Below are 111,421 nucleotides of genomic sequence, written 5' to 3'. Positions count from 1 at the left end.
ACGCCGGCAAACGTCCGGCGGTGGTCAGCTCATGGGTGGAACGTTGACTACTCGGCCGGGACCTCGGGTCGGAGGCTGCTAGTACTGCTCGCAAGAGCGTGGAACGCATGATCTCCGGACGGGACCTGGCCGGGCACGCTGTTGGGTGTCTGAGGGTACGGCCGTGAGGCTGCCTTCAGGTGCCGGCCCCGGTAAAAATCCGCGTGAGTGGGTTGTGACGGGTGGTTGGTCGTTGTTTGAGAACTGCACAGTGGACGCGAGCATCTGTGGCCAAGTTTTTAAGGGCGCACGGTGGATGCCTTGGCACCAGGAACCGATGAAGGACGTGGGAGGCCGCGATAGGCCCCGGGGAGTCGTCAACCAGGCTTTGATCCGGGGGTGTCCGAATGGGGAAACCCGGCAGTCGTCATGGGCTGTCACCCGCTGCTGAACACATAGGCAGTGTGGAGGGAACGCGGGGAAGTGAAACATCTCAGTACCCGCAGGAAGAGAAAACAACCGTGATTCCGGGAGTAGTGGCGAGCGAAACCGGATGAGGCCAAACCGTATACGTGTGAGACCCGGCAGGGGTTGCGTGTGCGGGGTTGTGGGATCTCTCTTCTGTTGTCTGCCGGCGACAGGACGAGTCAGAAACCGTTGATGTAGGCGAAGGACATGCGAAAGGTCCGGCGTAGAGGGTAAGACCCCCGTAGTCGAAACGTCAGCGGCTCGTTTGAGAGACACCCAAGTAGCACGGGGCCCGAGAAATCCCGTGTGAATCTGGCGGGACCACCCGCTAAGCCTAAATATTCCCTGGTGACCGATAGCGGATAGTACCGTGAGGGAATGGTGAAAAGTACCCCGGGAGGGGAGTGAAATAGTACCTGAAACCGTGTGCCTACAAGCCGTGGGAGCGTCGGATGGGAGCTTGCTTCCATCTCGTGACTGCGTGCCTTTTGAAGAATGAGCCTGCGAGTTTGCGGTGTGTTGCGAGGTTAACCCGGGTGGGGTAGCCGTAGCGAAAGCGAGTCCGAAGAGGGCGTTTTAGTAGCATGCTCAAGACCCGAAGCGGAGTGATCTAGCCATGGGCAGGTTGAAGCGGCTGTAAGAGGTCGTGGAGGACCGAACCCACCAGGGTTGAAAACCTGGGGGATGACCTGTGGTTAGGGGTGAAAGGCCAATCAAACTCCGTGATAGCTGGTTCTCCCCGAAATGCATTTAGGTGCAGCGTCGTGTGTTTCTTGCCGGAGGTAGAGCACTGGATAGGCGATGGGCCCTACCGGGTTACTGACCTTAGCCAAACTCCGAATGCCGGTAAGTGAGAGCGCGGCAGTGAGACTGTGGGGGATAAGCTCCATGGTCGAGAGGGAAACAGCCCAGAGCATCGACTAAGGCCCCTAAGCGTACGCTAAGTGGGAAAGGATGTGGAGTCGCAGAGACAACCAGGAGGTTGGCTTAGAAGCAGCCACCCTTGAAAGAGTGCGTAATAGCTCACTGGTCTAGTGATTCCGCGCCGACAATGTAGCGGGGCTCAAGCGTACCGCCGAAGTCGTGTCATTGCAGCATGAGGGTCAACGCCCGCTGTGATGGGTAGGGGAGCGTCGTGTGCCGGGTGAAGCAGCACCGGAAGGTAGTTGTGGACGGTTCACGAGTGAGAATGCAGGCATGAGTAGCGATTCACACGTGAGAAACGTGTGCGCCGATTGACTAAGGGTTCCTGGGTCAAGCTGATCTGCCCAGGGTAAGTCGGGACCTAAGGCGAGGCCGACAGGCGTAGTCGATGGATAACCGGTTGATATTCCGGTACCCGCTGTGAAGCGTCAAACATCGAGCATCGTGATGCTAAGGCCGTGAAGCCGCCCCGGAGCCTTCGGGCGAAGGGGAGTGGTGGAGCCGCCGGACCAAGCGGTTAGTAGGTGAGTGATGGGGTGACGCAGGAAGGTAGTCCAGCCCGGGCGGTGGTTGTCCCGGGGTAAGGGTGTAGGCCGCAAGGTAGGTAAATCCGCCTTGCATACGGCTGAGACCTGATGCCGAGCCGATTGTGGTGAAGTGGATGATCCTATGCTGTCGAGAAAAGCCTCTAGCGAGTTTCATGGCGGCCCGTACCCTAAACCGACTCAGGTGGTCTGGTAGAGAATACCGAGGCGTTCGGGTGAACTATGGTTAAGGAACTCGGCAAAATGCCCCCGTAACTTCGGGAGAAGGGGGGCCACACCTGGTGACGAGTCTTGCACTCCGAGCTGGGGGTGGCCGCAGAGACCAGCGAGAAGCGACTGTTTACTAAAAACACAGGTCCGTGCGAAGCCGTAAGGCGATGTATACGGACTGACGCCTGCCCGGTGCTGGAACGTTAAGGGGACCGGTTAGTCCGATTTCGGTCGGGCGAAGCTGAGAACTTAAGCGCCAGTAAACGGCGGTGGTAACTATAACCATCCTAAGGTAGCGAAATTCCTTGTCGGGTAAGTTCCGACCTGCACGAATGGCGTAACGACTTCTCGACTGTCTCAACCATAGGCCCGGTGAAATTGCACTACGAGTAAAGATGCTCGTTTCGCGCAGCAGGACGGAAAGACCCCGGGACCTTTACTACAGTTTGATATTGGTGTTCGGTTCGGCTTGTGTAGGATAGCTGGGAGACTTTGAGACGCGGACGCCAGTTCGTGTGGAGTCGTCGTTGAAATACCAGTCTGGTCGTGCTGGATGTCTAACCTGGGTCCGTGATCCGGATCAGGGACAGTGTCTGATGGGTAGTTTAACTGGGGCGGTTGCCTCCTAAAGGGTAACGGAGGCGCCCAAAGGTTCCCTCAGCCTGGTTGGCAATCAGGTGTTGAGTGTAAGTGCACAAGGGAGCTTGACTGTGAGACCGACGGGTCGAGCAGGGACGAAAGTCGGGACTAGTGATCCGGCGGTGGCTTGTGGAAGCGCCGTCGCTCAACGGATAAAAGGTACCCCGGGGATAACAGGCTGATCTTCCCCAAGAGTCCATATCGACGGGATGGTTTGGCACCTCGATGTCGGCTCGTCGCATCCTGGGGCTGGAGTCGGTCCCAAGGGTTGGGCTGTTCGCCCATTAAAGCGGTACGCGAGCTGGGTTTAGAACGTCGTGAGACAGTTCGGTCCCTATCCGCTGTGCGCGTAGGAGTCTTGAGAAGGGCTGTCCCTAGTACGAGAGGACCGGGACGGACGAACCTCTGGTGTGCCAGTTGTTCTGCCAAGGGCATGGCTGGTTGGCTACGTTCGGGAGGGATAACCGCTGAAAGCATCTAAGCGGGAAGCCTGCTTCGAGATGAGGACTCCCACCTCTATAAGAGGGTAAGGCTCCCAGTAGACGACTGGGTTGATAGGCCGGATCTGGAAGCCAGGTGACTGGTGGAGGTGACCGGTACTAATAGGCCGAGGGCTTGTCCTCAGTTGCTCGCGTCCACTGTGTTTGTTCTGAGGCAACGACCGTGTGGTGTCCGGTTGTAACTTCATAGTGTTTCGGTGGTTATAGCGTGAGGGAAACGCCCGGTTACATTCCGAACCCGGAAGCTAAGCCTTACAGCGCCGATGGTACTGCAGGGGGGACCCTGTGGGAGAGTAGGACGCCGCCGAACTACCTTTAGAGCTCTGGCTCTTGGGCACACAGCCCGAGAGCCAGAGCTTTTTTGCGTTGAGGTAGGGTCAGGGGGCATCGTTGGCACGTTTCCCACAGGAGGCCCCCGGGTGGAGGTCCAGGAGACCCGCGTCCAGACGGACCGGGTGCTCACCATCCCCAATGTCCTCAGCATGGCGCGCCTCGTCGGCGTGCCGGTCTTCCTGTGGCTGATCCTGAGGCCTGAGTTCGGAGGGCCCAAGAGTGACGGGTGGGCGCTGCTGGTGCTCGCTCTCAGCGGAGTCAGTGACTATCTGGACGGCAAGCTCGCGCGGCGCTGGAATCAGATCAGCAGCCTCGGCCGGCTTCTCGACCCCGCCGCCGACCGGCTTTACATTCTCTCGACACTGGTGGGCCTCACCTGGCGCGAGATTCTGCCCCTCTGGTTGACGGCTGTACTTCTCGCGCGCGAGCTGGTCCTGCTGGTGATGGTCGGCATCCTCAGACGTCATGGCTATCCGCCACCGCAGGTGAACTTCCTGGGGAAGGCGGCTACCTTCAACCTGATGTATGCCTTCCCGTTGCTCCTGCTCAGTGACGGAACTGGATGGATCTCGTCACTCGCTGCTATTTTCGGATGGGCGTTCGCAGGGTGGGGTACAACCCTCTACTGGTGGGCAGGAGTCCTCTACGTGATACAAGTCCGCCGCCTGGTCCGTGCGGACGCTGTGGCCGATTGAACTCGCCCATTGCCCCGGCCGTAGTGGCTCGATGGCCCTTGGCTCAAAAGTGCGGGACAATCAGGGCGGGTGAAGTCGGCCAGACCGTCGTCTCTTTGAGGAGGACGTTTCCGACATGAAGGCCGTCGTGATGGCCGGAGGCGAAGGCACGCGCCTTCGCCCCATGACCTCAAGCATGCCCAAGCCGCTCCTGCCCGTGGCCAACCGCCCGATCATGGAGCACGTGCTGCGGCTGCTGAAAAGGCATGGGCTGACCGAGACCGTTGTCACCGTCCAGTTCCTGGCCTCATTGGTCAAGAACTACTTCGGTGACGGCGAAGAGCTCGGAATGGAGCTCTCCTATGCCAACGAGGAGAAGCCACTCGGTACTGCCGGAAGCGTCAAGAACGCCGAGGAGGCGTTGAAGGATGATGCTTTCCTGGTCATCTCCGGTGATGCCCTGACCGACTTCGACCTCACCGACCTGATCAATTTCCACAAGGAAAAGGGCGCGCTCGTCACCGTATGCCTGACGCGCGTGCCCAATCCGCTGGAATTCGGCATCACGATCGTCGACGAAGAGGGCAAGGTCGAGCGCTTCCTGGAGAAGCCGACCTGGGGCCAGGTCTTCTCCGACACCGTGAACACCGGCATTTACGTCATGGAACCCGAGGTCTTCGACTACGTCGAGGCCGATGTGTCCGTCGACTGGTCCGGCGATGTCTTCCCGCAGTTGATGAAGGAGGGCAAGCCGGTATACGGCTATGTCGCGGAGGGATACTGGGAGGACGTCGGTACCCACGAGAGCTATGTGAAGGCACAGGCCGACGTTCTCGAGGGCAAGGTCGACGTGGAGCTCGACGGCTTCGAGATCTCCCCGGGGGTGTGGGTGGCCGAGGGCGCCGAGGTGCATCCCGAAGCCGTGCTCCGCGGTCCGCTCTACATCGGGGACTACGCCAAGGTGGAATCCGGTGCCGAGATTCGCGAGCACACGGTCGTGGGCTCGAACGTGGTCGTCAAGAGCGGGGCCTTTCTGCACAAGGCCGTTGTCCACGACAACGTGTACGTCGGGCAGCACAGCAATCTGCGCGGCTGCGTGGTCGGCAAGAACACCGACATCATGCGGGCCGCCCGGATCGAGGACGGCGCGGTCATCGGCGACGAGTGCCTGATCGGTGAAGAATCGATCGTTCAGGGCAATGTGCGGGTGTACCCGTTCAAGACCATCGAGGCCGGTGCCTTCGTCAACACCTCGGTGATCTGGGAGTCCAGGGGCCAGGCGCACCTCTTCGGCGCCCGTGGTGTCTCCGGGATCCTGAACGTGGAGATCACCCCGGAACTGGCGGTGCGGCTGGCCGGTGCCTACGCGACGACCCTGAAGAAGGGCTCCACCGTCACCACCGCCCGCGACCACTCCCGTGGTGCCCGAGCGCTCAAGCGGGCGGTCATCTCCGCCCTGCAGGCCAGCGCCATCGACGTACGCGACCTGGAGAACGTACCGCTGCCGGTCGCCCGGCAGCAGACCGCGCGGGGCAGTGCCGGCGGGATCATGATCCGCACCACACCCGGGGTGCCGGACTCCGTGGACATCATGTTCTTCGACGGCAACGGCGCCGACCTGTCGCAGGGCAGCCAGCGGAAGCTGGACCGGGTGTTCGCACGGCAGGAGTACCGCCGTGCCTTCCCCGGCGAGATCGGGGACCTGCACTTCCCGTCGAGCGTCTTCGACTCGTACACCGGGTCGCTGCTGCGCAACGTCGACACGACCGGCATCAGCGAGTCCGGCCTGAAGGTCGTCGTCGACGCGACGAACGGAAGCGCCGGCCTGGTGCTGCCCAGCCTGCTCGGCAAGCTCGGCGTGGACTCGCTGACCATCAACCCCGGGCTCGACGAGTCGCGGCCCACCGAGACCGCCGATGTGCGGCGGTCGGGGCTGGTACGGCTCGGTGAGATCGTGGCCTCGTCGCGGGCCGCCTTCGGCGTGCGGTTCGACCCCGTCGGGGAGCGCCTGTCGCTGGTCGACGAGAAGGGGCGGATCGTCGAGGACGACCGGGCACTGCTCGTCATGCTCGACCTGGTGGCCGCGGAGCGGCGCAGCGGGCGGGTGGCGCTGCCGGTGACCACGACCAGGATCGCCGAACAGGTGGCGGCGTACCACGGCACGCAGGTGGACTGGACGACGACGTCGCCCGACGACCTGACGCGGGTCGGCGGCGACGACTCGACCATCTTCGGCGGGGACGGCAAGGGCGGCTTCATCGTCCCGGAGTTCAGCAGCGTCTTCGACGGTACGGCCGCCTTCGTGCGGCTCATCGGACTGGTGGCTCGGACGCAGCTCACGCTCAGCCAGATCGACGCCCGGATTCCGCGGGCGCACGTCCTCAAGCGGGATCTCGCGACTCCGTGGGCCGTCAAGGGACTGGTGATGCGGCGCGTGGTCGAGGCGGCCGGAGACCGCTTCGTGGACACCACCGACGGCGTGCGGGTGGTGGAGACCGACGGTCGCTGGGTGATGGTGCTGCCCGACCCGGCCGAGGCGGTCACCCACCTGTGGGCGGAAGGCCCGGACGACTCCTCCGCGCAGGCCCTGCTGGACGAGTGGGCGGCGGTCGTGGACAGCGCCGGCCGCTGAGAAGCGCAGTACGCGTACGTGCCGGACAGGTGCCTCCAACGGGGCCTGTCCGGCACGCCGGTGGGGCCATTCGGAGGTATCGCCGGCGACATGCGACGATGTGCGGCATGCCGCAGCAGCCCCCCGTTCGGAGCACACCCACGCGACCCCCGCGCCCGGACGCCTCCATGTCGCTGCTCACCAACGTCATGGACCACAGCCTCGACGAAGGCTACGCGGAGGCGGCCGCCCGGAAGAAGGCCGCGGGCGCGGCTGGCCTGCCGAAGACCCTGCGGGCCAAGATCGGTCTCGCGGCCGGGCTGGTGCTCGCGGCTCTCGTCGTCACCATGGGAGCGGCGCAGGCGCGCGTGGCGGCTCCCACCGTCGCCAAGGAGCGCCAGGAGCTGGTCGACCGCATCGACCGGGAGACCGCGGCGGCGGACAAGCTGGAGGCGTCCGTCGACACACTGCGCGATGACGTGAGCGCGCGGCAGCGGGCGGCGCTGAAGAAGAGCGGCGGCGGGGACAAGAGCGAGCTGGTCGGCATCCTGTCGGGGGCGGTCGAGGTGCACGGCCCCGGCGTGAAGCTGGTCGTGAACGACGCCAAGGAAGCCACCAGCGGCGGCAACGGGAACCCGCGCGAGACCTCGGACTTCTCCGACACCGGGCGGGTGCGCGACCGCGACATGCAGCGCGTGGTCAACGGCCTGTGGGAGTCGGGCGCCGAGGCCATCTCGATCAACGGCCGGCGGCTGACGGCGCTGTCGGCGATCAGGGCCGCGGGCGACGCCATACTGGTCGACAACAAGCCGCTGGTCCCGCCCTACACGGTGCTGGCCGTCGGCAACGGCAAGCAGCTGAGCGCCAGGTTCCAGGACAGCGCCGACGGGCTGTATCTGCATGCCCTGCAAGACAACTACGGCATCCGGAACAGCATCTCCGTGGAGAGCGACCTCCGGCTGCCGGCCGCACCGAGTGTGATCGTACGTACCGCACAGCCGAACACCGAGAAATCTGGGAAGGGCACATCGTGATCGCCGTACTGGGCCTCGTCGTGGGAGTCGTGGCAGGACTGTTGGTCCGGCCTGAGGTTCCGGCGGTCGTCGAGCCTTACCTGCCGATCGCCGTCGTCGCGGCGCTCGACGCCGTCTTCGGTGGTCTGCGGGCCATGCTCGACGGGATCTTCGACGACAAGGTCTTCGTGGTGTCGTTCCTGTCCAACGTGGTCGTGGCCGCGCTGATCGTTTTCCTGGGCGACAAGTTGGGCGTGGGCGCTCAGCTGTCCACGGGTGTCGTCGTCGTGCTCGGCATCCGCATCTTCTCGAACGCCGCGGCGATCCGCCGCCACGTGTTCCGGGCGTGAGGCCGATGAGCGACAAGGGCGAGACGCCGGAGAACAGGCTGCGCAGGGAACTCCCGGAAGAGGTGCCGACGGCGGCCGGTGACGCCGCGCAGGTGCCGGGCAGGGCCCCGGGCACGGCGGAGAAACCCGAGGCCTCCGGGACTCCTGATGCCTCCGGGCCTGTTGAGACTTCCGGTTCTTCCGGGACTCGCGGTCCTTCCGGGGCCGGCGCCCTTTCCGAGACTTCCGGCTCCTCGGGGACTCCGGGAGCCCCCGGGGCCCCCGGCCACGAGCAGGGCGGACTCACCGGCCGTCAGCGCCTGGTGAAGGGGCTCTGGCCGCCGCGGATCACCCGCGCGCAACTCATCGTCGCCGTCCTGCTGTTCGGACTCGGCTTCGGCCTCGCGATCCAGGTGGCCTCGAACAGCGACAGTGACAGCGCCCTGCGCGGCGCACGCCAGGAGGATCTCGTTCGCATCCTGGATGAACTCGACAACCGTACGCAGCGTCTTGAGGACGAGAAGCAGGGGCTGGTGAAGCAGCGCGACGAGCTGGAGAACAGCTCCGACCAGGCCGAGGAGGCCCGCAAGCAGACCGTCGAGAAGCAGAAGCAACTCGGCATCCTGGCGGGCACGGTGGCCGCCCAGGGGCCCGGCATCACGATGACCATCGAGGACACGAAGGGGACGGTCCAGGCGGACATGCTGCTCGACGCGATCCAGGAACTCCGTGCGGCGGGGGCGGAGGCGATCCAGGTGGACGACGTGCGGATCGTCGCCGGCAGCTATCTCACCGACTCGGGCAAGAGCGTGAGCATCGACGGGAACAAGATCAACGCCCCCTATCGTTTCAAGGTCATCGGCAAGCCGGAGGACCTGGAACCGGCGCTCAACATCCCGGGAGGTGTGGTGCAGACCCTCGAGAAGGAGCAGGCCACCGTCACTGTCGAGCGGTCGGACAAGATCGTCGTGGACGCCTTGCGAGCGGCGAAGCGGCCTGACTACGCTCGGTCGTCCTCCTAGTGAACCGCCGGTGCATGGGGGACGTCCGGCGAGGGCATGAGGTTGCGGGGGGTCGGCGCACCGAATGGGTGGTGCGTGGTGGAAACTGTCTGGTGGATACGGACGTTGTGAAGATGTCCGGGTCGGCCGGTGTATGCAATCAGGGTTCGTCCTGCCCCACGGGCGGGTCTGTTTCGGTCAAGGGGAATCGCCCGTGAAGTTGTTTGCGAAGTTGTTCGGCAAGAGCGCGCGAGAGGACAGCGCCAACGCGACCGCTCGTCATCGCGCACAGCCTGACGCGGAAGGCCGGCGACCGCTCTTCCGGGACCAGGTTCCCGGCCCGGGCGGCGACATTTCCGGAGGTCAGGGCGCGCCGTCTGTTGACCCTGCGCAGTCCGGCGGCATAGGTTTCGGGCAACCGTCAACCTCAAGTACGGGTGGAGGGTTTTCCCCTATGTCGGCCCTGGTGTGCACGAGGTGCGGTAACCGCAACGCGGAGAACAGCCGCTTCTGTTCCAACTGCGGCGCGCCGCTGCGGGCGGGAGGCGCCGCCGAGCGGCCTTCGGAGACGACGTCCACGATCTCCATCTCCGGAATCGAGGCCTACGACGCGGAGACCACGGGCCAGACGCAGATGCCGGCGCTCTCTCCCGAGGCTCAGGCGGCCGTGGACGCGCTGCCGATGGGCTCCGCGCTCCTGGTCGTGCGGCGTGGACCGAACTCGGGCAGCCGCTTCCTGCTGGACGGCGATCTGACGACGGCCGGACGCCATCCGCAGAGCGACATCTTCCTGGACGATGTGACGGTCTCCCGACGCCACGTGGAGTTCCGCCGCGGCGCGGACGGCTCGTTCACGGTGGCCGACGTGGGCAGTCTGAACGGCACGTACGTCAACCGCGAGCGGATCGACCAGGTCGGTCTGAACAACGGCGACGAGGTGCAGATCGGCAAGTACCGGCTGGTTTTCTACGCGAGCCAGCAGGGCTACTGACCAGGCCCCCGGAGACGTTCCTGGGGCCCCACAGGGAATGGCCATGCTGCGAACACCGAGCGGCGGTGCCGGTCACGGTACCGCCGCCACGGACAGTCTGATGAGCATCGGCACGGTGCTGAACGTGCTGCGCGACGAGTTCCCCGAAGTCACGATCTCCAAGATCAGGTTCCTGGAGTCCGAGGGGCTCATCGAGCCCCGGCGCACCCCGTCGGGGTACCGCAAGTTCAGCCCGGACGACGTCGAGCGCCTCGCCTACGTGCTGAGGATGCAGCGGGACCACTACCTGCCCCTCAAGGTGATCCGCGAGCACCTGGACGCCATGGAGCGCGGTGAGGCGGTACGCCTGCCCGCCGTGGGGCGGCAGCGGGACGGCGAGCCCCTGGTGGAGGCGCCCGTGGGCCCCACGGCGGCCCGGATCGGGCGGGGTGAGCTGATCGCGGCCGCCGGGATCGGTGAGCGGCAGCTCGAGGAGTGGGAGTCGTACGGGCTCCTCGCCCCGCAGCCGGACGGGACGTACGACGCGGAGGCGGTGACCGTGGCGTCGCTCGTCGTGGAGCTCGGACGCTTCGGGATCGAGCCGCGGCACCTGAGAGCCATGAAGGGCGCCGCCGAGCGTGAGGCGGGCCTCGTGGACCAGGTGGTGGCCCCGCTGAAGCGCCACCGCAACCCGCAGACCAGGGCACACGCCGAAGCCCGCACGAAGGAGCTGGCGGCGCTCACGGTGAAGCTGCACGCCGCGCTCGTGCAGACCGCGCTCGGTGTGCGACTGCCCTGATCCGCTGTGCGACTGCCTTGATCCGGTGCGTGACGGCCCTGATACCGCCCGCGAGCGCAGGCCGGATCGTCCCCCCGTTGTCTGCCCGACTACCCAAACGTCCCGGGCACGTCCTAGGGTTACTGTGTGAACGAGCTCGATGTCGTAGGTGTCCGGGTCGAAATGCCCTCCAACCAGCCGATCGTGCTCCTGCGTGAAGTGGGAGGCGACCGCTACCTCCCCATCTGGATCGGGCCGGGCGAGGCGACGGCGATCGCCTTCGCCCAGCAGGGCATGGCCCCCGCGCGACCGCTGACCCACGATCTCTTCAAGGACGTGCTGGAGGCCGTCGGTCAGGAGCTCACCGAGGTGCGCATCACCGACCTGCGCGAAGGCGTCTTCTACGCGGAGCTGGTCTTCGCCAGCGGAGTCGAGGTCAGCGCCCGTCCGTCCGACGCCATAGCGCTGGCCCTGCGCACCGGCACGCCGATCTACGGCAGTGACGGCGTGCTCGACGACGCGGGCATCGCCATCCCGGACGAGCAGGAGGACGAGGTGGAGAAGTTCCGCGAGTTCCTCGACCAGATCTCGCCGGAGGACTTCGGGACGAGCAATCAGTGATCGGGACGGGCGGTCGAAGATCGGGACGAGTGGGTCGGTGAGACGTGCGCGGCCCGGCGGCGGGGCCAGGGCCGGTGACGGGGCCGGACGGCGGCCGGGGCGGTACAGCTGCTGTCCTGTGCCGGACCCACGCCGGCGGCCGGTGAGAGCGTCCCACGGCTCCTCGAGAAGCCATTCGGCCAGTCTTTCCCCGTGATCCGGAGCGGGAAACCACTCGTAGGGTGATTATCACTCGGCGTGCCGAGTGTGGCGGTCGTTGACGCACCCCTGGCGGCTGCCTACCGTCGAGGAGGCAGGTCAAGGACGGAGGTCGGCGTGAGAAGTAGCGGCGACGGTACGGCTGGGGGAGCCTCTGGACGCGGTCCGGGGGAGAGCGGTCCGTACCCTCCCCCTGGCTCTCGGCTCCGCTCGGGCGGGGGGTATCCCCAGCAGGGAGGCGCGGCCGAGCACGCTCCGCAGCGACCGGCGGCCGTGCCGAGCGGCGGAGGGGTGGCCCCCATGGCGTCCGAGGAGATCGGCTACCGCGGGCCGACCGCCTGCGCGGCGGCCGGCATCACCTACCGGCAACTGGACTACTGGGCCCGTACCGGGCTCGTCGAGCCGAGCGTGCGGCCCGCCTACGGGTCGGGGACGCAGCGCCTCTACAGCTTCCGCGACGTCGTCGTCCTGAAGATCGTCAAGCGGTTCCTGGACACGGGTGTGTCCCTGCAGAACATCCGCACCGCGGTGCGGCACCTGCGTGAGCGGGGCTTCAGGGACCTCGAGCGCATGACGCTGATGAGCGACGGTGCCACGGTCTACGAGTGCACCTCTCCCGACGAGGTGCACGCACTGCTCCAGGGCGGCCAGGGGATCTTCGGGATCGCCGTCGGCGTGGTCTGGCGGGACGTCGAGAACGCGCTGTCGCAGTTGCACGGTGAGCGGATCGACACCGGCGAGACCCTGATCGGGCACAACCCGGCGGACGAACTGGCGCGGCGGCGCAACCGGGCCGTCTGACGACCCGCCCGGCCGCCTCGCGGCGCGACCGGGCGGCCGTAGGAGGCCATTGTCAGTGGCATGGGGCAGCATCGGACCTGTGAGGAACGCGGCCACGATCCTGCATCTCGACATGGATGCCTTCTACGCCTCGGTGGAGCAGGCATCCAAGCCGAGTCTGCGCGGGAAGGCCGTGATCGTGGGCGGGCTGGGGCCGCGCGGGGTGGTCGCGACCGCCTCGTACGAGGCACGGGTGTTCGGGGTGCGGTCGGCGATGCCCATGGCGCAGGCACGGCGGCTCGCGCCGAACGCCGCCTGTCTGGTGCCACGCTTCGGCTTCTACAAGGCGATCAGCGAGCAGGTCATGGCGTTGCTGCACGCGCTGTCGCCGCTGGTGGAGCCGCTGAGCCTGGACGAGGCCTTCGTGGATCTGGAGGCCGGGGAGGTGGCCTGGGACGACGCGTCGGCCCGCCTGGTGGGGGAGAAGCTGCGGGCGGACATACGCGCCGGGACCGGGCTCACCGGCTCGGTGGGGCTCGCCGCCTCCAAGATGCTCGCGAAGATCGCCTCCGAGGAGGCCAAACCGGACGGTCTGGTGCTGATCGAGCCGGGGACCGAGCGGGCGCTGCTCGGGCCGATGCCGGTACGGACGCTGCCGGGGGTGGGGCCGGCGACGGGGGACCACCTCAGACGGGCCGGGATCAGCACCGTCGACGAGATCGCCGAGGCGGGCGAGGACGAGCTCGTGCGGCTGCTGGGCAGGGCTCATGGGCAGGCGCTGTACGCCATGGCGCTGGCGCACGACGACCGGCCCGTGGTCGCCGAGCGGGAGACCAAGTCGGTGTCGGTCGAGGACACCTACGACGTGGACATCCACGACCGGCTGCGGGTCGGCCTCGAGGTGCAGCGGCTGGCCGACCGGTGTGTGCGGCGGCTGCGCGGCGCCGGACTGTCGGGGAGGACGATCGTGCTGAAGGTGCGGCGCTACGACTTCTCGACGCTGACGCGTTCCGAGACGCTGCGCGGGCCCACGGACGATCCGGCGGTGGTGCGGGAGGCGGCGGCCCGGCTGCTGGACACGGTGGACACCACGGGCGGGGTGCGGCTGCTCGGGGTCGGGGTCAGCGGGCTCGCGGACTTCACGCAGGAGGACCTGTTCGCGCAGGCAGCGGGGGAGCGGGCGGAGCGGGCGGCGGCGGAGGGGACGGCGCAGCCGGTGGAGGCGGAGCCGGCGGACGAACCCGCGGAGGCGGAGCCGGTGCCGGCCGAGCGGCGCTGGCCTTCGGGGCACGACGTGCGGCACGGCGAGTTCGGGCACGGATGGGTGCAGGGCAGTGGCCTGGGACGGGTCACGGTGCGGTTCGAGACGCCCGGTTCACCACCCGGGCGGGTGCGGACGTTCAGGACCGACGACCCCGGTCTCGAGCCGGCGGATCCGCTGCCTCTGGTGGCGCGGGGGCCCGGCACCACCTTCGCCGAGGTGTCCTAGCTAGGCGTCGGCGTCCCCGGTGCCCGCGAGCTTGCCGAAGGAGCGGTCCGGGGCGGAGGGAGGCGTGGTGGTGTCGAGGCCGTAGTGGTGGTAGAGCTGCAGCTCCTGCTCCGGGGAGAGGTGACGGCCGACGCCGAAGTCCGGGGCGTCCTTGATCAGGGTGCGGTCGAAGGGGACCTGCAGGGTTCCCTCGACCAGTTCGCTGGGTGCCAGGGGGACGAAGGCGTCCCGGGAGAACAGGCCGGTGCGTATGGCCGCCCACTCCGGCACCCCGGTCGCGTCGTCGAGGTAGACCTCGTCGACGGTGCCGAGCTTGACGCCGTTGCGGTCGAACGCCTTGCGGCCGATCAGGTTGCGCGGATCGATCTCGGTCTGCACGGTCCCTCCACTTGGTCGCAACTCATCCGTAAGCACTACAAAAGAGCACAACGGCCGAGGTGGCCACTCGAAGGACCGGCCTTTGTGCGCGCTGGTAGGCTGACAACGGCTGCTGACCCCGTGCGGGAGAGTCCTCCAGGCGACATCGGAGGCGCCGAAGGAGCAAATCCTCCCCGGAATCTCTCAGGCACACGTACCGCGCGGACGAGGTCACTCTGGAAAGCAGGGCGGGTGTCGACGGCTTCCGCTCTCACCGACGGTGAAAGCCGGGAGCTCTCGGGCGACCCGGTGAAGCTCTCAGGTTGAGATGACAGAGGGGGAGGCCGTCCGGGTACCCGCGCCGTGGTGCCCCTCGAAGGTCGTGTCGACCAGGAGGCCTCCGCAATGACCCCGCATCGCATTCCGCTCACCGAGCTGGAGAAGGGGATTCCCTTCGAACAGCGTCACATCGGCCCCGACCACGAGGCCCGGGCCAAGATGCTCGCGCAGGTCGGCTACGGCTCGCTGGACGAGCTCACGGCCGCCGCGGTCCCGGACGTGATCAAGAACGCCGACGCCCTGGACCTGCCGGGCGCCCGTACCGAGGCCGAGGTGCTCGCCGAGCTGCGCTCGCTCGCGGACCGCAACCAGGTGCTCGACTCCATGATCGGGCTCGGGTACTACGGCACCTTCACGCCGCCGGTCATCCTGCGCAACGTGATGGAGAACCCGGCCTGGTACACCGCCTACACGCCGTACCAGCCGGAGATCTCGCAGGGCCGGCTCGAGGCGCTGCTGAACTTCCAGACCATGGTCGCCGATCTCACCGGACTGCCCACCTCCGGTGCCTCGCTGCTCGACGAGGGCACGGCCGCCGCCGAGGCCGTGGCGCTGTCCCGGCGCATGGGCAGGAACAAGAAGGGTCTGTTCCTGGTCGACGCGGACGTGCTGCCGCAGACCATCGCCGTGATCGAGACCCGAGCCGAGCCGGCCGGCGTGGAGGTCGTGGTCGCCGACCTCACCGACGGCATCCCGGCCGACGTCGCCGGGCGGGAGATCAACGGCGTGCTGCTGCAGTACCCCGGCGCCTCCGGTGCCGTACGCGACATCAAGCCGCTGATCGACCGGGCGCACGAGCTGGGCGCGCTCGTCACCGTCGCCGCCGACCTGCTCGCGCTGACGCTGCTGAAGTCGCCCGGTGAGCTCGGCGCGGACATCGCCGTCGGCACCACGCAGCGCTTCGGCGTGCCGATGGGCTTCGGCGGGCCGCACGCCGGCTACATGGCGGTGCGCGAGAAGTTCGCGCGCAGCCTCCCCGGGCGGCTCGTGGGCGTCTCCGTGGACGCCGACGGGCACAAGGCCTACCGGCTCGCGCTGCAGACCCGCGAACAGCACATCCGGCGCGAGAAGGCCACCAGCAACATCTGCACCGCGCAGGTGCTGCTCGCCGTCATGGCCGGAATGTACGCCGTCTACCACGGGCCCGACGGTCTGCGGACCATCGCGCGGCGCACCCACCGCTACGCCGTGATCCTCACCGAGGGCCTGCGGGCCGGCGGCGTGGAGACCGTGCACGGCTCCTACTTCGACACGATCACCGCGCGCGTGCCCGGACGCGCCGCCGAGGTCGTGGCCGCCGCGCGGGAGAACGGCGTGAACCTCCGTCTCGTCGACGCCGACCACGTGTCGGTCGCCTGCGACGAGACCACCGGGCGCGCCCAGCTGGCCGCCGTCTGGAGCGCCTTCGGGGCCGAGGGCGACATCGAGGCGCTGGACGCGGCTGCCGGGGACGCGGTCCCGGAGGGCCTGCTGCGCGCCGACGCCGTCCTCACCCACCCCGTCTTCCACCAGCACCGCTCCGAGACCGCGATGCTGCGCTACCTGCGCAGGCTGGCCGACCGGGACTACGCGCTCGACCGCGGCATGATCCCGCTGGGCTCCTGCACCATGAAGCTCAACGCGACCACGGAGATGGAGCCGGTCACCTGGCCCGAGTTCGGGCAGCTGCACCCCTTCGCGCCCGCCGAGCAGGCCGGCGGGTACCTCACGCTCATCCACGAGCTGGAGGAACGGCTCGCCGAGGTCACCGGCTACGACCAGGTGTCGCTGCAGCCCAACGCCGGGTCGCAGGGTGAGCTGGCGGGCCTGCTCGCGGTGCGCGGCTACCACCGGGCCCGGGGCGACGAGCAGCGGACCGTGTGCCTGATCCCCTCGTCGGCGCACGGCACCAACGCCGCCAGCGCCGTCATGGCCGGCATGAGGGTCGTCGTCGTGAAGACCGCCGAGGACGGCGAGATCGACGTCGAGGACCTGCGGGCGAAGATCGAGCAGCACCGTGACGAGCTGGCGGTGCTGATGATCACGTACCCGTCGACGCACGGCGTGTTCGAGGAGCACGTCGCCGACATCTGCGCGCGGGTGCACGAGGCCGGCGGTCAGGTCTACGTCGACGGCGCCAACCTCAACGCCCTGGTGGGGCTCGCCAAGCCGGGCCACTTCGGCGGCGACGTCTCCCACCTCAACCTGCACAAGACGTTCTGCATCCCGCACGGCGGCGGCGGTCCCGGCGTCGGCCCGGTCGGCGTACGGGCACACCTGGCGCCGTACCTGCCCAACCATCCGATGCAGCCGGCCGCGGGTCCGCAGACGGGGGTCGGGCCGGTCTCGGCCGCGCCGTGGGGCAGCGCGGGCATCCTGCCGATCTCGTGGGCGTACGTCCGGCTCATGGGCGGCGAGGGGCTGAAGCGGGCCACGCAGGTGGCCGTGCTGTCGGCCAACTACATCGCCAAGCGGCTCGAGCCGCACTACCCCGTGCTCTACACCGGCCCCGCCGGGCTGGTCGCGCACGAGTGCATCGTCGACCTGCGGCCGTTGACCAAGGCGACCGGTGTGAGCGTCGATGACATCGCCAAGCGGCTGATCGACTACGGCTTCCACGCGCCGACGATGTCGTTCCCGGTGGCCGGCACGCTGATGATCGAGCCGACCGAGTCCGAGGACCTGACCGAGCTGGACCGGTTCTGCGAGGCGATGATCGCCATTCGCGCGGAGATCGAGAAGGTCGGGGCGGGCGAGTGGCCGGCCGAGGACAACCCGCTGCGGAACGCCCCGCACACCGCCGCCGTGCTCGGTGGCGCATGGGAGCACGCGTACCCGCGCGAGGAGGCCGTCTTCCCGGCCGGGGTGTCCGCCGCCGACAAGTACTGGCCGCCGGTGCGCCGGATCGACCAGGCCTTCGGTGACCGCAACCTGGTCTGCTCCTGCCCGCCGCTGGACGCCTACGAGGACTGAGACCGGGCGCCGGCGCGAGGGCCCCGTTTCGGCGGGGCCCTCGCGCGTCCCGCTGCCGGCCCCCGGTCAGGCGGTCGCGAGCGAGACCTCGGTGGACTTGATCAGGGCGACGACCGCGGAGCCGGTCCCGAGGCCCAGCTCGGTGGCGGCGTCCGTGGTGATCGCGGCGGTCAGCTCGCCTCCGTCGACGGAGACCTTCACGGAGGTCATGGCCGGTCCCGAGGCGACGGCGGTGACCGTGCCCGGCAGCCGATTGCGGATGGAGAGACCCTCGACGGGGGAGGCGGAGAGGGCGATCTCGGTGGACTTCACCAGGGCGCGCACGGCGGAGTCCCGGGTGAGGCCCAGGTCGTTCACGGCTTCCAGCGTGATCGCCGCCGTGATCTCCTGGCCACCGTCGAGGCGGACCTTCACGGTGGCCATGGCCTCGCCCCGGGTGATGGCGGTGACCGTGCCGGGGAGCTGGTTGCGGATGCTCAGGGTCATGGCTCCTCACCGTAGTGCGGGAGGCGCCTCAGGCCGGGTAGGCGTGCGTCTGCGTCGCCTTGACCGTCGCCCAGACCGGTGCGCCCGGGTGCAGGTCGAGTTCGGCCGCGGCGACCGTGGTGAGGTCGGCGGCGAGGGGGAGCTCACCGGTGAGGCCGGCGCGGATCTGGTCGCCGTGGGTCTCCAGGCCGGCCACCTCGCAGCGCCAGTGGTTGCGGGCGCTGGAGCCGGTGGGCGGGTCCCGGAAGAGGGTGACCGCGCCCGGCGGGAACGCGACGAAGACCTCACCGCGGAGGTCCTCGGTGGTGGTGATGGACGGGCCGGCGTCGAGGCGGACGGTGTGGCCGTCAGCCCGCCCCTTGTAGAGGTTGAGGCCGACCAGCTGGGCGATGTAGTCGGTACGGGGACGGCGGGCGATGCCGGACGGGGAGCCCTCCTGGACGACGCGGCCGTGTTCGACGACCACCAGGCGGTCGGCCAGCACCATCGCGTCCAGCGGGTCGTGCGTGACCAGGACCGCGACCGCCTCGAACTCGGCCAGGTGGCGGCGCAGCTGCGCCCGTACCTCGAGCCGGGTGCGGGCGTCCAGGGCGGCGAGCGGCTCGTCCAGGAGCAGCAGCCGGGGCCGGGTGGCGAGGGCCCGGGCCAGGGCGACGCGTTGCGCCTGCCCGCCGGAGAGGCGGCGGGGCCTGGCGGTGGCGTGATCCCTCAGTCCCATGCGGTCCAGCCACTCGGCCGCCTGCGCGCGGGACTCCGCCTTCGTCGCGCCCCGGCAGCGCGGGCCGAAGGCCACGTTGTCGAGGGCGGTGAGGTGGGGGAAGAGGAGGTAGTCCTGGAAGACGACGCCCACGGGGCGGTGCTCGGGGGGTGTGCCGTTCAGCTCCGCGCCGTCCAGGCGGAGGTGGCCGCGGGTGAGGGGGACCAGGCCCGCGAGGGCGCGCAGGGCGGTGGTCTTGCCCGCGCCGTTGGGGCCGAGCAGGGCCACCACGTCTCCGGGGGCGGCGGTGAGGGAGATGTCCAGGCGGAAGGCGTGGCGGTCGACGACCAGGTGGGCGTCGAGGCCGTCCGTGGGGTGCGGGCGCGGCGCGGGCGCGGCGCCTCCGGCCGGTTCCGCGGCACCGCCCGCGCCTGGCGCGTCGGATGCGGGTGGCCGCCGCGGGGGGCGAGCGCCGTCGGCCGCCGCGCGGCGGGAATCCGGCATCAGGCGGTCCGTGGGCTGGTGTCCGGCATCGGGCGGTCCTCCGGGCGTGTGCGTCATGACGCCGTCATCCAACGGTCCCGCAGGCCCGCCAGGACCGCGATCGACACCGCCAGCAGGACCAGGCTCAGGGCGACGGCGGCCTCCGGATCGTTCTGCAGGGCCAGGTAGACGGCGAGGGGCATGGTCTGGGTGCGGCCGGGGAAGTTGCCCGCGAAGGTGATCGTCGCGCCGAACTCGCCCAGGGCCCGCGCCCAGGCGAGGACCGCGCCCGCCGCGACGCCCGGGGCGATCAGCGGCAGGGTGACCCGGCGGAACGCGGTGAAGCGTGAGGCGCCCAGGGTGGTGGCTGCCTCCTCGTAGCGCTGGTCGGCGGCGCGCAGCGTGCCCTCGACGCTGATCACGAGGAACGGCATCGCGACGAAGCTCTCCGCCACGACGACCCCCGTGGTGGTGAACGGGAGCGTGACGCCGAACCAGGAGTCCAGCCACTGGCCGATCACGCCGTTGCGGCCCAGGGCGAACAGCAGGGCCACGCCGCCGACCACGGGAGGCAGCACGAGGGGCAGGGTCACCAGGGCGCGGACGAAGCCGCGTCCGGGGAAGTCGGTGCGAGCCAGCAGCCAGGCCAGCGGGACGCCGAGGACCAGGCTCACCGCGGTCGCCGCGGTGGCGCACAGCAGCGACAGCTTGAGCGCCTGCCACACCTCGGTGCTGGTCAGCTGCTCCGGCAGGGTGCTCCACGGGGCCCGCAGGAGCAGCGAGAGCAGGGGCAGCAGCAGGAAGGCCAGGCCGATCAGGGCGGGCAGCAGCAGGGGCAGCGGGACCCCGCCGCGGCCCGCGCGCACGCGCCCGCGCCGCGGACCGCCCTCGAGGGTGTCGGCCGCGACGTCGGACTTGCCGGTCACGGTCACGGCCTGCGGAACCCGGCCTCGGACAGCACCTTCTGCCCCTCGTCCGACCGGACGAAGGCGATGAACGCCTTGGCTGCCCCGGGGTTATTCGAGTTCTTCAGCAGGGTGATCGGATAGTCGTTGACGGCCTCGGCCGACTCGGGGAAGTCCACGCCCTGCACCTTGCCGCCCGCCGCCTTGACGTCGGTCCTGTAGACGACGGCGGCATCGGCCTCCTTGAGCACCACCTTGTTCAGGGCCGCCTTGACGTCCTGCTCGTAGGAGACCGGGGTGAGCTTCAGGCCGCCGGCCGCCAGCGCCTTCTGGGCGGCGGCGCCGCACGGCACGGTCCTGTCGCAGAGCACGACCTTGAGGCCGGACCTGGTGAGGTCCTTCAGGGAGGCGACGTGGTCGGGGTTGCCCGGCAGGGTGGCGATCTCCAGCTGGTTGCGGACGAAGGTGACCGGCGCGGTGGCGTTGTCCCCGCCGTCCGTCACGATCTTCATCGTCTTCGGGCTCGCGGAGGCGAAGACGTCGGCCGGGGCGCCGCCGGTGATGCCCGCCGCGAGGCTGTCGCTCCCGCCGAAGCTGAGGGTCACCTTGGCGCCGGGGTGCTGCTTCTCGAACTCCTTGCCCAGCGTCGTGAAGCTCTCCTTGAGGGAGGCCGCGGCGAAGACGGTCACGTCACCGGACGGCTTCGACGACGAGGAGCCGGACCCGGCCGAGCCGGAGTGCGAGCCCGAGCCGGAGGAGGAGCAGGCGGTGAGGGCGAGCAGCGCCGCGGCTCCCGCGCCGGCCACCCGCAGGGTCCGGTGTGTCCGGCGCGTCCGGCGCATGGAAGGGGTCATCACGGGTCCACTCCTCCGACGTCTACGGGGGAGAGGCCGACGGTCGCCGCCGGACTCTCCCGATGCGCCGATCATACTGGCGCACATGCGAGGTGTAAGTCCCCTGTCGCATCGCATGAGCGGGGCTCAAGGGAGAGATGGGTACGCATGTGCGTTCGTACGACAAGTGGTCACGTCCTGTCGATGTGTACGTTTGTCGACTTCACTCGGGCCGTGGCCTCCATGCCCACCTCCAGGCCCAGCTCCTCCACGGCCTCCCGGGTCAGCAGGGAGACCAGGCGGTGCGGACCGGCCTGGATCTCGACCTGCGCCGCGACGTCGCCGAGTTTGATCGCGGTGACGATGCCGGGGAAGGCGTTGCGGACGGACGTGTAGGGGGTCTCCTCCTCGGCGCCGCCGGCCTTGGCGAGCTCGACGGAGAACGCCGCGAGGTCCCGGCCCTCGATGAGCCGCCGCCCGCCCTCGTCGCGGTGGGTCGCCACCCGGCCGGCGTCCGCCCAGCGGCGCGCGGTGTCCGGACTCACGCCGAGCAGCCGTGCCGCCTGGCCGATCGTGTAGCTCTGCATGCCGTCACGATAGGTCCGGCGAGGGCGCCGGTGGACGGGGGGCCGAGTCGCGGCGCCGCCGGGGACGGCCCGCCGGCGGCCGAAGAGCTCGACGAGCGCGTTTCCGTATGACGATTCGAAACATTCGGATTTTGCGGCGAACTTTACGGAAGGCTGTCAGGGGGGATCGCCGCCGGAGATGTCCCGGCCGAGTCGGCTCCTGGCGGGTCGAGGTGGCCTGCTTTCCGGGCTGGTCGAGATTCACCGTGCACAAGGGGTTGCCACCGTTTGGGAGCTGTCTCTAGGGTGCGGCAACAACGCATCTTTCTGGATCTTCTTCGAAACTTTCGGTCCGATCGGGGCGGTCGTGGACGCGCCGTCCCTACCCCTAGGAGCGCATGATGGGCGACCGGGCACTCTCCCGCCGCGGCTTTCTGGCGGCATCCGCCGCGGCCGGCCTGGGCATGACGGCACTGAGCGGCTGTGGCGGCGACTCGGGTGGCGGGTCGTCGGACGGGACGACCACCCTCGAGTGGTGGAACATCTCCACGACCGAGCCCACGAAGACCGTCTGGGCCGGCCTCGCCAAGAAGTTCGAGGCGCAGAACCCCAAGGTGAAGCTGAAGATCACCCAGCTGGAGAACGACGCCTACAAGTCGAAGATGACGGCGCTGACCGCATCCGGGAAGCTGCCGGACATCTTCCACACCTGGGGCGGCGGTGTGCTCAAGCAGCAGGTCGAGGCCGGTCTCGTCGAAGACCTCACCGACAGGACCAAGCCGTGGGTCGACGGCATGCTGCCGGTCGCGAAGCAGCCGTACCTCATCGACGACAAGACGTACGGCATCCCGTTCGACATCGGCATGATCGGGTTCTGGTACAACAAGGCGCTCTTCAAGCAGGCCGGCGTCACGGCACCGCCGACCACCTGGAGCGGCTTCCTCGACGCGGTGCGGAAGCTGAAGGCGAGGAACATCACGCCCATCGCCCTGGCCGGCAAGGAGAAGTGGCCCGGCATGTACTACTGGGCCTACCTCGCGATGCGCACCGCCGGCATCCAGGCCCTGCAGAAGGCCAACGACGACAAGGACTTCACCGCGCCCGGCCTGGTCCAGGCCGGGCGGCACCTCCAGGACCTGGTCAGACTCCAGCCGTTCCAGAAGGGGTTCCTGGGCGCCGCCTACTCCACGCCCAACGGACAGGCCGCCACCATGGGCAACGGCAAGGCGGCCATGGAACTCATGGGCCAGTGGGCGCCGGTCGTGGAGGCCGACTCCGGCAAGGGCCTCGGCTCGAACCTCGGCTTCTTCCCGTTCCCGGCCGTCGAGGGCGGAAAGGGCGCGATCACCGAGGTGTTCGGCGGCGGCGGCGGGCACGCGCTGCGCAAGGGCGCCCCCCAGGCGGCCGTCGACTTCCTGAAGTTCTTCGCCTCCGAGACCACCGACCTCGAACTCGTGAAGAAGACCAACACCCTGCCGGTGGTCCCCGGCGCCGAGAAGGCGCTCTCCGACCCCAACACCAAGGCCGTACAGGCTCAGTTGAAGGGTGCCACCGGCTTCCAGCTCTACCTGGACCAGGCCTACGACCCCGCGGTCGGCCAGGAGGTCAACGACAGCGTCGCCGCACTCATCGCCGGCTCCAAGTCCCCGGAGCAGGTCACGCAGTCGATCACCAAGACCGCGAAGGAAGCGTAGCCACCGGCGATGACCTCGACCTTCCTTCCGGACAAGCGGACGGGCCCCGAGCCCGCCGTCCCGTCCCCGGCCGCCGGGCCGGCCCGGGGACGGGCGCGCCGGCGCCTGATGAACTGGTCCACCGCGGTCGGCTTCCAGGTGCCCGCGCTGGTGCTGTTCATCGGCCTGGTGCTGCTGCCGATGCTGTTCGCGCTGTACGCCGCCTTCTTCCGCTGGGGCGGCTTCGGCATGCCCTCCGACTACGTCGGCGGCGAGAACTTCACCCGCCTCTTCCAGGACCCCGTCTTCCTCGGCGACCTGTGGCGCTGCCTGCTCCTCGTGCTGCTCTCGCTCGTCCTGCAGCTGCCGTTCGCGCTCGCCATGGCCGTCGCCCTCAACCAGCGGCTGCGCGGCCGGGCCGTGTACCGGATGCTGTTCTTCGCACCGTACGTCCTGTCCGAGGCCATCACCGGCGTGCTGTTCAGCATGGTCTTCGCCCCCGGCGACGGACTCGCCGACCACGTCCTCGGCGCCGTCGGCCTTGGCGGCCTGGGCGGTGAGTGGTTCGCCGACCCCTCCTACGTCATGGCGACCCTCTTCCTCGTCATGACCTGGAAGTACTTCGGCTTCCACATGATGCTCTACCTGGCCGGACTCCAGTCCATCCCGGCCGAGTTGACGGAGGCGGCGCTGATCGACGGCGCGGGACCCTGGCAGCGCTTCCGCAACGTCACGCTGCCGCTGCTCGCGCCCACCCTGCGCATCAGCATCTTCCTCTCCGTCATCGGGGCGATCCAGCTCTTCGACCTGGTCTGGGTGATCACCCAGGGCGGACCCGACCACCACTCCGAGACGATGGCCGTGACCATGTTCCAGTACGGCTTCAAGCGCTACCAGGTCGGCTACGCCAGCGCGATCAGCGTGGTCATGTTCGGCATCTGCCTCGTCTTCGCCCTCGCCTACCAGCGGTTCGTGCTCCGCCGCGACCTCGAAGGGGCCACCACGACGATGAGGGGGAACGGCAAGTGACCAGGCGACCCAGGGCCGTAGGGACCCTGCCGCTGCACGTGGTCCTCGTGGCGGTCGGCGCGGTGATGCTCGTGCCCCTGCTGTACGCGGCCCTGTCCGGCTTCAAGTCCACCGACGAACTCTCCCGCAACCCGTTCGGGCTGCCCGAGCACTGGCTGACCGGCAACTACACCGACATCCTCGGCTCGGGCGACTTCTGGCGGCTGCTCGGCAACAGCACGCTGGTCGCGGGGGCGACGACCGTGCTCGTGGTCGCCGTGTCCGCGCTCGCGGCGTTCTCCTTCGCACGCTTCGCCTTCCGCGGGCGGGAGGCGCTGTTCACCCTCTTCACGATGGGCCTGATGTTCCCCTTCGCGGTGGCCGCCCTGCCGCTGTTCCTGCTGCTGCGCTCCCTGGGGCTGCTGGACAACCCGCTGGGCGTGATCCTCCCGCAGGCCGCCTTCGGGCTGCCGATGACCATCATCATCCTGCGCGCCTTCTTCCGGCAGATCCCCGGCGAGCTGGAGGAGGCGGCCACGCTCGACGGCTGCAGCGCCTTCGGGTTCTTCTGGCGGGTGCTGCTTCCCATGGCACGGCCCGCGCTCGGCACGGTCTCCGTGCTGGCCGTGGTCACCAGCTGGAACAACTTCTTCCTGCCGCTGCTGGTGTTCACCGACGCCAAGTGGTGGACGCTGCCCATCGGGGTGCAGCAGTTCCAGGGGCAGTACTCGGCGGAGTACGCCCGGGTCTTCGCCTACCTCGTGCTGGCGATGGTCCCCGCCCTCGCCTTCTACTCGGTCGCCGAGCGCCAGCTCGTCGGCGGCCTCACCGCCGGCGCCACCAAGGGATGACGCCCGCCGGCGGACGTACGGCCCCACACCACACACCGTGAGGAGTCGCCCCATGCGCAAGACAGCCCGACTCAGACTCGCCGGCGCGCTCGCCGCCGCCCTGGTGGCGGCCGGTGTCGCCACCGGTCCCACGGCACAGGCGAGCCCGCGGCAGCCGACGCTCGCGGAGCTGGCCCAGCGCCACGGCCGCTACTTCGGCAGCGCCACCGACAACCCCGAACTCACCGACACCGCCTACACCGCGCTGCTCGGCCGCGAGTTCGACATGATCACACCCGGCAACGGCATGAAGTGGTACGCCACCGAGCCCCAGCAGGGCGTGTTCGACTGGACCAACGGCGACGAGATCGTGAACCTCGCGCGCGAGAACCACCAGCGCGTGCGCGCCCACACCCTGGTCTGGCACAGCCAACTGCCCGACTGGCTCACCTCCCGTGAGTGGACGGCCGGCGAACTGCGGGCCGTGCTGAAGAAGCACATCCAGACGGAGGTACGGCACTACCGCGGCAAGGTCTACTCCTGGGACGTCGTCAACGAGGCGTTCAACGAGGACGGCACCTACCGCGAGACCCTCTGGTACAAGACGCTCGGCCCCGGCTACATCGCCGACGCCCTGCGCTGGGCCCACCAGGCCGACCCGCACGCCAAGCTGTACCTCAACGACTACAACATCGAGGCCCTCGGCCCGAAGTCCGACGCCTACTACCAGCTGGCCAGGGACCTCAAGGCGCGGCACGTCCCGCTGGACGGCATCGGCCTGCAGGCCCATCTCGCCCTCCAGTACGGCTATCCGGCCACACTGGAGGACAACCTCCGCCGCTTCTCCGCGCTCGGCCTGGACACCGCGCTCACCGAGGTCGACGTACGCATGCTGCTGCCCGCGGACGAGGAGAAGCTGGCCACGCAGGCGCAGTGGTACGGGGACCTGACCAGGGCGTGCCTCGAGGTACGGCGCTGCGTCGGGATCACGGTGTGGGACTACACCGACAAGTACTCGTGGATCCCGGGGTTCTTCCCCGGCGAGGGCGCGGCCCTGCCGTGGGACGAGCAGCTCCGTCCGAAGCCCGCGTACTTCGCGATCAGGCGGGCGCTCGGCGGCAGGTAAGGGCCGCACAGGGGGATTCCGGAACGCCCCGGTGGTGCAGTGGGGAGCACCGCCGGGGTCCGGTACCCCCGGTCAGGGCGCCGGGGGTGCTGTGCTCGCCCGCACCACCAGCTCCGTGCCCAGCTCCACGCGCGGGGAGTCCGGCTGTTCGCCGCGCGCCAGCCGGAGCACCGTACGGACGGCCAACTTGCCCATGTCGGCCAGGGGCTGGCGCACCGTGGTGAGCGGCGGCGCCGACCAGCGGACCTCCGGCAGGTCGTCGAAGCCGACCACGCTCATGTCCTCCGGCACCCTGAGGCCCCGCCTGCGCAGGGCCTCGATCGCGCCGAGGGCCATCTGGTCGCTCGCCGCGAAGAGCGCGGTCGGCGGATCGGGCAGCTCCAGCAGGGCGTTGCAGCCGGCGAAACCGGTCTCGGGGCGGAAGTCGCCGGGGACGACGAGGGTTTCGTCGGGCGCCGTGCCGGCGCCCTCCAGGGCCGCGCGGTAGCCGTCGAGCCGGGCGCGGGAGCACAGCAGCCGGGGCGGGCCCGCGATCAGGCCGATCCTGCGGTGCCCCAGCGACAGCAGGTGCTCGGTGGCCACCATGCCGCCCGACCAGTTGGCGGCGCCGATCGCCGGGATGCCGAGGGCGGGGGAGCCCGCCGGGTCGACCACCACCAGCGGGACGCCGAGAACCCGCAACTCCTCGTGCAGGAGGGGCTCCAGCGCCGAGGTCACCAGCACCACGCCGTCCGAGGCACGTGCCCTGAGGTTGCGCAGCCATGCGCGGGCGTCGCCGGAGCGGCCGTGGATCGCCGACACCACGGTGCCGATCCCGGCCGCGTGCGCGACCTCCTCCACCCCCCGGACGATCTCCACCGCCCAGGGGCTGTCGAGGTCGTCGAAGACCAGGTCGAGCAGGGCGGCGCGGGTGCCCGGGGCCGCGGCCCGCTTGCGGTGGCCGTGCCGCAGCAGCAGGTCCTCGACCCGGGCGCGGGTGCTCGGCGAGACGTCCGACCGGCCGTTGACGACCCGGGACACCGTCGGCACCGACACCCCCGCCTGTCGGGCGATCTCCGTGATCGTGACCTTGCCGCGGGCCGCCGGCGCGCTCGCGGCGCCGGCCTCGTCTGCTGCCACTGCCCCCACCTCCGTCGACGCGGCTGCGGAACGTCCAGGAGTCTTCCGGAAGGCGGCCGTTCATGGGAAGTCCGGAAGGCGGCCGTTCATGGGAAGGGAGATCACGCGCGCGGGACGGCCGATCACCGCCGTACACACGGGGAACTACGCGGAGTGAACGCCTCCGGACACGCGTCGGGGCCGGCTCGCGGCGTGTCTCCGCGACCGGCCCCTCAGGTCACCGGGCGGCGAGGCGCGCCGCCCGTCCGCACTCAGGCGGCCGTCATCACCTGGCTGGCGCCCGGCGGGCGGTGCGGGGCGATGATCTGGCCGTCGGGCAGGAGCTCACCGGTGTCCTCGAAGAGCAGAACGCCGTTGCACAGCAGGCTCCAGCCCTGCTCGGGGTGGTGCGCAACGAGCCGGGCGGATTCCCGGTCGGCTGAGTCGGCTGTCGGACACGGTGGCTGGTGCTGGCACATTGATGGGATCTTTCGCTCTGTCGTGACGTGTGAGATGGCTGTCGTGTCTGTTGCGCGGTTCGAAGCTCCGTTCATGACCGCCCCCCGTGGTGATGACTCGGTCCGGTCCCAGTGTTGCCCCACGGGCGTCGTTCCGCAGGGATTTGGCCGCAGCACTTCTCACAGGTTCAGGACGCGTCACCCGCGCGGACGGTTCAGTCCAACCGCACTGTCACTTCGGGTGGTTCTCGCTGGTCGGATGGGGCTAGTTGTATTGACCCGTGAGGTTGGGAACGCGGCTGGCGGGTGGCTGACCCTTGAGCGCGGTGTGTCCGCGGTGGTGATTGTAGGTGTGCAGCCAGTCGGGGAAGGCGTCGCGTCGTTCCTGCTCTGAGCGGTAGGGGCGGGCGTAGGCCCACTCGTCGAGCAGGGTGCGGTTGAACCGCTCGACCTTGCCGTTGGTCTGCGGCCGGTAGGCGCGGGTGCGCTTGTGCGTGATGCCGGCCGTGGCCAGGGCATCGCGCCACAGACGGGCCTTGTAGCAGGAGCCGTTGTCGGTCAGCACGCGCTCGACGCTGATCCCACAGGAGGCGAAGAACGCCTGCGCCCGCCGCCAGAAGGCGACGGCGGTCTCCTGCTTCTCGTCGGTGAGGATTTCGCTGTAGGCCAGGCGGGAGTGGTCGTCGACGGCGGTATGGATGTAGCTGTAGCCGGCGCCGGAACGCTTCTTGCGGCCCGCCTGGCGGCCCAGGACCTTGTGGCCACCGCCGTCGGGGATGTTGCCGAGCTTCTTGATGTCCACATGCACCAGCTCGCCGGGCCTGGCGCGTTCGTAGCGGCGTATGACGCGGCCGGTGGCCCGGTCCAGGTGGGTCAGGCGGGCCAGGCCGTAGCGGGTCAGCACCCGGTGCACGGTGGAAGGCACCAGCCGCAGCAGGCCCGCGATGCGGGCGGGTCCCCAGCGGCGCAGCACGCGGACCTTGATGATCCGCCGCTCGGTACGTGTCGGGGTCCGCCGTGGGCTGGCGTGCGGGCGGCTGGAACGGTCGGCCATGCCCGCCTCGCCGTGCTGGCGGTAGCGGTCGGCCCACCGCTTGGCGGTGTTCACGGAGACCTGGAAGCGTTCCGCGGCCCGCCGCAGGGGCCAGTCGTCGTCCACGACACAGCGGGCCAGACGCAGGCGTCCGGTCTCGGTCAGCGGTGCGTTACGGTGCGGCATGAGGGCCTTTCTGGTCGCCGGTGCAGATGTCGCAATCCACACCGAGCCAGAAGGCCCTCACCCATTTCAAGATCACACGTCAGTGATCGCTGTCACCAACCTCCGTGGACAGAACAGCTAGTCCGTACCGGCCAGAGGGCCCTTTCGGCTCGTACGAGCGCCGGCGGGCTCGGAGGAGCACACCCCTCGACGGACGCCGAAGGGGGATCGAGGGGAAGCCCAGGGGGAGCCGAGGGGGAGTCGAGGGGGAGAACGACGTACCCCGCCGTCCGGTTGTTCCGGGGCGGGGTACGAGGAGTGTCCGGGCGAACGCGGTCAGGCGGGCGAGCCCAGCAGCGGGGAGGGAGTCACCCGATGGGTCAGCACCGGGAGCAGTTCGGCGACGCGGTGCGGACGATGGGCCGCGATACCGGGCGGAGCCGGCGCCAGCGGGACGAGCAGGTCCGTGGCGGCGGGATGGCCGGTGGCGCCGTCCGCGGTGGGGTCCCCGTGCAGCCACAGCGTGAGCATGTAGAGGCCGGGTACCGAGAGCAGGCGGGGCTGGTACGGCTGCTGCATCGACTCGGCCTGCCGCAGGGCGCGTTCGGTGGAGGCGATGTAGGGGCCCTCGAAGAAGCGCTGGAAGGCCCAGCCGTCGGGGGTCAGCACGGTGTCGGCCGCGGCCACCGCGCGTTCGCCGCAGCGGATCAGGAAGCGCCACCCGGCCAGCCGGGTGGCGGACGCGCCCGCGGGGGTCAGCCGGTCCAGCACGTGCACGGGCAGCGGGACTTCGGCGGTGGCCGGGCCCTGGGCGTGGAGCAGGGAGGGGGTCCGGGCCTCGCGTACCGCGGTGGGTGAACCGAGCGCGGTGACAACGGTGCGTAGGGCAGGCGCGGGAGCCGGGGGGACATGCAGCGGCATGGTGGGTCGCCTCTCATTCGACAGGCACGGTGGCGCGAGGGCGGGGGCGGACGGCGCTGTCTGCTCACGGGTTCAGAGGGCCGGGTGGCCGGGCGTGGGACCGGAGAACGTGGATGAGACCTGCCGCACCTCACTCGGCGGCAGGTTCCATGACCGTCGGCGCCCGACACTCTGTGTCTTGTTCGCGGAGTTTATACGACCTGTGTTCACACAATGTTTCGGCTAGTCGATTCCGGTGCACTCGGCAAGGCTGTATGCGGTCGGCGATTCGCGGGGATCCTCCCGATTCTGATCCGACCGTGCGGCGGTGACCTCGGAAAACTGCCTGGAAGGGGTCGGCCAATTCTTGTCGGCGTTTTTCACGAGTTCGTGGTGGGCCGGAAACCGCGCCATGTCCATGCCGGATGAATGTGCCCCCGGTCACGTGCACCAGAGTAGCGCTCGCCGGGCCCGCGTGGGGACGTTATCGATCGCCGAGGCGGGGCATCATTGCACGTGACCCCGACACCGGCGGCCGGGATCACGGGCCGCGCATCCGAGGAGGGACCCTTCGATGGGCGAGAAGGTCGTGGCAGGCCGGTTCGACCTGTCCGATCGGCAGCTCTACCGCGACAAGCTGCGCAGGTGCCTGACGGGACTGGAGCGGCTCCTGGCCCAGAAGCGGTTCGACCGTCCGCAGAACCTCATGGGGTTGGAGATCGAGCTGAATCTGACCGGCGGCGACGGCATGCCGAAAATGCTCAATGCTCAGGTCCTCGAGCGGATCGCGAGCCGTGATTTCCAAACAGAACTCGCCATGTTCAATCTGGAAGTCAACATAGCCCCCCATCGATTGGGCGGGAGGGTATTCGACCGGCTCGCGGAGGAACTGAGGACGTCTCTGGCATATGCCGACCGGAAAGCGGGCGAGCTCGACGCGGGAATCGTGATGATCGGCATTCTGCCGACCCTCGACCGGGACGATCTGATCTCGTCCAATCTCTCCGACGCCGATCGCTACGCCCTCCTCAACGAGCAGATCGTGGCGGCCCGCGGCGAGGACTTCGTCCTGGACATCGACGGGGTGGAACGCCTCAGCTGCACCTCGAAGTCCATCGCGCCGGAGGCCGCGTGCACCTCCGTGCAACTGCATCTCCAGGTCACCCCGGGCCGTTTCGCCGACGTGTGGAACGCCGCGCAGGCCGTGGCCGCCGCCCAGATCGCCGTCGGCGCCAACTCGCCGTTCCTGTTCGGGCGCGAGCTGTGGCGCGAGTCCAGGCCGCCGCTGTTCCAGCAGTCCACCGACACCCGCCCACCGGAGCTCCAGGCCCAAGGGGTGCGCCCGCGCACCTGGTTCGGCGAGCGCTGGATCTCCTCGGCCCGCGACCTCTTCGAGGAGAACCTGCGCTTCTTCCCCGCCCTGCTGCCGATCTGCGACGAGGAGGACCCGCTGGAGGTCCTCGACGCCGGCGGCGTCCCCAAGCTGGCCGAACTCGTCCTGCACAACGGCACGATCTACCGCTGGAACCGCCCCGTCTACGGCATCGCCGACGGCGTCCCGCACCTGCGGGTGGAGAACCGCGTCCTGCCCGCAGGACCCACCATCACCGACGTCATCGCCAACGCGGCCTTCTACTACGGCCTCGTGCGCGCCCTCGCCGAGGAGCCGCGGCCCGTGTGGACGCGGCTGCCCTTCGAGGCGGCGGCGGCCAACTTCGACGCCGCGTGCAAGCACGGGATCGACGCCCGCCTGCAGTGGCCGCGGCGCGGCCGGTACGGCGGCCTCACCCGGGTCGACGCGGTCAGCCTGGTGCGCGACGAGCTCCTGCCGCTCGCCGAGACGGGCCTGGACGCGTGGGGCGTCGAACCCGCCGACCGGGATCTGTACCTCGGCGTCATCGAGGAACGCTGCCGGCGCCGGGCCAACGGCGCGTCCTGGCAGGCCGCGACGTTCCACCGGGCTCTGGAGTCGGGCCTGTCGCGGCAGGCCGCGCTGGCCGCCACGACGCGCAGGTACAGCAGGCTGATGCACTTGGGGGACCCGGTGCACACCTGGCCGGTGGGGCTTCCGGAGCCGGTGCCGCTGGGCTGAGCGGCGATTCGGCGGCGCCCCGATCGGGCGCCCGCAACCCTGCCGGGTGAGACCGCCGGGCGGCTGCCGGGCGGCCACCGCGAGCCGCGCCGGAAGTGCCGCCGCGTGCCGTCCGCCGGCTGCGGCGTCGTCGGCCACGCGTCTCCACGGGTGACCGCGAGGCGGCGGCGGGCGTCGTGCGCGGCGGACGGTCCGGGCGGACGCGGCCGGGCGACCGCCGTCCGTTCCCGGCCGCCACGCGCACGAGGACGGGGGCCGCCGCGGCCCGTCCCATACTGATCGGGCAAGCTGTGACGTCCCAGGACGGTGGCGCACCCGGAAGCCGCGTCCCGCGCGGCGTCCGACCCCCCGGACGAGGCCGGATCACTCAGACTGGAGGCAGGTGTGCAGGCAGAGGCGGACCCGGTGGCCGATTCCGTCCCGCCGGAGCGGCCCTCGCGGCGGATCCTGCGGGACGAGACGCTGCTCGTACTGGGGCTGTCACTCGGTGCCAGTGGTGTCTCCGCCCTGATCAGCTTTGTCGGGTCGGTCACGAAACCGGGGGGTCTGAAGAACCAGGCGGCCACCCTCAACGCGTCGGCGGCACCGGGGCGCCCGTGGCTCGATCTCGCCTGGCAGCTGTTCGGGATCGCGACCGCGCTGGTGCCGGTCGCCCTCGTCGCGCACCTGCTGCTGCGCGAGGGGCGCAGCCTGCGCACGATCGGCTTCGACCGCACCCGGCCCTGGCCGGACCTCGGCCGCGGTGCCGGGATCGCGGCGGTGATCGGCAGCACCGGCATCGCCTTCTACCTGGCCGCGCGCGGGCTGGGCTTCAACCTCACGGTGGTGCCGGAGGCGCTGCCCGACGTGTGGTGGAAGTACCCGGTGCTGGTCCTGTCGGCGATGCAGAACGCGATCCTCGAGGAGGTCATCGTCGTCGGGTACCTGCTGCGGCGGCTGGGGCAGCTGGGCTGGACCCCCGGCACCGCCCTGGTGGCCAGTGCCGTGCTGCGCGGCAGCTACCACCTCTACCAGGGCATCGGCGGCTTCCTCGGCAACGTGACGATGGGCGTGGTGTTCGTGCTGCTGTACCGGCGGTGGGGACGGGTGGGCCCCCTGGTGGTGGCGCATTCCCTGCTCGACATCGGGGCGTTCGTCGGATACGCGCTGCTGGCCGGCAAGGTGGGCTGGCTGCCGACGGCCTGACGCGGGGCTACACCAGCAGCTCGCCCTCGATCGTGGTGACCGCGCGGCCGCTCAGCAGCGTGCGGTCGCCGCGCAGCTCGGTGCCGACGCGGCCGGAGCGGGGCGAGGCCTGCAGGCCGGTGAGGACGGTGGAGCCCAGGCGCTCCGACCAGAAGGGGGCGAGGGCCGTGTGGGCGCTGCCGGTGACGGGGTCCTCGTCGATGCCGACGTTCGGGAAGAAGCAGCGCGAGACGAAGTCGTAGCCCCGGGACGGGTCCTCGGCACGGGCGGTGGCGATGAGGCCGCGCGCGGAGTGGGCGCCCAGCGCCTTGTGGTCGGGGGCGAGCGCGCGGACCGTCTTCTCGTCGGCCAGCTCCACGAGCAGGTCGCCGACGTCCGGCCCGGTGTCGAAGGCTCGGCGCGGCTCGGCGCCCAGCGGCTCGGCGATCCCGGCCGGGACCTCCACCTCGGTGAGCGGCGCGGTCGGGAAGTCCAGCGTGATCGAGCCGTCCTGCCGCGGCGTCGCCACGAGCACCCCGCTGCGGGTGGCGAACCGGACCGGGCCCTCGTGCGCGCCGGTGCCGTGCAGGACGTGTGCCGTCGCCAGCGTGGCGTGGCCGCACATCCTCACCTCGGCCACCGGAGTGAACCACCGCAGCGCCCAGTCCGTCTCCCCGCCCTCCGCGAGCCGGTGCGCGAACGCCGTCTCGGCATGGTTGACCTCGAGGGCGACCCGCTGCATCCAGGCGTCGTCCCCGAAGGCGTCGAGCAGCAGCACACCGGCGGGGTTCCCGCCGAAGGGACGGTCGGTGAAGGCGTCGACGATTCGGATACGCATGCTGCGACGCTAGGACGGCCCGGCCCGGTCCACCAGGGCCAATTCCCGGTCGCCGGCCCGATTTCGGCGGCAGCGGTCTCGGCGCGGCGTCCACCGCCTGACAGGCTGTACAGAAAGGCGTTGACAGTTCAGCCCCGCCCCAGGAGGCCGTCATGTCCCAGCCGTCCGTGCTCGCCGCCCTGTCGTCCGGGTTGCGGGGTGGGTCGATCGAAGTCGTCGACCTCACGTCGCCGCTGTCGTCGACGACGCCGGTGATCCAGCTGCCGCCCCGGTTCGGGCAGACGCAGGCCTTCGAACTGGAGGAGATCAGCCGCTACGACGACCGGGGGCCGGCCTGGTACTGGAACAACTTCCGCAGCGGTGAGCACACCGGGACCCACTTCGACGCCCCGGTGCACTGGGTCACCGGCAGGGACCTCACCGACGTGGCCTCCGTGCCGGCGGGCAGGCTGATCGCGCCGGCGGCCGTGCTGGACTTCTCCGCGGCGGCCGCGAAGGACCCCGACTTCCTGGTCGAGGTCGACCACATCAAGGCCTGGGAGGCCGACAACGGCCCCCTGCCCGAAGAGGGCTGGCTGCTGCTGCGCACCGGCTGGGACGCCCGCTCGGAGTCGCAGGAGGAGTTCCTGAACGCCGACGAGAACGGCCCGCACACCCCCGGTCTGTCGCCGGAGTGCGCCCGCTGGGTCGCCGAGGAGACACCGGTGATCGGGCTCGGCGTGGAGACGGTCGGCACGGACGCCGGGCGGGCCCACTCCTTCGAGCCGGCCTTCCCCTGCCACGCCCACCTCCTCGGCAGCGGCAAGTACGGGCTCACCCAGCTGCGGAACCTGGGGTCCCTGCCGCCCACCGGCGCCCTGGTCGTCGCGGGACCCCTGCCCATCGTGTCGGGGTCCGGCGCCCCCGCCCGCGTACTGGCCCTGGTGGAGCGGTCGTGAAGGTCGCCGAAGCCGTCGGGCGGGCACTGACCGCGTCCGGGATCGACCACGTCTTCGGGGTGGTCGGCTCGGGCAACTTCCATCTGACCAACGCCATGGCGGCCGCGGGCGCACGGTTCGTCGCCGCACGGCACGAGGGCGGCGCGGCGACCATGGCGGACGCGTACGCCCGCACGAGCGGGGCACCGGCCGCGCTCAGCGTCCACCAGGGCCCCGGCCTGACCAACGCCCTGACCGGCGTCACCGAGGCGGCCAAGAGCCGCACGCCGCTGCTCGTGCTGGCCGCCGAGGCGACCGGGCAGCACTCCAACTTCCGTATCGACCAGGCCCTCGCGGCACACGCCGTCGGAGCCGTCAGCGCGCGGGTGACCACCGCGCACGACGCCGTCGACCAGGCCCTCGCCGCCCTGCGCCGGGCCCGGCACGAACGCCGCACGGTGCTCCTCAACCTCCCCCTGGAGGTGCAGGCCCTCGACGTCCCCGAAGGCGTGTCCGTCTCCGGTGCGCGGATTCCCGGGCCGCGGCCGGTCGAGCCGTCCGACAGGGCGGTGGCGGAGCTGACGCGGGCACTCGCGGCCTCCCGGCGCCCCGTCTTCGTGGCCGGCCGCGGCGCGCGCAGCCCCGGCGGCCGGGAGGCCCTCACCGCGCTCGCGGACCGTTGCGGCGCCCTGCTCGCGACCTCGGCCGTCGCCCGCGGCCTCTTCCACGGCGACCCCTTCTCGCTCGACGTCTCCGGCGGCTTCGCCCCGCCGCTGGTGGCGGAACTGCTCCGGGGCGCCGACCTGATCGTCGGCTGGGGCTGCGCGCTGAACATGTGGACCATGCGCCACGGCCGGCTGATCGGCCCCGGGGCGAGCGTCGTGCAGGTCGACGACGACCCGGAGGCGCTCGGCGCGCACAGGGAGATCGCCCTCGGCGTCACCGGCGACGCGGAACGCACGGCGCGGCGGGCCCTGGAGGCGGCCGGCGGGAGCCGCGAGGGTTACCGGACCGCGGAGATCGCCGCCGCCCTCGCCACGCGCGGCCGGTGGCGCGACGTCCCCTACGAGGACGAGGGCACCCGGGAGCGCATCGACCCGCGCACGCTGAGCATCGGGCTCGACGACATCCTGCCCGCGGAGCGGGTCGTCGGCGTCGACTCGGGCAACTTCATGGGCTACCCGAGCGCGTACCTCTCGGTGCCGGACCACGAGGGGTTCTGCTTCACCCAGGCGTTCCAGTCGATCGGCCTGGGCCTCGCCACCACGATCGGCGCGGCCCTCGCGCGGCCGGACCGGCTGCCCGTGGCCGCCCTCGGCGACGGCGGCGCGCTGATGAGCGCCGTGGAACTCGACACCGTGCGCCGGCTCGGCCTGCCGATGGTGGTCGTCGTCTACAACGACGAGGCCTACGGGGCGGAGGTCCACCACTTCGGCCCCGACGGGTTCGCGCTGGACACGGTCACCTTTCCGGAGACGGACATCGCCGCCGTGGCCCGCGGCTACGGCTTCGAGGCGGCGACCGTCCGCACGCCGGCCGACCTCAAGGCCGTGCGGGACTGGGTCGCGGGGCCGCGCCGGGCCCCGCTGCTCATCGATGCGAAGGTGACCCGCGACCACGGCTCCTGGTGGCTGGAGGAGGCGTTCCGCGGCCACTGAGCCCGTCCGGGAACCGACGGGCGCGAGGGGGCCGCGGCGGGCCCGGTCCCGACCCGGGGCCGGGCCCGTCCGCTGTCGCCGTTTTCCCGCCGGGTCTTGCCGTGCGAACCATTCCGATATATCGTTGACGCATCGCGACAGATCAACGATGGAATGGAAGTGATTGTGATGCGTTCCCATGGATTCGAACGTGGACACGGTGGACCCGGCTCTCGCGGCCGGGGTGGTTTCGAGGGCCTGCGCGGCGCCTTCGGCCCCTTCGGGCCGGGCGGCCCGGGCGGCGGTCACGGGCACGGGCCCGGTTTCGGTTTCGGCGGCCCTGGCTTCGGTCCGGGCCCGTGGGGGCCACGAGGGCGGGGCGGGCCCCGCGGCAGGGCGCGGCGGGGCGACGTGAGGGCGTCGATCCTGGCCCTGCTCAAGGACCGGCCCATGCACGGTTACGAGATGATCCAGGAGATCGCCCAGCGCAGTGGCGGGGCCTGGAAGCCCAGCCCCGGTTCGGTGTACCCCACCCTGCAGCTGCTGGAGGACGAGGGCCTGATCGCCAGTGCGAGCGAGGGCGGCAAGAAGCTCTTCTCGCTCACCGAGGCCGGCCGCGCGGCGGCCGACGAGGGCCCGGACGCGCCCTGGGAGGAGGCCTCCCGCGGCATCGACTTCGAGGCGCTCGGTGAGATCCGGCAGGCCGGCTTCGGTCTGATGGAGGCCTTCGGCCAGGTCTGGAAGACCGGCAGCAAGGAGCAGCGCGAGAAGGCGCTGACCGTCATCAACGAAGCCCGCAAGAAGCTGTACCTGATCCTCGCCGACGAGGACTGACCGCCGTGCGCAGGGCGCCCCGTGGAACCGTCCGCGGGGCGCCCCGGTGTGCCCGCGTCCTCAGGTCACCAGTCCGGCCAGCCTCCGCAGCGACTCGGTCAGCGCCGCCGTCGCCGAGTCCTTGAGCTTGCCCGCCATCAGGGACACCGCCGCACCCGTGAACTCCCCGTCGATGCGGACGGTCGTGGCGTCGCCGTCGGGAGTCAGCGTGTAGCGGTTCGCGACGCTGACCGCCATCGGGCCCTTGCCGCGGATGGCGAGCACCCGCGCCGGCCGGAGTTCCTCGATGGTCCACTCGACCTCGGCCGGGAAGCCCATCAGCTTCATGTTCTCCTGGAAGGTCCCGCCCACCTCGAAGGTCCGCGGGCCGCCCTCGGGGAAGCTGGTGTGGGTCGCGTTCCACTCGCCGTACGCGGACCAGTCCGTGAGCTGCGCCCACACCTTCTCGGCGGGTGCCTCGATACGGGCCTCCGCGCTGACCTCGGCCATGCGACCACCTCTTCTGTCGGGCTACGGTGTCGCGGAAAGTAGCCGCACGGCCCGGAACATTCAATACTGATGAACCGTCAGGAATTGTGCGGGTGTTCCGGGAGCGCTCCGCCGACCCGCCGGATCGCCGCCGCGTCGAAGAGATCCCACGCGCGCGGGAGGGCGCTCTCGTCGTGGCAGTGCCAGGCGTCCCAGAACAGGTCGGCGGGCAGTGCGTCCTCCGGGGCGTACACCCGGTACACGTACTGCTTGCCGTCGACGGCCGGCAGGGACACCAGCCAGTACCTGCGCTCCATGCACCTGCTGGGACGTGCGGCGGAGCGCTGTGGTTGCGCGGGCGGCGCACGGCGGGACGGCGGGCGCCCCTGCGGGTGAAACGGCCTGATCTCATCCGTAAGGAGGAGATTCCGGCCCCCCGGGTCCACTCTGTGTGGGACGCGAAGATGCTTCCCCTCGGGGATGACCGCGGGCGACGGGGCTGATGGGGTGGGGGATGTGCAATCCCGTATCCCCCGGCAGCCGGTCGGCGAGCAGGTCGCGGCACCTCGCGTGGACGACGATGCCGGTCTCACCGCCGAACTGGCAGCGGTGATCTCCGGTGCCCGCCGCCGGGCGGTGCGCGACGGGGACCGGCAGATCGACTCGGCGCACCTGCTGCACTCGCTCCTGGAACACGACACCGAGGTGCGGGACGTCTTCGGCGACGGGCCCGGGATCGCCCGGCTGCTCGGCTACCTGGTGCAGCGCAGCATCGGCTACGGCCTGCGCTGGCAGGGGTCCGTGGAGGACTCCGGGGCCGTGGCGGTGGTGGCGGAGTCCGACGGCTTCTCACCGCTGGCCGCCGGCGCCATGGAGCACGCCTGCGAGCGCGCCGCCGCCCGCGGCGGCGGGCCGGCCCGGGGCGTCGACCTGCTGGCGGCGATCGTCGCCGATCCCGGGGCGCGCGCGGTCGAGGTGCTGCACCGGGCGGGCATCGACACCGGCGCCCTGATCGCCGCCGTCGAGGACCGGCTGGAGCCGCCGCGATGGTCCAGCCACTGAGACAGGTGTCATCGGGGGTGACGCTCCTGTCGTCGCCTGTCATCATGTGCCGGTGGTTACGTCTGAGAGCCGTCACGGCGGCGGCAAGGGGGCCGGTCTCGGTCTCGCCCTCGCCTCCGCGCTCGCCTTCGGCGGGTCGGGGGTCGCGGCGAAGCCGCTGATCGAGGCGGGACTCGACCCGCTCCACGTGGTGTGGCTGCGGGTGGCGGGCGCGGCCGTGGTGATGCTGCCGGTCGCCGTGCGCCACCGCGCGCTGCCGCTGCGCCGCCCCGCCCTGGTCGCCGGGTTCGGCCTGCTCGCCGTGGCCGGGGTGCAGGCCTGCTACTTCGCCGCGATCTCCCGCATCCCCGTCGGGGTCGCCCTGCTCGTCGAGTACCTCGCGCCGGCCCTCGTGCTGGGCTGGGTCCGGTTCGTGCAGCGGCGGCCGGTGACGCGGGCCGCCGCGCTCGGCGTGGTCCTGGCGGTCGGCGGTCTCGCCTGCGTCGTGGAGGTCTGGTCGGGGCTGGGCCTCGACGTCCTCGGCCTGCTGCCGGCGCTCGGTGCCGCCTGCTGCCAGGTCGGCTACTTCGTCCTGTCCGACCAGGGCGGCGACGCCGGCGAGGAGGCGCCCGACCCGCTCGGCGTCATCGCGTACGGCCTGCTCGTCGGCGCCGTCGTGCTGACCGCGGTGGCCCGCCCCTGGACCATGGACTTCTCCGTGCTGACGGGCACCGCCCGGATGGACGGCAGGCCGGTCGCCGCCCTGTTCCTGCTGGCCTGGATCGTGCTCGTCGCCACCGTCCTCGCCTACGTCACCGGAGTGGTCTCGGTGCGCCGGCTCTCGCCGCAGGTCGCGGGCGTCGTGGCCTGCCTGGAGGCGGTCATCGCGACGGTCCTCGCCTGGGTGCTGCTCGGCGAGCACCTGTCGGCGCCGCAGATCGCCGGTGGTGCCGTCGTCCTGGTGGGCGCGTTCATCGCGCAGTCGTCGGCGCCCGCCCGGACCTCCCCCGAGCCGGTGGCGGGCGGCGGCACGGAAACGGCGTTGTCCTCCCGGGAGAGCGCGGCCTAAGGTGACGATCATGCATTCGGACGCACTCGTTCTTCCGCCCCCGGCCGCCTGAGGCGGGCCCCGCGGGATCCACGCCCGACGGCGTCGGGCCCCACGGTGCTGCCCGCAGAAGAAGTCCCCGGGACCCGGCCCCGGCCGGTCCCCTTCCGACCTTCTGCACTCCGCGGAGACCACTCGTGTCGAATGCTGCTCTCGGCTTGCCCGTCGGGCGAGGCCTGTTCTTCCTGATCGTCGCCGGTGTCGCCTGGGGCACCGCCGGCGCGGCCGCCTCCCTGGTCTACCGGACCAGTGACATGGGCTACGCCGCCCTCTCGTTCTGGCGCTGCGCGGCCGGCCTCGCCCTGCTGCTCGCCGCCCGCCTGCTGCGCCGCCCGCGCGCCCGGACCGCCGGGCGCGAGCCGCTCGGCCGCCGGGCGCTGCGGGCCGGCGCCACCGGCGCGGGGCTCGCCGTGTTCCAGACGGCCTACTTCGCGGCCGTGTCCGCCACCGGACTCGCGGTCGCCACCGTCGTCACGCTGGGCGCCGGGCCCGTGCTCATCGCGCTGGGCGCCCGGCTCACCATGGGGGAGCGGCTCGGCCGCGGCGGGGTGGCCGCCGTCGCCGGGGCGCTCGCGGGGCTGGCGGTCCTCGTGCTCGGCGGCGGCGGCGCGACCGTGCGCCCGTCGGGTGTGCTCCTGGCCCTGCTGGCCGCGGCCGGGTACTGCGCGATGACGCTGCTGACGCGCTGGTGGGGCCGGCACGGCGGGACGGACGCCGCCAGTACCTCGGTGGGGGCGTTCGCGGTCGCCGGCCTCTGTCTGCTGCCGCTCGCCCTGGCCGAGGGGATCGTCCCGCACACCGGCCACCCCGCCCGCACGCTGTGGCTGCTGGCCTACATCGCCACGGTCCCCACGGCGCTCGCCTACGGCCTCTACTTCGCGGGTGCGGCCGTCGTCCGCTCGGCCACCGTGTCCGTGATCATGCTCCTCGAGCCGGTGGCCGCCGCGGTGCTCGCGGTCGCCCTGCTCGGCGAACGCCTCACCACCGCCACCCTGGTGGGCACGGTGCTGATGCTGGCCTCGGTCGCGGGCCTCGCGCTCGCGGAGGCGCGCACGGCCGCTCGGGAGCCGGTGGTGGTGTAGGACCGCGGGGGGTGCGCGGGGGCCCGTGACTCCCGCGCACCCGCGGCGTCAGCGCCCGGCCAGGTAGTCGGGGACCTCGGTCCCGGGTGCCAGCGCGGCGTCGGCGACCGGCGCCTCGTAGCCCTTGCGCAGCGGGACGACGCCGGCCCAGTGCGGCAGGCCCAGGTCCTCGGGCTCGTCGTTCACGCCGCCGGTACGGAGCTTGGCGGAGACCTCGCCGAGGTCGAGGCGGATCACGGCGGTGGCGGCCAGCTCCTTCTTGTTCGGGGGCCGGGAGTCGGCCGCCCGGCCCGGCACCACATGGTCGACCAGCGCCTCCAGGGCGGCCGTCTTCTCCCCGGGGTCCGTCACGTCGTGGGCGGTGCCGTGGACCACGACGGAGCGGTAGTTGACCGAGTGGTGGAAGGCCGAGCGGGCCAGGACCAGCGCGTCGACGTGCGTGACGGTCAGGCACACGGCGAGGCCCTGCTCCTCCCCGCCCGTCGTCCGCAGCGGACGCGAACCCGTCGAGCCGTGCACGTACAGCCGCTCGCCGACCCGGGCGAACAGCGTGGGCAGCACCACCGGCCGCCCGTCGCGGACGAAGCCGAGGTGGCAGACGCAGGCCTCGTCGAGTATCGCGTGCACCAGCTCCCTGTCGTACGACGCCCGTTCCGCGGACCGGGTGGGGACGGTGCGGTCGGTCGGCGTGTAGGCGGTGGGCTGCGACGTCGGCTGGGCGGTCCCCTGCATGACACTCTCCAAGGCTGTTCGTCCTGGGCCGGCTGCTGCTCGGCTTGCCCGGCATATTGCACTAGTGCATAATCTGCTTTGTGCTAGGAGAATACAGGATCGAGGGGCGGCGCGCCGCGGACATCGCGGCGAGCGTCGAGCGCGCGGTGGGCTCCGGCGCACTGGAGCCGGGCCGGCTGCTGCCTCCGCTGCGGGAATTGGCGCTCCGGCTGGGCGTGAACCCGAACACGGTCGCGGCCGCGTACCGCATCCTGCGCGAGCGCGGGGTCATCGAGACGTCCGGGCGCCGGGGCAGCCGGGTGCGCCCCAAACCGGCCACCACGGGGCGGGAGTACGTCCGCATGGACGTGCCGGAGGGGGTGCGCGACGTGGCCAGCGGCAACCCCGACCCGGCCCTGCTCCCGTCCCTGGCCGAGGCGTTCGCGGCGGCGGCCGGGCAGGGCGACCGCGAGCCCGTGCTCTACGGGGACGCCCCGGTGGAACCGGAACTCGCGCGGCTCGCGCGCGCCGCACTGGACGCCGACGGCGTGCCGGACGGCCCGCCGGCCGTGGTGTCCGGCTCGCTGGACGCCGTGGAACGCGTGCTGGCGGCCCATCTGAAGCCGGGCGACACCGTCGCCGTCGAGGACCCCGGCTGGGGCGGCCTGCTCGACCTCGTCCCGGCACTCGGACTGCGCACCGCCCCGGTCGGCCTGGACGACGAGGGCCCACGCCCCGAGGAGGTACGACGGGCCCTGGAGTCCGGCGCCCGCGCCCTGATCGTCACCGACCGCGCCCAGAACCCGACCGGAGCCGCCGTCACCGCCGCACGCGCGCGTGCCCTGCGCGCCGTGCTCGGCGCGTACCCTGAGACCCTGCTGATCGAGGACGACCACGGCCACGGCATCGTCGACCTGCCCGTGCACCCGCTGGCCGGCGTCACCCGGCACTGGGCGTTCGTGCGCTCGGTCGCCAAGGCCTACGGTCCCGACCTGCGCCTCGCCGTCCTCACCGGCGACGCCGTCACGGTGGACCGCGTCACCGGCCGGCACCGCCTGGGCCCCGGCTGGGTCAGCCGCGTCGTCCAGCGGGCGGTGGTGCGCCTGTGGACGGACGGGGCCCTGGACACGGCATCGGTGGCGACCGCCTACCGCACCCGCCGGGACCTCCTGATCGACGCCCTCGCCCGCCGCGGTGTCGAGGCCCACGGCCGCTCCGGCCTGAACGTCTGGATCCCGGTCCCCGACGAAACGGCCGCCGTCTCCCGCCTGCTGCACGCCGGCTGGGCGGTGGCCCCGGGGGCCCGGTTCCGCCTGAACGCACCCCCCGGCATCCGCGTCACCGTCGCCACGCTCACCCCGCAGGAGACGGCCCCCTTGGCGGAGGCGGCAGCCGGCGCCCTGAGCCGGGCACCGGCCAGGAACCACGTGTGACGGCGCGGGCGGCTCCCTCCCCTCAGCCGCGCCGCCGAACCTGGGTGAGCGCCGCCCCCGTCAGAACGACCACCGCCCCGACGGGGGTCGACCACCGCAGCGACTCCCCGAGGACGGCCACCCCCGCCGCCGTGGCGATGACGGGAATGAAGTACGTGACCATCTGCGCGGTGGTGGGCCCGACTTCGGCCACCAGCCCGTACTGGATCAGCACGGCGACCCCCGTCCCCAGCGCCCCCAGCGCGGCGACCGCCAGCAACGGCAGCGGGGAGATCCGCGTCGGCACCGACGTGAACAGCGGTGTCACCACGGCCAGCTGCGCCGTCGCCAGCAGCAACTGCGCGCCGGTCATGGACAGATGCGAGGACCCGGAACCGGCCAGCGTCCGCCGGACGTAGATCCACCCCACGGGATAGCTCAGCGACGCCAGCAGCGCCATCGCCGTCCCCCGGGCGTCCAGCCCGCTGAACCCCTCCCAGGCGCCGAGGACCGTCAGCACCCCCAGGAACCCGATCCCGAGCCCCGCGACCCGCACCCGGGTGGGCCGGTCCTCCGACAGCGCGACCACGGACAGCGCCATCCCCCACAGCGGTGACGTCGCGTTGCAGATGCCCGCCAGCGTGGACGGGATCGTCAGCTCGGAGTACGCGAACAACGAGAACGGCAGCGCGTTCAGCAGGAACGCGGCGACCGCCAGATGCCCCCAGGTGCGCGCGCCCCGCGGCAGCCGCTGCCGCTTCACGGCCATCGCCGCCGCGAGCACCGCCGTACCGAAGACCAGCCGGCCGAGGGTGACCTGGAAGGGCGCGTACCCCCGCGTGCCGACCTTGATGAGCAGGAAGCTGAAGCCCCAGATCAGGGAGAGGGCGCCGAAGCGCAGGCGCCAGTCGGGAGCGGGACGGCGAGCGGAGGCGCGGACAGGGGTCCGCGGCGCGGCGGTGGTGGTCATGCCGGCAACGATGTGGCATGTGTTCTCGTAGCACAATCGAGACTTCGCGCGAGATACCTCGTAGCATCTCTTACATGTTGAACCTGGAGCGCCTGCGCACCCTGGACGCCCTCGCCCGGCACGGCTCGGTCAGCGGCGCGGCCGCCGCGTTGCACGTGACGACGTCGGCGGTCTCCCAGCAGATGGCCAAGCTGGAGCGGGAGGTCGGCCAGCGGATGCTGGCCAGGAACGGGCGGGGCGTACGGCTCACGGACGCGGGCCGGCTGCTCGCCGAGCACGCCTCGCGCATCCTGTCGCAGGTCGAGCTGGCCCAGGCGGACCTGGAGGCGCACCGCGGGCAGGTGGTCGGCGAACTCCGGCTCTCGGCGTTCCCGACCGCCGCGCGCGGGCTGTTCCCCACCGCGCTCGCCGCCCTGCGCGCCGAGCACCCGGCGCTGCGGGTGCGCTCCAGCGAACTGGAACCGGAGTCGGGCGTCGCCGGGGTGGTCCGCGGCGACCTCGACCTCGCGGTGGTGCTCGACTGGTACAACAAGCCGATGCCGCTGCCCGACGGCCTGGTGAAGGCGCCGCTCCTGGACGACCCCGCCGATGTGGCGATGCCGGCCCGGCACCGGCTCGCCGGGCGCGACGAGGTGGATCTCGGGGAGTTCGCCGAGGACGAGTGGATCACCTGGGGCGAGGGGGAGTTCTGCCACGAGTGGCTGATGTTCACGCTCCGCTCGCGCGGCATCGAGCCCCTCGTCGGTCACCGCGCCGCCGAGAGCCACACCCAGCTGGGGCTGGTCGCGGCCGGACTGGGCGTGTGCATCGCGCCGCTGCTCGGCCGTCACCCGATGCCCGCCGGCGTCGTCACCGTCCCTCTCCGGCAGCGGGCGCGCCGGCACGTCTACGTCGTCTGGCGGGCGGACGCCGACCGCCGCCCGTCGATCCGGGCGGCGGTGCAGGCCCTGCAGGACGCGGCCCGCAAAGTGGGGTGAGCGTGACGGCGTTCAGGCGCCGCCCAGCTTGCGGAAGTCCCAGGAGACGATCTTCTCCGGCGTCAGCCGCACCCAGGCGTGCCGGCCGTCGTGCGGCATCTCCTCCAGGTTGAAGTTCTTCCGCGCGAACAGGGTCTCGGGGACGTCGAGTTCGGCGCACAGCTCCCCGGTGCGCGGGGCCTCGCCCACGAACTCGACGGCGCCGGAGAGCTCGGCGCCGCGCAGCTCGTCGTACTCCTCACCCGTGTCGACCACGATCGCGACCCGCGGATCGCGGCGCAGGTCCGCCCAGCGCCTGCTGCGCACCACGGAGTAGAGCCACATCGCGGTTCCGTCCCAGGCGAACCACAGCGTGCTCACGTGCGGCGCGCCGCTGGCCGAGACGGTGGCGACGCGGCAGGTGCGCTGGGTGGTGAGGAAATCGTCCAGCTCACCGGGCGTCATCATGATCTTCCGGCCCCGGCGCTGAGTGGCGGTCATGCGGCCCCCTCTTCTCTCACGTCGTGCCAGAGGAGAGATCCTCTGACATCACGTCAGAAAAGGATGGATCGTCTTCCGCCCGTACGCAACGGCCGTTACGCTCGCCCGCCTTCGGACCGCCGCCGACGAGGGGGGAACCGTGCCGTCGCAGGAACAGCTCAGCGCACTCCTCGCACCGCACACCACGGTGCTGCTGACCGTCGAATGCCAGCAGGGCGTCGTGGGAGAGCGCGGCGCGCTGCCCGAACTCGCCCGCGAGGCGCGCTCGTCCGGGGCCCTCGCCAACGTCGCCCGGCTGGTCGGGGCCGCCCACCGAAGCGGCGTCCAGGTCGTGCACGCGATCGCCGAACGCCGCCCGGACGGCCGCGGCGCGAACCGCAACGCCCGCCTCTTCCGCGCCGCCGAGCGGCTGCCGGTCCAGCAGCTGTCCGGCACCGCGGCGGTGCGTGTGGCCGCCCCGATCGAGGTCGCCGAGGAGGACATCGTGGTACGGCGGCTCCACGGGCTGTCCCCGATCCAGGGCACCGGCGTGGACCCGCTGCTGCGCAACCTGGGCTGCCGCACGCTGGTCGTCACCGGCGTCTCGGCCAACGTGGCGATCCCCAACGCGGTGTTCGACGCGGTGAACCGCGGCTACACCGCCGTGGTGCCGTCCGACGCCGTCGCGGGGGTGCCCGCCGAGTACACCCCGGCGATGATCCGCAACACGCTGGCGCTGGTCGCCACGGTCGCGACCACCGAGGAGGTGCTCGGCTGCCTCGAACGGCCGCGGCTCAGGCCAGCGTGATCGAGTCCCCGCTGACGGTGACCTTCTCGGCGGTGAGCCCGGACGTCGCCGGACCCTTCTTCACGCTGCCGTCCTCGACCGAGAACTGGCTGCCGTGGCAGGGGCAGACGATGACGCCCTTGGCGATGCTGCTCACCGCGCACCCCATGTGCGGACACCTGGTCGAGAAGGCCTTGAAGGTCCCCGCCGCGGGCTGGGTCACCACGACGTTCCGGTCCTTGAAGATCTTTCCTCCGCCCTCGGGGATGTCGGAGGTCTTGGCCAGGGCCGTACCGCCGCCGGAGCCGCTGCCGGAGCCGCCGCCCGACGCGTTGGCGCCCGCCTGGGTGCCGGAGCCGCCCGAGGAGCTGGTGTCGTCGGACGATCCGCACGCGGTCAGCGCGACGGCGAGCCCCGCCGCGCCCACCGCCGCCACAACGGTCCGGCGGCCGGGTGCCTCGACGGGGGGAGTTGATTCGCTGGTCATGCTGACGTTCCCTTCCATGCAAGCGTGGTGGATCCGTACAGGGGTACGGCCGGTCGCCGTGCGTTGTTCAGCCGACGGCGGGAGCTTGGCGCGGCCGCCTCCCGAGGCGGTGCGGCCGCGCTGCCGCTGTGCCGCCGGCGTCGGACGACCGCTCGTCCGGCGCCCGCCGGTACCCCGGTAGCCTGGGGCGATGCTCAAGGAAGTCATCGCGACCCGCTACATCATGCCTCTGCGGGAAGGCGGGTCGCTGCCGGGGCTCGTCGAGGCCGACGACCACGGAACGTACGTCATGAAGTTCACCGGCGCGGGGCAGGGCCGCAAGACGCTGGTCGCCGAGGTCGTCTGCGGCGAGCTCGCCCGCCGGCTCGGCCTGCGGGTGCCGGGCCTGGTCACGATCGGCCTCGACGCGGTGCTGGGACTCGGCGAGCCCGAGCAGCAGGTGCAGGACCTGCTGCGCTCCAGCGGCGGCACCAACCTGGGCATGGACTTCCTCTCCGGAGCCCTCGGCTTCGATCCGCTGGCCTTCGCGGTGAGCCCCGAGGAGGCCGGGCGGATCGTCTGGTTCGACGCGCTGGTGGGCAACGTCGACCGCTCCTGGCGCAATCCCAACCTGCTGATGCGGCGGGGCGAGCTGTGGCTCATCGACCACGGCGCGACCATGATCTGGCAGCACAACTGGCCCGGCGCCGAGACCTCCGCGGCCCGTCCCTACGACGCCCGCGACCACGCCCTCGCCCGGTTCCGCCCCGACCTCGCGGCCGCCGCCGCCGAGCTCGCGCCCCGGGTCACCGAGGAGCTGCTGGCCGAGGTCACCGCGCAGGTCCCGGACGTGTGGCTGGCCGGGGAGCCCGGATTCGACACGCCGGACGACCTCAGACGGGCGTATGCGCGGCCGCTGCTCGCCCGGGCCGCCGCCGTCCATGAGCGCGTCACCGGAATCGAGGAGGGCATATGAGCGAGCGCCACATCCACATGGCCGGTTCGGTGGTCGAGCGGCACATCATCCGCGGTGGCCAGGGCGGAGACCGGGACGTCTTCGAGTACGCGCTGCTCCGGGTCGTCCCGCGCGTGGAGCGCGGCGAGTTCATCAACGCCGGCGTCCTCGTGTACTGCCGCGCGAAGGCCTACGCCGGGGCCCGCACCCACCTCGACGAGGCGCGGCTGCTCGCCCTCGACCCGGCCGCGGACGTCGCCGGCGTCCGGGCCGCGCTCGGCGCGGTCGAGCGGGTCTGCGGCGGCGGGGACGCGGCCGGGCAGGCCGCCGGCGAGGACGCCGGGCGGCGCTTCCGCTGGCTCGTCGCCCCGCGCTCCACGGTCGTGCAGCCCGGACCGGTGCACACTGGGCTCACCGGTGATCCGGCGGCCGAGACGGAGCGGTTGCTCGACCTGCTGGTGAGGTAATGGATCACACCGGCGCCGGGTGCCGTTGACACCGGGTGCCAGGCCTTCTAGCGTCACGTCTGCCGAAGGTACTAAGCGGTCGCTCACCCAGCGGGCGCGGTTCGACGGACGCACTTCCAAGCGGGGCGTACTTTCCCGAGGGCGAGGAGAAGCAGCAATGTCCACCACTGAGCAGCGGGTCGCGGTAGTCACCGGCGCAGCGCGCGGCATCGGCGCCGCCACCGCCGTACGGCTGGCCGCCGAGGGCCGCGCGGTCGCCGTGATCGACCTCGACGAGGCCGCCTGCAAGGAGACCGTGGAGAAGATCACCGCGGCCGGCGGCAAGGCCCTCGCGGTCGGTGCCGACGTCTCCGACGAGGCGCAGGTCGAGGCCGCGATCGCGCGCGTGGTCCAGGAGCTCGGCGCGCCGACGATCCTGGTCAACAACGCGGGCGTGCTGCGCGACAACCTGCTGTTCAAGATGAGCGTCTCCGACTGGGACACCGTCATGAACGTGCACCTGCGCGGCGCCTTCCTGATGTCCAAGGCCTGCCAGAAGCACATGGTCGACGCGGGCTTCGGCCGGATCGTCAACCTGTCCTCGTCCTCGGCGCTCGGCAACCGCGGCCAGGTCAACTACTCGGCCGCCAAGGCCGGTCTGCAGGGCTTCACCAAGACCCTCGCCAAGGAACTCGGCAAGTTCGGCGTCACCGCCAACGCCGTCGCCCCCGGCTTCATCGCCACCGAGATGACCAAGGCCACCGCCGAGCGCGTGGGCATGGGCTTCGAGGACTTCAAGGCCGCGGCCGCCACCCAGATCCCGGTGGCGCGGGTCGGCGAGCCGGACGACATCGCCAACGCCATCGCCTTCTTCACCGGCGAGGCGGCCGGCTTCGTCTCCGGCCAGGTGCTGTACGTCGCCGGCGGACCGCTCGACTAGGAGAACTCCCAGCCATGACTGAACTGCCCGCACTCTCCGGCAAGGTCGCCCTCGTCACGGGCGCCAGCCGCGGCATCGGCTACGGCGTCGCCGAGGCGCTCGTCGCCCGCGGCGACCGCGTCGCCATCACCGGCCGCAACGAGGACGCGCTGAAGGAGGCAGCCGAGAAGCTCGGCGCCGAGCGCGTCATCGGCATCGCCGGCAAGGCGCACGACCTCGACCACCAGACCGAGGCCGTCGCGCGCACGATGGAGGCCTTCGGCCGTATCGACTTCCTGGTCAACAACGCCGGCACCAACCCGGTGTTCGGCCCGATCGCCGACCTCGACCTGAACGTGGCCCGCAAGGTCTTCGAGACCAACGTGATCTCCGCGCTCGGCTTCGCGCAGAAGACCTGGCACGCCTGGCAGAAGGACAACGGCGGCGCCGTCGTCAACATCGCCTCCGTCGCGGGACTCGCCCCGTCCCCCTTCATCGCCGCCTACGGGGTCAGCAAGGCGGCGCTGATCAACCTGACCCAGCAGCTGGCGCACGAGTTCGCGCCCAAGGTGCGGGTCAACGCCATCGCACCGGCCGTGGTGAAGACCAAGTTCGCGCAGGCCCTCTACGAGGGCCGGGAGGCCGAGGCGGCCGCCGCCTACCCGCTCGCCCGGCTCGGCGTGCCGTCCGACATCGGCGGCGCCGCCGCGTTCCTCACCTCCGAGCAGTCCGCCTGGATCACCGGCCAGACGCTCGTCGTCGACGGCGGCATCTTCCTGAACGCCGGCGTCGCCTGAGCAACCCGTTGCGACCGTAACGATCAGGTACCCGAGGGCGCCGTTTCCTTGACGGAAACGGCGCCCTTGTCGCGGCACAAGAAGGGCACAGCCGCATGACAACGTCGTCATAAACAACCTGATCAAGGGCCAGGTGCAAAGGGGGTTCAACCACCGGTTCGCTGCGGTATGGTCTGCCGACCCTTGGTACGGCAGAGCGAGGAGCGAGCGCGTGTTCAACCGGAACCGAGGCCTGCGGAACATGGCGGCCGTCGCGTCCATGTCGTCGCTGGTGGCCGGATGCGGCATCCTCTCGTCGGACTCCTCCGGCGGCAAGGGGCCCATCGTCGTCGGCACGACCAGCGCGCCCAGCACGCTGGACCCCGCCGCCTCCTGGGACCAGTCCTGGGAGCTGTTCCGCAACATCTACCAGACGCTCCTCAGCTACCCCTCCGGAGCGACCACGCCGCAGCCGGACGCGGCCGACAACTGCCGCTTCTCCGACAGCTCGAACCGGACCTACGAGTGCGAGCTGCGCACGGGCCTGAAATTCTCCGACGGCCACTCGCTCGACGCCCACGCGGTCAAGTACTCCATCGACCGCATACGCAGGATCAACCTCAACGGCGGCCCCGCCGGACTGCTCGGCAGCCTCGACCGGGTGCAGGTGACCGGCGACCGTAAGATCGTCTTCCACCTCAACAAGCCCGACGCCACCTTCCCGTTCGTGCTCGCGACACCCGCCATGTCGATCGTCGACCCGGCGGAGTACCCGGCCGGCTCCCTGCGCAAGGACGGCAAGGTCTACGGCTCCGGGCCGTACACGCTGCGGTCCTACGAGGAGGGCAAGAAGGCGGAGCTTGCCAGGAACGGCAATTACAAGGGCTACGCCCAGCGCGAGAACAGCGCGGTGACCATCCGCTACTTCCAGGACTCCGCCACGATGGTCGCCGCCCTGAAGGACAAGGACATCGACGTGGCCTTCCGCGGCCTGAACGCCGATGACATCGTCAACCTCCAGAAGCACAACTCCGACGGCAGCCTCCAGATCAACGAGGGCGCCGGTGTCGAGATCAATTACCTGGTCTTCAACCCGAAGGACCCCTGGGCCGCCAAGCCCGCGGTCCGCAAGGCGGTCGCCCAGGTCATCGACCGCGGGGCGATCGCGCACAAGGTCTACAAGGACACCGTGGAGCCGCTGTACTCCATGGTCCCCAAGGGCCTGACCGCGCACACCACCGACTTCTTCGACGACTTCGGCAGCCCGAGCGTCCCCAAGGCCCGCAAGCTGCTCACCACCGCCGGTATCACCCAGCGGGTCCCGCTCACCCTCTGGTACACCACCGACCGCTACGGCTCCTCCACCAAGCTGGAGTTCGCGGAGATCAAGCGTCAGCTGGAGGACTCCGGGCTGTTCACCATCACCCTCAGGAGCCGTCCCTGGAAGACGTACGTGACGGGCTACCAGAAGGGCGAGTACCCGGTCTTCGGGCGCGGCTGGTTCCCCGACTTCCCCGACCCCGACAACTTCATCGCGCCGTTCGTCGGCAACCAGAACGCGCTGGGCACGCCGTACCCCGCGCCGAGGATCACCGGCGTGCTGCTGCCCCGCTCCCGCGGCGAGAGCGACCGTGCCAACGTGGTCTCGGACTTCGAGCAGGCCCAGCAGATCCTGGTCGACGACGCCCGGCTGCTGCCGCTGTGGCAGGGCAAGCAGTACGTCGCCGCGAGCGACGACATCTCCGGGGCGGAGCAGGCCCTGGACCCGTCGACGATCATGCTGATGTGGGAGCTGCACCGCAAGACCAGCTGGTAGCCGAAACCCGCCGCTGGCAGGCCGGTTGTGCGGTACGGGGGGCCGACTGTCAGTGGCCGCCGGTAGGTTCTGGGGCCTGGACGTGACCGCACATCGTCCAGTGCCACCGTTCACCGCACATCGTGAGGAAGTTGACGTGACCGACATCGCCATGCTGCCCGAGTCCTGGCGCGGGGTCCTGGGCGACGAGCTGCAGCAGCCCTACTTCAAGGAGCTGACGGAGTTCGTCGAGGAGGAGCGGGCGCGGGGTCCCGTCTACCCGCCCCGCGAGGAGGTCTTCGCCGCGCTGGAGGCCACCCCGTACGAGCGGGTGAAGGTCCTGATCCTCGGCCAGGACCCATACCACGGCGAGGGGCAGGGGCACGGGCTGTGCTTCTCGGTCCGTCCCGGCGTGCGGACCCCGCCCTCCCTGCGCAACATCTACAAGGAGATGAAGGAGGAGCTCGGCCTGCCCGTCCCGGACAACGGCTATCTCATGCCGTGGGCCCGGCAGGGCGTGCTGCTGCTCAACGCGGTGCTCACGGTGCGCGGCGGCGAGGCCAACTCGCACAAGGGCCGCGGCTGGGAGAGGTTCACCGACGCGGTGATCCGCGCGGTGGCCGCCCGCCCCGACCCGGCGGTCTTCGTGCTGTGGGGCAACTACGCGCAGAAGAAGCTCCCGCTGATCGACGAGACCCGGCACGCGGTGGTCAAGGGCGCGCACCCCTCGCCGCTGTCCGCGAGGAAGTTCTTCGGCTCCCGCCCGTTCACGCAGATCGACGCGGCGGTGGCGCACCAGGGGCACCAGCCGATCGACTGGACCATTCCGAACCTGGGCTGAGCGCCCGGGCCCAGCGCGCGAGGCCGGGCCGGCAGGTACCGCCCGCCGCGTACGCCTCCCGCTCACCGCGTACCGCGTGTCCGGCGGCCGCCGGGCCGGTTCTCCCGCGAGCCGGCCCGGTGCCGCCTGACCGGGATCGCCGCGGGCTGCGGTTAGCGTCGGTCGGGACAGCCGACCAGCCGGCGAGTGTGCGGAGGACGCGGTGGGCCAGGGACAGGAGCAGACGGCACCGGATGCCGTGATGACACGGATCGGGCAGGTCGTGATGCTGCACCACGCCGGCGACCGGGAGGAGGCCCGGCAGCGTTTCCTCGAGCTGTGGGCGGAGATCGGCGAGGACGGCACCCCGCTGCACCGCTGCACCCTGGCCCACTACATGGCCGACACCCAGGACGACCCGGCGGACGAACTCGCCTGGGACCTGCGGGCGTTGACGGCGGCCGAGGAGCTCACCGACGACCGGCTCGCCGCCCGGGAGGGGGCACCCGCGGTCCGCGCGCTCTACCCCTCGCTGCACGTGAACCTGGCGGCCGACTACCTCAAGCTCGGCCGGAACGGCGCCGCCCGCACCCATGTACGCCGTGCCCGGGGCGCGGCGGGGGCGCTGGGCGACGACGGTTACGGCCAGGGTGTGCGGGCGGCCATCGCCCGGCTGGAGCTGCGGCTTGCGGAGGAGGACCCGGACCAGGCCGGCGGCTGGTGGGGGCCGCCGCGGCAGCGGCCCTGAGAGCGGTGGCCCGGGCCGGCCGGCGGCCCCGAACCGGCGGTGACGGACTCAGCCCCCGTACGTCTGCTCGCAGATCACCGCCTCCGCACTGCCCTCCTGCCAGCCTCCGTACTGCCTGCCGAGGGCGCACACGTCCGTGGCGCCGGGCAGGTCCGGGATCTCGACCGGTGGCTGCCGGTGGCCCCCGGGCGCCGGGTGCGCCGGGCGGGGGCGGGACGACCGCCGGGGCGGGCGCGGTGCCGGCGGCGGTTCGGCCGGCGCCGCGGGGTGCGGCTGTTCGCGCCGCGGTGGCGCCGTCGGCGGTGCGGAGCGGGACGGGCCGCTCATCTCCAGCGCCTCACGGGCCGGCGCCTGCACGATCCGCGGCCCGGTCCCGCCGTCGGGGTGCGCGGCGGACGGCCGGGGCGGGGCCGGCGGCGGACCGGGCGTGGGCGGGCGTGTCACGGTCACGCAGCCGGTGAGGGCCGAGGCGGCCACGGTGACCAGGAGCGCTGCTGTGGTCGTCGGTCGATGCACGCGCGCAAGGATGTCGGTTCCGGCCGCCGGGGGGACGGCGGACGTGCGGAGGACGCCCCGCACGGGTGATCTCGGGCCCCGTACGGAGGGCGTGCGCGCGGCCCGGGTGACGTCAGTCGCCCGTGGCGCCGTCGATACGCTCGCGCAGCAGGTCGGCGTGGCCGTTGTGCCGCGCGTACTCCTCGATCATGTGTGTGTAGATCCAGCGCAGGTTGAACCGCTCGCCGGTGCGCCGGTGCCTGCCCACGGAGAGGTCGTCCAGGCCGAAGCGGGCGGCGTGCCGGCGGGCGGCCTCGATCTCCTCCTGCCAGGCGGCGGACGCCTCCGCCCAGGTGTCCGCCGCGGTCACGCGGAAATCGCCGTCCGGATCGGCGTCGCTGCTGTAGAGCGGACCGGCCTGCTCGGCCGGCTCGTCGGCCAGGACCCGGCGGAACCAGCCGCGCTCCACCTCCGCCATGTGCCGCACCAGCCCCAGCAGCGACAGGGTGGAGGGCTCCGCCGACGGGGTCCGGAGCTGTTCGTCGGTCAGGCCCTCGCACTTCCAGGCCAGGGTCTGGCGGTGGTACTCCAGCCACCCTTCCAGCATGGTGCGTTCGTCGGCGGTCGTGGCGGGTTCGCGGCGCTCGGTGGTCATGACCGCATCCTGTCCCGCCCGCCCCGGCCGCGCCAGCGGATTTCACCGGCCGAGCATCCCCTCCAGCAGCTCCTGGAGCCCCGCCCGGACCTCCTCCGGTCCCGGCACCTCGGAGCTGAACGACCCGGCCACGCACGAGAACATCAGTCCGTCCGACCAGGCCGCCAGCGACAGCGCGTGCCGGGCCGGATCGGCCGAGCCCATCGCGGTGACCATGGCGGTGAGCCGGTCCCGGAAGCGGGCGCCCGCCGCGTCGAAGTAGGTCCGCAGCTCGGGGCGGCGGGTGGCCTCCAGGGCCAGTTCGTAGCGGGCGAGCGTCAGTTCGCGGTTGCGGGTCAGCGCGCGGTGGGTGGCGAGGGCCAGCGCGTCCACCAGTCCGGCGGGCCCGGCGGCGGGGTCCGGCAGCTCGTGCGGCGCCAGCACCCGCGCCTCGCGGTCGGCCAGCCGGCGCACCGCCAGCTCCAGCAGCGCCTGCCGGGTCCGCGCCACGTTCGACGTGGAGCCCGGGGGGAGCGCGGCCGCCTCGTCGACCGCCCGGTGGGTGAGCCCGCGCGTCCCGCGCTCGGCGAGCAGGGCGAGCGCGGCGTCGGCGACGAGGTCGGCGCGGGAGGCGCCCGGGCTGCCCACGGGGGTGGAGGTCGGCATGGAGGCCAACCTACCTGCCGCACTACGGCTGTAGTACTGTCGAGGTGACGGGGCACTACAGTTGTAGTAACCCTGCGGCCGGGACGAGGAGAAGCCATGTCACACACCGGGCGGGCCGTCGTGATCGGCGGCGGCATCGGCGGCCTGACCGCGGCGGCGGCGCTGTGCCGGCACGGCTGGCAGGTCACCGTGCTGGAGCGCGCGGCCTCCCTGGAACCGGCCGGCGCCGGCATCTCGCTCGCCCCGAACGCCCTGCGCGCCCTGGACGCCATCGGGATCGGCGAGGAGATCCGCGACCTCGCCGCCTGGCAGGGCGACGGGGGGCTGCGCACCCCGGGCGGGCGCTGGCTCTCCCGCTCCAGCGCCGACGCGGCGGCCGCACGCTTCGGCGGCCCGCTCGTCCTGCTCCACCGGTCACGGCTCGTCGCGCTCCTCGCCGCCCGCGTCCCGCGGGACGCCGTCCGCACGGGGGCCGAGGCGACCCTCGCCGACCCCGGCGACGCCGGCCGCCCGGCCCGCGTACGCACACCCGACGGCGAGTGGGAGGCCGACCTCGTGGTGGCGGCCGACGGGATCCACTCCGCCGTACGCCGCGCGCTCTTCCCGGAGCACCCCGGCCCCGTGTACTCCGGCTTCACCACCTGGCGGATCGTCGTCCCGGTGCCCGGCGCGGACTTCGCCCCGCACGAGACGTGGGGCAGGGGCAGCATCTGGGGCACCCAGCCCCTCAAGGACGGCCGGGTCTACGCCTACGCTGCCGCACTCGCCCCGGCCGGTGAACGGGCTCCGGACGACGAGAGGTCCGAACTGCTGCGCCGCTTCGGCGACTGGCACGACCCGGTCCCCGCCGTCCTCGCCGCCACCCGCCCCGAGGACGTCCTGCGCCACGACGTCCACCACCTCGCCGAGCCGCTGCCCGCCTTCCACCGCGGCCGGGTCGCCCTGGTCGGCGACGCCGCGCACGCCATGCCGCCCATGCTCGGACAGGGCGGCAACCAGGCCGTCGAGGACGCGGTCGTGCTCGCCCTCCTGCACTCCGGGCCCGGCCCGGGCGGGGGAGCCCCCGGCGGCGACGGCCTCGCCGCCTACACCGCGGCCCGGCTGCCCCGTACGACGGCGATCGTGCGGCGGTCGGTCAGCGCCGCCCGTCTCAACCTGATGTCCAACCGCGCCGCGATCGCCCTCCGCGACACCGCGATCGCCGCACTGTCCAGGGCGGTGCCCGGTCTCCTCCTGCGCGGCTTCGATCCGGTCGCCGGCTGGCGGCCGCCGCGGCAGCCGTATGCTTCCGGCAGCACACCGGCAGGCGAAGGCTAGAGGAGACCACCCCGTGAAGGTCGGCTGCATCGGACTCGGCGACATCGCGCAGAAGGCCTACCTTCCGGTGCTCGGCGGCCTGGCCGGCGTCGAACTGCACCTGCAGACCCGGACACCGGCGACCCTGGACCGGGTCGGCGACGGCCTCCACCTCCCGGTGGACCACCGGCACGCCACGCTGGACGCGCTGCTCGCCCAGGACCTGGACGCCGCCTTCGTGCACGCCCCCACCGCCGCGCACCCGGAGATCGTGACCCGGCTGCTGCGGGCGGGCGTGCCCACCTACGTCGACAAGCCGCTCGCCTACGACCTCGCCGACTCCGAGCGGCTGGTGACGCTCGCCGAAGAGCGCGGGGTCTCCCTCGCCGTCGGCTTCAACCGGCGACACGCCCCCGGATACGCGCAGTGCGCCGACCACCCGCGCGAGCTGATCCTCATGCAGAAGAACCGGATCGGGCTGCCCGAGGAGGCGCGCGCGATGATCCTCGACGACTTCGTCCACGTCGTCGACACGCTGCGCTTCCTGGTGCCCGGACCCGTCGACGACGTGACCGTGCGCGCCCGCGTCGAGGACGGGCTGCTGCACCACGTCGTGCTCCAGCTGTCGGGCGAGGGGTTCACCGCGCTGGGTGTGATGAACCGGCTCAGCGGCTCGGCGGAGGAGATCCTCGAGGTCTCCGGGCAGGACACCAAGCGCCAGGTGCTCAACCTCGCCGAGGTGATCGACCACAAGGGCCAGCCGACGGTGCGGCGGCGCGGCGACTGGGTGCCCGTGGCCCGGCAGCGCGGCATCGAGCAGGCGGCGCTGGCCTTTCTCGACGCCGTGCGCGCGGGCAGGGTGCTCAGCGCCGGGGACGCGCTGGCGACTCACGAACTGTGCGAGCGGGTGGTACGCGCGGTTCAGGACCGGGCCGCCTGAGCCGGAGGGCCCGTGCGCCCTCGCTCGCGCACCAGGCGGCGAGCACCACGAGGGCGGCGTGCACCGCCCAGTCGCCGAGCCGGGCGTAGGCGGTGAGACCGCGGGCCAGCGGGACGTCGTACAGCTGTGCGCGGCTCGCGTCCGTGCCCAGCCACGAGCCGATCCGCTGCCCGCTCGGCCCGTACACCGCCGAGACGCCGGTCAGCGTCGCGTGCACCATGGGACGGCCGGTCTCCGCGGCGCGCAGCGCGGCGATCGAGGCGTGCTGCGCGGGGGCCCAGCTGTGCTGGAACGTCGACGTCGCCGACTGCGCCACCAGCACCTCCGCGCCGTCCCGGGCGAGATGGCGGCTCATGTCGGGGAACGCCGACTCGAAGCAGACCATCGGCCCGACGCGCAGCCCGTGCCCGACGTCCATCACCACCTGCTCCGTGCCGCGCCGGCGGTCCTCGCCGGCCGCCTTGCCGACGGAGGTCGCCCAGCCGAGCACCGAGCGGAACGGGACGTACTCGCCGAACGGCACCAGCCGCATCTTGTCGTAGCGGTCGCCGGTCGGGCCGTCCGGGCCGACGAGCACCGAGCTCTTGTATATGCCGGGCTTGTCGGAGCGCCGGGCGTCCACGTTGACCAGGATGTCGGCCCCCGTCTCGCGCGAGAGCGCCGCGATCCGCCGCGCCAGGTCGGGCCGGTCGCCGAGGTCGAACCCGACGCTGGACTCGCCCCACACGATCAGGTCGACCCTCCGCCCGGCGAGCTGCCGGGTCAGCCGCTCCTCGCGGTCGAAGCGCCTGTCGGCGCTGCCGGCGCCGCCGACGATCCCGGGCTGCACCACGGCGATCCGGACCCGGCCGTCCACGTCGGGGCGCGGGGCCCACACCCAGGCCGCCGAGGTCGCGGCGGCGGTCGCGACCAGACCGGCCACGGCCGGCACCCGCGCCTCGCGCACCGACACCAACGCGGCGACCGCGACGTTGACGGCCACCGCCAGGAAGCTGAGCAGCCACACCCCGCCGACCGAGGCGAGCCGCAGCGCGGGCTCCACCTGCCACTGGCTGGATCCGAGCATGCCCCAGGGGCCACCGAGGCCCTGCCAGGAGCGTATGAGCTCGACCGCCAGCCACCCCGACGGCAGCACGACGAGGGCGGCAAGGGCCCGTCCCGGCCCCGGCGACCCGCCCAGGAGGCGGCGCACGAGCCAGCCCCACGGCGCCCACAGCGCGCCCAGCAGCACCGCGATGAGGAAGATGAACACGTGCAGGCTCGGCAGCAGCCAGTGGTGCACCGCCAGCAGATAGCCGAACCCGCCGCACCAGCCGTCGTAGGCCGCCCGCCTGCCGGTCGGCGCCGAACGGGCCAGGAGGATCCAGGGGACCAGCGCCACGTAGGCGAACCACCACAGCGACGGGGCGGGGAAAGCCAGCACGGGCAGGGCGCCCGCCAGCGCCGCGACCGCCGAGCGGCGCCACGGGGAGGCGAGCCAGTGACCGAAGGACTTCATACGGAGCCTCCTTACCCGCCAGGTGGCTCCAGTGTGCGTGTTTTCGCTGATCGTGGACAGCGAACCCGACGTCAATCGGCCGCGGGCGCCTCTTCCGGCCCGGGCAGGCGGCGCCACTTCTCCGCCACGACCACCTCGGTCAGCCGCCAGCCCTCGCGGGTGCGCAGCAGACCGAAGGCGTAGCGGCCGCCGCACACGAGGTCGGGGGCGGCCGGGCCCCCGCCGTCCGCCGTGAACCGCATCGGATTGACGTAGTCGGCCCGCACGCGCGCGGTGTCGCCGGTGTCCTGCTCCAGGATCTCGAACCGCACCCGGCGGTTGACGATCAGGTGCTGGCGCATCGGGAACACGCGCAGGGACTCGGCGAGCCAGGAGGCCACCTTCCCGGCGCCTCCCTCGATGCCCCCGGCCGAGCGGTAGTCGGCCCGCCCCTCGGGCGTGAACAGCCTCTGATACGCCTCCCAGTCGCCGTCGTCCACCGCCGCCGCGTAGTCGGTGACGACTTCGTCGACGGCCAGCCGGTCCATCACGGTCGCGAGCTCCACGCGCTGCGTCATCGGATCAGTCTTGGGCATGGGGCGCGCCCGGCCAAGGGGGTGCGCGCCTCCGGCGCAACATCCCTGCCCGCGGGGGCCGTTCACCGCCCCGCGGGCCGCCGGTGGATTCCTATACTGACCGAATGATCACTGTTGCGCTCAGCGCGCTCGAAGTGGCCATGGTCCAGTCGGGCGCCCGGCCCGAGGACACGCTCCGGGACACCGCCGCCTTCGCGCGGCGCGTCGAGGACCTCGGCTACCGGCGCCTGTGGTACGCCGAGCACCACCATTCCCCGGCCATCGGGGCGTTCCCGCCCGTGGTGCTGAGCGCGCACGCGGCCGCCCTGACCTCCACCCTCCGTCTCGGTTCCGGCGGCGTCCTCGCCCCCAACCACGCCCCGCTGATGCTGGCGGAGCAGTTCGGCACGCTGGCCGCGCTGCACCCGGACCGGATCGACCTGGGCATCGGCCGCGGCCCGGGCACCTTCGACGAGCCGACGGCGCGGGCCCTGCGCCGGGGCGCCGGGCCCGCGACGGACGACGAGTACCGGCAGGACGTGGCGCGGACGCTGCGTTTCCTGGTGGACGAGGTGGCTCTCGGCCCGCTCCCGGAGCCGTGGCTGCTGGCGTCGAGCACGGCCGGCGCGGCGCTCGCCGCGGACCTGGGGCTGCCGATCGCCGTCGCGCACCACATCCGTCCCGACAACACCCGTGCCGCGCTGGCTCTCTACCGCGAGAACTTCTCGCCGTCCCGCTGGTGCGCGCGCCCGCGCGTGCTGGTCTGTGTGGAGACGGTGTGTGCGCCGACGCAGGCAGAGGCGGCGCGGCTCGCGGGCCCGATGGACGTCGTCAAGGCCGGGCTGCTGAAGGGCCGTGGCGACATCCCCTTCCCCACGCCGGAGGAGGCGGCCCGCCACCCGTTCACCGCGGAGGAGGCGCAGGCGCTGGCGGCTTTCCGTGCTCAGCAGGCGCACGGCTGTCCCGACTCGGTGGCCGGGCGTCTGACCGAGCTGGCGGAGGTGACCGCGGCGGACGAACTCATGCTGGTGACGCCGGTCTACGCGTTGGCCGACCGCCTGCGCTCCTACGAACTCGTGCGGCAGGAAGCCGTCAGGCCGCTTCGATGACGTCACCGCGGATCGCGGCCGCCCACTCGACCACCAACAGCTCGTACTCGGCGCGCTCTTGGGCGGACAACGTGCCGCCGGCGCGCATCCACAGCGCGCGGATCTGCTCGTTCACCTCCGCGGCGGACCGTAAGCGTACGGAACCAGGGGGCATGGAGTCGGGGGACATGCACACAAGCCTAGGGCGAAGGACTGACAGTGCGCTACCGGACGGCTACCGAGACCGTATGCGATGGGTCACGGATTTCGCCGTCCGCCGGAGCCGGGGCGCCCCAACACGCCCCCTCCGTAGGGGAGTTGCCGCTCGGTCCGCCGGCTCCGCCGCGTGCGGGCCGAGCCCCGCGCGGTGACCGGGCGACGATGACGACCCCCCTCGTGCACGCCATGCGCGCGCTCCCCGCAGACGCGGGGGAGGGGTCGTCACCGCCCGCGCAGATGGTGACGCTTGCGCCACGCCACCACGGCGGAGATGAGAGCCGGCACGGCGATGAGGGCCATGGCGATCAGGAAGGCGGGGGACGTCGGCGAGGAGGCGCGGGCGCCGGCCACGGCGTACGCGGCGGTGTTCGGGACGGAGCCGAGCCCCGTCGCGAGCAGGAAGGGGAGCCACCCCATGCGGGAGACGGCGGCGCCGTAGTTCGCCGCCCAGAACGGCACTCCCGGGACGAGCCGGACCGCCATCATCGAACGGAAGCCGTGCCGGCTCAGCTGCCCGTCCACGGCCTGCAGCAGCCGGCCCCGCAGCAGCGGGCGCAGCGCGTCCTGCCCGAGCACCCGGCCCAGGCCGAAGGCGATCCCGGCGCCGAGCACCGTGCCCGCCAGGGCCGCGCCCGTGCCGAGCTGGGAGCCGAAGAGCGCGCCCGCGCCGAGGTTCAGCAGCGGCCGCGGCACGAACGCCACGCTGCACAGTCCGTACGCCGCGGCGAACACCACGGCCGCCGCGGCCCCGCCGAACTGCGCGGGCCAGCCGTGCGCCAGCAGCCGCTGCGGCTCGTAGAGCAGCACGGCGCTCGCGGCGGCCGCGAGCAGGACGAGGAGCAGGGACAGCCGCGACCACGGGGAGAGCAGCACACGGGTGAGGCGCGCGCCCGGTCCCGGTGGCGACACGGCGACGGCGAGTTCCGCGGCGGTCCGGGGAGAGGCCGTGGCGGTGCCCCCAGAGCGGGTGGTGGCATCGAACATCCGGTGACACTAACCGACGCATGTGTGTGATCGCCGTATCGTTCGTCTCATGAGCGTCACAGGCATGGCCGGCGCGGGTGTGCCGTTCAGCACACTCGCCGACACCGTGCTGGAGCGGCTCACCGCCACCTACGCCGCCGCCGACCCCGAGCGGGCCGGTCCCATGCGCGCGTACATGAAGGACGTGGCCCCCTTCCTCGGCCTCGCCTCGCCGGTGCGCCGTGCCCTGTCCCGCACCGTCCTGGCGGGCCTGCCCCGCCCCGCCGAGTCCGACTGCACCGCGATCGCGCTGCGCTGCTGGCGGTTGCCCGAGCGGGAGTACCACTACTTCGCCGTCGACTACCTGCGCCGCCACGCGCGCGTGTGCTCCTCCGGCTTCCTGCCGGTGGCCCGGCACCTCGTCACCACCGTCTCCTGGTGGGACACCGTCGACGCCCTGGCCGCCCATGTCGTGGGCACGCTGGTGGCGGCCGATCCGGCTCTGACGGCGCAGATGGACGCCTGGATCGCGGACGAGGACCTGTGGGTGGTCCGCACCGCCCTGCTCCATCAGCTGCGCTACAAGGAACGCACCGACAGCGCCCGACTCTTCGCCTACTGCCTGCGCCAGTCCGGCCACCCCGACTTCTTCGTCCGCAAGGCCATCGGCTGGAGCCTGCGCGAGTACGCCAGGACCGACCCCGAGGCGGTACGGGCGTTCCTGGCGCGGGAGCGCGGGCGGTTCTCGCCGCTGTCCGTGCGGGAGGCGCTGAAGAACACCGGGGCCTGAACGCCGCCCCGTCCGGACCCGCGCCAGGGAAAACCGGTGGACCCGTGACGACCGGTCGGCGATGATCGGCGTCATGTTCCGGTACGCCTTCCACCTCGCAGCATCCGCGGTCGCGGATGCCACGAAGGCTGCCGTCTCCCTTCTCGTCGCCGCAGTCGACGGCGCCCGAAGCTGACCCTTCCCGGATCGTCCGGCGGACCCCGCAGGGGGAGGGTCGGCACGTCCTTGGGGTCCTGATCCACCTACGTAGAGGCTTCGAGGTATCGCCATGCCCAAGACGGCGTACGTGCGCACCAAACCGCATCTGAACATCGGCACCATGGGCCACGTCGACCACGGCAAGACCACCCTGACCGCCGCCATCACCAAGGTGCTGGCCGAGCGCGGCACCGGCACGTTCGTGCCCTTCGACCGCATCGACCGCGCCCCGGAGGAGGCCGCCCGCGGCATCACCATCAACATCGCGCACGTCGAGTACGAGACCGACACCCGGCACTACGCGCACGTGGACATGCCCGGCCACGCCGACTACGTCAAGAACATGGTCACCGGCGCCGCGCAGCTCGACGGGGCGATCCTCGTCGTCTCCGCCGTCGACGGGATCATGCCGCAGACGGCCGAACACGTGCTGCTCGCCCGGCAGGTGGGCGTGAACCACATCGTCGTCGCGCTCAACAAGGCGGACGCGGGCGACGAGGAACTCACCGACCTGGTCGAGCTGGAGGTCCGCGAACTGCTCACCGCGCAGGGCTACGGCGGGGACCGCGTACCCGTCGTACGCGTCTCCGGGCTGAAGGCCCTGCAGGGCGACCCGCGCTGGACGGCGTCCGTCGAGGCGCTGCTCGACGCCGTGGACACGTATGTGCCCATGCCCGAGCGCTATCTGGACGCGCCGTTCCTGCTGCCGGTGGAGAACGTGCTCACCATCACCGGCCGGGGAACGGTGGTGACGGGCGCGGTCGAGCGGGGTGTCGTCCGCGTGGGCGACCGGGTCGACGTGCTCGGCGCCGGGCTGGAGAGCGTCGTCACCGGCCTGGAGACCTTCGGCAAGCCCATGCAGGAGGCGCAGGCCGGGGACAACGTGGCGCTGCTGCTGCGCGGCGTCCCCCGGGACGCGGTGCGGCGCGGGCACGTCGTGGCCGCGCCGGGCAGCGTGGTGCCCGGTCGGCGCTTCTCCGCCCGGGTGTACGTGCTGTCGACGCGCGAGGGCGGGCGCACCACACCGGTGTCGACCGGCTACCGGCCGCAGTTCTACATCCGCACCGCGGACGTGGTCGGTGACGTCGACCTCGGTGACACGGCCGTCGCCCGGCCCGGTGACACCGTCACCATGACCGTGGAGCTCGGGCGGGACGTGCCGCTGGAGCCCGGACTCGGGTTCGCCGTCCGTGAGGGCGGGCGGACCGTCGGGGCGGGGACCGTGACCACCGTGGGCTGAGGCCGGTGCGCGCGGGGGACCGCCGGCCGGCCGTGGCCGGCCGCGCGGTTCCCCGCGCCCCTCGGGGGAGGGCGCGGGGCCCGCGCGTCCGCGGGCGCCGCACAATGGAGCCGTGACCGACCCCATACCCGTGACCAGGAAGGTCGATTTCGGCCTCGCCAAGCTCATGCCCGACGTCGACCGCAGGCGTGCCTGGCTGCTCACCGTCGACGGGGCGCCCCAGTCGTACGTGGACCTGGACGCCCCGGCGTACCTGGAGTTCGAGTACGCGCGGCGGCTCGGGCACGTGCTGGACACCCTCGCGCAGCCGGGGAGCCCGCTGGACGTGCTGCACCTCGGCGGGGGCGGGCTCACCCTGCCCCGGTACCTGGCCGCGACCCGGCCGGGCTCGCGGCAGGACGTCGTCGAGGCCGACCGCGCCCTGCTGGAGCTGGTGGTGGAGCACCTGCCGCTTCCCCACGGCGCCGGCATCGCCCTGCACACGGCGGACGCCCGCGCCTGGCTGGAGAGCGCTCCCGCGGACTCCGCGGACGTCCTGGTCGCCGACGTCTTCGGCGGCTCGCGCGTCCCGGCGCACCTCACCTCGCTCGGCTACGCCCGCGAGGCCGAGCGGGTGCTGCGGCAGGACGGCGTCTATCTGGCCAACCTGGCCGACGCCGCGCCCTTCGCCTTCCTCCGCTCCCAACTGGCCACTTTCGCCGCGCTCTTCGCGGAGCTGGCACTGATCGCCGAACCCGGCGTCCTGCGCGGTCGCCGCTTCGGCAACGCGGTCCTCGTCGCCGCCCACCACCCCCTGGACGTCCCCGCCCTGGCCCGCCTCACCGCCGCGGACGCCTTCCCGGCCCGCGTCGAGCACGGTCCGGGCATAAGGCGCTTCATCGCCGGCGCCCGTCCGGTACGGGACCAGGAGGCCGTTGCGTCACCCGAGCCCCCCGAAGGGGCGTTCGGCGTCGGGTGAGGCGTCGTCCGCACGGGCCGTACCGCTCCTCACCGGGCCCGTCATCCGCCGGTCGGGTCGCCGGACAGCCGTACGGTGCTCATGATCTTCATGATCGTCGAGTCCGGCACCTCGCCCTTGACGCCGGTCGCGCCGTAGAGGTTCCAGGCCACGTAGTCCCCGGCGGAGTTCTTGAAGCCGAACGTGATCGCCTTGCCGTCACTGGCGCACTTGGACTTGCCGATCTGCGGGCTGTTGTGCGACCGCGCCCAGGCGTAGCTGCCGGTGATGCCGGAGGCCGTCGTGTACTTCTTGGCCTTCTTGTCGAAGGTGAGGCTCTTCTTGTCCGGCTGCGTGTAGCCGCCGAAGACCCACCACGCCACCTGGTTCACGGCGACCTCGTCGGTGTTCTTCGCGCCGTCCGCGCCCTTGGTGCCGGTGGCGGCGAGCGCGGTGTCGTCGGAGTGCCCGTCCTTGTTGTCGTCGGAGGTGCACCACTTCGACTTGTAGTAGGCGGGCGCGGACATCACGATGAGCGGCTTGCCGCTGGGGTCCTTGTCGTCCTCGAACCCGATCGACATACCGGGGGAGTCGACCTCCCAGTCCGCCGGGACGTCGAACGCGGTGCCCCACTTGGGGTTCACGACGACCTTCCAGCCCGGAATTGTCGCCTTGGCGCTCTCCCCGCCGCGCGGATTGTCGTCCGAGCCCGAGGCCGACGCGCTGGGGTGGGCCGGGGCCGACGGCGACTGCCGGACCTTCTTGTCCTTGGCGCTGTCGGCCTTGTCGTCGTTCTTGCCGCCGAGCACCAGGAAGCCCGTGACACCGGCCGCCACGACCACGGCCGTGGCCGCGACGATCGCCACCAGCCTGGTCCGGTTGCCCCCGCCGCCCCCACCGCCTCCGGTCGGCGGCTGAGGGGTCCCGGGCGTTCCCGGTGGCCCCCACTGCGGCTGCTGCGCATAGGGGTTCGGCTGCTGGTATCCGCCCTGCTGATACGGATTCGGCTGCTGGTACCCCGGCTGCTGGTACGGGTTGTCCTGCGCGGGAGGGTGCTGCCCCTGCGCGTTCTGCTCGCCCCCGGGCGGCTGCTGTCCTGGCCACATGAAGAGCCACCCTAGATGATCGATTCCAAGGGATCGGCTGCGCGCACAAGAGGAGGGAGCCCAACGTCAGTGTGTGAAGACAGAGTTGGACTCCCTCGCCACCGCACTCTATGTGAAGACCGACGACCTGCTGAAGGCATCACCGCATCTGGTGCCCTGGCGTCCGGCGGTCGGGATCGCTCCGCTACTGACCGATGCCGAACTGGTCACGCTCGCGATGATGCAGGCCATGCTGGGCTTCACCTCCGAGGCCAAGTGGCTTCGCCACGCCCGCTCCCACCTGCGGCATCTCTTCCCGTACCTGCCGAAGCAGCCCGGCTACAACAAGCGCCTACGCAAGGCCGCCGAGCTGCTGCGGCGGGTGACCCGGGTGCTGGCCACCGACACCTCTGTGTGGAGCGACGACGTGTGGATCGTGGATTCCACGCCGGTAGAGTGCGGACGCTCCCGCGAGACCGTCAAACGCTCCGACCTGGCCGGATGGGCCGAGTACGGGTACTGCGCCAGCCACAGCCGCTTCTTCTGGGGCCTGCGCCTGCACCTGGTGTGCACCCTGCAGGGCCTGCCCATCACCTTCGCCCTGACCGGGGCCAAGGCCGACGAACGCGAGACCCTGCTGGACCTGCTCGCCGCCGAACCGCACCTCGTCGCCGCCCGGGCTGGACAGACCCTGATCGGCGACAAGAACTACTTCGGCCGCGACTTCGAGCATCAGGTGGCCGAGCAGGACATCCGGCTGCTGCGGCCAGCCCGCAAGGGCGAGCCAGAACGGCCCGGCGCCCCGCTGTTCAAGCCGTTGCGGCAGGTCATCGAGTCAGTCAACGAGACCTTCAAGGGTCAGCTCAACCTCGAACACCACCGAGGCCGTACACCGGGCGGCGTGATCGCCCGCGTCATGCAGCGCATCCTCGCGCTGACCGCCGCGATCTGGCACAACGACCACACCGGCCAGCTCGTCCTGCGCTCACTGACCGCCTACGACCACTGACCCCTTGGAATCGATCATCTAGTGCCGCCCGGGACACGGTTCGGTCACCGTGACTCGTCAGGGCTGTGCCGATCGGCGCGGGATCCGGTCGGCACGGGATCTGGCCACTCGTGGCTACTCATGGGTAACATCCCGCCATGAGCGCAGACCAGATGTCGATCGGCGAGATGCTCGCCGCGACGGTGCCGATGGCCCGGACCTTGAAGCTCGAGTTCCTCGAGACCACGTCCGACCGGGCCGTGGTGGCACTGCCGGACCAGAGCGAGTACCACAACCACGTGGGCGGGCCGCACGCCGGAGCGATGTTCACGCTCGGGGAGTCGGCGAGCGGGGCGATCGTGCTCGCGGCGTTCGGGGAGCAGCTCGCGCGGGCCGTGCCGCTCGCCGTGAGCGCCGAGATCGCCTACCGGAAGCTGGCGATGGGCGCCGTCACCGCCACCGCGACGCTCGGCCGGCCCGCCGCCGACGTCGTGGCGGAGCTGGACGCCGGGCAGCGGCCCGAGTTCCCGGTGGCGATCGAGATCCGGCGCGCGGACGGAGCGGTCACCGGCGAGATGACCGTGGTGTGGACCCTGCGTCCCAACGGCTGAGCACCGAGGCGGACCCGAGGCCCGGGCGCCTGCCGTTCCCGGGCCCCGCGGTGTGCCGTCAGGCCGCGAGCCCGCGGCTCACCGGCGCCGTGCCGTCCTCCAGGCCGGCCGCGAACTCCTTGAGCCAGGCGGCGAATTCGGGCCCCAGATCGTCCCGGGCGCAGGCCAGGCGCACCACCGCGCGCAGGTAGCCGGCCCTGTCGCCGGTGTCGTAGCGCAGTCCGTCGAAGACGACGCCGTGCACCGTGCCGCCCGCGGCCGGCTCCCGCAGGGCGTCGGTGAGCTGGATCTCACCGCCCCGGCCGGGCGGGGTGTGCTCCAGGACGTCGAAGACCCCCGGGTCGAGGACGTAACGGCCGATCACCGCGTACCCGCTCGGCGCGTCCCGCGGCGACGGCTTCTCCACCAGGCCGGTGACGCGCACGACGTCCTCCTCGCCGGCCGGTTCCACGGCCGCGCAGCCGTAGTGACGGATCTGCTCGGGCGGGACCGCCATCAGCGCGACGACGCTTCCCCCGTGCCGGCCGTGGACGTCGAGCATCCGGCTGAGCAGCGTCTCGCGTGGGTCGATCAGGTCGTCGCCGAGCAGGACCGCGAAGGGCTGGTCGCCGACGTGGCGGCGGGCACACAGCACCGCGTGCCCGAGGCCGAGCGGTTCGCCCTGGCGGATGTGATGGATGTCCGCCAGCCGGGCGGGGCCGCGCACGGCGTCCAGGCGTACGGCGTCGCCCTTGGCCGCGAGCGCCTGCTCCAGTTCGAAGGCGCTGTCGAAGTGGTCCTCGATGGCCCGCTTGTGCCGGCCGGTGACCATGAGGACGTCGTCCAGCCCGGCCGCGGCGGCTTCCTCGACGACGTACTGGATGGCCGGCTTGTCGACCACCGGCAGCATTTCCTTCGGTGTGGCCTTGGTCGCGGGCAGAAACCGCGTGCCGAGTCCGGCGGCCGGGACGACGGCCTTGCGGACGGAGCGGACGGTGCGGGCGGGGGTGCTGGAGGAGTGGGGGGCGATCATGCCGCCCATGCTGGCGGAGGCGGATGAGAGCCGGCCCGGAAAAACCTCGCAACCCGCTGTGGACGCGCGGGCGGTGGAGATTTCGTGTGCCAACCGCCTTGTGCCGCACACAATATGGTGGACCGCTCAACGACAATCTCGAATGCGGGTGCGGGTACCGCCGGTAACTCGGTGGAAATCAATGTCTTTTGAGCGGGGACCGTTCGAACTCCTTGTTGGCCGTACGTCAATTGTGCGAAAGTGAACGGCCCTATGGCGGTCCCAGAAACTCGACGGGCTATAGGCACGCACCGGTCGGGTGCCCGATATCCGGCGGGTGCGCTTTCCACCCACCGTCCTGCGGCTTGGAAGGAAATGGTCCCGTGCAATCCCCTTACCCCCCACGCCCGCCGTATCCGCCCCGCCCCGGACCGGCAGCGCCCGAGTCCGACCCCAACCTCGTCGCCCGGCTCGGCCGGGGCCCCGAGGGTGACCGCGCGACCGCGCTGCTGCTGGCCCGGCACTGGCGCGCGACCTTGGACTACGCGGTCATCTGTGCTGCCTCCGGGGAGGACCCGGCGGCCATCGCCGCGGCCGCCGCGTTCCACCGGGTCCTGGGCCGGCCGGCCGAAGGCGCCCTCCGGCCGCACCTCCTGACCGCCGTACGGGACACGGTCAGGGAATGGGCGGCAGATGACGGTATTTCCGTTCTTCTGCCGGAACTCCGCAAACCGGCCGGCGGGCGGGGCCTGCGGGCCGCGCGGTCCTCGACACCGGAAAGGAGGCGGCTGGCGGAGCGGGCGTTCCAGGCGCTTCCGGGAGCTTCGCAATGCCTGCTGTGGCACACCGAGGTCGAGGCGGAGCCCATATCCGTACCGGCTGGTCTGCTGGGGGTGGACACGGGCACCGCGGCGGCCGCGCTGGAGCAGGCCCGCGAGCAATTCCGAGCGGGTTGCGTGCGCGCCCACCGGGAACTCGCGCCCGGCCGGGAATGCCGTTTCTACAACCGCCTCCTCGATGTCCCGATGCGCCGGGGCGGTGCCCTGCTCCCGGACGTCCAGCAGCATCTGACGGCATGCCGGTACTGCCGTCATGCCGCCGAACAGCTCAGTCACTTCGAGGGCGGTCTGGATGAGCTGCTCGCCGAGACCGTGCTCGGCTGGGGCGCCCGGCGCTACCTCGACTCACGCCCCCGGCGCGGCGGCGGCCTCCCGCTGACGCCCGGGCGCGGCCCCCTGCGTCCGGGTGGCTACGGCCGCCACCGCCCCGTCCCGGCGCGCAGACACACCATGGCGCTCGCCGTCGGCGTCGGGGTGGCGGCCCTCGCCCTGCTGGCCACCGTCCTCGTCGCCACGGGCTGGACCGACGACAACGGTGTCTCCGGCCCGCGGGCCGGCCGGGGCGCCGAGAGCGGCAGCACCCTGCGTCCGTCGCACCCCGCGAACAGCGCCTCCCCGGACGCCGTTTCGCCGCACGCCGTCTTGGCGGGCGCCGTCCCGGCGGGCGGCAGCGCGGCGGCCGGTCCGCCGTCGCCGGCCCCGACGGGACGGGCCGCGCCCGCGGGACGGGCGGCGCCCGGGGGACGGCCCGTCTCCGCGGGACGACCTGCCTGTACGGGGTGGTCCGTCTCCGTGGGGGACTCCGTCGGGTCCGGACGCGGCGGACTTCCCGGTGCCGGGGCGGGCCCCTGCCTCGACATCGACGTGGGCTGCCTGTGTGCCGTGAAGGGCGCCGCCGACGCCGGCGTCCACGGTGGCCGGATCCTGTCCGGTGCGGCGGCCGTTCTGGCGCTCTGCCCCACCGCAGGCCCGCGGCGGTCGCCGTTCCAAAACGCCCCTCTGCCGCACACCGGGCCGCTCACCGCCCTGTGCCCCGATCCCGGCGCCGGCGGGCGCCTCGTGAGGCAGGCCGGGCGCCTCGTGCGCGGCAGCGGGATCGGCTACGGCCTCACGGTCCGCGGTGAGCTCCTGCCGCGCGCCGGCGAGAGCCCGCTGGTCGAGCCGGACACGGGGACACCGGTCGCGGACAGCGGGCGGAAGGGTTCGGCCGGGCGGGCGCGGGCGAGCGGTGCCGACCGTGACGGAAGCGGCCGTCAGGGCAAGGCCGTGGGCCCGGGGAAGGACTCTCCCGGCGGCACGGCGCACCCGCGCGACGCGCAGTCCGCGCCGCAGCAGTCCGAGGGCGGGCGGGGGCAGCGGCGCTCCGCCCCGGCCGACAGTCACCCCGCGCCTTCCGCGCGGACGGCGCCGGCGGAGGGCGGCGGGCCCCGGACCCTGCCCGCCCGTGTGGTCGCCAGCGCGGTCACCACCGTCGCCGGCCGCCGGGCCGCCGGAGCGGCCGAGGAGCACCGTGTGCCGGGGAGCGCGTCCGCGCGACCGTCGCGTGCCCGGACGGCGAGTCCGCCCGGAAGGCCCTGGAGGCCCGGGGCGACCGCGACCGCGGGAACGCCCTGAGCGCCCACGTCCGCCGGGAGCGGTCGGGAGCGGTCGGGAACGACCGGGAACGGTTCGGAACGACCGGGAACGATTGGGAACGGTTGGGAACGTGAGTGCGGTCTACGGGACGGTGCCTCGACACGGTGACCCGGTACGCTTCCTGGTGTGCGCCCCGCGCGGGCGCGCGCCGGGGAACGCAGGACAAAAGGCCACACGGGAGGACCGGCGTTGCACGTCCAGGAATGGCTCGACACGGTACCCGCGGGCGCGGTCTACGCCGTGGTGGCGCTGGTCATCGGGGTGGAGAGCCTGGGCATCCCGCTGCCGGGCGAGATCGTCCTGGTCTCCGCCGCCCTGCTCTCCTCCCAGCACTCCGGGATCAACCCGGTCGTGCTCGGTGCGTGTGCGAGCGCCGGTGCCGTCGTCGGCGACTCCATCGGCTACGCGATCGGCCGCAAGGGCGGACGGCCGCTGCTGGCCTGGCTGGGCGGGAAGTTCCCGAGACACTTCAGCGAGGGGCATGTCGCCACCGCCGAGCGGTCCTTCGAGAAGTGGGGCATGTGGGCCGTCTTCTTCGGCCGCTTCGTCGCCCTCCTGCGTATCTTCGCCGGCCCCCTCGCGGGCGTGCTGCACATGCCGTACTGGAAGTTCCTGATCGCCAACGTCCTCGGCGGCGTCTGCTGGGCGGGCGGCACCACGGCCGTCATCTACTACGTGGGCGTCGTCGCCGAGGGCTGGCTCAAGAGGTTCTCCTACCTCGGGCTGGCGGTCGCGGTGCTGATCGGCCTGACGTCCATGCTGGTCCTGAGGCGCAAGGCGAAGAAGGCGGCCGCCGCCAGGGAGCGGGAAGCGGCCGAGGCGGAGGCCGTCCCGGCCGTCGACTGAGCACACCGCCCGTCTTTCCTCCGGGCCCGTCTCCTACGGCTCCTCGTGCACCCCGTGCACCTCGTGGTGCGCCTTCGCCAGCTCCGCGTACAGCGTGCCGTTCAGGGTGACGCCCTCGCGCTCCTCCGCCGTCAGCTCGCGCTTCACCTTTGCCGGTACGCCCGCCACCAGCGATCCGGGCGGCACCTGCATGCCCTGCGGGACCAGCGCCTGCGCGGCGACGAGCGACCCGGCGCCGATCACCGCGCCGTTGAGCACCGTCGCCCCCATGCCGATCAGGCAGTCGTCCCCGACGGTCGCCCCGTGCACCACGGCGTTGTGCCCCACGGACACCCGCTCGCCGATGCGCACGGGGAAGCCCGGGTCCGCGTGCAGGGTGCAGTTGTCCTGGATGTTGGCCTGAGCACCTACGGAGATCTGCTCGACGTCACCGCGCAGGACGGCGCCGTACCAGACGCTCGTCCCGGACTCCAGCGTCACATCGCCGATCACCGATGCCGTGGGCGCCACGAAGGCCTCGTCGTCGATCCTCGGTTCCCTGCCGCCGATCGCCGTGATCAACGCCTTGTGCGTCATCGCCTCTCCTCGTCCTCGGTTCAGGACGCACCGTAAGCGATGAACTGCCCGGGCTGCGTGCCGGGGCCGCGCGTCACCCGCCGTGGCGGACGCCCCCGTCGGCCGGGAGACGAGCCCGTGCGGGTCACCTGCCGCGGGTGATGCCCGGCGGGGGCCGGCGGTGGACCGTGGTGCCATGGAACCCACGACGCCGCGACAGCGTTGGCTGGCACGGGCGTCACTGGCGGCGGCCGTGGCGTCGGTGCTCGTCCTCGCCGTGTTCGCGGGGCTGAAGACCTTCGCTCTGCTGGCGGTCGGACTGGTCGGCACGGTGGTGACCGTCGCGGCCCTGTGGTGGATCGTGACCCGTCGGGGCCCGTCCCGCCTGCTGGCCGCGCTGCTGGCCCTCGCCGCACCGGTCTGGATGCTGGTGTCCTACGCGGGCGCCCAGCTGTTCTGGGTGGTGGCCGTGGCCTGGGCCCTGTGGCTGCTCGCGGTCACGGCCGGCCGGGAAGCCCTGGTGCGGTCCGGCAGGCCCGTCGCACCGGCCGAGGGGCCGGCGCCGCCGGTGAAGCGCGCCGTGCTGATCATGAATCCGCGCTCCGGTGGCGGCAAGGTCGAGCGGTTCGGGCTGCGGCAGAAGGCGGAGTCGCTGGGGGCCCAGGTGCTGCTCCTGGAAGGCCCGGGGGAGACCGACGTCTCGGAGCTCGCCCGCAAGGCCGCGGCCGAGGGCGCCGACCTGCTGGGTGTCGCGGGCGGGGACGGCACCCAGGCGCTGGTCGCCGACGTCGCCGCGGCACTCGGCCTCCCGTTCCTGGTGATCCCCGCGGGAACCCGCAACCACTTCGCGCTCGACCTCGGCCTGGACCGTGACGACCCCTCGAAGGCCCTGGACGCCCTGCGCGACGGCGTGGAGGTGCGGGTCGACCTCGGCCGGGCGGGTGTGCGCCCCTTCGTCAACAACGTGTCCTTCGGCGCCTACGCCGAGGTCGTGCAGAGCCCGGCGTACCGCGACGGCAAGACCCGCACCACGCTCGAACTCCTGCCCGACCTGCTCCTGGGCCACAAGGGGGCCACGCTGACGGCCCGCGCGGGCGAGACCCTCTTCGACTCGCCGCAGGCCCTGCTGGTCAGCAACAACCCCTACGGCACCGGCGACATCGCCGGCCTCGGCCGCCGGGCGCGCATGGACGGCGGGCTGCTGGGCGCCGTCGGCGTGGACGTGAACAACGCCGCCCAGGCCGCCGGTCTGCTGCGCGGGCACCGCGCCGCCGGGCTGACGCGGGCGACGGCCGCCGAGGTGGTCGTGGACGCGGACCGGCCCTTCATCCCGGCCGGTGTCGACGGCGAGGCGCTGACCCTGCCCGTGCCCGTGCGGTGCGTGGTCCGGCCGCGCGCGCTGCGGGTGCTGGTGCCGAGGCACCGGCCGGGCACGCGCGCGGCGCGACCCCGGCTCGAATGGCACCGCCTGGCCCGGATGAGCCTCCCGGCCGTGCGCGGGCCGCGCCGCTGAGAGACCCGGCCCGTGCGGGGGTGGCATCGCTTGGTCCGTCCGTGCGGGGGTGGCATCGCTTGGTCCGTCCGTGCGGGGGTGGCATCGCTTGGTCCGTCCGTGCGGGGGTGGCATCGCTTGGTCCGTCCGTACGGGGGTGGCAGTGCTTGGCCTGCCGTGCGGGGGTGGCAGTGCTTGGTCCGTCCGTCCGGGGGCGGCACCGCTCGGCCCGGCCGCCCGGGGCCGCGCCGCTGAGGGCCGACGCCCGGGCGGACCGACCGCCGGCGCCCGGGCGGACCGGCGCCTGCGCCCTATCGATGCCCTGGCGACAGTCGACGCCCGGGCCTTATCGACGCCCGGGCTCCATCGGCGTCCTGCGCTCCGGTGTCCTGGACTCCGGCGTCCTGCGCTCCGGCGCGCTGGGACGGACGGGAGGAAGGACTCGTGCGGCCGCGGGCGACGGTCTTGCCGAGTTCCCACAGTCCCAGCAGTGCCAGCGCCGGCAGCAGCGCCCAGCCGAACTGCCCGATGGTGAGCGGGGTGGTGTCGAGCAGCCGGTTGAAGACGTCCGTCTGGGTCGCCAGGACGGCGAGCACGAACTCGCCGAACATCGCCCGGTTCATCTGCCTGCTGTCGAAGGTGTCCACCGTGAGCGCGGTCTCCGTCTCGCTGCGGCACTCCACGCCGGCCACGATCAGGCAGAACGCGAACGAGGTGAAGGCGATGGAGTTGCCGATCGCGGTGCTGTCGAAGCGTGCCTCGCCCAGCTTGATCAGCGACAGCAGCCCGATGGTGATCGCCAGCCCGGCGAGCCCGACCGTCACCATCAGACGCTTCGTCATCACCGGCTCGCCGCGCGGCCGCGGTTTGCGTTCCATCAGCCCCGGACTGACCCGGTCGAAGCCCAGCGCGAAGCCGAAGGCCCCGTTGACGAAGAAGTGGATCCACAGCACCTGGGCCGGCGTGAACGGCTCCCCGTTCGCGATGTTGAACAGGGTCGCGCCGAGGAAGGTCAGCACGAACACCACCAGCAGGACCAGCACGAAGCGGATGTACTTGGTGAGGTTGTCGTAGATCTTGCGGCCCTGCTCGACCGCGAAGACGATCGTGGCGAAGTTGTCGTCGGACAGGATCAGCCGTCCGGCGTTCTTGGCCACCTCGGTGCCGGAGCCCATGGCGATCCCGATGTCCGCCGCCTTGATCGCGGGGGCGTCGTTGACGCCGTCCCCGGTCATGGCCACCACGTCGCCCTTCTTCTTGAGGGTGTCGGCGAGCAGCACCTTGTGCTCGGGGGCCACCCGGCCGATCACGCCGATGTCGTCGATGCGCGCCAGCCGTTCCGACTCGTCGAGGGCGGCGAAGTCGGAGCCGAGGACGGCCTCGCCCTCGATGCCGACCTGCTCGGCGATGGCCGCGCCGGTGACGACGTCGTCGCCGGTCACCATCCGCACCCGGATGTTGGCCGCCCGCGCTCCCTCCACCGCCTTCCTGGACTCCTCGCGCGGCGGGTCCTCCATCCCGACCAGGCTGGTCACCTGCAGCCGGGTGACCTGCGCGAGCAGGTCGCCGTCGGCCGCGAAGTCGGCCGCGTCGATGTCGCGGGTGGCGGCGGCCATCACCCGCCGGCCCGCCCGCTCCATCCGCTCCATCTCCTCGTGCGCCCGCTTGTCGAGCTCGGCGTCCCAGGGGATGCTCGCGCCGTCGGACAGCGCCGTCACCGCCCGCCGCATCACCGCGGGCGCCGCTCCCTTCACGAAGCACCGGACCACCGGCCGGCCCCGGGCGTCGGTGGCCTGGTGGAAGGTGGCCATCAGCTTGTACGAGGGGTCGAAGGGCAGGGTGGCCAGACGCGGGAACCTCTCCCGGGTGGCGTCGGCGTCGAGACCGGCCTTGTGACCGAGCACCAGCAGGGCGCCCTCGGTCGGGTCGCCCACCACCTTGCCGTCCACGAGCTTGGCGTCGCTCGCCACCAGATAGGGCAGGATCGCGCCCTCGAGGTCGGAGGAGCGGCCGACGGCATGGTGGATACGGCCCTGAAGCTCGTATCCGGTGCCCGAGACGGTGTAGCGGTCGAAGGCGTCCACCACCTCCACCGCCGTCATCTGGTTCAGCGTCAGGGTGCCGGTCTTGTCGGTGTTGATGGCGGAGGTGAAGCCGAGGGTCTCCACCGACGGCAGGTCCTTCACGATCGCGTGCTGCTGGGCCAGGTCCAGGCTGCCCAGCGACAGGATGGTCTGGGTCACCGTGGGCAGCGCCTCGGGGATGGCCGCGATCGCCAGCGACACGGCGGCGACGAACAGCGCGTCCCAGGCGTCGCCGCGGGAGCGTCCCAGCACGAACATCACGATCATGGTCAGCCCGGCCGCGCTCGCGATCCACAGGGTCAGCCGGTCGAGCTCCTTGGTCAGCGGCGACTGCTCACGGCGGGTGGCCGAGAGCATCCCGGAGATCTTGCCCAGCTCGGTGGCGGAGCCCGTCTCGGTGACGAGCATGACGCCGCTGCCGTGCGTGACGGGCGTGTTCATGAACGCCGTGTTGGTCCGGTCCCCGGGGCTCGGGTTCTCGCCCCGCACGATCCCGGTGTCCTTGGCGGCCGGCGTGCTCTCGCCGGTCAGCGCGGACTCGTCGATCTGCAGGGCGCTCGCGGTGACGAGACGGCCGTCGGCGGGCACGTCGTCCCCGGCGGCGATCAGCACGACGTCCCCGACGACGACCTCCTCCGCCGGTATCTCGGTCTCCGTGCCGTCCCGCCGCACTCGCGCGGTGGCCTTCATCATCGACTTGAGGGCGTTCATGGCGCTCTCCGCCTTGCCCTCCTGACGCATGCCGATGACCGCGTTGACCACGGTCAGTGCCAGCAGCAGCACCGCGGTGCCCCACTCCTGGATGGCCAGCGACACGATCGCCGAGGCGACCAGGATCAGCTGCATGTAGCTGCGGTACTGGTCGAGCATCCGGCGCCAGCCCGGCCGCGGCCGCTCCTCGGGCAGGGCGTTCGGGCCGTCCCGGCCGAGCCGTTCGGCCGCCCGCGCGCCGCTGAGACCGACGGCGGGGTCCACACCGAGGGCGTCCGCCACCGCCTGGGGCGGCTGCGCGTACCAGGGTTCGGCCGCCGTCGCGCGGCCCTGTTCTCTCTCCACCGGGGAGGTCATCGTGCCTGCCTCCGCTTCTTGTGGGCCGTGACCGACGCGGCGTACGGATCGGCCGGCGCACCGGCCGGGGCCTCCGCCTCCAGGTCCTCCTTCACCAGGCCCAGCTCGTGCCGGGCCTTCTCGCCGACCTCCGGGTACTGCGGGTCGATGTCGATCAGGGTGTGGGCGAGCACCGCGGCGGCGCAGATCCGGGCGTACCACTTGTGGTCCGCGGGCACGACGTACCACGGGGCCCAGCTGGTGCTGGTCGCGGACAGCATGCGGGAGAAGGCCCGCTGGTAGTCGTCCCACCAGGCGCGTTCGTGCACGTCGGCCGCGGAGAACTTCCAGTTGCGCTCCGGTACGTCGATGCGCTTGAGGAAGCGGGTGCGCTGTTCCTCCTTGGAGAGGTTCAGGAAGAGCTTCACCACCCGGAAGCCGTTGTCGTGCAGATAGCGCTCCCAGTCGTTGATCTCGCGGTAGCGCCGCCGCCACACGCCCTTGCGCTTCGCCTCGTCGGGAAGCCGCTGGCGGTCGAGGAGTTCGGAGTGCACCCGCACCACCAGTACCTCCTCGTAGTGCGAGCGGTTGAAGATGCCGATCTCCCCGCGCCGGGGCAGCCGGCAGGCGTAGCGCCACAGGAAGTCGTGGTCGAGTTCCTCGCTGGAGGGCACCTTGAAGTTCGACACGTGGACGCCCTGCGGGTTCACCCCGGTCATCACGTGCCGGATCGTGCCGTCCTTGCCGCCGGCGTCCAGGGCCTGCAGACACAGCAGTACGCCGTACCTGCCCTCGGCCGCCAGCCGCCGCTGGTAGTCGGCCAGCATCGTGACACCGGTCTCCAGCAGCTCCTGCCCCTTCTTCTTCTTTCCGATGCCGCTCGTGTCGCCGGGGTCGAAGTCGGTGGACAGGTCCACCTTCGATCCCGGCTTCACCCGCAGCGGTGCGATGAACTCGGCGATCCGTTCGGCTCGTTCGTCCGTCATGAGTACGGTCTCCGCTCGTCAGTAGGTCTCGGAGTCCGGCCGCACCACGCACAGGGCCCAGATGATGAATGCGTACAGCGCGATCAGGGTGACGGACCAGAACGGGGCGTACGGGATGTCGAGGAAGTTGGCGATGATCAGCAGCCCCGCGACGCCCACCCCCACGGCCCGCGCCCAGGTCGCCCCCATGACCAGGCCGATGCCCACGGCCATGGCGAGGAGCCCGAGGGCCAGGTGGATCCAGCCCCAGCTCGTCAGGTCGAACTTGAAGACGTAGTTGGGGGTGCTGAGGTAGATCGCGTCGTCCGCGATCGCCATGATGCCGCGGAAGATGTCGAGCATGCCGCTCATGACGAGCATCACTGCGGCGAACGCCGTCAGCCCGCCCGCGACCGCGAGGGTCCCTTCCGAGCGCCGGTGCTGCGTGGTGGTGGTCATGGCAGGACCTCCGTTCCCGGTCGGCCGCCGATGGCGGCGCCTTCTTCACTCCTACTCCGGCGGGGCCGTCCAGGGGTCACCTCGGAAGGGTGAGGACGCGGCGGGCGTGGGAAAGGCGCACGCACGCTTCGAGAGGCCCCCCGGCGGCAGGCGCCGGCGGCGCGTCAGCGGTGCCTCAGAAGCGGTGGTAGTGCACGGCGCTGGCCACGGCGATGTCCTGGAGCGAGGCGTGGCGCCGGCTGAAGGGGATCCAGAACAGGCCCACGGGAAGGGCGATGCACAGAACGGCCCGCAGCAGGGCGCGGGGAATGCCGAGCAGCCGTCCGGTGCGGCGGGTGACGCGCAGTCCCAGCAGCCAGTTGCCGAGGGTGCCGCCGGTCGTGGCCCAGCTCATGGTGAGGTAGAGCACGGCGATGGCCCAGCCGAGCGCCCCGGTCAGCCAGAGGGAGAGGTCGGGCAGGTGGAACGGCGGCCCGGTGACGACGAGCCGCAGCCCGGCGAACGCGAGTTCCACGGCCAGCCCGATGACGGCCACCACGAGGGCGTCGGCCACGGCCGCGAGGCACCGCGACACGACCCCCGCCGTGGTGTCCTGGGCCGGTGCCGGGTCCGGACGGGTCACGGCGTCTGCCCGTGCGGTGGCGCGAGCCCGCCGACGCGTCCCGGCGTGCCGCCGGGTCTGCGCAGCAGCCGGTCGGCGACGCGGTTGACCATCCGGTCGGCCCGCATGCTCCGCAGCCGCAGCGCGTCGACCGTCTCCTCGGCCATCCCGCCACTGGTGTCGCGGACGATCCGGCCCAGGTCGATCTCCTCCAGCACGGCCTTGGTGAGCGCGGCCAGGTCGACCCTGTCGATCACGGCGTCGACGTCCAGCCGGGCGGCGATCCGGTCGACGTCGACGCGCGCCGCGATCCGGTCGAGGTCGATACGCGAGACGATCCGTTCGATGTCTATACGCGACACGATCCGTTCGAGGTCGACGCGTTCCGCGACCCGGTCGACGTCGACACGGGCGGCGACCGCGTCCACGTCCACCCGGGCCGCCACCCGGTCCACGTCGACCTGGTCGGCGATGTCGTCGACGTCCACCCGGCGGGCCACGCGCATCACGTCCACCCGGTCGGCGATCCGGTTGACGTCGAGGCGGGCGGCCACGCCGTCCAGATCGAGCCGGTCCAGGACGGCGGCGGTCACCGCGGGAACCAGCCGGTCCAGAACGCCCGCCGTGACCGTGGCGACCAGCCCGTCGGCGAGCCGGCCCGCGGTCCCCAGTGCGTACCGTGTCACCCGTCCGGCGAGGCCGAAGGGGTTCACGAGGCCGGTCCTGGTCACCTCTGCACCGCACCACGGTTCCGCCGCGGCCGCCTCATCCGCCACGGGTGATCCTCGCACCGGCCGGCGCGTGCCCCGCGGTGGGGTGAAGATCACAGGGTGCGGGCCTCATCGGCCCGGCCCGTGCTGAGTACGGTGAGCGGGTGCCGAAGCGCAAGAACACGTTCTCATCCTGGCGGCGGAGCCTCACGCAGCGCGCCGTCCACGCGGGCTGGGCCTGGGTGCAGCGCACCGGCTCGGTCACCGCGGAGCGTCCGGGACGCTTCCGCTTCGGCGCGCTGGGTGCCCACACCCGGCTGGCCTTCCCGCTCGGCACGGTCTTCGGCGAACCCTGGATCCACATCGGGTCCCACTGCATCGTCGCCGAACAGGTCACCCTGACCGCCGGCCTCATGCCCGACCTCGACCTCGGCACCGAGCCGATCCTGCGCATCGGGGACGGCGTCGTGCTCGGCCGCGGCAGCCATGTCATCGCCGACACGTCGGTCACCATCGGCAGCGACTGCTACTTCGGGCCGTACGTCTACGTGACGTCCACCAACCACTCCTACGACGATCCGCACCAGCCCATCGGCAAACAGTGGCCCCGGATGGAGCCGGTGGAGATCGGGCCCGGCTGCTGGATCGGCACCGGCGCGGTGATCCTGCCGGGCGCGCGGGTCGGGCGGAACGTGGTGGTGGCCGCCGGCGCGGTGGTCCGGGGCGTCGTTCCCGACCACGCCGTGGTGGCCGGCGCACCGGCCCGCGTCGTCCGCCGCTGGACCGCCGCCGAGGGCTGGCAGCCGCCGCTCAGGACGCCGGCGCCGGTGCCGATACCGGACGGCGTCACCCCCGAACAGCTCCTGGCCCTCTCGGAGTTGGACGAGGAGACGGTGTCCGGACTGGCGGAACTGGACGAGGAGACGGTGTCGGGACTGGCGGAACTGGATGAGGAGGCGGCGGCGGGACTGGCCGGACGGGACGAGCCCTAGCTCGAAGACCGGGCCAGGGCCGCCCGGGGCCGGCTGCCGGATCATGCCGGAGGCACGGGACCTCACGGGTCAATACACCTGGCCCGTCGCCAGCAGCACCGTGCCCACCAGGGCCAGGCCCGCGCCCGCCGCCTGGACGCCGAGGAGGCGTTCCCTGAGGAAGCCGCGGGCGGCGAGAGCCGTCACCACCGGGTAGAACGAGGCGAGCACGGCCGCGACCATGACGGGGCCGTGCCGGGCGGCGACCGAGTAGGTGCCGTTCGCCGCGACGTCCGCGAGGCCGACGAAGGCCAGGGCGGGCAGCGAGGCCCAGGGGAAGCCGCCCTCGGGAAGGGCCTCGGTGCCCCGCCTGACGGAGGCGAACAGGGCGATGCCGCCCGCGGCCACGTTCGTCACACGCTGCACGAAGAGCGCCAGGAACAGACCGGTGACGGTCGTGGAGGCCTCCGCGATCAGAGCGAACACGGTGCCGAAGCCGAGCGCCGCGACGAGCGTCAGGAGGATGGTCCGCCGCTGTACGCAGGCGCCGCCGAGCCGCGGACCGCCCGCGAGCACCACGCCGGTGACGGCGACGGCGATCCCGGTGACCTGCGTCGGACCGGGCCGCTCGCCGAGGAAGAGGCCCACGCTCACCGGAACGGCCACGCTCAGCGTGGCGAGCGGCGAGACCACGCCCATCGGGCCCAGCGCGAGCGCCCGGTAGAAGGCGATCATCGCCACCGGCCCCACCAGTCCGGCGGCGAACGCGAACCACAGCCGCGGCCCCGCCTCGCTCCAGCCGCCGGTGGCCACCACGACCGCGCCGAGCACCGCCGCCGCGATGGTCTGCGAGACGACGACCACGGTGAGGGCCGGACTGCGCCGGGTCAGCAGTCCGCCGCCGAAGTCGGCCAGTCCCCAGAGCAGGCTGGTGGCGAGGGCGAAGAGTGCTGTCACGGGGGGCCTCGCAGTACAGTTCGGTGAACGATCGGGTGCATCACAGCGTAGTCCAGTGGAATGCACTCAGTCATCTAAAATATTGGCCTCTCGTCGGACCTCGCTCCACCCCGCTCCACCCGCTCGCCCCCTACGCAAGGACATCGGACGGAACGTGTCGGACCTCGATCTGCTCACCCAGTCCCTGGCGCGCAACGTCAAGCGCTGGCGCAACGACCGCGGCTTCACCCTGGACGCGCTCGCCGCCCGCGCCGGGGTCAGCCGCGGCATGCTCATCCAGATCGAGCAGGCCCGCACCAACCCGAGCATCGGCACGGTCGTCAAGATCGGCGACGCGCTCGGCGTCAGCATCACCACGCTGCTCGACTACGAACAGGGCCCCCAGGTCCGCATCGTCCCCGCCGAGCAGGCCGTACGGCTGTGGAGCACCGAGGCGGGCAGCTACAACCGGCTGCTCGCCGGCGCCGAGGCCCCCGGCCCGCTGGAGATGTGGGACTGGCGGCTCATGCCCGGCGACAGCAGCCCGTCCGACCCGCACCCCGCCGGCACGGTCGAGCTCGTGCACGTCCTCGCGGGGGAGCTGACGCTCACCGTCGATGGCGCGAAGCACCGCGTTCCGGCCGGGGCGAGCGCCTCCTTCGAGGCCGACACCCCGCACACCTACGGCAACGAGGGCGACGCACCGATGGAGATGGTCATGGCGGTGTCCGTTCCGCCGGTGCGCTGAGGCGGCCCGCGGCCCTGCTGTTACCGTGCGGCCATGCGCGCACCCATCGGACACTTCGACATCGCCGTCCCCGCCCCCGACGCCGTCGGCGAACTGACCGCCCCCGTCGCCGAGGCCGTTCGCAACTGGACCGGCAGCGTCTCGGCCGACCGGATCGTCTACGTCGACACCGACCCGCAGTGGGCCGACACCGCCGTCTTCGTCGAGCACTACGGGCGGGAACTGCTCGAGCAGTCGGCGAACTGCGTGGTGGTGGCCGGCAAGCGGGGCGGCACGACGACCCTGGCCGCGTGCATCGTGCTGTCCACCACCCGCGTCGACGTCAACGGCGTCGTCCGCCGCCAACTCGGCGTACGCAAGGCCTCGTTCGCGTCCATGGACACGGCGACGGGGGAGACCGGCATGGAGTACGGCGGCATCACCCCGATCGGCCTGCCGTCCGACTGGCCGGTCCTGGTCGACCCGGCCGTGGTCGACCTCCCCTACGTCCTGGTCGGCAGCGGCCGCCGCCGCGGCAAACTCCTGGTCCCGGGCAAGGCGTTCGCGGACCTGCCGGGTGCGGTGGTGCTGGAGGGGCTGGGGGTCTAGGAGTGGTCCAGGTGTGCTGACCTCGCGTGAACGACCTCGCGGGGTCAGCACCGGCGTACGGTCACCAGATGTTCGGTCGCCGGGGGCCGGCGTCAGATCCGCGGCGTGGCGCTGAGCCGTGGCGGGCCTTCGCCCCTCAGGTGGTGGGCCAGCGCCAGGTGCGGATCGTCCTGGCCCGGCGCCGGTGCCGGGTCGGCGTGGACCAGGGCCGCCGTGAGTTTCGGTACCGCGTGCAGCAGGGCGTGTTCGGCGTCGACGGCGATCGTGTGCGCGGCCCGTACGGTCGCGTCGCCGTCGACCACCACCGCGACCTCCGCGCGCAGCCGGTGCCCGATCCAGCGCAGCCGCAGCTCGCCGACCTCGCGCACGCCCGGCACCGCGCGCAGCGCCCGCTCGGCCCGGTCCACCAGGGCCGGGTCGACGGCGTCCATCACCCGCCGGAACACCTCGCGCGCCGCGTCCCGCAGCACCAGCGCGATCGCCGCGGTGATCGCCAGCCCCACGAGCGGGTCGGCGAGTCGCCAGCCCAGTGCGGAACCGCCGGCCCCCAGCAGCACGGCGAGCGAGGCGAATCCGTCGGTGCGGGCGTGCAGTCCGTCGGCGACCAGCGCGGCAGAACCGATCTCGCGGCCCACCCGGATCCGGTACCGCGCCACCCACTCGTTGCCGGCGAACCCGGTCAGGGCGGCCAGTGCCACGGCCGGTACGTGCGCCACGGGCCGCGGGCCGAGCAGCCGCTCCACCGCCGCCCAGGCCGCGAACGCGGCCGACGCGGCGATCGTCAGCACGATCGCGATCCCCGCGAGGTCCTCCGCCCGCCCGTAGCCGTAGGTGAACCGCCGCGTGGCCGCCCGCCGCCCCAGCACGAAGGCGATGCCCAGCGGCACCGCGGTCAGCGCGTCGGCGGCGTTGTGCACGGTGTCGCCGAGCAGCGCCACCGAACCGGACACGGCGACCACCCCGGCCTGGGCCAGCGCCGTCCCGCCGAGGACGGCGAGGGACACCCACAGCGCCCGCATCCCGCGGGCGGAGGACTCCAGGGCGGAGTCCAGCTTGTCCGCGCTCTCGTGGGAGTGCGGGGTGAGGAGATGGCCGAGGCGGTGCCGCAGACCCCGGGAGCCGTGGGTGTGCCGGTGCGGGTCCACGGGGTGTCCGTGGGTGTGCCGGTGTGGCTCCACGGGGTGTCCGTGGTCGTGGCGGTGCGGGTGGTCGTGGTGGTGCCGGTCGCTCACGTGCGTCCCCTTACGGTGCGCGGGAGTGGACGGGTCGGGCCCACGAGGCCATTATGTGCGTATGAGCGCACGCATGCACCTGTCACCTGCGCACGATGCGCACCCGCGTACCCCGGGCGAGGAACAGTTCGCCCTCGCCGCCGAACTACTCGCCCTGCTCGGCGACCGCACCCGGCTCGCCCTGCTGCACGCTCTGACCACGGCAGAGGCCGATGTGACGACACTGACGGAGAGCTGCGGGGCGGCCCGGCCCGCGGTCAGCCAGCACCTGGCACGGCTGCGGCTCGCGGGCCTGGTGAGCACCCGCAAGGAAGGGCGCAGGGTCGTCTACGCACTGCGTGACGGGCACCTGCGGCGCCTGGTGGACGAGGCGCTGAAGGTGGCCGACCACCGGCTCAGCGACCGCCCGCCGCACGACTGAGCCCCCGGAGCGGTCAGGACGCGGAGCTCTTGCCGAGGTACTGCTCCGCGAACGAGGCCGCCGCCGCGGGCGACGAGAACAGGCGCCGCAGCCGGGCCAGCGCGGTCCCCGCGCGGTACGCGTCGCCCGACGACGCGCCGTGGTACACCTCCGACAGCCACTGCGAGAACTCCTGGTAGTCCCACACGCGGTCCAGGCAGGCCGCCGAATAGCCCTCCAGACCGGCGCTCTCGCCCCTGGTCAGACGGGCGACGAGGCCGTCGCCGAGCAGGAAGGCGTCGTGCAGGGCGAGGTTCATGCCCTTCGCGGCGATGGGAGCGGTGAGATGGGCGGCGTCCCCGGCGAGGAAGAGCCGCCCGAACGCCATGGGTTCGACGACGTAGTTGTGCATGTCGAGGACGCGCTTCTCGATCAGCCGCCCCTCCGTGAGCGGCGGCCGGTCGTCCGTGCCGAGCCGCTCGCGCAACTCGGCCCAGACCCGGTCGTGCGACCAGCTCTCCGGGTCGTCGCCGGGCGGGCACTGCAGGTAGTAACGGGTGACCTCGGCGCTGCGCGGCATGTGCCCGGCGAAACCGCGCGGATGGATGCCGAAGACCACGCAGTCGCTGGACGGCGGCGTCTCGGCGAGCAGCGCCAGCCAGCCGACGCCGTAGTCCTGCCGGCTGATCCGGGCGTGCGGCGGCAGCGCGGTCCGCGTCACGCCGCGGGCGCCGTCGCAGCCGATCACGAACTCGCAGCGCACCAGCTCCCGCCGGCCGGTCCCCGGATCGCTGTACGACACCGCCGGCCGGTCCGAGTCCAGGTCGTGCAGCCGGACGTCCCGCACGCCGAACCGTACGGCCCCGCCGCGCACGTCCGCGTACGCGCGCACCAGATCCGTCACCAGCAACGGCTGCGGATAGACGTAGTGGTGATGCCCCGTCAACTCGGTGTAGGAGAAGCGGTGCCGCCTGCCGCCGACCCGGAACTCGCACTGGGTGTGCAGTTCCGCCCGCTCCAGCAGGTTGTCCGCCAGCCCGCGCTCCCTGAGTCCGCGCACGGCCCACTCCTCGATGACGCCGGCCCTGGGCCGGCGCTCGATGAACTCGCGCGTCTCGAGCTCCAGGACCAGGCAGTCGACGGAGGCGGCCCGCAGGATGTTCGCGATGGTGAGCCCGGCGGGTCCCGCCCCCACGATCACCACCGGAAAGCGCTGCGCGGAAGGGGAGTCGGGCTGGAAGGAGGTCGAGGTCATCCGAGCATTATGACGGTGGCCCGTCAACCGTGGCCGGGGGGCCGCGGCCGACGGGCCGTGCACGTCAGGACGGTCGGCGTGCGGGCGCGTCCGGGGACGCCGGGTCAGTGCGCGGGCGCGTCCGTGACCACGACCTCCTCGATGCTGCGCTCGATCTCCTCGGGCCGCGACGCGGTCGCCCGGGCCCAGTAGTAGACGGCCAGCGAGAAGGCGGCGACGACGAGGATGTCCCACCACAGGGCGATGTGCCCGGCCCCGCCGAACTGGCCCTGCGCGGAGATGACGCCCATGCCCAGCAGGTAGGCCGGCAGCCACTGGGCGGCCCTGAAGTCCATGCGGGGCGCGTCGGGCCGGTGCGTGGCGTTGGCCCACCAGGCGTAGCCGCCGAGGAGCAGATAGCCGAGGACGACCGCGACGCCGAGCCGCCACAGCACGTCCCAGCCCGACCAGTAGATGATGAGGTTGGCCACCACGAAGGACACCGGCGCGACCACGTTGCCTGCGGGCAGCCGGTACGGGCGCTCGTGGTGGGGCAGGTGCCGGTCGAAGACGCCGTACGCCAGCGGGGCGCCCGCGTACATCAGGACGCTCGCCGAGGTGATGAAGCCGACCAGTTGCTGCCAGCTCGGGAAGGGCAGGAAGCAGACCACGCCCGTCACGAAGGAGATGATCAGGCCGAACCAGGGCACACCGCGGCGGTCGGTGCGCGCGAAGATCTTCGGCGCGTAGCCGTTCTTGGCCAGGCCGTAGGAGACACGGGAGGTGGCCGTGGTGTAGATCAGGCCGGTGCCGCCGGGGGAGATCACGGCGTCCGCGTACAGGATGAAGGCGAGCCAGCCCAGGCCCACCACGGTCGCCAGGCCCGCCCAGGGGCCGCTGATGCCCGGGTAGTCGAGGTGCGCCCAGCCCTTGGCGAAGGTGCTGTGCGGCAGCGCGGCGATGAAGACGACCTGGAGCGCGACGTAGATGACCGCGCCGATCGCGACCGAACCGAGGGTCGCCCGGGGCAGGTCCCGCTTGGGGTTGCGGCTCTCGCCCGCGAGCTGGATGGCCTGTTCGAAGCCCAGCAGGGCGAAGATGATGCCGCTCTCGCTGATCGCGCTGAGCACACCCTTGGCGCCGAACGGGGCGAAGCCCTCGGAGCTGAAGTTGGCCGGGTGGAAGTTCCCGACGGCGATGACGAAGATCGCGCCCAGCGGCACGGCGACCTTCCACCAGGTGGCGGCGCTGTTGGTGTGCGCCAGGGCGCGGACGCCGAAGAAGTTGACCGCGACGAAGACGGCCATGAGGACGACGGCGGTGACCAGACCCGAGGCGGTCAGCGTCTGGTCCGGGTGCTGCAGGCCCTGGGCCCAGCTCCAGTGACCGGCGTAGCCGATCATCGCCTCGACCTCGATCGGCGCGACGGTGGCCGCCTGGAGCCAGGAGAACCAGCCGAACGACAGGCCGGCCAGGCCGCCGAAGGCGTAGTGCGGATAGCGGGCCGTGCCGCCCGCGACCGGGAACATGCCGCCGAGTTCGGCGTGCACGAGGGCCAGCAGGACGATGGCCACCGCGCCGATCACCCACGAGATGATCGCCGCGGGACCGGCGGCCACGACCGCCTTCTCCGCGCCGTAGAGCCAGCCGGAACCGATGATCGAACCGACCGAGGCCCACATCAGGCCGATCAGTCCGACGTCTCGCCTGAGGCCGCTGGGACCCCTGGCCTCCTTTACGGAGGTCTGCTCGATGCTCACCATGTTTTCAGCGACCTCTCACATTCTGAATAAGTGCTTTCAGTGAGTGCGACGTCGCAGATTAGGAATCAGTGGCGGCCGGACAGAAGACCCGTTGTGAAGTTTTGACCAGTACCGGGGACGTTCCTGAACAGACTTTCAGGGGATCTGTACGCACCACCCCGCCCGGCCCGCTCAGCGCATGAGCGGTATCTCGATCGCGGGGCAGCGGTCCATCACCATGTCCAGGCCCGCCGCGCGGGTGCGGGCGTAGGCCGCCTCGTCGATCACGCCGAGCTGGAACCAGACGGCCCTGGCGCCCTTCGCGACGGCCTCGTCGGCGACCGGTCCGGCCAGGTCGCTGTTGACGAAGACGTCGACGACGTCCACGTCGAAGGGGACGTCGGCGAGACAGGCGTACCCCTGCTCGCCGTGCACCGTCTCCGCCTTGGGGTGGACGGGCACGACCCGCTTGCCGAAGCGCTGCAGCACCCGTGCGACGCCGTACGCGGCGCGCCGCTGGTTCGACGACAGGCCCACCACGGCCCAGGTGTCGCCGGACTCGGTGAGGATCTTGCGGATCGTTGCCTCGTCGCCGTACACCATGGGCCTCCCAGCGCCTCGTGGACCTGCTGCCGTCTTCGGTGAACGGCCCGCGGCACGCGATGATTCCCCCGCTCCGGCGCGCCGCCGGCGGCTGTTCGCGAGGCCGGCGGCGCAGTACCTTCTGGACAGCCCGCACCGCAAGGGGGTGCCCGATGCCCGCCCACGACCTGCCCGCGGCACGTCTGACCATCCACCTCGACGCGGCCGTCGTCTGGCACCACCGGCCCGCCTACGCCGAGCTCGTCCACCGGGCGCACCGCGCGGGCCTCGCCGGGGCGAGCGTCTTCCGCGGGGTCACCGGCTTCGGCGCCGGCGACCCCCGGCGGCCCGCCCACGGGCCGAAGGGGCCGTGCGCCGTGGTCATCGTCGACGACGAGCCCCGCCTGCGGGACTTCCTCTCCCGCGCGGCGGACGTCCTGGGGGAGACGTCGGCGGTCGCGGTGCTCGACCGGGTGCGGGTGCGCGCGCCCCGCGCGTGTGGGTGACAGCCGCGCACTCCTCGCCGCGTGCCGTTGGTACATTCCGTTGTTGAATCCCGCCACCATGTCCTGATTTCGGTCCGGATGCCTGCGCACGGGCGCCCGCACGCCTACGCTCGCTCCGTGCTGCGCATCACCGACGCCCGAACCGGCGATCTTGTCGACGCCGCCCCGGTCCGCCGGGGGCTGACCCGGGTCGAGGCCCATGCCCCCGGTTCCGGAACCGGATCCCTGCGGACCCTGCTGGTCGCCGACGTCCTCGTGCGTGCCCTGGAACTCGGCGGCACCCCGGTGTGGGGGGTGCTGAACGCCGCGCGCGAGCACGCCGAGCTGCGGGCCGGGGCGGAGTCGCTCGGCATCCGGCCCTTCGAGGACCGGCGGGACGTCGGCCCCGGGCTGGGCGAGGCGCAGGTCCTGAACGTCGTGCCGGAGGGGGACGCCCCGCCCGGGGGCGTCCTGGTCGCCGTCGCCGCCGTGCGCCCCGGAACCGGCGTCCCCGACGGCACCGACCCCGCGGTCCTGCGCCTGGCCCTGCTCGCCCGGCGCCGGGACGAGCCGGTGACACTCGACACGGCCACCCTCTCGGAGGCCCGTACGACGCTGCTGCGCTGGCGCCGTGCGGTCGCCGACTGGGCGCGCCGCCCGTCGCGGCCGATCCCCGACGAGGCGCGCACGCGCCTGCGCGGCGCCTGGGAGGACGACCTGGACGTGCCCGCGGTGCTGCGGGTGCTGGCCTGGGTCGAGACGGCGCCCGAACTGCCCGACGGCGCCCGTTTCGAGACGTACGCCCACGCCGACCGGCTGCTCGGTCTCGACCTCACCCGCGACCTCGGATCACCGGCGTGAGCGCGCGCACCGCGCCGGGCCCGCTGCGCCGCCTGGTGGTGCTGCGGCACGCCAAGTCGGCCTGGCCGGAGGGCGTCGCCGACCACGAGCGGCCGCTCGCACGGCGTGGCCTGCGGGACGCGCCCGCCGCCGGACGGGCCCTGGCCGAAGCCGACTGCCTGCCGGACCTCGCGCTGTGCTCCACCGCCGTACGGGCCCACCAGACCTGGGAGCTGGCCTCGGCCCAGTGGGGCAGTCCGCCCCCGGTGCGCCACGACCCGCGGCTGTACGGCGCCGGCGCGAGGGAGGTGCTGAGCGTGGTGCACGAGGTGTCCGCCGAGGTCGAGACGCTGCTCCTGGTCGGGCACAACCCCGGCCTCGAGGAACTGGTCCTCGCCCTGGCCGGGGACGACCTCGACGACGCGCTGCAGCGGGTGCGCACGAAGTTCCCGACCTCGGCGATCGCGGTACTGGCCTGGCACGGGCCCGCCTGGGGCGCCCTGCTCCCGGGCACCGCGCTCCTGACGGGCACGCTCGTACCGCGGGGCAGGAAGGGCGGCGGCGGGACGTAGCGCGGGCGGCGCATAGGCTGGCCGGATGCAGGACGAGTACCGCACGGTCGCCCACGCGGGCGTGCACGAGACCGAGGTCAACCGCTCCCGCTTCCTGTGCGCCCTGGCACCGGCGGCCACCGAGCGGGAGGCCCAGGACTTCATCGCGGGCGTGCGCAAGGAGCACGCGGACGCCACCCACAACTGCTGGGCCTACGTCATCGGCGCCGACGCCTCGGTGCAGAAGGCGAGCGACGACGGCGAACCGGGCGGCACAGCGGGCGTCCCCATGCTCCAGATGCTGCTGCGCCGCGACATGCGGTACGTCGTCGCCGTCGTCACCCGCTACTACGGCGGGGTCAAGCTCGGCGCGGGCGGGCTCATCCGGGCCTACGGCGGCGCGGTCGGCGAGGCCCTGGACGCGGTCGGCACGCTCACCCGCCGCCGCTTCCGGCTGGCCACGGTGACGGTCGACCACCAGCGCGCGGGCAAGGTGGAGAACGACCTGCGCTCCACCGGGCGCGAGGTGCGCGAGGTGCGCTACGGGGAGGCCGTCACCCTCGAGATCGCCCTGCCGGACGCGGACGTGGACACCTTCCGGTCCTGGCTCGCGGACGCGACCGCCGGTACGGCCGCGTTCGAACTCGGCGGTGAAGCCTACGGAGATGTGTGACGTTCCGTGCGAATCGGGCGTAACGGTCCGGTATGAGAGGGCTCATGACGGGCCGATACGGGAGTAACCGCCCGTGCTGTCGGACCCGGCCGTTAGGGTCGGGGATCATGAGGCTGCTGCACACGTCCGACTGGCATCTGGGCCGGGCGTTCCACCGGGTGAACATGCTCGACGCCCAGGCCGGATTCATCGGCCACCTGGTCGCGACCGTGCGCGAGCGCGGCGTGGACGCGGTGGTCGTGTCGGGGGACGTGTACGACCGGGCGGTCCCGCCGCTCGCCGCGGTCGAGCTGTACGACGACGCGCTGCACCGCCTCGCCGGCCTGGGCGTGCCGACGGTGATGATCTCCGGGAACCACGACTCCGCCCGCCGGCTCGGCGTCGGCGCCGGCCTCATCGGACGCGCGGGCATCCATCTGCGCACCGATCCGTCGGCGTGCGGGACGCCGGTGGTGCTGTCCGACGCCCACGGCGACGTGGCCTTCTACGGACTGCCGTACCTCGAACCGGCCCTCGTGAAGGACACGTTCGGGGTGCCGAAGGCGGGACACGAGGCGGTGCTCGCCGCCGCCATGGACCGGGTCCGCGCCGACCTCGCCGCCCGGCCGCCCGGCACCCGCTCCGTCGTCCTCGCGCACGCCTTCGTCACCGGCGGCGAGACGAGCGAGAGCGAACGGGACATCACCGTCGGCGGGGTCGACTCCGTCCCCGCCGGAGTCTTCGACGGGGTGGACTACGCGGCACTCGGCCACCTGCACGGCTGCCAGACCATCAACGACCGCGTGCGCTACTCCGGCTCCCCGCTGCCGTACTCCTTCTCGGAGACCGGCCACCGCAAGACCATGTGGCTCGTCGATCTCGCGGCGGACGGCTCCGTCCGCGCCGAACGCGTCGACTGCCCGGTGCCACGCGCGCTGGCCCGCCTCCGCGGGACGCTGGACGACCTGCTCGCCGATCCGGGGCTGACCCGGCACGAGGAGGCGTGGGTCGAGGCCACGCTCACCGACCCGGTCCGCCCGGCCGACCCCATGGCCCGGCTCACCCGGCGCTTCCCGCACACCCTGAGCCTCGTCTTCGACCCCGAGCGGGCCCCGGACGACCCCGACGTGTCGTACGCCAGGCGGCTCGCGGGCCGCAGCGACCAGGAGATCGCCGAGGACTTCGTCGCCCATGTGCGCGGCGCCGGGCCCGACGAGCGCGAACAGGGCGTGCTGCGCGACGCGTTCGACGCGGTGCGCGCGGACGACGCCGTGCGGGAGGTGGCGTGATGAGGCTGCACCGGCTGGAGATCACGGCCTTCGGGCCGTTCGGCGGCACCCAGACCGTCGACTTCGGCGCGCTGTCGGCGGCCGGCCTCTTCCTGCTCCACGGACCGACCGGCGCCGGCAAGACGTCCGTCCTGGACGCCGTGTGCTACGCCCTCTACGGCTCCGTCCCCGGCGCCCGCCAGAGCGGTCAGGGCCTGGCCCTGCGCAGCGACCACGCCCCGGCCGGTACGCGCACCGGGGTGAGCCTCGAACTCACCGTCGCCGGGCGGCGCCTGGAGGTCACCCGGCAGCCGCCCTGGGAGCGTGCGAAGAAGAAGGGGCGTCCCGGGACCACGGTCGACAAGGCCCAGAGCCGGCTGCGCGAGTACGACGCGACGGCCGCCGCCTGGAAGGACCTCAGCCGCTCGCACCAGGAGATCGGCGAGGAGATCACCCAGCTCCTGGGCATGAGCCGCGAGCAGTTCTGCCAGGTCGTGCTGCTGCCCCAGGGCGACTTCGCGCGGTTCCTGCGCGCCGACGCCGAGTCGCGCGGCAAGCTGCTCGGCCGCCTCTTCGACACCCACCGCTTCGCCGAGGTCGAGAAGCGCCTGGCCGAGCGCCGGCGCACCGCCGAGGCCGAGGTCCGCGAGGGGGACGCCGCGCTGCTCGCCGACGCGCACCGCATGCAGCAGGCGGCCGACGGCGCCCTCGAACTGCCGGAGCCGGCACCGGGGGAGCCGGGTCTGGCCGAGGCCGTCATCGCCGCCGCGGCCGTCGGCCGCAGCACCGCCCGCGAACAGCTGACCATCGCCCACTGCCGGCTCGCCGCCGCCGAGTCCGCGCAGGCGGCGGCCGAGCGGGCGCTGGACGACGTCCGCGAAGTGGCCCGCCTGCAGCGACGGTTCGCGGAGGCACGCGAGCGCGCGGAGCGGCTGGAGGACCGGGCCGAGGCCCACCGGGACGCGCAGGCACGCATGGAGCGCTCGCGCAAGGCCGAGGCGGTGGCGCCCGCCCTGGAGCTGAGGGAGGCCGCGGACGCCGAACACCGGCGGGCCGCCGCCGCCGAGGCACGCGCGCGTGCGCTGCTCCCCGAGGACCACGCGGACGCGGGCGCCGCCGGGCTCGCGGCCGCGGCACGCCGGACCGCCGAGGAACTGGGCGGCCTGGAGTCCGCGCGCCGCGCGGAACAGCGCCTGTCCGAACTCCTCGCGGAGCGCGCCGACCTGGAGCGGCAGGAGCGCGCCGACGAGGACGTGCTGCAGGAGGCCGAGGCCTGGCTCGGGGACTGGGAGGCGACCCGGGCCGGACTGCGGGCCCGCGTCGAGTCCGCGCAGGAGGCGGCGACCAGGGCCGAGCAGCTGGGTGTGCAACGCGAACCCGCGCAGCGTCGGCTCGGCGCGGCCCGCCAGCGCGACCAGCTCGCCCGCGACACCGAAGACGCCCACGCGCGCGTGCGGGCCGCCCGCGAACGGGCCACCGGCGCCCGCGCCCACTGGCTCGACCTCAAGGAGCAGCGCCTGACCGGCATCGCGGCCGAACTGGCCGCGAACCTCGCCGACGGCGAGCCGTGCGCCGTCTGCGGCGCCACCGAGCACCCCGCCCCCGCGCGCAGGGTCGCCGGGCACGTCGACCGCGCGGCGGAGGAGCGCGCCCTCGCCGCCTACCAGCGCGCGGACGAACAGCGCGCCGAGGAGGAACGGCGGCTGGGCGTGGTGCGCGAGGCCCTGGCCGCCGCCACCGCCGAGGCGGGCGACACCCCGACGGACCGGCTCGCCGAGGAGGTCGAGGAGCTGGAGCGCCGGTACGGCCGGGCGCGGTCCGGGGCCGGTGCGCTGCACGCGGCCCAGGAGGAGCTGCGGCAGGCGGAGCAGGAGCACGAGCGGCGGACCGCGCTGCGGCAGCAGGCGGCGGTCAGAGCCGCCTCCCGGGTGGGCCACCGTGACCGGCTCGACCGCGAACGGGCGGGCCTGGAGGAGGAGTTGGCGCAGGCGCGGGGCAGGGCCGCCAGTGTCGCCGCGCGGGCCGCGGAACTGGAGCGGCGGGCCGCGCTGCTCACCGAGGGCGCCGACACCGCGCGCGCCGCCGGGGACAGCGCACAGCGGCTGAAGGACGCCGACGCCCGGCTCGCCGACGCCGCCTTCCGCGCCGGGTTCGAGACCCCGCAGGCCGCGGCCGCCGCGCTCCTCGACGACGCCGCCCACCGGGAGCTGCAACACCGCCTGGACGCCTGGCAGTCCGAGGAGGCCGCCGTGCGTGCCGTCCTCGCCGAGGCCGACACCGCGGCCGCCGCCCGGCAGCCGTCCGCCGACGTCGCCTCGGCGGAACGGGCCGCCGCCGTCGCCGCCGGGCGGCTGCGCGAGGCCGCTTCCGCGCGCGACGCGGCCGCCCGCCGCTGCGCCGAACTCGACCGGCTCTCCGCCCGGGCCGCCGCGGGCGTACGGCGCCTGGCGCCGCTGCGTGAGGAGTACGACCGGGTGGCCCGGCTGGCCACGCTGGCCGCGGGCACCTCGGCGGAGAACGAGCGGAAGATGCGCCTGGAGTCGTACGTGCTGGCGGCCCGCCTGGAACAGGTGGCCGCGGCGGCGACCGTGCGGCTGCAGCGGATGTCGTCCGGCCGGTACACGCTCGTCCACTCCGACGACCGGGCCGGACGCGGCCGCAGCGGCCTCGGGCTGCATGTCGTGGACGCGTGGACAGGACGGGAGCGGGACACGGCGACGCTGTCGGGCGGTGAGACGTTCTTCGCCTCGCTCGCGCTCGCCCTCGGTCTCGCGGACGTCGTCACCGACGAGGCCGGCGGAGTCCGCCTGGACACGCTCTTCATCGACGAGGGCTTCGGCAGCCTCGACGACCAGACGCTCGACGAGGTCCTGGACGTGCTCGACTCGCTGCGCGAGCGGGACCGCAGCGTCGGGATCGTCAGCCATGTGGCGGACCTCAGACGCCGTATCCACGCGCAGCTCGAGGTCGTGAAGGGCAGATCGGGCTCCGTGCTGCGGCAGCGGGGCGCCGGGTGAGCCCGCCGGACGCCGGCCGGATCAGCGGCCGAGGGGCCGCCGGGGCAGCGGCGAGGAGTAGACGACGCTCGTCGTCACCGAGCCCAGCGCGCCGATCCGGCCGGCCACCTCTTCCAGATGGCGCATCGAGCGCGCGGCGACCTTGATGACGAAGCAGTCGTCGCCCGTCACATGGTGGGCCTCGAGGATCTCGGGCGTCACGGCCACCAGGTCGTGGAACGGCTTGTAGTTGCCGTTCGGATACCGCAGCCGTACGAACGCCAGGATCGGCAGCCCCAGCCGGTCGGGGTCGACGACGGCCGCGTACCCCTGGATGACGCCCGCCTCCTCCAGGCGGCGCACCCGTTCGGTCACCGCGCTCGGTGACATGGAGACCGCACGGGCCAGCTCGGCGAAGCTGGCGCGGCCCTCGCGCTGGAGGACCTCGAGGATGCGCCAGTCGGTGGCGTCCGGGGAAAACGTGGTCATCCCGGATGGATAGCAGGGAAAACCCCGGCCGATCAAGCCAAGGCCTGGGAATTCCCGCTTCAGACGGCCCGGCGACCGGCATAGATTCCTGTACGTGACCGATGACACCGTGAATCCCGTTCTGCGTACGGCCCCCGCCGCCCCGGCCGAGGCCGCCGCCCACTTCCGCGCGAGTCTCGCCCTCCACGCCGACGTGTCCGACGTCGCCGCCGCGCTCGCGGCCGGCGGCGACCCCGGGTTCGTCGTCCTGGACTCCCGCTCGACCGAGGCCTGGGACCAGGGCCACATCCCCGGGGCGGTCCACCTGCCGACCGCGCTCGTCCCGGAGCAGGCCGGGCAGCTCCTCGACAGGTCGCTGCCGGTGGTCACCTACTGCTGGGGCCCCGGCTGCAACGGCGCGACCCGCGCGGCACTCGCCCTCGCCGAACTCGGCTTCCAGGTCAAGGAGATGCTCGGCGGCTTCGAGTACTGGGTGCGTGAGGGCTTCGAGTTCGAGACCCGGGAGGGCCGCGAACGCCGTGCCCCGGACCGGTTGACGGCGCCGGCGGACGCGGACGACTGCGGCTGCTGAGACGAAAGCGGAGTTGCGGGTTCCTGATGCGTGTACGGTTCTGCGCCATGGTGCGATACGCGGAACCCGGTGCGCTGGAGTGGGTGGAGTCGGGCGGTGGGCCGCTCGTCGCGGTGCCGGAGACGGTGCTGCCGTTCTGGGCGGGCGCCGACGGGGAGGAGAACGCCTCCGACTACGACCGGGCCTGCGAGGTCGACGGCGTCGTAGGGCTGCTCCCGGTCGGCGACTCGGCCGCGCTGGTCCTGGGCGAAGAGCCCGCCTCCACCGCCTTCCTGCCGGCGCACGGCACCTTCGTACGATGGTGCGCCGCGCACTCCGAGGACGAACTCCTCGCCGGCGTACCGGCCGCCCTGGCCGCGGCGGAGTGGGGGGACGAGGTGCACTGGGACGTGCCCGGACCGGTCCTGCTGTTCGACTCGGCCTGGCCCGGCGACCAGACGGAACGCACCGACAGCCTGCGCGTGGAGCTGGCACCGGGCCGGTACGCGGTGCGCGCGGCCAACGCCCGGCCGGGACCGGAGACCTGGCTCGGGCTCGTACAACTGCGCTCGCTGCCTCGGCACCAGCCGCCCGGCGAGGCCTGAGCCGGCCGTCCGGGCACACGCGGATATTCAGGTGCGGCGCCGGGCGCCGGCCCCCATCATGGTCGTCCATGCCCCCACCGCCGCACCCCGCGCCCGACGACCTGCGCCGTGACCCGCTGCCCCTGCGCGGCCGCACCGCCCTGGTGACAGGCGCGAGCAGACGCGCCGGCATCGGACACGCGGTGGCCCGGCGGCTCGCCGCGTACGGGGCGAGCGTCCATCTGCACCATCACGTGCCGCACGACACCGCCATGCCCTGGGGCGGCGACCGGACGGCGGACGTGATCGCCTCCGTCCGCGCGGCACTGGCCGACCCCGCGGCCCACGTCACCGCGGGACCCGCCGACCTGAGCGACCCGGCCGCGCCCGCCGAACTTCTCGCCACGGCCGCCTCGGCGCTCGGCGGCCGGATCGACGTCCTCGTCGCCAACCACGCCCTCAGCGGCAGCGACGGCACCCTCGACACGATCGACGCGGCGATGCTCGACGCGCACTGGGCGGTCGACACCCGCTCGGTGCTGCTCCTCGTCCAGGCCTACGCCCGGCACCGCGCCGCACTGCCCCCGCGCGCCCCCGGCGGACGGGTCGTGATGATGACCTCCGGCCAGGACATCGCGGGCGGCATGCCGGACGAGATCGCCTACGCCCTCCAGAAGGGCGCCCTGGCGTCGATCACCCGCTCCCTGTCGACCGCCCTCGTCGGCCACGCGATCACGGTGAACACCGTCAACCCCGGTCCGGTGGACACCGGTTACGCGACCGGCAGGACGCACGAGGCGGTCGCCGCCCGCTTCCCCGGGGGCCGCTGGGGGGTGCCCGACGACCCGGCCCGCCTCATCGCGTGGCTCGCCACGGACGAGGCGGACTGGATCACGGGGCAGGTGATCGACTCGGAGGGCGGCTTCCGCCGCTGACCCGGAGGTGACCCGGGCCGGCGTCAGAGCCGGGCGAGCTCGTCCACCAGGTCGTCCAGGCCGAGCGAGCCCTGGGAGAGGGCCGCCATGTGCCAGGCCTTGAGGTCGAAGGAGGCGCCGTGCCGCTCCCGGGCCTTCTCCCGGCCCTGCAGCCAGGCCCGCTCGCCGAGCTTGTAGCCGATCGCCTGGCCGGGGATGGTGAGGTAGCGGGTCAGCTCGCTCTCCACGAAGTCCGCCGGGCGGCTGCTGTGCGCGCCGAAGAACTCCTGCGCGAGCTCCGGGGTCCAGCTCTCGCCGGGGTGGAAGGGCGAGTCCGCCGGGATCCGCAGCGTCAGGTGCATGCCGATGTCGACGATGACCCGGGCGGCCCGCATCATCTGCGCGTCGAGGTAACCGAGCCGCTGCTCCGCGTCCGTGAGGTAGCCGAGCTCGTCCATCAGCCGCTCCGCGTACAGCGCCCAGCCCTCGGCGTTGGCGCTGACCCCGCCGATGGTCGCCTGGTAGCGGGAGAGGTTCCCCGCGACGTGGGCCCACTGCGCGAGCTGCAGGTGATGCCCCGGAACGCCCTCGTGGTACCAGGTCGAGACCAGGTCGTAGACCGGGAAGCGGGTCTGTCCCATGGTCGGCAGCCAGGTGCGGCCGGGACGGGAGAAGTCCTCCGACGGGGGCGTGTAGTACGGCGCCGCCGCGCTGCCGGGCGGCGCGATGCACGACTCCACCTTCCGCACCCGCTCGGCGAGTTCGAAGTGCGTGCCGTCCAGTTCGTCGATCGCCTGGTCCATCAGGCCCTGCAGCCAGTCCCGGACCTCGTCGACGCCCTCGATGTGCTTGCCCTGCTCGTCGAGATGGGCGAGCGCCACCCACGGGGTCGCCGCCCCGGGCAGGATCTTCTCGGCCTCCTGCTTCATCTCGCCGAGCAGCCGGTGGTACTCCGCCCAGCCGTACGCGTACGCCTCGTCCAGGTCGAGGTCGGTGCCGTTGAAGTAGCGCGCCCAGCGGGCGTACCGCTCGCGGCCCACCGTGTTCGGCGCGCCCTCGACGGCCGGCGCGTACACGTCGCGCATCCAGTCGCGCAGCTCCGCCACGGCCGCGGTGGCCGTGCGGGCCGCCTCGTCCAGTTCCGCGCGCAGCGCCTCGGGGCCCGCCGAGGCGAAGTCCTCGAACCAGCCGCGGCCCTTGCCGTCCCCCTCCGACCACTCGGTGAGCTGCCCGACGAACGTGGCCGTCGGACGCGGGGCCGCGTACAGCTTGCGCTCCAGGCCGAGCGAGAGGGACTCGCGGTAGCCCGCCAGGGCCGCGGGCACGGCGCGCAGCCGCTCGGCGATCGCCGCCCAGTCCTCCTCGGTCTGGTTCGGGGTCACGGTGAAGACGTCGCGCACCGAGTGGGCCGGGGTGGCCATGTTGCCGACCGTGCGCAGGCCCTCCTCGGCCTCGTGCACGGCCAGTTCGGCGGTCAGCCGCTCGCGCAGCAGGCGGCCGCAGCGGCGCTCGATGTCACTGCCGGCGCCGGGCTGCCGCTCGGCCTCGTCGAGCCGTGCCAACGTCCGCCGTGCCAGCTCCGCCCGCGCCTCCTGGCCCGCGGGCGACAGATCGGGCAGCCTGCTCGAACTCTCCTTCACGCCGAGGTACGTACCGGTGACCGGGTCGAGGGCGATGAGGTCGTCGACGTAGGCGTCGGCGACCTCGCGGGGAAGCGGGTTCGTCGTCTGTGACATGCGGTCCATCCTCGTACGAGGGGACGCCGCACGTCACGTGGATTGTGCCGAGGGCGAAGGCGGGAGCAGCGGTCCGCAGTCCCACTGCTGGAAGATCAACCGGGTCTCCACGCGCGCCACTTCGCGCCGCGACGTGAACTCGTCCAGGACGAGGCGCTGCAGATCCGCCATGTCGGCGACCGCGACGTGCACGAGGTAGTCGTCCGGGCCGGTGAGATGGAAGACCGTACGGGACTCCGGCAGCGCCCGGATCCGGTCCACGAACGGCCCCACCAGCTCCCGCCGGTGCGGCCTGACCTGCACCGAGAGCAGGGCCTGCAGACCCCGCCCGAGCCTGGCCGGATCGAGCCTGAGCTGATGCCCGAGGATCACGCCCGCGCGGCGCAGCCGCGTCACGCGGTCGAGGCAGGTCGACGCGGCCACGCCGACCTGCGCGGCGAGGTCGCGGTAGGTGGTCCGGGCGTCGTTCTGCAGCAGCCGCAGCAGATGGAGATCCACCGGATCCAATACGACGGATTCGGTCATGGGCCGAACGTAGCACGGTGTTCAGCCCATGTGCCCCGGTCGTTGTTCATTCTCCGTGCATGGACTCCACGAGAGCACTGGCCACCGAAGCCGTCCATGCCGGCCGTGACGACCTCGCACGGCAGGGACTGCACGCGCCGCCGATCGACCTGTCGACCACCTACCCCTCCTACGACAGCCGGGGCGAGGCCGCCCGGATCGACGCCTTCGCCACCACCGGTGCCGAGCCCGACGGCCCGCCCGTCTACGGGCGCCTCGGCAACCCGACGGTCGCCCGTTTCGAGACCGCGCTGGCCCGGCTGGAGGGCACCGAGTCCGCGGTGGCCTTCGCCAGCGGCATGGCCGCGCTGAGCGCCGTGCTGCTGGTGCGGGCGTCGGCGGGCCTGCGCCACGTGGTGGCGGTACGCCCCCTCTACGGCTGCAGCGACCACCTGCTGACCGCGGGGCTGCTCGGCTCCGAGGTGACCTGGACCGACCCCGCCGGGATCACCGACGCCCTGCGCCCCGACACCGGACTGGTCCTGGTCGAGTCGCCGGCCAACCCGACCCTGGCCGAACTCGACCTGCGGGCCGTCGCCCATGCCTGCGGGTCCGTTCCGCTGCTCGCCGACAACACCTTCGCCACGCCGGTGCTGCAGCGGCCCGCGGGGCAGGGCGCACGGCTGGTGCTGCACAGCGCGACCAAGTACCTGGGCGGACACGGGGACGTGATGGCGGGCGTGGTGGCCTGCGACGAGGAGCTCGCCGGTCAGCTGCGGCAGGTGCGGTTCGCCACGGGCGGCGTCCTGCACCCGCTCGCCGGCTACCTCCTGCTGCGTGGCCTCGCGACCCTTCCGGTGCGGGTGCGCGCGGCCTCCGCGAACGCCGCCGAACTCGCCCGCCGGCTCGCCGCCGACCCTCGTGTCTCCCGCGTGCACTACCCGCGCATCGGCGGTGCGATGATCGCCTTCGAGGTGGCCGGCGACCCCCACGAGGTGATCAGCGCGGTCCGGCTGATCACCCCGGCGGTGAGCCTGGGCAGCGTCGACACCCTCATCCAGCACCCGGCCTCCATCAGCCACCGCATCGTGGACGCCGACGACCGCCGCGGCGCGGGCGTCAGCGACCGCCTGCTGCGGCTGTCGGTGGGCCTGGAGGACGTGGAGGACCTGTGGGCCGACCTGGACGGAGCGCTGGGGCACCCCGGCGCTCCCGCGGCGGCCCGGGGAACCGTGCGGCACGCCGCGGCGAACCCGTAGCCGGCACACACCCCGGGCGCTACGGCGTCTCGGCCTTCCCGAACTCGCCCGCGCCGGTCAGCTCCCCCCGCTCTGCCCGCGCCGGGCACCCGTCCAGCCGGGCGGTGATCACCAGGGTTCCCTCCTCGATCTGATAGTCGAGGGGGAGCCCGAGGCCGCGCATCGCCGCGACCATGCCCGTGTTGGACGCCTGGGTCACGGCGTACACGCTCTCGCAGCGCGCCTCGGCAGCCATCGACACCAGCCGCTGAAGCAGCTGACCGCCGATGCCGCGGCGCTGCCACTTGTCCTCGACCAGCAGCGCGACCTCCGTCTCGTCCCCGTCCCACAGCAGGTGGCCCAGCCCGACGACGCGACCCGACGCGGTCTGCACCGCCAGCGTGCGGCCGAAGCGCGGGCTGAGCAGGTGGCCGAGGTAACGGTCCGCGTCGCCGACCGGCCCGTGGTAGCGCCGGCCGAGCGTCCGCGGCGAGCACCGCTCGTGCATCGCCCGCGCGGCCTCCAGGTCGCGCTCGTCGGCCCGGCGCAGGGTGATCTCGTTGCCCTCGGGCAGGGTCAGCACGTCCTGCCCGCGCGGCAGGCGCGGCCCGAGCCGGGCGTCCAGCTCCACCAGCGCCCGCGCCCGGGCGAACTCGGTGGGCGTGAACCTCGGATACGGACGCTCCACGGTGATCACTCCGCCGTCCGGCCCCCGCAGCCGCATGACCGTGTCCTCGAGTGCCCCCTCGTCCGGCACGACCGCCGCCGCCCGGCCCCCGCCGACCGGTACGGCCGGCAGCTGACGGATGGTGCACCGGCCCAGCAACTGCCGCAGCGCGAGCGGGAGTTCCGCCGCGTCCAGGGCGGTGCGCGCGGCCAGTTCCAGAACCCGGGTGGGCGCGTCCACCAGGTCGTGGGCGTCGGCCCGCTCGAGCCAGGTGCCGGCGCCCCCGGCCAGCGACACCGCCCGGGAGAGCTCGGACGCGGGCAGTTCACCCGGAGCCCGCAGCAGGAACTCGTCCACGGTGCCCTCGGCCAGCGGATGCGTCTGCAGGCTCAGGATGTCGACCCGGTGCCCGGCCAGCGCCGTGCACAGCGCGGCCAGTGACCCCGGTTCTTCCTTCACCGTCGTCCGCATCCGCCACAGCGCGCTCTGCGCGGACGGCCCGGCCTGCTGCTCCACCGGCAGCGACCGGGCGCCGGTATCGCCCGCCGGCGGCGCATGACCGTGGCGGCGTGTCCACCACGTCTGCAGCCCTTCGACGGCGGCCCGGACCGACGTCCGTACCGGACCGCTCTGCTTCGCACGCGTCACATCAGACATGTCTCGACTCATGCAGCCACTGTGAAGGAAGGGTGTTGCGTGATCACGAACGCTTTGTGACCGATGGGTAAAGCATGCCTATGTTCCTTTTGTCGAAGTTTTGACGGTTGAGTCGTCAAGCGGCCAGTTCCGGCGCCAGCGCGCTGCGCAGCCGGCGCGCCTGCGACACCAGCCGGGAGGAGCCGCGGCGCCGCGCGGTCTGCGCCAGGTGCGGCAGTTCGCCCCGCGCTCCGCACCGCTCGGCGCACTCCGCCGCCACCGCCAGCAGCTCACCGAGCCCGCGGGCCGACGCGCCGGTGCCGCCCACCGCCTGCTCGGCCAGGAGCACGGGCAGGGTGTGCCGGAGCATCTCCCAGACCGTGGCGTTCGCCCCGGTGGCCGCCGCCGTGCGGGCCGACTCCGCGAGCCGGAGGGGCTTCACGGCCCCGCGTCGTATCAACTGCCCCAGATCCGCGCCCAGCCGGCCCCCGTCGAGCTGTTCACGCGCCGCCAGTGTCAGCAGCGCGTCCACGGCGGCGAGCCGGTCCTCCGGCTGCCGGGCGCCGAGACCGTACGCCAGGCACAGGTGGACGGCTTCGCCCGCCTCGCCGCCCGACTCGGCCAGCAGGGGCAGGAAGGCGGCGGCGCCCCGTACGTCCTCCACGGCCGCGGTGGACACGTCGCGCAGCACGCGTGTCGCCACCAGCTCACGTCTCTCCGGCAGCAGCCCCAGCCAGTGGGCCCGCAGGCCCGCGCTCCAGTGGTGGCAGTACCAGCGTTCCCCGAAGACGGTCACCGGTCGGCCCAGCGGCCGGAACTCCGCGGGGAAGTCCTCCTGCAGCTCCAGGAGTTCACCGTGCTCGAGCAGGATGCGGGCGCCCGACGTGCGGCGCCTGTGCGCGGGCGGGGCGGGGTTCTCCTGGGACAGCCACCGGGCCAGCCGCGTGCCCTCCGCCGTGCCGAGCGCCGCCGCGCGCCCGGCCGCCGTCGCGGCCGCGGCCCGGTCCGCGCGCCGTACCCGCAGCAGCGCCTGGGCGAAGTCCGCCGCCGAGACCCGCGCGCCGAGGCGCCGGTACGCCTCGAGGCGGGCCACCAGTTCGTCCGGCTCCAGCAGGCCCGTGCTCCACGTGGGCGTCGACAGCAGGAACGGCAGCGGGTCGCTCCGCAGCCGGTACGCCACCTCCCACAGGCGGGCTTCGAAGGCCCGGGAGAGCGGGCTGTGCGCACAGGCCGCGGCCGCCGTCCCGTGCTGGACCGCGGCGAGAAGCGTCGCGGTGCGTACGCGTCCGCGGAGCGTGGCGAGGAGCAGGTCGAGTCCGTCCGCGGCGGTGTGGACGCGGTCGGCCCGGCTGAAGTGGTCGTCCGGGTGCGGGACGTACCCGGGGTCGGTGCTGTTCCACCAGCGGCGGGCGGCCACCGGCGCCAGCGCCCCGAGCAGAGCGCTCCGGTCCCGGTGGGCGTGGCGCACCAGACCGTCCAGCGCCCGTTCGAACGTGGCCACGTCTCCCTCCGAGGCCATCAGCGCACCCACCTCTTCGGCGAGCTCCGCCGCCGATTCGGGCGCGGGCGCCAGCCGCGCCGGCCGCGGCGCGGCGGGCAGCACCTCCTCGTACACCGGGGGCTCGGATGCCGCCGAAGCGGCGCCGAGCACCGAGACCGCCCGTACGCGCAGTGCGGGGATCAACTGGTCGGCGGCGGCCGCGAGTCCGGCCCGTACACCGGCCGATCCGGTCTTCTTCAGATGGCGTTCCGCCAGCTTGAGCGCACGCTCCTGCACATCGGAGTCCTCGTGCGCGAAGGCGTGCGCGAGGGCGGGCAGCAGCGTCTCGGCACTGGAGGCGTCCCGGGTGAGGATCCTGCCGAGCAGGACGAGCTGGGCGCGCACCAGCTTCCTCTCGGGGCGGAACAGCACCGTGTCGGACATCTCCGCCACCTGCCGTGGCGTCAGCTCGCCCGCCAGCGCGAGGCCACCGAGCACCGACTGGGCGTGCGAGGCGACCGGGGAGGCCGCGCCGGAGGCGAGGGCCAGCCAGTCGGAGGTTCGCTCCCGCTGCTCGCCGGGCGTGAGGGACAGCTCCTTCAGCAGGCGCAGGAACGCCCGCTGGTCGGTGGCGGACCCGCCCCGCAGCAGACGGGCCACACATGCGTCGACCAAGGCCACGCGATCGAGGGTGCCCTCGTCGGCGAGCCGCGTCAGGGCGCCGTACCAGCTGTTCGGGCCGTCCCCGGCCAGCCACCCGAAGAAGCCGCCGACGTCCTCGGTCTCGAAGAGCGCGGCGACCAGCCGGGGCAGATGCGGGTCCTGCCGCAGCCGGTTCAGCACCGTCTCCTCGCCCTGCCAGGTGCCGGCGACATGACCCAGCCAGCCCCGGACGTACGCGTCCGTCGTCGGCACCGGACAGCCCGACAGCCGCACCAGCCCGGCCATCAGCTCGTACGGCACCCCGGCACTCTCGGGACGCTGCGCCAGCCGGTGCGCCAGGTCGCCGAGCCACTCCGGGGCACGGTCGCCCAGGATGCGCAGCAGCAGGGCCGGCGACGTCCGGGACCAGCGCATGTCGGCGGCGGCGATCCACGCCGCGACGGCCGCCGCACCCGTCTGGCAGGCCACCCCGGCCACGTACAGCGGGGGATGGGCCCGGCGGGAGCCGGCGTCCCAGGGAGCCGCGCGCAACTCCTTGCGCAGTGCCTTCAGCTCGGCGAACACCGCGCGCCGTTCGGTACCGGGCATCTCGTCGAGCAGGCTCACCACCTCGGCCGTCCGCCCCGCCCGCACCGCGTCCGTCAGCACGCTCATCGCACACCCCCGTCGACCCGAGTCCTGCCCTGCTCCACCGCGGTGGCGCCGCGCCGCACCATCCGCACCGCCAGCGCGTGAGGGAACGTCAGGAAGCCCCTGAAGAAACGGGGGTGGTCCTCGGCGCCGCCGGGTGTCGCACCCCGGGAGGTCTCCAGCCCCAGGCGCTGCTCACCCGCCGACGCTTCCAGCACGGAGGGTCGGCGATAGGCCACGGCCTGCAGAGATCGCGTCATGGAAAGACCGTAGAGGCGACCACTGACAATCGGCCCCGGCCTGCGAAGACGGCGCCGGAACCGGCGAGTTCGCGGGTGCGCGAGGGCCGCGCACCGGGGGATGACGCCGGTGCGCGGCCCGCGGAAAGGGTACGGGAGTCACTGGCCCACGCGGCCCGGCCGGAGCGTCCGGGTAAACAGCACGGTTCCGTCGTACTCGCGCAGCCGCACCGTCAGCTCGCCGCTGCCGCCGTCGATGTCGACCTCGCCGAAGAACTGGTAGCCCTCGGCCGGCGACACGTTGGACGCCGCCGGCGCCTTCACGAACACCCGGTCCGGGCCGAAGGTGGCGTCGAGCGCGTTGGCCGGGAAGGCACCGGCGTTGAGGGGGCCGGTGACGAACTCCCAGAACGGCTCGAAGTCCTTGAACGCGGCCCGCGACGGCTCGTAGTGCTGGGCCGAGGTGTAGTGCACGTCGGCTGTCAGCCACACCGTGCCGGTGATCCGGCGGTGCTTGATGTGGCGCAGCAGCTCCGCGATCTGCAGCTCACGGCCGAGCGGCGCGCCCGGGTCCCCCTGGGCGACGGCCTCGAAGTCGGGCCGGCCCTCCACCCCGTCGGGTACGACGAGACCGAGCGGCATGTCGGCGGCGATGACCTTCCACACCGCACGCGACCGGGACAGCTCGCGCTTGAGCCACTCCAGCTGCGCGGCACCGAGGATGCCCTGCGGGTCGGCCGTCTGGTCGTCGGGCGAGTTGGCGTCGCGGTACGTCCGCATGTCGAGCACGAAGACGTCGAGGAGCGGGCCGTGGCGATGGACACGGTAGATCCGTCCGTCCGGGCGGCCGCCGACCGCGGAGATGGGGAAGTACTCGGAGAACGCGCGCCGGGAGCGCAGCGCCAGGTCGTCCAGCCGCGTGCCGGCCGGGTACGGGGTGCCGGAGCCGATCACCTCGCCCGGGTACCAGTTGTTGCGGACCTCGTGGTCGTCCCACTGGATGACGTTCGGCACCTGGGCGTTGAACCGGCGCAGTGCCCGGTCCAGCAGGTTGTAGCGGAAGTTGCCGCGGAAGTCGTCCAGCGTGATGGCGACGTGCGACTTCTCCTCGGTCGTGACGTTGCGGTACAGGCTGCCGTCGGGCAGCGCCTGGGTCGGTGGGATGACGCCGTCGGCGTAGATGTTGTCGCCGCTGCACAGGAAGAAGTCCGGGTCCAGCCCCGCCATGGCGTCGAAGATCCGGTAGCCGCCGATGGACTCGTTGATGCCCCAGCCCTGGCCCGCCAGGTCACCGGACCACACGAACCGCACGTCGCGGCGCCGCCCGGCGGGCGCCGTGCGGAAGGTCCCGGTCACCGGCTCACCGGTGCGGCGCGGGTCGTCCGGGTCGGCGAGCAGCACGCGGTAGTGGATCTGCTCGCCCGCCGGGAGCCCGTGCAGCCGGGTGGTGCCGGTGAAGTCGGAGTCCGCGCCGAGCAGCGGGCCGTGCCATCTGCGCGCGGTGCGGAAGGAGTCCGTCGCGGACGTCTCGACGACCATCCGGGCCGGGCGGTCGGAGCGCACCCACACCAGCCCGGAGTCGCAGGTGACGTCCCCCGCCTGCACACCCCAGCCCGCCTCGGGACGTCCGGAGAGGGCGAGTGCCGGGGCGGTGCCGAGGGCGGTGGGCAGGGTGAGCGCCGCCGACGCGGCGAGGGTGCCGCGCAACACGCTGCGGCGGTCCGGGATCGGACGGTGTGACATGGCTGCGCCTCCGGGGACGGGATCCGGCCAGTGTGCGATGCCACACCTACCGGTGCGCCGCGGCGCGCACGGAAACCGCACGTGAACAACGGACCGCGGGGCAGGCGACGGACGCGCGTCGCCGGCGGCCGCGGCGGCGCGGGGACGGGCCGCCGTCGTCCCGCGGGGCCGCTCACCCGCCGTCACGCCTCGCCGGCCACCGCTCTCATCGCTCCGAGGCCCTGGCCATCAGCCGTACGCCCGCCCGGATCCGGGCGGGCGGGAGATGCGCGTACCCGAGGACCAGCCGTACGCCCCGCTCCTCGTCGTCCCCGGCACGCGCGTGCCGGTAGTCCGCCAGCGGGCGTACGGCGACGCCGGCCGCGGCCACGCGCGCGAGGAAGTCCCGCTGCGGGCCGTACCGTGGCGGCAGCGCGGCGATGACGTGCAGCCCCGCCGCGATCCCGGCGACCCCGGCGCCCGGGAAGTGCTCCTCCAGCGCGGTCACGAGCGTGTCCCGCCGCTCCCGGTAGGCGCGCTGGCAGCGGCGCAGCTGGCGGTCGTAGGCGCCGCGTTCGAGGAAGCGGGCGAACAGCGCCTGGTCGAGGGTGGGGTGGCCGAGATCCATGGTGCGCTTGCGCTCGATCACCTCGTCCGCGAGTGACTCCGGTACGAGCAGCCAGCCGAGCCGCAGCCCCGGGGCGAGCGACTTGCTGACCGAGCCCGTGTAGGCGACGTGCTCCGGGTCCAGCCCCTGCAGCGCGCCCACGGGGGCGCGGTCGTAGCGGAAGTCGCCGTCGTAGTCGTCCTCCAGGACGAGCCCTTCCACCGACCGTGCCCAGCCGAGCAGTTCGGTGCGTCGGCGCGCGGAGTAGGCGATCCCGGTGGGGAACTGGTGCGAGGGCGTCGTCACCACGGCCCGGAGGCCCGAGTCCATGAGCGGTCCCGGGACGATCCCCTCGCCGTCCAGGGGCAGCGGCACGGTCGTGACACCGGCCGAGGCGTACAGCGCGTCGTGCTGCGGGCTCCCGGGGTCCTCGACGCCGACGGTGCGCACCCCGCGCGCGTGGAGCGCGAATCCGAGCAGCGTCGTCGCCTGCGCCACTCCGGAGACGACGACGATCCGCTCCGGGTCCGCGACCACTCCCCGGCGGCGGGCCAGCAGTTCGGCCAGCGCGGTGCGCAGGCGCGGCAGCCCGCGCGGATCGGGGTAGCCGAGGTCGTGGTGCGGCAGCTCCGCCAGGACCGAACGCTGTGCCGCGGCCCAGGCGGTGCGCGGGAACAGCGACAGATCCGGTGTGCCCGGCACGAAGTCTGCGCGCACACCCGAGGAGCGCGGGGCGAGGTCACGCGCGCGCGGCGGCGCGGCCCGCACGGCGCTGCCCACCCAGGTGCCGGCGCCTCGCCCGCTGCGCAGATAGCCCTCCGCCGTCAACTGCTCGTACGCCTCCGTGATCAGCCCCCGCGACACCCCGAGGTCGGCGGCGAGGTCCCGGCTCGACGGCAGCCGGGTGCCCGGCGCCAGCCGTCCCGTCCGCACCGCCTCACGCAGTGCCGCCTGCAGCGAGCGCCCACGCGCGCGTGCCGGGGCGGAGGCGGCGGGCAGGAGCAGTTCCCAGGCGGGGGAGCCGGCCCGGGAGGGCCGCGCGCCGTCTGCGGGAGCGCGGGCCCCGGCCCGATTGGTCTCCGATGACGTCATGGGAATGGACCTTAAACCGGACCGCCGCCCCGCCTAGCGTCGCGGCATGAACGCCACCAGGCCCAGCGTCGCGGGCATGAACGCCACCAGCACGCGCGGCGCCCTCCTCGCCGCGCTCGCGTGTGTCCTCGTCGGCGGGTCCTTCACCGCGAACAGCGTCCTGGGCCACTACCCCCGCGCGGGCGGCCAGTTCCTGCGCTACGGCCTTGCCTGCCTGCTGCTGATGCCGACGGCGGGCAGGGGCGCGGCGGCGCGGCTGCGGAGGCTCACGCCGCGCCGGTGGCTGCGCCTGGCGCTGCTCGCCGCCGTCGGCATGGTCGGCTTCAACCTGTCCGTGATCGCCGCGGAACGCACCGCGGAGCCGGCGGTGCCCGGCGTCCTCGTGGGGTGCGCGCCCGTGGTGGTGGCCGTCCTGGTACCGCTCCTGGACGGCCGCGGGCCCCAGCGCACGGTGCTGTACGGGGCGTCGCTGGTCGCCTGCGGCGCCTTCACGGTGCAGGGCTGGGGGCGCGCGGACGGCACGGGGATCGCCTTCTCCGCCTGCGCGCTGGCCGGGGAGGTCGGCTTCGCCGTCCTCGCGGTGCCCGTCCTGCGGCCGCTGGGCCCCCGCCTGCTGTCGGCCACGGTGTGCGGTGTCGCGGCGGCCGAGTCCGCCGCGGCGGGGCTGCTCGCGGACGGCACGGCGTGGCTGCGGCGCCCCGACGCCACCGAGACCGCCGCGCTGCTGTGGCAGGCGGCGGTCGTCACCGTCATCGGCTTCGTCTGCTGGTACATGGGCGTGCAACGGCTCGGCGCCGAGCGCGCGACGCTGTTCTCCGGCCTGATCCCGGTCGCCGCCGCCGCTACCGCCCCGCTCGTCGGAACGGGCTCCTACGGGGCCGCCCAGGCTCTCGGCAGCGCCCTGGTCGGTGCCGGGGTGGCTCTCGGGTCCGGCGCGTCGGCCCGCAGGGTAACCGCCTCAGCGGCCGCGCCCGGGGACGCGGCTGCCGTCGAGGACGACGCGGGCGACCAGCGCCGGGTCGTCGTTCATCGGGCAGTGCCCGCAGCCGGGCAGCCGCACCAGCCGCGCTCGCGGGATGATGTGCTTGGCGCGCACCCCCTGACGGCGCACGAGCAGCATGTCCCGGCTCCCCCAGGCCACGGTGACCGGGATGCCGGGCAGGTCGTCGGTGAAGCGGACGGTGCTGCCCGCCAGGAGCGTCGCGTCGAACCCGGTCGCCTGCGCAAGGGCCAGGGTCTCGGCGACCACGGCCTGGGGTGAACGGCGTCCCGGGCGGGCGTAGATGGTACTGGTCAGCATCGTCCGGCCGGCGGCCGAACGCGACAGCCGCTGCACCAGGGGCAGCGGCAGCCGTCGCGCGATCCGCCGCATGGCCATCAGCACGCCGAAGGCGTAGCGCCGTTCGCTCTCCGACCAGAATCCGGCCGGCGACAGCGCGGTCACGGACCGCACCAGCCTCTCGCGGCCGAGTTCGAGGGCGAGCAGGCCGCCGAGCGAGTTGCCCGCGACATGCGGACGGTCCAGCTCCATCGCCGCGCAGAACGCCCGGAACACGGCCGTCGTCGTGGGCAGGTCGTAGGCGAGCCCGTCCGGCAGACCGGGGGAGACGCCGAAACCGGGCAGGTCCACGGCGATCACGTCGCGCTCGGTCGCGAGGATGTCCACCACCGGGTCCCAGGCCTGCCGGTGGTGACCGATGCCGTGCAGCAGGAGCAGCGGTTCGCCGCTGCCCACGCGCCTGTACGAGACGGTCACGGGCCGCGGGCCGCGTGGGGAGGGGACCTCGAAGGAGACGGTGGCGGACATGGGTGCTCCTCGGACGGGGCTTGCTGACGGACGCGCTGCGGACAGCTTGTCAGCAGTTGCTACCGACGGGTAGCCCTCCGCGCCGGTGACCCGGAGCCGAAGCGCCGGCCGCCGGCCGCCCGCGGGCCCTTCCGCTCCGGGACACGCGGAATTCCCCTGGACATGTCCACACGCGTCGCATGGGATGGGACCGTGACCACCGATACCGGGACCGACGTCTTCGAAGAGCACCGCCCCGTACTGATGGGCGTCGCCTACCGCATGCTCGGGCGGGTGGCCGACGCGGAGGACGTGGTCCAGGACGCCTGGCTGCGCTGGTCCGGCGCCGACCGCGGCGAGGTGCGCGAGCCGCGCGCCTACCTGGTGCGCGTCACCACGCGCCTCGCCATCGACCGCCTGCGCCAGGTCAAGGCACGGGGCGAGACGTACGTCGGCCCGTGGCTGCCCGAGCCGTACGCGACCGACTTCGGGGACACCGTCGCGGACACCGCCGAGCGCGCCGTGCTGGCCGACTCCGTCTCGCTGGCCGTCCTCGTCGTCCTGGAGTCGCTGTCGCCGCTGGAACGGGCCGTGTTCGTGCTCCGGGAGGCGTTCGGCTACCCGTACGCCGAGATCGCCGCCATGCTCGACCGCGGCGAGGCGGCGGTGCGCCAGCTGGCCGGCCGGGCCCGCAGGCACGTCGACGAGCGGCGGCCGCGCTACGAGGTCGATCCCGCCCGGCGCCGCGAGCTGACCGAGCGGTTCCTCGCCGCGGCGAGCGGCGGCGATCTGGAGGGGCTCATGGCGCTGCTCGCGCCCGACGTGCGCCTCGTGGGCGAC

Annotated in this window: 104 protein-coding genes, 2 rRNA genes, 2 pseudogenes and 1 riboswitch (1 of these 109 only partly in view); of the genes and pseudogenes, 62 read left to right on the top strand and 46 right to left on the bottom strand. The window is 72.5% G+C overall.

The window, feature by feature from the left end:
* Positions 1–268: 268 nt before the first annotated feature.
* From ACJ9NR_RS06795 to ACJ9NR_RS06740, 12 genes are all read left to right on the top strand, one after another.
* Positions 269–3,388, top strand: a 23S ribosomal RNA gene (locus ACJ9NR_RS06795).
* A gap of 70 nt (positions 3,389–3,458) precedes the next feature.
* Positions 3,459–3,575, top strand: a 5S ribosomal RNA gene (gene rrf, locus ACJ9NR_RS06790).
* A 109-nt stretch (positions 3,576–3,684) separates the two neighbouring features.
* A complete protein-coding gene (clsA, locus tag ACJ9NR_RS06785; protein ID WP_412489212.1) occupies positions 3,685–4,293 on the top strand; it encodes a cardiolipin synthase ClsA in 609 nt (202 codons plus the stop codon).
* 115 nt (positions 4,294–4,408) lie between these two features.
* Positions 4,409–6,904 carry a sugar phosphate nucleotidyltransferase gene (locus ACJ9NR_RS06780; RefSeq protein ID WP_412489213.1) on the top strand — a complete coding sequence of 832 codons (2,496 nt, stop codon included), beginning with the start codon at positions 4,409–4,411 and terminating at the stop codon, positions 6,902–6,904.
* A 98-nt stretch (positions 6,905–7,002) separates the two neighbouring features.
* Positions 7,003–7,917 carry a DUF881 domain-containing protein gene (locus tag ACJ9NR_RS06775; protein WP_412489214.1) on the top strand — a complete coding sequence of 305 codons (915 nt, stop codon included), beginning with the start codon at positions 7,003–7,005 and terminating at the stop codon, positions 7,915–7,917.
* A complete protein-coding gene (locus ACJ9NR_RS06770) occupies positions 7,914–8,246 on the top strand; it encodes a small basic family protein (protein WP_003988855.1) in 333 nt (110 codons plus the stop codon). The genes ACJ9NR_RS06775 and ACJ9NR_RS06770 overlap by 4 nt, the downstream gene beginning before the upstream one ends.
* A gap of 5 nt (positions 8,247–8,251) precedes the next feature.
* Positions 8,252–9,247 (top strand): DUF881 domain-containing protein, encoded by a 996-nt coding sequence (locus ACJ9NR_RS06765; protein WP_412489215.1) that lies wholly within the window; start codon positions 8,252–8,254, stop codon positions 9,245–9,247.
* Positions 9,248–9,311: 64 nt separating this feature from the next.
* Complete coding sequence (locus ACJ9NR_RS06760) at positions 9,312–10,217, top strand: zinc-ribbon and FHA domain-containing protein (protein WP_412489216.1); 906 nt, start codon at positions 9,312–9,314, stop codon at positions 10,215–10,217.
* A gap of 43 nt (positions 10,218–10,260) precedes the next feature.
* On the top strand, positions 10,261–10,995 hold the full coding sequence (gene ftsR, locus ACJ9NR_RS06755) for a transcriptional regulator FtsR (protein ID WP_412489217.1): 735 nt from the start codon (positions 10,261–10,263) through the stop codon (positions 10,993–10,995).
* 126 nt (positions 10,996–11,121) lie between these two features.
* Entirely contained in the window at positions 11,122–11,595 is a 474-nt protein-coding gene (locus ACJ9NR_RS06750) for a bifunctional nuclease family protein (RefSeq protein WP_067026588.1), read from the top strand.
* Positions 11,596–11,910: 315 nt separating this feature from the next.
* Positions 11,911–12,594: a MerR family transcriptional regulator gene (locus tag ACJ9NR_RS06745; RefSeq protein WP_412489218.1), complete on the top strand. Its 684-nt coding sequence runs from the start codon at positions 11,911–11,913 to the stop codon at positions 12,592–12,594.
* A 79-nt stretch (positions 12,595–12,673) separates the two neighbouring features.
* Positions 12,674–14,062, top strand: a complete 1,389-nt coding sequence (locus tag ACJ9NR_RS06740) for a DNA polymerase IV (protein ID WP_412489219.1) — start codon at positions 12,674–12,676, stop codon at positions 14,060–14,062.
* Here ACJ9NR_RS06740 and ACJ9NR_RS06735 read toward each other — a convergent pair whose 3' ends face one another.
* Positions 14,063–14,440, bottom strand: a complete 378-nt coding sequence (locus ACJ9NR_RS06735; protein WP_412489220.1) for a PRC-barrel domain-containing protein — start codon at positions 14,438–14,440, stop codon at positions 14,063–14,065.
* Positions 14,441–14,553: 113 nt separating this feature from the next.
* Positions 14,554–14,649, top strand: a riboswitch (glycine riboswitch).
* 175 nt (positions 14,650–14,824) lie between these two features.
* On the opposite strand from ACJ9NR_RS06735, the gene gcvP reads away from it, so the two are divergent.
* Positions 14,825–17,710: an aminomethyl-transferring glycine dehydrogenase gene (gcvP, locus tag ACJ9NR_RS06730; protein ID WP_412489221.1), complete on the top strand. Its 2,886-nt coding sequence runs from the start codon at positions 14,825–14,827 to the stop codon at positions 17,708–17,710.
* Between the two features lie 66 nt (positions 17,711–17,776).
* Here gcvP and ACJ9NR_RS06725 read toward each other — a convergent pair whose 3' ends face one another.
* From ACJ9NR_RS06725 to ACJ9NR_RS06705, 5 genes are all read right to left on the bottom strand, one after another.
* Positions 17,777–18,196 (bottom strand): TOBE domain-containing protein, encoded by a 420-nt coding sequence (locus ACJ9NR_RS06725; protein ID WP_412489222.1) that lies wholly within the window; start codon positions 18,194–18,196, stop codon positions 17,777–17,779.
* A gap of 28 nt (positions 18,197–18,224) precedes the next feature.
* The gene (locus tag ACJ9NR_RS06720; RefSeq protein ID WP_412489223.1) at positions 18,225–19,397 is read right to left on the bottom strand and encodes an ABC transporter ATP-binding protein; all 1,173 of its coding nucleotides are present in this window, start codon (positions 19,395–19,397) and stop codon (positions 18,225–18,227) included.
* Positions 19,398–19,450: 53 nt separating this feature from the next.
* Complete coding sequence (gene modB / locus ACJ9NR_RS06715) at positions 19,451–20,302, bottom strand: molybdate ABC transporter permease subunit (protein WP_412489224.1); 852 nt, start codon at positions 20,300–20,302, stop codon at positions 19,451–19,453.
* 2 nt (positions 20,303–20,304) lie between these two features.
* Positions 20,305–21,135: a molybdate ABC transporter substrate-binding protein gene (modA, locus tag ACJ9NR_RS06710; RefSeq protein ID WP_412490501.1), complete on the bottom strand. Its 831-nt coding sequence runs from the start codon at positions 21,133–21,135 to the stop codon at positions 20,305–20,307.
* A 170-nt stretch (positions 21,136–21,305) separates the two neighbouring features.
* Complete coding sequence (locus tag ACJ9NR_RS06705) at positions 21,306–21,701, bottom strand: TOBE domain-containing protein (RefSeq protein ID WP_412489225.1); 396 nt, start codon at positions 21,699–21,701, stop codon at positions 21,306–21,308.
* A gap of 380 nt (positions 21,702–22,081) precedes the next feature.
* Here ACJ9NR_RS06705 and ACJ9NR_RS06700 point away from each other — a divergent pair, with 380 nt between their 5' ends.
* The 4 genes from ACJ9NR_RS06700 to ACJ9NR_RS06685 all read left to right on the top strand — a co-directional run bounded on the left by ACJ9NR_RS06700 (position 22,082) and on the right by ACJ9NR_RS06685 (position 26,317).
* On the top strand, positions 22,082–23,374 hold the full coding sequence (locus ACJ9NR_RS06700; RefSeq protein WP_412489226.1) for an extracellular solute-binding protein: 1,293 nt from the start codon (positions 22,082–22,084) through the stop codon (positions 23,372–23,374).
* Positions 23,375–23,383: 9 nt separating this feature from the next.
* Positions 23,384–24,382: a carbohydrate ABC transporter permease gene (locus ACJ9NR_RS06695; protein ID WP_412489227.1), complete on the top strand. Its 999-nt coding sequence runs from the start codon at positions 23,384–23,386 to the stop codon at positions 24,380–24,382.
* A 65-nt stretch (positions 24,383–24,447) separates the two neighbouring features.
* Positions 24,448–25,212 (top strand): carbohydrate ABC transporter permease, encoded by a 765-nt coding sequence (locus tag ACJ9NR_RS06690; protein WP_412490502.1) that lies wholly within the window; start codon positions 24,448–24,450, stop codon positions 25,210–25,212.
* Between the two features lie 52 nt (positions 25,213–25,264).
* Positions 25,265–26,317, top strand: coding sequence for an endo-1,4-beta-xylanase (locus ACJ9NR_RS06685; RefSeq protein ID WP_412489228.1), 1,053 nt, complete (start codon positions 25,265–25,267; stop codon positions 26,315–26,317).
* A 72-nt stretch (positions 26,318–26,389) separates the two neighbouring features.
* Here ACJ9NR_RS06685 and ACJ9NR_RS06680 read toward each other — a convergent pair whose 3' ends face one another.
* From ACJ9NR_RS06680 to ACJ9NR_RS06665, 4 genes are all read right to left on the bottom strand, one after another.
* A complete protein-coding gene (locus tag ACJ9NR_RS06680; protein WP_412489229.1) occupies positions 26,390–27,436 on the bottom strand; it encodes a LacI family DNA-binding transcriptional regulator in 1,047 nt (348 codons plus the stop codon).
* Positions 27,437–27,687: 251 nt separating this feature from the next.
* The gene (locus ACJ9NR_RS06675) at positions 27,688–27,894 is read right to left on the bottom strand and encodes a DUF5999 family protein (RefSeq protein ID WP_108010071.1); all 207 of its coding nucleotides are present in this window, start codon (positions 27,892–27,894) and stop codon (positions 27,688–27,690) included.
* Positions 27,895–28,138: 244 nt separating this feature from the next.
* Positions 28,139–29,092, bottom strand: a complete 954-nt coding sequence (locus ACJ9NR_RS06670) for an IS481 family transposase (protein WP_412489230.1) — start codon at positions 29,090–29,092, stop codon at positions 28,139–28,141.
* Between the two features lie 315 nt (positions 29,093–29,407).
* Positions 29,408–29,992, bottom strand: a complete 585-nt coding sequence (locus tag ACJ9NR_RS06665) for a hypothetical protein (protein WP_412489231.1) — start codon at positions 29,990–29,992, stop codon at positions 29,408–29,410.
* A gap of 553 nt (positions 29,993–30,545) precedes the next feature.
* Between ACJ9NR_RS06665 and ACJ9NR_RS06660 the strand changes: the two genes are divergently transcribed.
* Positions 30,546–32,063, top strand: coding sequence for a glutamate-cysteine ligase family protein (locus ACJ9NR_RS06660; RefSeq protein WP_412489232.1), 1,518 nt, complete (start codon positions 30,546–30,548; stop codon positions 32,061–32,063).
* Positions 32,064–32,447: 384 nt separating this feature from the next.
* A complete protein-coding gene (locus tag ACJ9NR_RS06655) occupies positions 32,448–33,248 on the top strand; it encodes a CPBP family intramembrane glutamic endopeptidase (RefSeq protein WP_412489233.1) in 801 nt (266 codons plus the stop codon).
* A gap of 7 nt (positions 33,249–33,255) precedes the next feature.
* Here the strand turns inward: ACJ9NR_RS06655 and ACJ9NR_RS06650 are convergent, their stop codons facing one another.
* Positions 33,256–34,065 carry a PhzF family phenazine biosynthesis protein gene (locus ACJ9NR_RS06650; RefSeq protein ID WP_412489234.1) on the bottom strand — a complete coding sequence of 270 codons (810 nt, stop codon included), beginning with the start codon at positions 34,063–34,065 and terminating at the stop codon, positions 33,256–33,258.
* Positions 34,066–34,217: 152 nt separating this feature from the next.
* On the opposite strand from ACJ9NR_RS06650, the gene ACJ9NR_RS06645 reads away from it, so the two are divergent.
* From ACJ9NR_RS06645 to ACJ9NR_RS06635, 3 genes are all read left to right on the top strand, one after another.
* Positions 34,218–35,003 (top strand): cyclase family protein, encoded by a 786-nt coding sequence (locus ACJ9NR_RS06645; RefSeq protein WP_412489235.1) that lies wholly within the window; start codon positions 34,218–34,220, stop codon positions 35,001–35,003.
* Positions 35,000–36,640, top strand: a complete 1,641-nt coding sequence (locus tag ACJ9NR_RS06640) for a thiamine pyrophosphate-binding protein (RefSeq protein WP_412489236.1) — start codon at positions 35,000–35,002, stop codon at positions 36,638–36,640. The genes ACJ9NR_RS06645 and ACJ9NR_RS06640 overlap by 4 nt, the downstream gene beginning before the upstream one ends.
* 168 nt (positions 36,641–36,808) lie before the next feature.
* Positions 36,809–37,453 carry a PadR family transcriptional regulator gene (locus ACJ9NR_RS06635; RefSeq protein WP_412489237.1) on the top strand — a complete coding sequence of 215 codons (645 nt, stop codon included), beginning with the start codon at positions 36,809–36,811 and terminating at the stop codon, positions 37,451–37,453.
* Positions 37,454–37,513: 60 nt separating this feature from the next.
* Here ACJ9NR_RS06635 and ACJ9NR_RS06630 read toward each other — a convergent pair whose 3' ends face one another.
* A complete protein-coding gene (locus ACJ9NR_RS06630; protein ID WP_412489238.1) occupies positions 37,514–37,942 on the bottom strand; it encodes a type II toxin-antitoxin system Rv0910 family toxin in 429 nt (142 codons plus the stop codon).
* A 77-nt stretch (positions 37,943–38,019) separates the two neighbouring features.
* Positions 38,020–38,238 (bottom strand): hypothetical protein, encoded by a 219-nt coding sequence (locus ACJ9NR_RS06625; protein WP_412489239.1) that lies wholly within the window; start codon positions 38,236–38,238, stop codon positions 38,020–38,022.
* A gap of 199 nt (positions 38,239–38,437) precedes the next feature.
* Here ACJ9NR_RS06625 and ACJ9NR_RS06620 point away from each other — a divergent pair, with 199 nt between their 5' ends.
* The 3 genes from ACJ9NR_RS06620 to ACJ9NR_RS06610 all read left to right on the top strand — a co-directional run bounded on the left by ACJ9NR_RS06620 (position 38,438) and on the right by ACJ9NR_RS06610 (position 41,152).
* Positions 38,438–38,983, top strand: coding sequence for a Clp protease N-terminal domain-containing protein (locus tag ACJ9NR_RS06620; RefSeq protein WP_412489240.1), 546 nt, complete (start codon positions 38,438–38,440; stop codon positions 38,981–38,983).
* Positions 38,984–39,029: 46 nt separating this feature from the next.
* Positions 39,030–40,031, top strand: a complete 1,002-nt coding sequence (locus ACJ9NR_RS06615) for an EamA family transporter (RefSeq protein WP_412489241.1) — start codon at positions 39,030–39,032, stop codon at positions 40,029–40,031.
* Between the two features lie 176 nt (positions 40,032–40,207).
* Positions 40,208–41,152 carry a DMT family transporter gene (locus tag ACJ9NR_RS06610; RefSeq protein WP_412489242.1) on the top strand — a complete coding sequence of 315 codons (945 nt, stop codon included), beginning with the start codon at positions 40,208–40,210 and terminating at the stop codon, positions 41,150–41,152.
* A 48-nt stretch (positions 41,153–41,200) separates the two neighbouring features.
* Here ACJ9NR_RS06610 and ACJ9NR_RS06605 read toward each other — a convergent pair whose 3' ends face one another.
* On the bottom strand, positions 41,201–41,884 hold the full coding sequence (locus tag ACJ9NR_RS06605) for a pyridoxamine 5'-phosphate oxidase family protein (RefSeq protein ID WP_412489243.1): 684 nt from the start codon (positions 41,882–41,884) through the stop codon (positions 41,201–41,203).
* An 80-nt stretch (positions 41,885–41,964) separates the two neighbouring features.
* On the opposite strand from ACJ9NR_RS06605, the gene ACJ9NR_RS06600 reads away from it, so the two are divergent.
* The gene (locus ACJ9NR_RS06600) at positions 41,965–43,296 is read left to right on the top strand and encodes an aminotransferase class I/II-fold pyridoxal phosphate-dependent enzyme (protein ID WP_412489244.1); all 1,332 of its coding nucleotides are present in this window, start codon (positions 41,965–41,967) and stop codon (positions 43,294–43,296) included.
* Between the two features lie 22 nt (positions 43,297–43,318).
* Here ACJ9NR_RS06600 and ACJ9NR_RS06595 read toward each other — a convergent pair whose 3' ends face one another.
* Complete coding sequence (locus ACJ9NR_RS06595; protein WP_412489245.1) at positions 43,319–44,245, bottom strand: DMT family transporter; 927 nt, start codon at positions 44,243–44,245, stop codon at positions 43,319–43,321.
* Positions 44,246–44,319: 74 nt separating this feature from the next.
* On the opposite strand from ACJ9NR_RS06595, the gene ACJ9NR_RS06590 reads away from it, so the two are divergent.
* Complete coding sequence (locus tag ACJ9NR_RS06590; protein ID WP_412489246.1) at positions 44,320–45,222, top strand: LysR family transcriptional regulator; 903 nt, start codon at positions 44,320–44,322, stop codon at positions 45,220–45,222.
* Positions 45,223–45,234: 12 nt separating this feature from the next.
* On the opposite strand, the gene ACJ9NR_RS06585 is transcribed toward ACJ9NR_RS06590, so the two are convergent.
* On the bottom strand, positions 45,235–45,702 hold the full coding sequence (locus tag ACJ9NR_RS06585) for a pyridoxamine 5'-phosphate oxidase family protein (RefSeq protein WP_412489247.1): 468 nt from the start codon (positions 45,700–45,702) through the stop codon (positions 45,235–45,237).
* Between the two features lie 139 nt (positions 45,703–45,841).
* On the opposite strand from ACJ9NR_RS06585, the gene ACJ9NR_RS06580 reads away from it, so the two are divergent.
* Positions 45,842–46,489, top strand: a complete 648-nt coding sequence (locus ACJ9NR_RS06580; protein WP_412489248.1) for a cysteine hydrolase family protein — start codon at positions 45,842–45,844, stop codon at positions 46,487–46,489.
* Here the strand turns inward: ACJ9NR_RS06580 and ACJ9NR_RS06575 are convergent.
* The gene (locus tag ACJ9NR_RS06575) at positions 46,476–46,955 is read right to left on the bottom strand and encodes a Rieske (2Fe-2S) protein (RefSeq protein WP_412489249.1); all 480 of its coding nucleotides are present in this window, start codon (positions 46,953–46,955) and stop codon (positions 46,476–46,478) included. The two genes, ACJ9NR_RS06580 and ACJ9NR_RS06575, sit on opposite strands and share 14 nt — an antisense overlap.
* Before the next feature lie 190 nt (positions 46,956–47,145).
* Between ACJ9NR_RS06575 and ACJ9NR_RS06570 the strand changes: the two genes are divergently transcribed.
* From ACJ9NR_RS06570 to ACJ9NR_RS06540, 7 genes are all read left to right on the top strand, one after another.
* On the top strand, positions 47,146–47,910 hold the full coding sequence (locus ACJ9NR_RS06570) for a HipA family kinase (protein ID WP_412489250.1): 765 nt from the start codon (positions 47,146–47,148) through the stop codon (positions 47,908–47,910).
* A complete protein-coding gene (locus ACJ9NR_RS06565; RefSeq protein ID WP_412489251.1) occupies positions 47,907–48,356 on the top strand; it encodes a DUF3037 domain-containing protein in 450 nt (149 codons plus the stop codon). The genes ACJ9NR_RS06570 and ACJ9NR_RS06565 overlap by 4 nt, the downstream gene beginning before the upstream one ends.
* A 157-nt stretch (positions 48,357–48,513) precedes the next feature.
* Positions 48,514–49,275, top strand: a complete 762-nt coding sequence (gene fabG / locus ACJ9NR_RS06560) for a 3-oxoacyl-ACP reductase FabG (RefSeq protein ID WP_412489252.1) — start codon at positions 48,514–48,516, stop codon at positions 49,273–49,275.
* A 14-nt stretch (positions 49,276–49,289) separates the two neighbouring features.
* On the top strand, positions 49,290–50,051 hold the full coding sequence (locus ACJ9NR_RS06555) for an SDR family oxidoreductase (protein ID WP_412489253.1): 762 nt from the start codon (positions 49,290–49,292) through the stop codon (positions 50,049–50,051).
* Between the two features lie 211 nt (positions 50,052–50,262).
* Positions 50,263–51,846, top strand: coding sequence for an ABC transporter substrate-binding protein (locus ACJ9NR_RS06550; protein WP_412489254.1), 1,584 nt, complete (start codon positions 50,263–50,265; stop codon positions 51,844–51,846).
* 136 nt (positions 51,847–51,982) lie between these two features.
* The gene (gene ung, locus ACJ9NR_RS06545) at positions 51,983–52,666 is read left to right on the top strand and encodes a uracil-DNA glycosylase (RefSeq protein ID WP_412489255.1); all 684 of its coding nucleotides are present in this window, start codon (positions 51,983–51,985) and stop codon (positions 52,664–52,666) included.
* A 202-nt stretch (positions 52,667–52,868) separates the two neighbouring features.
* Complete coding sequence (locus tag ACJ9NR_RS06540) at positions 52,869–53,393, top strand: hypothetical protein (RefSeq protein ID WP_412489256.1); 525 nt, start codon at positions 52,869–52,871, stop codon at positions 53,391–53,393.
* Positions 53,394–53,441: 48 nt separating this feature from the next.
* On the opposite strand, the gene ACJ9NR_RS06535 is transcribed toward ACJ9NR_RS06540, so the two are convergent.
* From ACJ9NR_RS06535 to ACJ9NR_RS06525, 3 genes are all read right to left on the bottom strand, one after another.
* Positions 53,442–53,909, bottom strand: coding sequence for a hypothetical protein (locus tag ACJ9NR_RS06535; protein ID WP_412489257.1), 468 nt, complete (start codon positions 53,907–53,909; stop codon positions 53,442–53,444).
* A gap of 112 nt (positions 53,910–54,021) precedes the next feature.
* Positions 54,022–54,543 (bottom strand): DinB family protein, encoded by a 522-nt coding sequence (locus ACJ9NR_RS06530; RefSeq protein ID WP_412489258.1) that lies wholly within the window; start codon positions 54,541–54,543, stop codon positions 54,022–54,024.
* A gap of 42 nt (positions 54,544–54,585) precedes the next feature.
* Complete coding sequence (locus tag ACJ9NR_RS06525) at positions 54,586–55,188, bottom strand: TetR/AcrR family transcriptional regulator (protein ID WP_412489259.1); 603 nt, start codon at positions 55,186–55,188, stop codon at positions 54,586–54,588.
* 96 nt (positions 55,189–55,284) lie between these two features.
* Here ACJ9NR_RS06525 and ACJ9NR_RS06520 point away from each other — a divergent pair, with 96 nt between their 5' ends.
* Both ACJ9NR_RS06520 and ACJ9NR_RS06515 read left to right on the top strand, forming a co-directional pair.
* Positions 55,285–56,505: an FAD-dependent monooxygenase gene (locus ACJ9NR_RS06520; RefSeq protein ID WP_412489260.1), complete on the top strand. Its 1,221-nt coding sequence runs from the start codon at positions 55,285–55,287 to the stop codon at positions 56,503–56,505.
* Positions 56,506–56,518: 13 nt separating this feature from the next.
* The gene (locus ACJ9NR_RS06515) at positions 56,519–57,424 is read left to right on the top strand and encodes a Gfo/Idh/MocA family protein (RefSeq protein ID WP_412489261.1); all 906 of its coding nucleotides are present in this window, start codon (positions 56,519–56,521) and stop codon (positions 57,422–57,424) included.
* Here the strand turns inward: ACJ9NR_RS06515 and lnt are convergent.
* Together lnt and ACJ9NR_RS06505 are read right to left on the bottom strand one after the other, a co-directional pair.
* The gene (gene lnt / locus ACJ9NR_RS06510; RefSeq protein ID WP_412489262.1) at positions 57,348–58,922 is read right to left on the bottom strand and encodes an apolipoprotein N-acyltransferase; all 1,575 of its coding nucleotides are present in this window, start codon (positions 58,920–58,922) and stop codon (positions 57,348–57,350) included. The two genes, ACJ9NR_RS06515 and lnt, sit on opposite strands and share 77 nt — an antisense overlap.
* A gap of 71 nt (positions 58,923–58,993) precedes the next feature.
* A complete protein-coding gene (locus ACJ9NR_RS06505) occupies positions 58,994–59,479 on the bottom strand; it encodes a nuclear transport factor 2 family protein (RefSeq protein WP_412489263.1) in 486 nt (161 codons plus the stop codon).
* A 122-nt stretch (positions 59,480–59,601) separates the two neighbouring features.
* On the opposite strand from ACJ9NR_RS06505, the gene ACJ9NR_RS06500 reads away from it, so the two are divergent.
* Positions 59,602–60,585 (top strand): LLM class flavin-dependent oxidoreductase, encoded by a 984-nt coding sequence (locus ACJ9NR_RS06500; RefSeq protein WP_412489264.1) that lies wholly within the window; start codon positions 59,602–59,604, stop codon positions 60,583–60,585.
* On the opposite strand, the gene ACJ9NR_RS06495 is transcribed toward ACJ9NR_RS06500, so the two are convergent.
* Both ACJ9NR_RS06495 and ACJ9NR_RS06490 read right to left on the bottom strand, forming a co-directional pair.
* Complete coding sequence (locus ACJ9NR_RS06495) at positions 60,569–60,754, bottom strand: hypothetical protein (protein ID WP_412489265.1); 186 nt, start codon at positions 60,752–60,754, stop codon at positions 60,569–60,571. The two genes, ACJ9NR_RS06500 and ACJ9NR_RS06495, sit on opposite strands and share 17 nt — an antisense overlap.
* Positions 60,755–61,005: 251 nt before the next feature.
* On the bottom strand, positions 61,006–61,767 hold the full coding sequence (locus ACJ9NR_RS06490) for a TVP38/TMEM64 family protein (protein WP_412489266.1): 762 nt from the start codon (positions 61,765–61,767) through the stop codon (positions 61,006–61,008).
* Positions 61,768–61,816: 49 nt separating this feature from the next.
* Between ACJ9NR_RS06490 and ACJ9NR_RS06485 the strand changes: the two genes are divergently transcribed.
* The 3 genes from ACJ9NR_RS06485 (at position 61,817) to ACJ9NR_RS06475 (ending at position 64,932) form a co-directional block, all read left to right on the top strand.
* Positions 61,817–62,536 carry a DNA alkylation repair protein gene (locus tag ACJ9NR_RS06485; RefSeq protein ID WP_412489267.1) on the top strand — a complete coding sequence of 240 codons (720 nt, stop codon included), beginning with the start codon at positions 61,817–61,819 and terminating at the stop codon, positions 62,534–62,536.
* 268 nt (positions 62,537–62,804) lie between these two features.
* A complete protein-coding gene (tuf, locus tag ACJ9NR_RS06480; protein ID WP_412489268.1) occupies positions 62,805–63,974 on the top strand; it encodes an elongation factor Tu in 1,170 nt (389 codons plus the stop codon).
* 112 nt (positions 63,975–64,086) lie between these two features.
* A complete protein-coding gene (locus tag ACJ9NR_RS06475; protein WP_412489269.1) occupies positions 64,087–64,932 on the top strand; it encodes a spermidine synthase in 846 nt (281 codons plus the stop codon).
* A gap of 41 nt (positions 64,933–64,973) precedes the next feature.
* On the opposite strand, the gene ACJ9NR_RS06470 is transcribed toward ACJ9NR_RS06475, so the two are convergent.
* The gene (locus ACJ9NR_RS06470) at positions 64,974–66,017 is read right to left on the bottom strand and encodes a DUF8017 domain-containing protein (protein WP_412489270.1); all 1,044 of its coding nucleotides are present in this window, start codon (positions 66,015–66,017) and stop codon (positions 64,974–64,976) included.
* Between the two features lie 73 nt (positions 66,018–66,090).
* On the opposite strand from ACJ9NR_RS06470, the gene ACJ9NR_RS06465 reads away from it, so the two are divergent.
* Both ACJ9NR_RS06465 and ACJ9NR_RS06460 read left to right on the top strand, forming a co-directional pair.
* Positions 66,091–67,005 carry an IS982 family transposase gene (locus tag ACJ9NR_RS06465; protein ID WP_412489271.1) on the top strand — a complete coding sequence of 305 codons (915 nt, stop codon included), beginning with the start codon at positions 66,091–66,093 and terminating at the stop codon, positions 67,003–67,005.
* 137 nt (positions 67,006–67,142) lie between these two features.
* Complete coding sequence (locus ACJ9NR_RS06460) at positions 67,143–67,595, top strand: DUF4442 domain-containing protein (protein WP_412489272.1); 453 nt, start codon at positions 67,143–67,145, stop codon at positions 67,593–67,595.
* A gap of 58 nt (positions 67,596–67,653) precedes the next feature.
* Here the strand turns inward: ACJ9NR_RS06460 and galU are convergent, their stop codons facing one another.
* Positions 67,654–68,607: a UTP--glucose-1-phosphate uridylyltransferase GalU gene (galU, locus tag ACJ9NR_RS06455; RefSeq protein ID WP_412489273.1), complete on the bottom strand. Its 954-nt coding sequence runs from the start codon at positions 68,605–68,607 to the stop codon at positions 67,654–67,656.
* A gap of 362 nt (positions 68,608–68,969) precedes the next feature.
* Between galU and ACJ9NR_RS06450 the strand changes: the two genes are divergently transcribed.
* Positions 68,970–71,039, top strand: a complete 2,070-nt coding sequence (locus ACJ9NR_RS06450) for a hydrolase (protein WP_412489274.1) — start codon at positions 68,970–68,972, stop codon at positions 71,037–71,039.
* A gap of 210 nt (positions 71,040–71,249) precedes the next feature.
* Positions 71,250–71,906 carry a DedA family protein gene (locus ACJ9NR_RS06445; RefSeq protein ID WP_412489275.1) on the top strand — a complete coding sequence of 219 codons (657 nt, stop codon included), beginning with the start codon at positions 71,250–71,252 and terminating at the stop codon, positions 71,904–71,906.
* A 33-nt stretch (positions 71,907–71,939) separates the two neighbouring features.
* Here the strand turns inward: ACJ9NR_RS06445 and ACJ9NR_RS06440 are convergent, their stop codons facing one another.
* Positions 71,940–72,482: a gamma carbonic anhydrase family protein gene (locus ACJ9NR_RS06440; RefSeq protein ID WP_412489276.1), complete on the bottom strand. Its 543-nt coding sequence runs from the start codon at positions 72,480–72,482 to the stop codon at positions 71,940–71,942.
* A gap of 175 nt (positions 72,483–72,657) precedes the next feature.
* On the opposite strand from ACJ9NR_RS06440, the gene ACJ9NR_RS06435 reads away from it, so the two are divergent.
* Positions 72,658–73,974, top strand: a complete 1,317-nt coding sequence (locus tag ACJ9NR_RS06435; RefSeq protein ID WP_412489277.1) for a diacylglycerol/lipid kinase family protein — start codon at positions 72,658–72,660, stop codon at positions 73,972–73,974.
* A gap of 290 nt (positions 73,975–74,264) precedes the next feature.
* On the opposite strand, the gene ACJ9NR_RS06430 is transcribed toward ACJ9NR_RS06435, so the two are convergent.
* From ACJ9NR_RS06430 to ACJ9NR_RS06410, 5 genes are all read right to left on the bottom strand, one after another.
* Positions 74,265–77,105 (bottom strand): cation-translocating P-type ATPase, encoded by a 2,841-nt coding sequence (locus ACJ9NR_RS06430; protein ID WP_412489278.1) that lies wholly within the window; start codon positions 77,103–77,105, stop codon positions 74,265–74,267.
* Complete coding sequence (locus ACJ9NR_RS06425) at positions 77,102–78,070, bottom strand: polyphosphate kinase 2 family protein (RefSeq protein WP_412489279.1); 969 nt, start codon at positions 78,068–78,070, stop codon at positions 77,102–77,104. The genes ACJ9NR_RS06430 and ACJ9NR_RS06425 overlap by 4 nt, the downstream gene beginning before the upstream one ends.
* 18 nt (positions 78,071–78,088) lie before the next feature.
* On the bottom strand, positions 78,089–78,508 hold the full coding sequence (locus tag ACJ9NR_RS06420) for a DUF7144 family membrane protein (protein WP_412489280.1): 420 nt from the start codon (positions 78,506–78,508) through the stop codon (positions 78,089–78,091).
* A gap of 175 nt (positions 78,509–78,683) precedes the next feature.
* Entirely contained in the window at positions 78,684–79,130 is a 447-nt protein-coding gene (locus tag ACJ9NR_RS06415) for an RDD family protein (RefSeq protein WP_412489281.1), read from the bottom strand.
* Positions 79,127–79,840, bottom strand: coding sequence for a hypothetical protein (locus tag ACJ9NR_RS06410; protein ID WP_412489282.1), 714 nt, complete (start codon positions 79,838–79,840; stop codon positions 79,127–79,129). Before ACJ9NR_RS06410 ends, ACJ9NR_RS06415 begins: the two co-directional genes overlap by 4 nt.
* A 143-nt stretch (positions 79,841–79,983) precedes the next feature.
* Here ACJ9NR_RS06410 and ACJ9NR_RS06405 point away from each other — a divergent pair, with 143 nt between their 5' ends.
* Positions 79,984–80,811 (top strand): acyltransferase, encoded by an 828-nt coding sequence (locus tag ACJ9NR_RS06405; protein WP_412489283.1) that lies wholly within the window; start codon positions 79,984–79,986, stop codon positions 80,809–80,811.
* A gap of 69 nt (positions 80,812–80,880) precedes the next feature.
* Here ACJ9NR_RS06405 and ACJ9NR_RS06400 read toward each other — a convergent pair whose 3' ends face one another.
* Positions 80,881–81,747 carry an EamA family transporter gene (locus tag ACJ9NR_RS06400; RefSeq protein ID WP_412489284.1) on the bottom strand — a complete coding sequence of 289 codons (867 nt, stop codon included), beginning with the start codon at positions 81,745–81,747 and terminating at the stop codon, positions 80,881–80,883.
* 154 nt (positions 81,748–81,901) lie between these two features.
* Between ACJ9NR_RS06400 and ACJ9NR_RS06395 the strand changes: the two genes are divergently transcribed.
* Both ACJ9NR_RS06395 and ACJ9NR_RS06390 read left to right on the top strand, forming a co-directional pair.
* Positions 81,902–82,474, top strand: coding sequence for a helix-turn-helix domain-containing protein (locus tag ACJ9NR_RS06395; protein ID WP_412489285.1), 573 nt, complete (start codon positions 81,902–81,904; stop codon positions 82,472–82,474).
* Positions 82,475–82,507: 33 nt separating this feature from the next.
* Positions 82,508–83,062 (top strand): YbaK/EbsC family protein, encoded by a 555-nt coding sequence (locus ACJ9NR_RS06390; RefSeq protein ID WP_412489286.1) that lies wholly within the window; start codon positions 82,508–82,510, stop codon positions 83,060–83,062.
* 92 nt (positions 83,063–83,154) lie between these two features.
* Here ACJ9NR_RS06390 and ACJ9NR_RS06385 read toward each other — a convergent pair whose 3' ends face one another.
* On the bottom strand, positions 83,155–84,294 hold the full coding sequence (locus ACJ9NR_RS06385) for a cation diffusion facilitator family transporter (RefSeq protein ID WP_412489287.1): 1,140 nt from the start codon (positions 84,292–84,294) through the stop codon (positions 83,155–83,157).
* Between the two features lie 61 nt (positions 84,295–84,355).
* Here ACJ9NR_RS06385 and ACJ9NR_RS06380 point away from each other — a divergent pair, with 61 nt between their 5' ends.
* Positions 84,356–84,715, top strand: a complete 360-nt coding sequence (locus tag ACJ9NR_RS06380) for an ArsR/SmtB family transcription factor (protein WP_412489288.1) — start codon at positions 84,356–84,358, stop codon at positions 84,713–84,715.
* Between the two features lie 13 nt (positions 84,716–84,728).
* Here ACJ9NR_RS06380 and ACJ9NR_RS06375 read toward each other — a convergent pair whose 3' ends face one another.
* From ACJ9NR_RS06375 to ACJ9NR_RS06365, 3 genes are all read right to left on the bottom strand, one after another.
* Positions 84,729–85,949, bottom strand: a complete 1,221-nt coding sequence (locus ACJ9NR_RS06375) for a 4-hydroxybenzoate 3-monooxygenase (protein WP_412489289.1) — start codon at positions 85,947–85,949, stop codon at positions 84,729–84,731.
* A 104-nt stretch (positions 85,950–86,053) separates the two neighbouring features.
* The gene (locus ACJ9NR_RS06370; RefSeq protein ID WP_412489290.1) at positions 86,054–87,691 is read right to left on the bottom strand and encodes an APC family permease; all 1,638 of its coding nucleotides are present in this window, start codon (positions 87,689–87,691) and stop codon (positions 86,054–86,056) included.
* Positions 87,692–87,862: 171 nt separating this feature from the next.
* Positions 87,863–88,270, bottom strand: coding sequence for a CoA-binding protein (locus tag ACJ9NR_RS06365; RefSeq protein WP_412490503.1), 408 nt, complete (start codon positions 88,268–88,270; stop codon positions 87,863–87,865).
* 155 nt (positions 88,271–88,425) lie between these two features.
* On the opposite strand from ACJ9NR_RS06365, the gene ACJ9NR_RS06360 reads away from it, so the two are divergent.
* The 6 genes from ACJ9NR_RS06360 to ACJ9NR_RS06335 all read left to right on the top strand — a co-directional run bounded on the left by ACJ9NR_RS06360 (position 88,426) and on the right by ACJ9NR_RS06335 (position 95,065).
* Positions 88,426–88,758 (top strand): DUF190 domain-containing protein, encoded by a 333-nt coding sequence (locus tag ACJ9NR_RS06360; protein WP_412489291.1) that lies wholly within the window; start codon positions 88,426–88,428, stop codon positions 88,756–88,758.
* 78 nt (positions 88,759–88,836) lie between these two features.
* Positions 88,837–89,598 carry a hypothetical protein gene (locus ACJ9NR_RS06355; RefSeq protein ID WP_412489292.1) on the top strand — a complete coding sequence of 254 codons (762 nt, stop codon included), beginning with the start codon at positions 88,837–88,839 and terminating at the stop codon, positions 89,596–89,598.
* Positions 89,595–90,149, top strand: a complete 555-nt coding sequence (locus ACJ9NR_RS06350; RefSeq protein ID WP_412489293.1) for a SixA phosphatase family protein — start codon at positions 89,595–89,597, stop codon at positions 90,147–90,149. Before ACJ9NR_RS06355 ends, ACJ9NR_RS06350 begins: the two co-directional genes overlap by 4 nt.
* 25 nt (positions 90,150–90,174) lie before the next feature.
* On the top strand, positions 90,175–90,801 hold the full coding sequence (locus ACJ9NR_RS06345) for a YigZ family protein (RefSeq protein WP_412489294.1): 627 nt from the start codon (positions 90,175–90,177) through the stop codon (positions 90,799–90,801).
* Between the two features lie 107 nt (positions 90,802–90,908).
* Positions 90,909–92,069, top strand: coding sequence for an exonuclease SbcCD subunit D (locus ACJ9NR_RS06340; protein ID WP_412489295.1), 1,161 nt, complete (start codon positions 90,909–90,911; stop codon positions 92,067–92,069).
* Positions 92,069–95,065, top strand: coding sequence for an AAA family ATPase (locus ACJ9NR_RS06335; protein ID WP_412489296.1), 2,997 nt, complete (start codon positions 92,069–92,071; stop codon positions 95,063–95,065). The genes ACJ9NR_RS06340 and ACJ9NR_RS06335 overlap by 1 nt, the downstream gene beginning before the upstream one ends.
* Before the next feature lie 21 nt (positions 95,066–95,086).
* Here the strand turns inward: ACJ9NR_RS06335 and ACJ9NR_RS06330 are convergent, their stop codons facing one another.
* Positions 95,087–95,533 (bottom strand): Lrp/AsnC family transcriptional regulator, encoded by a 447-nt coding sequence (locus tag ACJ9NR_RS06330; RefSeq protein WP_412489297.1) that lies wholly within the window; start codon positions 95,531–95,533, stop codon positions 95,087–95,089.
* Between the two features lie 94 nt (positions 95,534–95,627).
* On the opposite strand from ACJ9NR_RS06330, the gene ACJ9NR_RS06325 reads away from it, so the two are divergent.
* From ACJ9NR_RS06325 to ACJ9NR_RS06315, 3 genes are all read left to right on the top strand, one after another.
* Positions 95,628–96,104 (top strand): rhodanese-like domain-containing protein, encoded by a 477-nt coding sequence (locus ACJ9NR_RS06325; RefSeq protein WP_412489298.1) that lies wholly within the window; start codon positions 95,628–95,630, stop codon positions 96,102–96,104.
* Between the two features lie 47 nt (positions 96,105–96,151).
* On the top strand, positions 96,152–96,688 hold the full coding sequence (locus ACJ9NR_RS06320) for an immunity 21 family protein (RefSeq protein ID WP_412489299.1): 537 nt from the start codon (positions 96,152–96,154) through the stop codon (positions 96,686–96,688).
* 68 nt (positions 96,689–96,756) lie between these two features.
* Positions 96,757–97,602, top strand: a complete 846-nt coding sequence (locus ACJ9NR_RS06315) for an SDR family oxidoreductase (RefSeq protein ID WP_412489300.1) — start codon at positions 96,757–96,759, stop codon at positions 97,600–97,602.
* Between the two features lie 23 nt (positions 97,603–97,625).
* On the opposite strand, the gene ACJ9NR_RS06310 is transcribed toward ACJ9NR_RS06315, so the two are convergent.
* Entirely contained in the window at positions 97,626–99,317 is a 1,692-nt protein-coding gene (locus ACJ9NR_RS06310) for a DUF885 domain-containing protein (RefSeq protein ID WP_412489301.1), read from the bottom strand.
* A gap of 33 nt (positions 99,318–99,350) precedes the next feature.
* A complete protein-coding gene (locus ACJ9NR_RS06305; RefSeq protein ID WP_412489302.1) occupies positions 99,351–99,842 on the bottom strand; it encodes an Lrp/AsnC family transcriptional regulator in 492 nt (163 codons plus the stop codon).
* A 59-nt stretch (positions 99,843–99,901) separates the two neighbouring features.
* Here ACJ9NR_RS06305 and ACJ9NR_RS06300 point away from each other — a divergent pair, with 59 nt between their 5' ends.
* The gene (locus tag ACJ9NR_RS06300; protein ID WP_412489303.1) at positions 99,902–101,080 is read left to right on the top strand and encodes a trans-sulfuration enzyme family protein; all 1,179 of its coding nucleotides are present in this window, start codon (positions 99,902–99,904) and stop codon (positions 101,078–101,080) included.
* A 19-nt stretch (positions 101,081–101,099) separates the two neighbouring features.
* Here ACJ9NR_RS06300 and ACJ9NR_RS06295 read toward each other — a convergent pair whose 3' ends face one another.
* The 5 genes and pseudogenes from ACJ9NR_RS06295 to pdxR form a co-directional block, all read right to left on the bottom strand.
* Positions 101,100–102,383 carry a GNAT family N-acetyltransferase gene (locus ACJ9NR_RS06295; RefSeq protein ID WP_412489304.1) on the bottom strand — a complete coding sequence of 428 codons (1,284 nt, stop codon included), beginning with the start codon at positions 102,381–102,383 and terminating at the stop codon, positions 101,100–101,102.
* Between the two features lie 115 nt (positions 102,384–102,498).
* The gene (locus ACJ9NR_RS06290) at positions 102,499–105,159 is read right to left on the bottom strand and encodes a DUF7824 domain-containing protein (RefSeq protein ID WP_412489305.1); all 2,661 of its coding nucleotides are present in this window, start codon (positions 105,157–105,159) and stop codon (positions 102,499–102,501) included.
* 56 nt (positions 105,160–105,215) lie between these two features.
* Positions 105,216–105,395, bottom strand: a pseudogene (locus ACJ9NR_RS06285) (SWIM zinc finger family protein); the annotation flags it as partial.
* Positions 105,396–105,533: 138 nt separating this feature from the next.
* Positions 105,534–107,117 (bottom strand): alkaline phosphatase D family protein, encoded by a 1,584-nt coding sequence (locus ACJ9NR_RS06280; RefSeq protein ID WP_412489306.1) that lies wholly within the window; start codon positions 107,115–107,117, stop codon positions 105,534–105,536.
* Between the two features lie 205 nt (positions 107,118–107,322).
* Complete coding sequence (gene pdxR, locus ACJ9NR_RS06275) at positions 107,323–108,795, bottom strand: MocR-like pyridoxine biosynthesis transcription factor PdxR (protein WP_412489307.1); 1,473 nt, start codon at positions 108,793–108,795, stop codon at positions 107,323–107,325.
* A gap of 46 nt (positions 108,796–108,841) precedes the next feature.
* Here pdxR and ACJ9NR_RS41735 point away from each other — a divergent pair.
* Positions 108,842–109,276, top strand: a pseudogene (locus ACJ9NR_RS41735) (EamA family transporter); the annotation flags it as partial.
* A gap of 477 nt (positions 109,277–109,753) precedes the next feature.
* Here ACJ9NR_RS41735 and ACJ9NR_RS06265 read toward each other — a convergent pair.
* A complete protein-coding gene (locus ACJ9NR_RS06265; RefSeq protein ID WP_412489308.1) occupies positions 109,754–110,602 on the bottom strand; it encodes an alpha/beta fold hydrolase in 849 nt (282 codons plus the stop codon).
* A 192-nt stretch (positions 110,603–110,794) separates the two neighbouring features.
* Between ACJ9NR_RS06265 and ACJ9NR_RS06260 the strand changes: the two genes are divergently transcribed.
* Positions 110,795–111,421, top strand: partial view of an RNA polymerase sigma-70 factor gene (locus ACJ9NR_RS06260; protein WP_412489309.1) — the 5' portion only. It continues 294 nt past the right edge of the window; 627 of the gene's 921 nt are visible here — the first part of the coding sequence; the start codon lies at positions 110,795–110,797; its stop codon lies off the right edge, out of view.

The sequence above is a fragment of the Streptomyces sediminimaris genome, assembly GCF_047049295.1.
GTDB lineage: Bacteria > Actinomycetota > Actinomycetes > Streptomycetales > Streptomycetaceae > Streptomyces > Streptomyces sediminimaris.
The sequence above is the reverse complement of the archived record's forward strand: the minus strand, read 5'-3'. Positions and strand labels throughout refer to the sequence as shown.

Excerpts from the sequence above, each read along its gene's own strand:
- ACJ9NR_RS06585 (WP_412489247.1), bottom strand. The coding sequence starts at position 45,702 with ATGACCGCCACTCAGCGCCGGGGCCGGAAGATCATGATGACGCCCGGT.
- ACJ9NR_RS06310 (WP_412489301.1), bottom strand. The coding sequence starts at position 99,317 with ATGTCACAGACGACGAACCCGCTTCCCCGCGAGGTCGCCGACGCCTAC.
- ACJ9NR_RS06670 (WP_412489230.1), bottom strand. The coding sequence starts at position 29,092 with ATGCCGCACCGTAACGCACCGCTGACCGAGACCGGACGCCTGCGTCTG.
- ACJ9NR_RS06295 (WP_412489304.1), bottom strand. The coding sequence starts at position 102,383 with ATGTCTGATGTGACGCGTGCGAAGCAGAGCGGTCCGGTACGGACGTCG.
- ACJ9NR_RS06330 (WP_412489297.1), bottom strand. The coding sequence starts at position 95,533 with ATGACCACGTTTTCCCCGGACGCCACCGACTGGCGCATCCTCGAGGTC.
- ftsR (WP_412489217.1), top strand. The coding sequence starts at position 10,261 with ATGCTGCGAACACCGAGCGGCGGTGCCGGTCACGGTACCGCCGCCACG.
- ACJ9NR_RS06590 (WP_412489246.1), top strand. The coding sequence starts at position 44,320 with ATGTTGAACCTGGAGCGCCTGCGCACCCTGGACGCCCTCGCCCGGCAC.
- pdxR (WP_412489307.1), bottom strand. The coding sequence starts at position 108,795 with ATGACGTCATCGGAGACCAATCGGGCCGGGGCCCGCGCTCCCGCAGAC.
- ACJ9NR_RS06665 (WP_412489231.1), bottom strand. The coding sequence starts at position 29,992 with ATGCCGCTGCATGTCCCCCCGGCTCCCGCGCCTGCCCTACGCACCGTT.
- ACJ9NR_RS06775 (WP_412489214.1), top strand. The coding sequence starts at position 7,003 with ATGTGCGGCATGCCGCAGCAGCCCCCCGTTCGGAGCACACCCACGCGA.
- ACJ9NR_RS06360 (WP_412489291.1), top strand. The coding sequence starts at position 88,426 with ATGCCCGCCCACGACCTGCCCGCGGCACGTCTGACCATCCACCTCGAC.
- ACJ9NR_RS06460 (WP_412489272.1), top strand. The coding sequence starts at position 67,143 with ATGAGCGCAGACCAGATGTCGATCGGCGAGATGCTCGCCGCGACGGTG.
- ACJ9NR_RS06430 (WP_412489278.1), bottom strand. The coding sequence starts at position 77,105 with ATGACCTCCCCGGTGGAGAGAGAACAGGGCCGCGCGACGGCGGCCGAA.
- ACJ9NR_RS06695 (WP_412489227.1), top strand. The coding sequence starts at position 23,384 with ATGACCTCGACCTTCCTTCCGGACAAGCGGACGGGCCCCGAGCCCGCC.
- ACJ9NR_RS06645 (WP_412489235.1), top strand. The coding sequence starts at position 34,218 with ATGTCCCAGCCGTCCGTGCTCGCCGCCCTGTCGTCCGGGTTGCGGGGT.
- ACJ9NR_RS06495 (WP_412489265.1), bottom strand. The coding sequence starts at position 60,754 with ATGTCCCCCGACTCCATGCCCCCTGGTTCCGTACGCTTACGGTCCGCC.
- ACJ9NR_RS06320 (WP_412489299.1), top strand. The coding sequence starts at position 96,152 with ATGGTGCGATACGCGGAACCCGGTGCGCTGGAGTGGGTGGAGTCGGGC.
- lnt (WP_412489262.1), bottom strand. The coding sequence starts at position 58,922 with ATGAAGTCCTTCGGTCACTGGCTCGCCTCCCCGTGGCGCCGCTCGGCG.
- ACJ9NR_RS06355 (WP_412489292.1), top strand. The coding sequence starts at position 88,837 with ATGCCTGCGCACGGGCGCCCGCACGCCTACGCTCGCTCCGTGCTGCGC.
- ACJ9NR_RS06720 (WP_412489223.1), bottom strand. The coding sequence starts at position 19,397 with ATGCCGGATTCCCGCCGCGCGGCGGCCGACGGCGCTCGCCCCCCGCGG.
- ACJ9NR_RS06650 (WP_412489234.1), bottom strand. The coding sequence starts at position 34,065 with ATGCGTATCCGAATCGTCGACGCCTTCACCGACCGTCCCTTCGGCGGG.
- ACJ9NR_RS06290 (WP_412489305.1), bottom strand. The coding sequence starts at position 105,159 with ATGAGCGTGCTGACGGACGCGGTGCGGGCGGGGCGGACGGCCGAGGTG.
- ACJ9NR_RS06485 (WP_412489267.1), top strand. The coding sequence starts at position 61,817 with ATGAGCGTCACAGGCATGGCCGGCGCGGGTGTGCCGTTCAGCACACTC.
- ACJ9NR_RS06440 (WP_412489276.1), bottom strand. The coding sequence starts at position 72,482 with ATGACGCACAAGGCGTTGATCACGGCGATCGGCGGCAGGGAACCGAGG.
- tuf (WP_412489268.1), top strand. The coding sequence starts at position 62,805 with ATGCCCAAGACGGCGTACGTGCGCACCAAACCGCATCTGAACATCGGC.
- ACJ9NR_RS06500 (WP_412489264.1), top strand. The coding sequence starts at position 59,602 with ATGATCACTGTTGCGCTCAGCGCGCTCGAAGTGGCCATGGTCCAGTCG.
- ACJ9NR_RS06705 (WP_412489225.1), bottom strand. The coding sequence starts at position 21,701 with ATGCAGAGCTACACGATCGGCCAGGCGGCACGGCTGCTCGGCGTGAGT.
- ACJ9NR_RS06520 (WP_412489260.1), top strand. The coding sequence starts at position 55,285 with ATGTCACACACCGGGCGGGCCGTCGTGATCGGCGGCGGCATCGGCGGC.
- ACJ9NR_RS06635 (WP_412489237.1), top strand. The coding sequence starts at position 36,809 with ATGCGTTCCCATGGATTCGAACGTGGACACGGTGGACCCGGCTCTCGC.
- ACJ9NR_RS06425 (WP_412489279.1), bottom strand. The coding sequence starts at position 78,070 with ATGACGGACGAACGAGCCGAACGGATCGCCGAGTTCATCGCACCGCTG.
- ACJ9NR_RS06265 (WP_412489308.1), bottom strand. The coding sequence starts at position 110,602 with ATGTCCGCCACCGTCTCCTTCGAGGTCCCCTCCCCACGCGGCCCGCGG.
- ACJ9NR_RS06315 (WP_412489300.1), top strand. The coding sequence starts at position 96,757 with ATGCCCCCACCGCCGCACCCCGCGCCCGACGACCTGCGCCGTGACCCG.
- ACJ9NR_RS06765 (WP_412489215.1), top strand. The coding sequence starts at position 8,252 with ATGAGCGACAAGGGCGAGACGCCGGAGAACAGGCTGCGCAGGGAACTC.
- ACJ9NR_RS06700 (WP_412489226.1), top strand. The coding sequence starts at position 22,082 with ATGGGCGACCGGGCACTCTCCCGCCGCGGCTTTCTGGCGGCATCCGCC.
- ACJ9NR_RS06525 (WP_412489259.1), bottom strand. The coding sequence starts at position 55,188 with ATGCCGACCTCCACCCCCGTGGGCAGCCCGGGCGCCTCCCGCGCCGAC.
- ACJ9NR_RS06420 (WP_412489280.1), bottom strand. The coding sequence starts at position 78,508 with ATGACCACCACCACGCAGCACCGGCGCTCGGAAGGGACCCTCGCGGTC.
- ACJ9NR_RS06280 (WP_412489306.1), bottom strand. The coding sequence starts at position 107,117 with ATGTCACACCGTCCGATCCCGGACCGCCGCAGCGTGTTGCGCGGCACC.
- ACJ9NR_RS06685 (WP_412489228.1), top strand. The coding sequence starts at position 25,265 with ATGCGCAAGACAGCCCGACTCAGACTCGCCGGCGCGCTCGCCGCCGCC.
- ACJ9NR_RS06375 (WP_412489289.1), bottom strand. The coding sequence starts at position 85,949 with ATGACCTCGACCTCCTTCCAGCCCGACTCCCCTTCCGCGCAGCGCTTT.
- ACJ9NR_RS06575 (WP_412489249.1), bottom strand. The coding sequence starts at position 46,955 with ATGACCAGCGAATCAACTCCCCCCGTCGAGGCACCCGGCCGCCGGACC.
- ACJ9NR_RS06530 (WP_412489258.1), bottom strand. The coding sequence starts at position 54,543 with ATGACCACCGAGCGCCGCGAACCCGCCACGACCGCCGACGAACGCACC.
- ACJ9NR_RS06435 (WP_412489277.1), top strand. The coding sequence starts at position 72,658 with ATGGAACCCACGACGCCGCGACAGCGTTGGCTGGCACGGGCGTCACTG.
- ACJ9NR_RS06505 (WP_412489263.1), bottom strand. The coding sequence starts at position 59,479 with ATGACGCAGCGCGTGGAGCTCGCGACCGTGATGGACCGGCTGGCCGTC.
- ACJ9NR_RS06690 (WP_412490502.1), top strand. The coding sequence starts at position 24,448 with ATGCTCGTGCCCCTGCTGTACGCGGCCCTGTCCGGCTTCAAGTCCACC.
- ACJ9NR_RS06470 (WP_412489270.1), bottom strand. The coding sequence starts at position 66,017 with ATGTGGCCAGGACAGCAGCCGCCCGGGGGCGAGCAGAACGCGCAGGGG.
- ACJ9NR_RS06760 (WP_412489216.1), top strand. The coding sequence starts at position 9,312 with ATGGGTGGTGCGTGGTGGAAACTGTCTGGTGGATACGGACGTTGTGAA.
- ACJ9NR_RS06605 (WP_412489243.1), bottom strand. The coding sequence starts at position 41,884 with ATGCAGGGGACCGCCCAGCCGACGTCGCAGCCCACCGCCTACACGCCG.
- modA (WP_412490501.1), bottom strand. The coding sequence starts at position 21,135 with ATGACCCCTTCCATGCGCCGGACGCGCCGGACACACCGGACCCTGCGG.
- ACJ9NR_RS06305 (WP_412489302.1), bottom strand. The coding sequence starts at position 99,842 with ATGACCGAATCCGTCGTATTGGATCCGGTGGATCTCCATCTGCTGCGG.
- ACJ9NR_RS06565 (WP_412489251.1), top strand. The coding sequence starts at position 47,907 with ATGAGCGAGCGCCACATCCACATGGCCGGTTCGGTGGTCGAGCGGCAC.
- ACJ9NR_RS06345 (WP_412489294.1), top strand. The coding sequence starts at position 90,175 with ATGCAGGACGAGTACCGCACGGTCGCCCACGCGGGCGTGCACGAGACC.
- ACJ9NR_RS06630 (WP_412489238.1), bottom strand. The coding sequence starts at position 37,942 with ATGGCCGAGGTCAGCGCGGAGGCCCGTATCGAGGCACCCGCCGAGAAG.
- ACJ9NR_RS06725 (WP_412489222.1), bottom strand. The coding sequence starts at position 18,196 with ATGACCCTGAGCATCCGCAACCAGCTCCCCGGCACGGTCACCGCCATC.
- fabG (WP_412489252.1), top strand. The coding sequence starts at position 48,514 with ATGTCCACCACTGAGCAGCGGGTCGCGGTAGTCACCGGCGCAGCGCGC.
- ACJ9NR_RS06380 (WP_412489288.1), top strand. The coding sequence starts at position 84,356 with ATGAGCGCACGCATGCACCTGTCACCTGCGCACGATGCGCACCCGCGT.
- ACJ9NR_RS06300 (WP_412489303.1), top strand. The coding sequence starts at position 99,902 with ATGGACTCCACGAGAGCACTGGCCACCGAAGCCGTCCATGCCGGCCGT.
- ACJ9NR_RS06490 (WP_412489266.1), bottom strand. The coding sequence starts at position 61,767 with ATGTTCGATGCCACCACCCGCTCTGGGGGCACCGCCACGGCCTCTCCC.
- ACJ9NR_RS06390 (WP_412489286.1), top strand. The coding sequence starts at position 82,508 with ATGCGCGCACCCATCGGACACTTCGACATCGCCGTCCCCGCCCCCGAC.
- ACJ9NR_RS06370 (WP_412489290.1), bottom strand. The coding sequence starts at position 87,691 with ATGGTGAGCATCGAGCAGACCTCCGTAAAGGAGGCCAGGGGTCCCAGC.
- ACJ9NR_RS06335 (WP_412489296.1), top strand. The coding sequence starts at position 92,069 with ATGAGGCTGCACCGGCTGGAGATCACGGCCTTCGGGCCGTTCGGCGGC.
- galU (WP_412489273.1), bottom strand. The coding sequence starts at position 68,607 with ATGATCGCCCCCCACTCCTCCAGCACCCCCGCCCGCACCGTCCGCTCC.
- ACJ9NR_RS06780 (WP_412489213.1), top strand. The coding sequence starts at position 4,409 with ATGAAGGCCGTCGTGATGGCCGGAGGCGAAGGCACGCGCCTTCGCCCC.
- ACJ9NR_RS06625 (WP_412489239.1), bottom strand. The coding sequence starts at position 38,238 with ATGGAGCGCAGGTACTGGCTGGTGTCCCTGCCGGCCGTCGACGGCAAG.
- ACJ9NR_RS06570 (WP_412489250.1), top strand. The coding sequence starts at position 47,146 with ATGCTCAAGGAAGTCATCGCGACCCGCTACATCATGCCTCTGCGGGAA.
- ACJ9NR_RS06555 (WP_412489253.1), top strand. The coding sequence starts at position 49,290 with ATGACTGAACTGCCCGCACTCTCCGGCAAGGTCGCCCTCGTCACGGGC.
- ACJ9NR_RS06595 (WP_412489245.1), bottom strand. The coding sequence starts at position 44,245 with ATGACCACCACCGCCGCGCCGCGGACCCCTGTCCGCGCCTCCGCTCGC.
- ACJ9NR_RS06675 (WP_108010071.1), bottom strand. The coding sequence starts at position 27,894 with ATGTGCCAGCACCAGCCACCGTGTCCGACAGCCGACTCAGCCGACCGG.
- ACJ9NR_RS06340 (WP_412489295.1), top strand. The coding sequence starts at position 90,909 with ATGAGGCTGCTGCACACGTCCGACTGGCATCTGGGCCGGGCGTTCCAC.
- gcvP (WP_412489221.1), top strand. The coding sequence starts at position 14,825 with ATGACCCCGCATCGCATTCCGCTCACCGAGCTGGAGAAGGGGATTCCC.
- ACJ9NR_RS06660 (WP_412489232.1), top strand. The coding sequence starts at position 30,546 with ATGGGCGAGAAGGTCGTGGCAGGCCGGTTCGACCTGTCCGATCGGCAG.